A 115,343-nucleotide genomic window follows, 5' to 3' on the forward strand; every position below is an offset into this window, starting at 1 on the left:
CAGGCTTCAAATAAGAGAAACCCGTTACAGCAATGTGACGGGTTTTTTGCTGTCTGCAGGAAAGTAATCTCTAAAGCGAAGCGGCTCTTTGTGAACGGTGTTTTGGTTACTAATCAATGTAACGGATTTTTTGCTTTCTGGGGTTTAAAACACCAAACCTTCAACACTCAGATCGGACGAGCAAAGTGACACCTGACATCAAAAAACATCGATTATAATTATAGTGTTCTTATTTTAAGAGCCGGATTACCTGCAACAAGAGTATCCGCCTCTACATTTTTAGTTACGACAGATCCTGCACCAACAACAGCATTATCGCCAATGGTAACACCAGCTAATACAATAACTCCCGCGCCAATCCACACGTTATTGCCAATAGTAATCGGTGCTGCAAAGTTCTCTTTATTGAGCCGCTCTGTGGGGTTAACCGCATGAGATACTGCCAAAAGTTGAACGTTTGGGCCGATTAAACAATCGTCGCCAATGCTTATAGCTCCTTCATTTATTGGCGCATCCAACACAGTGCAGTTAATGTTTATAAAAGTACGATCACCTATATGCATTTGCGAGCCATAGTCACAATGAAAGCCCGCTTCAATAATTACTCCATCACCACAGTGTGAGCATAATTCTTTTATTCGCTTTAAATTACCTTTACTGGGGCTTTTATTAAATAAGCGGCAAATTTCGTGCACAGCTTTACGCTGCGCTAGATTCTCTTTACTAATACTATTAAATGACTGCATATCAATTTTGTTTAACTTAAATAATGGTGTCTAGCTTAACCTACTTTAAGCATGATGATAATTTGAATAAAACTGTGCTTTTTTTACGCATCCACTTGCCATTTATTATGTTTCGTTTAAAATCCACTAACTTTCGAAACGAAACTTAATTGTAATCACTTATGACCAAACGAAACACTCAGCAACGCCGCCATCTGATCCTCACTCAAGTTAATGAATTAGGTGAAGTGGCTGTCGATATTTTAGCTGAACAGTTTCAAACATCAGAAGTAACTATTCGAAAAGACTTAACCTCGCTTGAAAAAAGTGGCTTGTTGCTGCGCCGTTATGGTGGAGCTATTGCGCTACCAAAAGAGATAGTAAGCGATGAGATCGATTCTAAGCGCAAAGTAGCGATTGCTAAGGCAGCAGCGGCGCTTATAAAAGATCATAACCGCATTATTATTGACAGCGGCCGCACTACTGCAGCGATGATCCCTGAGTTGGCTACCAAGCAGGGGTTAGTTGTAATGACCAACGCGATTAAAGTGGCGAGCCGTTTACTATCACTTGAAAACGAGCCAACACTTTTAATGACCGGTGGTACATGGGATCCACATTCTGAGTCGTTTCAGGGGCAAGTTGCCGAAAACGTATTATGCTCTTATGACTTCGATCAATTATTTATTGGTGCTGACGGCATAGATGTAAAGCGCGGCACGACTACCTTTAATGAGTTAGTTGGTTTAAGCCAAGTAATGGCAAAAGCAGCCCGTGAAGTAATAGTAATGGTTGAATCAGATAAGATTGGCCGAAAAATACCAAATTTAGAATTACCGTGGAAAATAGTAACCACTTTAATAACCGATACTGGCTTAGCAGACGATAAACGCAGAGCGATAGAGGCGTGTGGTGTAAAACTAATTTGTGCAGAGATTATTGATTAGTAATTACAAAGCGAGTTACTAGAATTAAAAAATTAACGGAGACACTATGTGTGGAATAGTTGGGGCAGTTGCAGAACGTCCAGTAAACAAAATTTTAGTTGAAGGCCTTAAACGTCTTGAATACCGTGGTTACGACTCTGCCGGTGTAGCACTTTTAGAAGGCTCTACGCTAAATACTGTAAAAGCAGTCGGTAAAGTAGTTAACGTAGAAGCTGCACTTAAAAAAGCAGGCGTTAGCGGTCATACAGGTATTGCACACACACGTTGGGCAACACACGGTAGCGTTACAGAAGAAAACGCTCACCCGCACGTATCAAACAACCAGCTAGCACTTGTGCATAATGGTATTATTGAAAACCATGCAAGCCTACGCGCATCGCTTAAAGAAGAAGGCTACGAGTTCCTATCTGAAACCGATACCGAAGTAATGGTGCACTTAATTCATAAGCTTCGTAAGCAACACACTACGTTACTTGCATCTGTTCAAGCAGCGGTTAAGCAATTTGAAGGTGCGTTTGGTACCGTTGTATTTGATAAAGCAAACGACAACGAAATCATCGTAGCGCGCTCAGGTAGCCCACTGGTTATAGGTTTAGGCCTTGGCGAAAACTTTATTGCGTCTGATCAGTTAGCACTATTACCTGTTACTCGTAGCTTCATCTTTTTAGAAGAAGGCGACGTAGCGCGTATTACACGTGACACTGTTGAAATTTTTGATGAAAATGGCGACGCTGTAGAGCGCGAAGTTATTGAATCAAACATCACGCAAGATGCTTCAGGCAAAGGCGACTACCGCCACTACATGCTAAAAGAAATCTACGAGCAACCACTTGCGGTACGTAATACCCTTGAAGGGCGTTTAAACGACGACCGCGTAGCAATTGACGCCTTTGGCGACAGCGCTCAACAAATATTTAAAGACGTAAAACATGTGCAAATTATTGCCTGTGGTACATCATACCATTCAGGTATGGTTGCACGTTACTGGCTTGAGCAATTTGCAGGCGTTAGCTGTAATGTTGAGATTGCCTCTGAATTTAGATACCGCCAATCGTATGTACACGAAAGCAGCCTACTTGTGACTATTTCACAATCGGGTGAAACAGCCGATACGTTAGCTGCACTACGCTTAGCTAAAGAGCAGGGTTACATGGCATCAATGACCATTTGTAACGTACCGGGTTCATCGCTTGTTCGCGAATCAGACCTTGCCTTTATGACTAAAGCGGGCGCTGAAATTGGTGTAGCTTCTACTAAAGCATTTACCACACAGCTTGTTGGTTTGTTAATGCTTACTGCGTCTATAGCACAAGAAAAACAGCTCGATCAAAGTGCCATTGTAAATGCTATAAAAGTACTTCCTGCTAAGCTTGAAGAAACGTTACTGCTTGCGGATGGCATTGCAGACCTTGCAGAAGAGTTTGCCGACAAGCAACACTCACTGTTTTTAGGTCGTGGTTCACAGTACCCAATCGCAATGGAAGGCGCGCTTAAGCTTAAAGAGATTTCGTACATTCACGCAGAAGCCTACGCAGCGGGCGAGCTAAAACATGGGCCACTTGCACTTATTGATGCCGACATGCCAATTATTGTTGTAGCACCAAACAATGAGCTATTAGAAAAGCTTAAATCAAACGTAGAAGAAGTACGCGCACGTGGCGGCATTATTTACGTATTCGCAGATAAAGATTCACACTTTGAGTCAGACGACACAATGCGTGTAATCAACGTAAACCACACTGATGACATTATTGCGCCAATTGTTTACACATTGCCATTACAGTTACTGTCGTACTACGTAGCGGTAATTAAAGGTACTGACGTTGACCAGCCACGTAACTTAGCTAAATCGGTTACGGTTGAGTAAAATCAATAAGTTATTGTTTGTTAGTTAAAACTAAAAAGGCGCTCAATGCGCCTTTTTTTGTACCTCAAAGCCTGTTAGATTAAATAACACACTATTTTATAAAGGATTAGTAATGCGTTTATTAGCCGTTATTTGTTTTGTTAGCTTTTTTGCTTTTAGTTTACAAAATGCTTTTGCACAATCTGGCACTAAACAGCAAAGTGCAGATTACTCTCAGTTCACGCACTCTATTAAATCTGCTGTTTTAAACGAAGAACGTACCGTTGTAGTCCAGCTTCCAAAGAGTTATCAAGCTAATCCAAGCAAAGTTTATCCGGTCATTTATCGCTTAGATGGAGCGGGTAACATACCGCTTATAAGTACTGTGATGGAACGCTTGCAAAATGATAATCGTGCACCAGAGGTTATTATTGTCGCTATTGAAAACACCAATCGCTTAAGGGATTTATACCCCACAGTTAATAAAGAGCCACAAGGCCCGGTAGGTGAAGGTGGTGGTGCAGCAAAGTTTTTAACATTTATTGAGCAAGAACTTATGCCCTTAATTAATAAAAGTTATCGTACGCACAATTATAATGTGATTGCAGGGGCCTCTGCGGCAGGCGTGTTTGCACTTTATACAATGCAAGCTAACCCAGATCTTTTCCAAGCGCATATTGCCTATAGCCCAGCGGTTTGGTGGAACTATGGTGCATCGGTAAAAGCAACTAAGGCGTTTATTAATACATCAAAAGACCTAAATAACTATGTTTACATTAATATAGGCGAAGAAGCAGGCATAATGCGTGAGCGATACAATGAACTTCAGCAAGCTTTGCAATCTAATAGCTTGCCAAATTTACGCTTCTTTAGTGATGCGTTTGATGGTATCTCGCATAACCTGACTTCGGTTGCTGGTTCATTTAATGCCTATCACAACTTATTTTTGCCTAAACAAATGCCCATAAGTGCTTTAACTGACGATGTAACCTCTATTGATACTTATTATCAAAGCTTATCTCAACAATGGGGCGAGCAGATTGCGCCATCGGATCGCGCTGTTAGATCACTCGGTTATAACTTAACGGGCAGCAAGCAATTTACCGGTGCTATTGAAGTGTTTAAGTACAATATAAAAAACCACCCAAAGTCAGTCGATGCGTTTTCAGCCTTATCTTATGGCTATGAAATGCAAGGCGATACTCGCCAAGCGCTTGAACAGATGGAATTTGCTTTAACGATAGCAGACGACTCATATCCATATATACATTACTTAAAAGAAACAAAAGCTAGATTACAAACGCAGCTAAGTAAAACGCAATAATGTAAAAGGATAAAGCGCAGGGAGAGCCTGCGCTTACAGTTACCCTTACAACACGTAGCTGTTACCTATGCGAACATTTAAATCACTAATCCCTACTTAATAAGCGCTAAATACGCTAAAATTACAGGCTACATTTTTAGCAATGAGCCCGTAATATTCATGACCTCAGCAACAAGCCCTAGCACTTTTAACAAACTTGGCCTTATTCCAGAGCTACAAGCTCGTTTAACCGATTTGGAATATAGCCAACCTACGCCAATTCAAGCTAAGGCGATTCCAAGTGTACTGGCTGGTAGCGATTTAATTGCGGGTGCAAATACTGGCTCAGGTAAAACAGCAACGTTTGCTTTGCCTATGTTGCAAAAGTTATTTTTAGAGCAAGGCGCTAAAAAAACAGCGAGCAAAGGTAACTTTGTCACTGGGCTTATTTTGGTACCTACCCGTGAGCTGGCAGTGCAGGTGGCTGATAGCGTTAAATCGTATTCTGCTAACTTTAATGGCGCCATTAAAACGGTGGCGGTATTTGGTGGTGTATCGGTTAATACACAAATGCAGGCTCTACGTGGCGGCGCCGATATTATCGTGGCAACACCTGGCCGTTTACTCGATTTAATCTCAAGCAATGCGATTAAGCTCGATAAAGTAACGACCTTAGTGCTTGATGAAGCCGACCGCATGCTAAGCCTTGGCTTTACCGAAGAACTTGCTGAGTTATTAGCGTTAATGCCTGCTAAAAAACAAACCATGTTGTTTTCAGCAACCTTCCCAGAGCAAGTCACTCTATTAACGCAAGAGCTGTTAACTAACCCTGTTGAAATACAAGTTCAAAGCAAAGACGAAAGCACCTTAGTACAGCGCGTATTTACGGTTAATAAAGGCGAAAAAACTACGGTTTTAGCGCATTTAATTAAAGAGCACAAATGGCGCCAAGCGCTTATTTTTGTAAACGCTAAAAAAGACTGTGAGCACTTAGTGGGTAAGCTTGAAAAGCGTGGTATTAACGCACAAGTATTTCATGGTGATAAAGGCCAAAGTGAGCGTACTCGCGTAATAGAAAAATTTAAAGCTGGCGAAATCGAAGTACTTATAGCCACTGATATAGCAGCCCGTGGTTTAGATATTGCCAAACTGCCTGTTGTTATTAACTTTAACTTACCGCGTAGCCCCGCCGATTACATGCACCGTATTGGCCGAAGCGGCCGTGCCGGTGAAGTTGGCTTAGCGTTATCGTTAATTGATTATGAAGACTTTCATCACTTTAAAATAATCGAAAAGAAAAACAAACTTCGCTTAGAGCGTGAAGAAGTAACGGGTTTTGCAGTTAACCAAGCAAACCTTGATGCAGCTGATGCGCTTAAAAACGAAAAGCCAATGGCAAAGCCTGCAGGCACAGGTAAGAAAAAGAAGAAAAACAAAGTTAACCCAGAAGATGATGCATGGAGTGGTTGGCGAAACCGTTCTAAGTAAGGTTTTATAGTAATTGCTTATAATTATCAGCATATTATATTTTTAAAAAGGCGCATTTGCGTCTTTTTTATTGTCTTTAATTTCTTGCTTTAACTGTGTATTTAGGTTTTTATAGGTTGTAAGTCACATTAAGTAGAGGCTTTTTGGAAATATAAAAATGGCATATGGATCATGTTTGTTTGGTATAAAACCAATTATTACGTATTCATAGCAAATTAAAATATGCAGGGTATGTAATGGTAAAAACACAGAAAAATAAAGCTCCTAGTCATATAAGTAAACGGCGCAGAAATATTTCAATCCTACTATTGATAGGTGTTTGTTCGCTGCTAATTCGTGCACTAATGTCTTATAACTTTGACCGAACCGCTTTGCTCTATGTTGGCGTCCCTTTTTTTGTATCCGTTGCTTTACTATACATAGTTAAAAAACCTGAAAAACCAAGCTTAAATAGGTATTACGGACACTTAGTCTTGTGGTCGCTAATCGTTATGCTTGGCACGTCGGTTGTTTTGTTTGAAGGCTTTGTATGTGTGATCATGTTTATGCCAATTTACTTTGGCATATTATTTCTCATGTACTTATTTCAGCTTCTATCCTGCTATTTAAAGAGTAGAAACAAAGGGTCATATTACGCTCATATCTTACCTGTCGTTATTTTTTTAAGCGCATTTGAAGGTGTAGTGCCAAGTACTAGCTTTGAAAGAGAATATTCAATAACTAAAAATATAGTTATCAGCGCCACCCCAGAAGAAATAAAAAATAAGCTTATTGAGCCAATGCATTTAAATATAGAGCGTAATTGGCTGTTAAGTTTATTCCCTATGCCCAACAATATAGATGCAGGTACATTATCAGCAGGAGATGTACATAATATTGATTTTACTTATCATCGTTGGTTTGTAACAAATACCCACAAAGGGCATATGAAACTTGAGTTAACTCAAGTTGAAGATGACTATATTCGTACCACCTTTTTAGAAGATACAAGCTACATAAGTAATTATCTAAAGCTAAAAGGGACCGAAATCCGGTTTATAAAAGTAGATAATGAAAATACAAAAGTGATGCTGACTATTTATTATCATCGATTTTTAGACCCTGCTTGGTATTTTGGCCCAATACAAAAATATGCCATTGGACAAACAGCAGATATGCTCTTAAGTGAATTATTTATTCCTGAAACAACTTAGGGCTGCAATGTATATTAATGAAAGAGTTATAACTAGTGAGCAAAGTAATGCTAGCGTCGGGGATGTAGTTTTATCTCCAATAAAGGTGTTATGGGTTGGCGGTATGCTATTAACTGCCGTTTTAGGTGGGTGGTATACATTTTCATTCAGCGCGCTGCTGGTATTTATTGCAACGACAAGTATCATTTTGTGTTTGGGACACTCATTGGGTATGCATCGCAGGCTTATACATAAGAGTTATAAATGCCCGCTTTGGCTTGAATACTTTTTTGTACACTTAGGTGTCATTGTGGGTTTAGCTGGGCCAATTGGTATGATTAAAACCCATGATATGCGCGACTGGGCGCAGCGCCAACCAGAGTGTCATGATTACTTTGGCCATAAGCAACCTATGTGGAAAGACTTTTTTTGGCAACTCTTTTACGATATTAGATTAACTAATTCACCTACATTTAATATAGAAACTAAGGTAATAGAAAGTCGAGTGTATAGTTGGATGGATAAAACATGGATGTTACAACAGCTCCCTTTAGCGTTTTTACTATTGTTGTTAGGAGGTATATCTTGGGTTATTTGGGGTATATGCGTGAGAGTAAGCATCTCAATTATAGGCCATTGGCTGATAGGTTATTTGGCCCATAATATTGGTCAAAGGCATTGGCATGTAAACCAAGCGCATATTCAAGGTTATAATGTCCCTTTTGCTGCATTGCTAACAATGGGGGAAAGTTATCATAATAACCACCATGCATTTCCTGGTTCAGCTAATTTTGCATTAGAAAAAGGTCAATTAGATGTTGGTTGGCTAGTACTTAAAAAGCTAGAAAAGCTAGGTTTAGTTTGGGGCTTAATCCAACCCGAAAATCTCCCTGTGCGAAGCGAATTAAAAAGAATCGATTCCCAATATGAAAACTAATTCCTTTTTAAAGTTGTTATTATTACTTGGTGTATTAACTTGTTTTAAATTAAGTGCAAATACGCCTTACGAAATCCCTAGAAGTAGCGTTATTCAGCTAACAGAACCTTCTAGTAAGCGTGTTTACCCTGTTTTTATTCAGCTCCCAAAGTCATATAAAAATAAGCCAGATAAAATATACCCAGTTATTTATTTAACCGATGCGCCGTATACCTTCCCTATAGTGGCAGGGGCTACACGGTTTCCTATGAATAGCGGCAAAATGCAGCAAGCAATTATTGTCGCCATTGGTTATGAAAAAGGGTCTATTGGATCAGCTAGTCGAATAAGAGACTACACACCTACCTTTGCAAAGGATTGGAAAAAACAAACAGGTAATGCGCAAGGGCACATTAAGTTTATTAAAAACAACGTGTTCCCTTATATTGAGCAAAACTACCGAGCAAGTCACACACAAAAAACCTACATAGGTAACTCGCTAGGCGGCTTATTTGGTGCCACTGTTTTATTTACAGAACCCGATTTATTTAGCCATTATATTATTGGTAGCCCGTCTGTTTGGTTTGATAGCAACGCAATCTTAGCGCTTCAAGCAAATAAACCTAAAGTGCCTACAAAGGTTTATATATCGGTGGGAGCAAAGGAAATCCCAGCTTTTGGTGAAGGGCAAAATATGGTTGAGGGTACCAAGCTATTGGTACAAAAAATTAATGCACTTAACAGTGACAACATACAATTAAAAAGTGTTGTTATTGAAGGGGCGAGCCATGCAACCGCATTTCCTACTACTGCAATACAAGGGCTTGATTGGGTGTTGGGAATAACACCAATCGACTCAAATATTTAATCATTCTAGCGTGCTAAATAGAGCGCTAACAGCGTTATGAATTTCTCATGCAGAACAACTACATGTCGATATTTATGCCTTGTTATCACGCTATTTATCTGTCGCTATAAATGCCTAATAACTTAACACGATTGGTGCAGCCAATAAGTCCTAAAGGGCACTAAAAGCTTAAGCGCTTTCAAGTTCCTGTTTCCAGTTTACCAGCACTTCAATAAACTCTGGGCCTATACCACAGCAACCCCCAATAACAGTTGCACCCAGAGCGTGCCACTTTTTTGCAAAGCCTAGGTATTCTGAAGGTGAAATATCACGATACGCTTGCGAGCCTTGATTGGCTTGATAGTCATGGGGAATAGGCGTAAAGCCGTTTGCAAAGGCGCCCAAAGCCACGGTTTTATTAAGCTTCGATAATACCTTATTAGTATCTATTAAGGCTTGTTCTATTACTTCGGGGATCGAGCAATTAAATAAAATACCTGCAACATTGTGATCAAGCAGTTCAGTTACGGCGTCAGTTACCAATTCGCCTGAGCGCAGGATTGCTAGTTCACTAACTTCATCATTTAAGGTAATTGCGTAATAGCATGGTTTGTTTGAATTTTTAATTACGCTTGCCATTACTTGTGCTTCTTCAATGCTAGAAATAGTTTCGCCAATCCATAAATCTACATACTCGTTTTGTGCTTCATAAAGTGTATTTAAAATAGTAAAACCACGCTTACGTTCAAATAGCTCCGGGCGGTAAGAGCCAAATACCGGAGGAAGCGAACCTGCTACCAGTATATTTTTATTTGCACTTTGAGCCGCTTTTTTTGCAATGATTGCAGCTTGGTTAGCAAGCTCGGCACCCTGTGCATCATAAAGCGCTTCGCCTAAATGAAACGGTACACAGGCGTAACTATTTACAGTAATTACTTCAGCGCCAGCATCTATAAACCCAGAGTGTGCTTGAGTAACAAAGTGTGGCGCTTCTATAAGTGCCTGTGCACTCCAAAGAGGTTGCGTAAACGGAGCGCCAATGCGTTTAAGTTCGCGGCCCATGCCACCATCTAAAATAATTACTTTTTTCATAATAAGCTTCCACTGTTCTATACAATATGACGTCATTCAAGCATGTTTTGCTTAAAAATATAGTGAAACTTCATCAGGTTTAACATGAGAATAGCTCAATACTTTTTAATAGACACAAAAAAAGCGACTGCCTAAAGGAGTCGCTTACTTTTAAATAAGGATTAGCTTATTTGTAAAACGCTTCTACCTTGCCTTTTACTTTCATAAGCAATGGCTGACCGCGGCGATCTAACGCTTTAGGCGCTGCTACTTTAATCCAACCTTCGCTAATGCTGTATTCTTCAACGTCAAAACGTTCTTTGCCATTTAGAGTAATACCAATTTCATGTTCAAATACTTCTTCTACATAAAATTTGCTGCGTGGATTAATAGAAAGTTGATCTGGTAATTCAGGTTTGTTTGTATCAGTCATAATAGGGATCTGCATAGAATATATTGTGCGCTATTGTAGGCAATACAGGAGTTATGCTCAAGCAAGACTGAAATAAATGTTTGAAGGGGTTTTACTAATACTTATAAGAGGTAATTAAGGGGGTAATAAATGCGTTAAAAAACGCATTTATTTAAAACATGTTAAATGCTAACAATGTTTTCAGCTTGTGGGCCTTTTTGACCTTGAGTAACAGTAAACTGTACACGTTGGCCTTCAGCAAGGGTTTTAAAACCGTCGCCAGAGATTGCGCTAAAATGTGCAAACACATCAGGGCCAGACTCTTGCTCGATAAAACCAAAACCTTTTGCTTCGTTAAACCATTTTACTGAACCAGTAGTTGTAGTAGACATAATATGTATCCTAAAAAATTAATATAAGTGTGCCTGAAAAGAGGCGATTGAGCCGGAAAAAATAGTTAACTTGAGGATAACGCGCAGGATTATTACTAAAACAACGGGGTACTAACAAATAAAACAAAACTTCTTTCAAACTAGTATTCAAAATGGGTTATTGCTAACCCATTTAATTGTTTAGCAATTAGATGCTAACAATGTTCTCAGCCTGTGGGCCTTTTTGACCTTGAGTAACAGTAAACTGTACACGTTGGCCTTCAGCAAGGGTTTTAAAACCGTCGCCAGAGATTGCGCTAAAATGTGCAAACACATCAGGGCCAGACTCTTGCTCGATAAAACCAAAACCTTTTGCTTCATTAAAAAATTTAACTGTACCAGTTGTTGTATTAGACATAATAGATCCTAAAAATAAATAAAAGTGTGCCCTAAATAGGCAATTTAACAGGAAGAAAACGTGCATTTAACTGAGGATAACGCGAAGGATTATTACTAATATCAACGAGGTACTTACAAATAAACTGGGTTTTCATCAACCCGATGCCGAGCAGGATAACAGCATGTTTGATAATACACCAAGCTTTATTGTTATTTTATTTTTTAGCCTTAGAAAGAATTAAATTAAAAAGCCGTGTTTAACATGGTGTATATTGATCTTAAAATTTACGACTTAAACCCTTTTTATTCAGTTAGTTAAAGAATATAAAGCCCAGAATTAATAACGCTATCCACACAGTTTCAGCCACAATTAAAATAATGGGTTTTATGCCCACTTCGGTAAGCTTTCCCAAGTTAGTTTTCATGCCAATGGCGGCAATAGCTGTAATTAAAAAGAACTTTGACAGTTCATTAGCGCTTTCGAGTAATACGCTTGGCAGCGAAAAACAGCTGTTAATTACCATTAAAATAACAAAACCAATTAAAAAGCCAGGTACCTTAGGTAAGTCGCTTTTATTGCTTTGATTGGAGCGATTAATTATAACCATCATTATAAGTACAACAGGCAGTAACATAGCTACACGTACAAGTTTAGTGAGTGTGGCAATGTCGCCGGTTTCTGGCGATACAGAATAGCCCGCGCCCACAACTTGGGCTACATCATGTATGGTACCACCTAAAAATACCCCTGCGTTATGGGCATCAAATTCTAGGTAATTAACAATGATTGGATAGAGAATCATTGCAATGGTCGACATAGCTGTTACGCCAATAACAGTAAGTAACGTATCGCGCTCTTTGTGTTCGCTGTTGGGCATAATCGACGAAATAGCCAATGCTGCCGATGCACCGCAAATAGCCACAGACCCACCAGTTAAAGCTCCAAAGCGCTTTTGTAAGCCAAATACGCGCGCAAGTATTACCCCTAAAATAATGGTGGTGAATATAGCACCAGCAAGCATAAGTGCAGTTTGCCAGCCCAGTGTAATTAAGTCGCCTAAAGCAATACGTGTACCCAAAAGTACAATGCCGACTCGCAAAATAGTGGAGCCGGTAAAGTCGATCCCTTTTGCGCAAGGGCTGTCACTTTGATACAAAAACGATACCGCCATACCGAGCAATAAAGCAAATAACATAGCGGGTGCGCCGTAATGTTCACTTAAAAATAAGGCTGCAAGCCCAGTCATTGCTGCAATACTTGCACCTTGCCAAAGTGGCGATACATACGCTTTTAATGCATTACTTACTCGCCGCATTAGGCGTTAGCTGCGGTTAATGCAACAAGTACTTGGCGTTTTCGCTCACCAGTAAATGGACGACGCCCGTGCATAGCCATTTCGTTATCAACCAGTGCTACATCGCCATCTTGCCAGGCTAAATCAAAGGTAAACTCTTTTGAAAGCTCAACAATTTTATCAAGTCCCGCTTTAGGAATAGCACTGCCATCGCCAAAAGTAATGGCAACTGATGGGTTTTCTCGTACGCCCTTCCAACCCATGTAAGCGGCAATAAGCTGGTTGTAAAAAACTTGTACGCCGTTTTCAAGGGTAACTACCGCAGGTAAAACCGGGGTAATTGCTTTTAAAGAGCCATCGTCTAGCCACTCCCACTCATAACCTAGCTCGGTAAGTTTACTGTGCGCTTCTTCTTTATTTTGTACGCTGAGCGTGCTTTTCCAACTGCGGCCTTGGCCCGATGTTGCATCGTCGGCTGCAGGCATGTAAGTGGTGTACTTTAAGCCTTTTTGTTCAAAGTCATCGGCTAATTGACTATCAAATTGCTTTAAAGCGCTAAATAATTTATCTGAGCGGCAAAGCGGTGTTGCGCCGCCTTCCTCTGCTGCCGATTTACAAAAAAAGAATAATTTACTTGGCGAAATAGGCGTTTGAGCCATTTCGTGGTGTAAGTAAATTTCTACATCTTTTGGCGCTTCGTTAGCGGTAAATACACGCTCGGTAAAGTTAATACGTACCGCGTTAGATAGCGACTCTTGGTAAGTAAAGTTATCGTAATCAAACCCTGCTGAAAACGTATCAAAGGTTTCAGCGCTATTAATCGGAAAACCACGAAACAGTACAGCACCAGCGCTGCGCAGTTTGGTTTCTAGTTCGGGTTTATTTGCTCGAATGAAAGCCACCGCCTCTTCAACGGTGCTGGCGTTATTATTATTAACCACAATGCACGGAAAAACCGAGTCATCAAAGGTTAATTGAGTAGGCACTGCGGCGTAGTTAAGTTCGGTAGCTGTCATTGTATTTTCCTAATCGTAAATAGGGTGAAAACGGTTAAACGCTGCTTCACAAAAGTGACCAGGGTCGTTAAAGCGGCGGTTAATATTAAGTGCAGAAATATCGGCCATTTCTTGCTCATTGAGTTCAAAATCAAACAGCGATAGATTTTCTGTCATGCGTTCAAGTTTTGATGTTTTAGGGATGATGGCTGTTCCGCGTTGCACGCCCCAGCGCAGCACAACTTGTGCAGGTGTTTTACCATGGTTTTGCGCCGCAGCTTTCACTACGCTTTGCTCAAGCACAGACTCTGTTTGATCGGCCATTTCAAGCTCTAGGTACGAAAGCGCGCCCAGTGGAGAAAATGCAGTAACCGGAATGTCGTATTGTTTTGCCAACCTTATAAGGCGCTCTTGCGTTAAATAAGGGTGCGATTCAATTTGCAGCATAGCGGGTTTAACGGTGGCGTAGGTCATTAAATCGTGGAGTAATGCGCTTGAGTAATTACACACACCAATGCGTTTTGCTTTGTTGTTATGTACTTGCTCTTCCATTGCTTGCCACGTTAAATGTAGGGGTACTTTTGCCAACTCCATGTGTGGGTTTTGGGCATCTGGGTCTACAAACCACTCTGGCGGGTAGCGTGTCTCGATTGGTACAAAGGTTTGCGCAATCGGAAAGTGAATTAAGTATAGGTCGAGGTAGTCGAGCTTTAAATCGCTGAGTGTTTTATCAATCGCAAGCTCTACATGCTCGGGCGCATGAAAGGTATTCCAAAGTTTTGACGTTATCCATAGCTCTTCTCGGGTGCACAGGCCGTCGTTAATTGCTTGGGCTATGCCATCGCCAACCTGTTCTTCATTACCGTAGTCTGCGGCACAATCAAGATGGCGGTAACCCGCTTTAATGGCTTGATACACCGTTTGCGCGCAATCTTCTTGTGCTACTTTCCATAAACCGAACCCGACTGGCGGGATGTTATTTAATGAACTCATTGGGAATTCCTGTTAAAATTGCATAATGACTTTGGTCTTGTATAAGACATAAGTTATTATACGAATCTAACAGTGTCAACACTGCGCGCACCGCTAGGTGTTAAAACAGCGAATTAAAAAAGCTGCAGATAGCAAAAAGGCAGCGATTGCTGCCTTTAAAAATTTTTTATTTGTGAGTTGTTTTATATCTGTTAATCAAGCTCAATTTGGTAATGGTAATGATCGCTTCGGCACTTGCTTTGGCGGTATTCAATACGTTTACCTTCAATTGATTCGGTAATGCGTGACACTAATAACAGTGGATCGCCAGTTTTAATTGCGAGCATTTTTGCATCAGTTTCGTCGGCTAATACCGCTTTTATGCTGTCTTGGGTTTTGTGCACGGTTTGATTAAATTTGGTTTGGTAGTAGTGGTACAATGTATGCGGAATATCACTACTTTGATGTATATCAGGAAAGTAGCTTTGTGGAAGGTATATAGTTTCGCTCATACAAAATTCGTTATCAAGAATACGCCTACGCACAAGCTTAGTTACTTTATCTTTTTTATTAAGTTGTAAGGCATCGATAACATCGTGTGGTGCGGGGCATAGCTCAACCGATAACAGCTCTGCCTTGGGTAAGTCTGCACCTTTACCATCGGCCTGAAGCGGGAAAAACCTAAACAGTGCGTCTTGCGCGGTATGCTCAGATACAAACGTACCTACACCTTGTCGGCGAGTGACTATTTTATCGTCGGTTAGTAAGTTAAGGGCTTTACGAACAGTGCCTTGGCTTACATTAAATTCTTCAGCAAGGCGAAACTCGCTAGGTAATGCTTCGCCAGGTACCCAGCGTCTTTCAACAATGAGCTGTTTAATATAATCAGCCACTTGTAAGTAAAGTGGTTGAAAAGCCAAGCTTGGGCCACTTAATTTGTGATCAAACATAGAGTTACTCATTGTTATTTACCGTTAAATTCAATCCACCTGTAGTTATAACATAGGTGATACTTTTTGCGCATCTTTGCGTGTTATAAGTTAATTGTGAGCTATTGTATTACAGCTTGTTTTTACATTATGCCTAAAAACAAATCGTTACACTACAATAGCGCACGCCAAGGAAATTTAAAGTGTTCAGTATTTCATTCGAACTTATATTAGTTATGGCGCTTTGCTTAAGTGCAGCCACACTATTGCAAACACTCAGTGGGTTTGGTTTTGGGCTTTTAGTGGTAGCCAGTTTTACGCTATTAGATGTATTGCCATTAACGGCAACCACGTTTTTAGTAAGTTTGTTAGGGCTTGTTAACTCAACCACTGTGGTGGTTAAAAACCGCAATGCAGTAAAAATCCCCGAACTAAAACTCATGCTATATACGGGCATTCCGATAATGTTACTAGGGTTTGTTTTACTTGAATATATGTCGGCGCATTTAACTCAGTTTTTAAATTTTATATTGGGCATTAGCATTTTATTGTGCTGCGCTTTAATGCTAGTAAAACGAAAGCGAACCGACAGGCAAAGTCGTCCTCGCTCCTTTTTAATTGCAGGTGGGGTAAGTGGTTTACTGGGCGGGTTGTTTTCAACGTCGGGACCGCCGCTGGTGTTTCAGTGCTATAAACAAGCTTGGTCTATTGAAGCAATTCGTAGTACGTTACTTGCAGTGTTTACCATTGGTGGCATAGTGCGGGTGGGTATTGCTTTATTTGGCACCTTGCCTGATCTCGATATTATGTTTTTAATTGCGGCTGCAATTCCTTTAGTATTACTTGTGACTCATTTTTCAAGACGCTTAACCCCATACGTAGATGCAAAATGGATACGCATTATTGCCATCACGCTACTGGGTGTAAGTGGTGTATCGCTGGTGGTTACCTCGGCGCCTACCCTAGTTTAAAGTGAGTGGTGTTAATTAATTAAAGTTAAGTTTATTTACATTGACATAGGGATCACAATTATTTAACTTGTGTCTTATACAAGACTATAGTTGGTAAGGAACTCCCATGAATGCATTTGAATTACGTGAGCCAGACTGGAACGCAATAGAACCAGCGCGCTTAATTGCAGAGCCTAAATTGCAAGGCCATGTGCTAGTTTTACCGACTCAATTTGGTGAGGTCAGCGTTACCATAAGCGAGTTTGGTTTACGTTTAAATGCAGGCATAACGCAAGACCACGCGTTTAATATACTCAGCGCCACTCCTACTAATTTACCGTTATTACTTAATACATTGGGCCAAGGCTTTGCAGCCACAGCCGGTGAGTACCGTTTAGAATTTTACAGCGACCCATTTCATTTTAAGCTTTATAAAAACGACAAATTAGTACAGCAATCAGCAACCGATGGCCACTTTGTACGCCAGCATCGTTTACCGCCACTGGCTAAAACAGATCACGGCTGGATTTTAAGCCTAGAGCTTAATTACGACGAAGCCGTATATGGCCTTGGTGAAAAGTGGGGCAAGCTTGATAAACGCGGCCAACTTATTCGTTCATACAATCACGATGCACTGGGCGTAAATGCCGAAAAATCATATAAAAATACCCCATACGCTTGGAGCCCAGAGGGCTGGAACTTATTTGTACACACGCCAGCGCCCGTTACCCATGGCGTAGGTTACGCACTTTGGTCGCAACGTGCTTATGTGTGTTTAGTTGAAGACGACGCACTTGATGTATTTTTATACCAAGAGCAAACGCCTGCACAAAGTATTAATCGCTACTGCGAGCTAACTGGTTTTGCACCGGTACCACCGCAGTGGAGCTTTGGCGTTATTTTATCAAAAGCGTATTACAAAAATGCTGATGAGCTATTAAGTGTTGCCCGCGAAGTACGTGCTAAAAATATGCCGTGTGATGTAATTACCCTTGATGGCCGAGCATGGCAAGACACCGACACCCGCTTTGCTTTTGAATGGGACCCAACACGTTACGCCGACCCAAAACCTGTGCTTGATGAACTAAAAGCCATGGATTTTAAAATTTGTGTGTGGGAATACCCGATGATCTCGGTAAACAACCCATTATTTGCTAAAGCGGCCGAGAACGGCTGGCTAATAAAAGACAAACGCACAGGTAAAGCGTATCAATACGAGTGGGATTTAAGCCCCTTTGGCGAAGTACTAACGCCGTTACCAGAGTCGGGTATTTTAGATTTTACTCACCCCGATGCATACGAATACTGGCTCGAATCGCACAAGCCATTGTTTGAGCTTGGCGTTGATATGATAAAAGCAGACTTTGGCGAACAGCTAGAAGACGAAAACATGGTATCGCATAGTGGCGACAGCGGCATTAGACTGCATAATGTTTATAGCATGCTGTACAACCGCTGCGTTTATGAAGCTGCCGAAAAGTACTGTAAAACAGGCCCCTTTTTGTTTAGCCGCTCAGCGTGGACGGGTAGCCAACGTTACCCTGCTCAGTGGGGCGGCGATCCACAAGCCGATTGGCAAGGCTTAGCAGCAAGTATTCGCGGCAGCTTAGCGTGGGGCATGTCGGGCGGGCCATTTTTTGCAACCGATATTGGTGGTTTTTATAAAGATACGCGCGATGCAGAGCTTTATGTACGCTGGGCGCAAGCGTCGGTATTTAGTGCGCACATGCGTTTACATGGCATTGGCCCACGCGAACCGTGGTCTTACACCGAGCAAGCAAGTGACGCGGTATTTGCAGCGCTTAAATTGCGTTATCAGTTAATTCCATATTTACAAACATGTGCAGAGCAAGCGCAGCAAACAGGGCTGCCTATTCAGCGCGCTATGGCACTGGCATTTCCTGATGATGTATTAGCACATAGTTTTGATCAGCAATTTATGTGCGGCGAAAAACTCCTTGTTGTGCCATGCGTTGTACCAAACGGTAAAGTGAAGTTTTACTTACCGCAAGGGGAATGGTTGAGCTTTCCTGATAGGCAGGCATACCAAGGCGGAAAGTATTACGAAGACACGCTTGAGCTTACACAAATGGCCGTGTTCGTTCGTAAAGGCGATACGCTATTGCTAGGCCCAGATGTTCAACACACAGAGCAAGACATGAGCCAGTTAACTGCGTGGCCAAATTAAAAACTCGTTTTAAAACACACACAACACACATAATAATAAAGATATTAGCTTACTTTTTAACGAGTTAAGTAAGCTTAAAGGAACACAGTATGGAAGGTATGAACATTACCATGACACTGCTATCGTGCTTGGCGTTTATGGCGCTGGTGGGATATATCTCGTACCAAAAAACCAAAGGGGAAGTTAACACCCAAGACGGTTACTTTTTAGCGGGCCGTGGTTTAACAGGTACATTTATAGCAGGGTCGATGATCCTCACTAATTTATCGGCCGAGCAACTTATTGGCCTTAATGGCTCAGCGTATGGTTACAACCTTAGTTCAATGGCATGGGAAGTAACCGCAGGTATTTCTACCATTATTATGGCGCTGATCTTTTTACCGCGCTATTTAGCTGGGGCATTTTCTACCTTACCCGAGTTTTTACGAGATCGTTTTGACGATACCGTACGCCGCATGACCGTGATCTTATTCATGGTCGGATACTGCTTTATTACTATTCCTTCGGTTTTGTACTCAGGATCAATCGCCGTGCTTAGGCTATTTGATGTACCCGCCTTATTAGACATGAGTTATCAAGCAAGCCTTATTGTTACCATTATTATTGTCGGCTCCGTGGGCGCTATATACGCGGTATTCGGCGGTTTAAAGGCGGTTGCCGTATCCGATACTATTAACGGTGTTGGGTTACTTATTATTGGTATTTTAGTGCCAACGCTTGGGCTTATTGCGCTTGGCGATGGCAGCTTTGCTGATGGTTTAAGTACTTTAGTAAATACCGATACCGAAAAGCTTAATGCTATTGGTAGCGAGGATGATCCCGTGCCATTTGGCACTATTTTTACCGGTATGATCCTCGCTAATTTATTTTATTGGGGTACAAATCAGTACGTGATCCAGCGCACATTAGGTGCTAAAAACTTAGTTGAAGGGCAAAAAGGAGTGTTGTTTTCAGGGTACTTTAAAGTACTAGTCCCCTTTATGATGATGATCCCAGGGGTTATTGCGTACCATCTTTATAAGCACGAAAGCCTACAAACTATTGATTTAGCCTACCCACACTTAGTGAAAGATGTACTTCCTCAGTACTTATCAGGTTTCTTTTTAGCGGTGCTACTAGGTGCGGTATTTAGCTCGTTTAATTCATTACTAAATAGCGCCGCAACGCTGTTTTGTTTAGATGTTTATAAACCCATGAAAAAAGACAAAGTAAGCGACGAAAAGCTCATTAAAGTGGCCAAAATAACCAGTATTGTTATTGCTGTTTTGTCGTTTATAACCGCGCCATTACTCATGTTTGCACCCGAAGGCTTATGGCATATTATTCGTGTATTTACCGGTTTTTATAACATTCCGGTCATCACAATTGTGTTAGTGGGTTTATTTACTCGTAAAGTGCCTGCATTGGGCGCTAAAGTGGCGATTATTTTTCATGTTATTGCCTACACGCTACTTAAATTTGTGTGGGATGTTGATATTAACTTTATCCATATTTACGCCATTTTATTCTTTATTGAATTGGCAATAATGCTAGGAATTGGTTACTACAAGCCACTTGCAAAACCGTGGCAATTTACCCGCAAAGCCGAAGTAAACTTAAGCCCTTGGAAATACGCACTGCCGTGCGCCATTGTATTGGTTAGCTTAATAGTGAGCTTATATATTGTGTTTTCTCCTTTAGGCCTAGTTGGCGGTACCAGTGTTTATTTTGTGCCTAGCCTAATTACTGTTTGGACATTAGCTGCATTGTTTAGCTGGTGGAGCGTGCGTCGTTGGCATGTGCGATACGAAAACAGCCTCGCCCATATAGGTGTCACAAAGGCTGCATAAACACAGGTTATAACCACTATACGTGATTTTAAATCACATTTTATTCACATAATGTTTGCATTACGAAGTTTGATTGTTTAAATTTGTAGCTCTTATATAAGATATAAGAGCTGGTAAGGAAAATACTTAACACACACTGTCACCGTAATTTAGCAAACCACACAATTGCTAGCGCGGTACCACACAGCACACACGCACAATATGGAGAATGACATGAGAGCTAAAAAGTCTATCTTAAGCTTGGCTGTCTCGTTAGCAATGACAACTGGTTTAGCTGTTAGCGCGCAAGTTAATGCTGCGCAAGAACAAGTAAATCAAACGCAAGCGGAACAAGAACAGCAAAATAATAAAAACGATTCATTTGAAAAAATAGTGGTGACATCGCAAAAGCGCACGCAAAGCTTAAACGAAGTGCCGGTTGCCGTATCGGTGCTAAATAGCGATCAAATTAATTCAGCGTTTGCTAATAATATGGAAGGTTTGCAATCGCTTGTGCCGTCTGTGAGCTTTAGAAAAGGCACCACAACCCGTAACTCGGCGCTCACCGTGCGTGGTATTGGTACAATTTCATTTAGTATTGCTGCCGAGCCAAGTGTGGCAACGGTTGTTGATGGCGTAGTACTTGGTCGCTCTGGTCAAGCTTTTGCTGATTTATATGATGTAGACCGTATTGAAGTACTGCGCGGCCCACAAGGCACACTATTTGGAAAAAATGCCTCGGCTGGTGTGGTAAATATCACAACAAAAGATCCGTCTTACGACACTACTGGCAGTATAGAAACCTCGTTTTATCAAGACAACGAATACCGCTTTAAAGGCGTTGTAAGTGGCGGCCTAAGCGACGACTTAGCAGCAAGCTTAACCGTATTTAAAGGTAAGTTTGATGGTTACATAGATAACGTATATAACAACGAAAAAGTAAACGGCTACGATCGTGAAGGTGCGCGTGCTGTATTTAAATACGAACCAACCGACGACCTAAACGTTAAATTTATTGCAGAATACTACAACGCCGATGACGACTGTTGTGCCGATTTAGAAGCCCTACCAAGTGGCCGTAATCCTGATTCAAAAGCGGCGCCAAACAGTAACGGTATTGTTGATGGCGTTGCTGACATAGACCTAGATCAACGTAAAGTTGACCACGACTATGAGTCGCGCACAATAGATAAACACAGCGCGTTTTCAGTACAAGTTGATAAAACCATTGGCGACCACACGTATACATCAATTACTGCACAGCGCTCGTGGGATAACACCGAGTTTCGTGAAGGTGATTTTACCTCTATTGCCGGCGACAGCAATCAACCCGTATTTGGTGTGCCATTTCAGTTACATGATATTGGTGAGCAGCAATGGGATCAGTTTTCACAAGAGTTTCGTGTAACGTCTAACCTAAGTGGGCCATTTAACTACGTGGCTGGTTTATTTTACTGGAACATGGACTCACAACGTAACTTTACTCGCGATGCCAGTTGCCAAAATAACGCAGGCCAGTTAGATAGCGCCATGGCGTTTTACGCGCAAAATAACTTGTCGGGTGCAGAGCTAGACGCAGCGCTTGCCGACTTAGATGGCTACGCACAGGGCTTAGGCGTTAGCTGTAATGCGAACGACATTGTGTCGGCTACTGCATACATGAGTACAGAGTTTAATAACTGGGCAGCTTTTGCAGACGGTACTTATGAGTTATCTGACGATTTAACCATGCTATTTGGCCTGCGTTATACCGATGACGAAGTATCGTATACGCACCGCCGTGTCAGCAATGATGTATATGGCCGTCGTGGTGTAGGTGTACGCCCTGCAACGTTAAATACCGACGAGCAGGGTAAAGCTGAAGAAACTAACGTATCGGGTCGTTTAGGTATGCAATACGATTTAGGCGATGGCCAAATGGTATACGGTACTTACTCGCAAGGTTACAAAGGGCCTGGCTTTAATATTTACTACAACTTTAACCCTGACAACGACGGCCGTGAAATAGCGCCGGAAGAGTCTGACGCGTTTGAACTTGGCTATAAGTATGCAAGCAGCGACTTTGTGTTTAACTTTGCAGTATTTAAAACCGAAATTGAAGGCTTCCAAGCAAACAACTTTGATTGTTCAGACGGCACCTGTATTACTCGCTTAACAAACGCAGGCGACGTAAGCACACAAGGTGCAGAAGTTGACTTTATGTGGGCCGCAACCGATGCGCTTACGCTAACCGGTGGTATTGCTTATATTAAAGCCGAAATTGATGAATTTAATTGTCCGCCAGAAGTGGCCGCAGGCTCGTGTACTGACCGCTCAGGGCTAGATGTTCCATTTTCGCCAGACTTAAAGTACTCATTAAGCGCTGACTACTTTATTGAAACCGAACACGGCTTTAACGTGCACGTAAATGGCTCGTACATATACACTGACGAGCAATACTCTGACCTACCTAATAATGTAGGCGAGTTTAACCCAGCAGCCTTATTACCAGATTACGGTATTTTAAATGCAAGCGTAGGTTTATCGTTTAAAGACGATGCCTTTAGAGTATCGCTTATTGCTAAAAACCTAACAGACGAAAGCTATGCAACAACCTACAGTGGCGATAATTTCCGTTACCAAATACCGCGTGATGCAGAGCGCTACTTTGGGGTGTCGTTTAAGGCGCGTTTTTAATAGTTAAAAAATTTTCCCTTGTATAACAACAAGCGCAGCGTTAAACCGCTGCGCTTTTTTGTGTCTTATTTTTGTAAATCTTTGGTCACTTTTTCTTCATTAAAACGTCCTTTATTAGTCATATGTATTTTCTATAGTGCAGCGGTTACTTATTTGAGGTTTTAGCTTCAAGCAAAAATAACCACTACATAATGGGAATAATAAAGGATGAAAATTAAAAAAGTCGCTGCGGCGGTTGGGCTAACATTTATGTTAAGCGCTGCAAGTCATGCCAATGTATTACCACAAAGCCAAACAGACAATAACTGGTATACAAACGCACAAACTACGTTAGCTACTAAAAATACTCAGGCACAAAGTGCACAAGTTACAAAAGCAAAAAATGTAATTTTATTTGTGGGTGACGGCATGGGTATTTCTACCCTAACGGCAGCACGTATTTTAAAAGGCCAACGAGCAGGCAACCCAGGTGAAGAAGGTTATTTAAGCTTTGAAGAATTCCCGTATTCTGCGCAAGTTAAAACGTATAACGTAGATGCGCAAACGCCGGATTCTGCAGGCACAATGACCGCAATGATCTCAGGTGTTAAAACCGATGTAGGCGTAATTGGTGTAGACGAAGACATTGAGCGCGGTGTGTGTTCAACTGTATCGGGTAACGAGCTTTTAACCGCAACAGAACTAGCTGAAATTAAAGGCCTTGCAACAGGGGTTATTTCTACAGCGCGTATTACCCATGCAACGCCAGCGGCCACGTATGCTAAATCGGCAGACCGTAACTGGGAAGATATTTCAGATATGCCAGAAGGGTCAGAAGCCTGTGAAGATATTGCATCTCAACTGGTTAACTTTGAAAAAAACCTAGAAGCGCGCTTTTTAGGTACCGACGTAGACGGCCTTGATTTTGTAATGGGCGGCGGTCGTCGTCATTTTTTACCAAAAGATGCTGCGGCTAATTCAAGCGATGCAACAAGCGCCGTTGAAGGCGATCGTACCGATGAGCGTAACCTTGTCACTGAGTGGCAAACACAATATCCAAATGCAACGTACGTCATGGACCAAGCAGGGTTTGATGCGATTGCCGATGACGCTACGAAAGTATTTGGCTTATTTAACGAATCGCACATGCAATACGAAGCTGACCGTGCAAACGATGTAGCAGGCGAGCCTTCACTTACCGACATGACGACTAAAGCGATTGATGTACTGGGTAAAAACGAAAATGGCTTTTTCTTAACGGTTGAGTCGGGCCGAATTGACCACGCACATCATGCGGGTAACGCTTACAACGCACTTAACGACACCATTGAATTTGCCAATGCAGTGCAAGCGGCAATCGATAATACCAACCCAGAAGAAACCCTTATTTTAGTCACTGCCGATCACAGTCACGTATTTACTATTGCTGGTTACCCTAAGCGCGGTAACCCAATTTTAGGCCAAGTAGTGGCCGTAGGCCAAACAGCGCCAAGCCTTGCTGCCGATGACATGCCATACACTACAGTAGGGTATGCAAATGGTTTAGGTTTTAGAGACCTAGGTGATGAAACAAACGCTGATGCAGCGTACTTAAGCGGCCCAGTCGCTGGGCGTGTTGAGCTAAACGGCGTTGATACAACAACCCCTGGTTTTCACCAAGAAACAACCGTACCACTAGGCTCTGAAACGCATGCTGGTGAAGATATTTCATTGCATGCTAAAGGCCCTGGTGCACAACTTGCTCAAGGCGTTATTGAGCAAAACGTTGTATTTCATCTAATTAACCAAGCTCTTGAATTAACTCAGCAATAATGGCGGCGAACATGAAAAAATTAACAGTACTTTCTTTAGCAGTAATGGTCGCGCTAGCGGGTTGTTCAAGTGATGACGATAAAAGTGATAACAACATTATCGCAGTAGACAACGCCATAGCCGTGGGCTCAGCGCAATGTATTAATGGCGGTGTAGAAACCCAAGTAGGCGTAGATACAAACGAAAATGGTGTACTCGATAGCGGCGAAGTTAACTCATCTAACCTAGTGTGTAATGCGCCGGCAACGTCGCTAACTACTGAGCAATTAGCTAACCTTACAGGTAATGCCTGGTATAGCGACGCGCAAACAAAGTTATCAGCAACGCAGCAAGCTAATACCGAGGCGGTTACAGAGTCGGGCAAGGCGAAAAATGTTATTTTATTTGTTGGCGACGGTATGGGTATTTCTACCGTTACGGCTGCACGTATTTTAGCGGGCCAGCTTGAAGGCGGTATGGGTGAAGACTACCAACTTAGTTTTGAAACCATGCCTTACTCAGGCTTTGTTAAAACGTACAACGTAGATGCACAAACACCTGATTCAGCAGGCACAATGACGGCAATGGTGTCAGGTGTTAAAACTGATGTTGGCGTAATCGGTGTAGACGAAGACATTGAGCGCGGTGTTTGTTCAACCGTTGCAGGTAATGAGCTGGTCACCTCGCTTGAGCTTGCTGAAATAGCAGGTAAAGCAACAGGCCTTATTTCAACGGCACGTATTACTCACGCAACACCCGCGGCAACGTATGCGAAGTCGGCTGATCGTAACTGGGAAGATAACTCTGATATGCCAGCAGGTTCAGACGCATGTGAAGACATTGCATCGCAACTTGTTAACTTTGAAGCTAACCTAGAAGCACGCTTTGCAGGCATTGATGTAGATGGTATTGACGTAGTAATGGGTGGCGGTCGTCGTCACTTTTTACCAAAAGATGCCGCAGCTAATTCAAGCGATGCAATCAGCGCAGTTGAAGGGGATCGTACCGATGGCCGTAACTTAGTAACCGAGTGGCAAGCTACTTACCCTAATGGCAACTACGTAATGGACCAAACAGGGTTTGATGCAATTAGCGACGATGCTACAAAGGTGTTTGGTTTATTTAACGAATCTCACATGCAATACGAAGCTGACCGTGCAAACGATGTAGCGGGCGAGCCTTCGCTTTCACAAATGACCGAAAAAGCAATCAACGTGCTTAACAACAACGAAAACGGCTTTTTCTTATCGGTAGAGGCCGGGCGAATAGATCATGCACACCACGCAGGCAATGCATACAACGCGCTTAACGACACCATTGAATTTGCTAAAGCCGTTAAAGCCGCTATGGACAGCACTAACCCAGAAGAAACGCTGATTGTGGTGACTGCCGATCACAGCCATGTATTTACTATTGCAGGCTACCCAAAACGTGGTAACCCAATATTAGGTAAGGTGGTTGCAGTTGGCCAAACCGAGCCAAGCCTTGCAGCCGACGACATGCCATATACTACAGTAGGCTACACCAATGGTTTAGGCTACAGAGACTTAGGCGATGAAACCAATGCCGACGCTTCTTACTTAGCTGCACCGGTTACAGGGCGTGTTGATTTAACAAATGTTGATACAACCACACCGGGCTTTCACCAAGAGTCGTTAGTACCACTTAGTTCAGAAACCCACGCGGGTGAAGATGTAGGTGTTTACGCAATGGGCCCAGGTGCACATTTAGTAACAGGCACAAACGAGCAAAGCTTTTTATTCCATGTAATGGACTTTGCCGCAGACCTAGTTAAAACAGCCGATGAAACAGTGGCTCAGTAAATAGAGCCTATTAAAAGCCCGCATTATTTTGCGGGCTTTTTTATGTCATAAAAATGCCATTGTTAGTGGTTATGTTATGGCAATAACAGTGACGTTAAATATAGAGAGCACCATGAAAACAGCATTATCATTACTCGCAACCATGTTGGTTGCCACACTAACAAGCGCCAGCGCAGTTGCCACTCAGTGCAACCTAAATAGCCAGTATTTAAAAGCCGACTACACAATTACCAACACCCACAAAAATAAGCAAAGTAGTCAGGTACTTACACTTTGGCGTAATAACCAGCAAGTCGCACATCAAAGCGATGTTACTACTGAGCTGTGGCAACATTTAGCTAATAAACAAATTCGTCCAATACGTTATTTTAATGCCCAACAACGCGGTATTGAGTATCAGCCATCGGAAGTGCGCGGCGTACAAAATTGGAGTGCTAAAAATCAGCTGGTGGATAATCACTTAATTAAAAAAATGACCCTTACAAAAACGCAAGGCACAGGCTGTGATGAGGTAAAAAACTACACCTACCAAGAGGGTGAAAATACCTACACACTTGCTTTTTATAGCCAAACCCAGCTTGTTAAATCTTTTAGTGTAAATAACACAAAAAACCAAACAATCACGTTACTAAGCTTAAATAACGTAAGCTACAACAAGCAGCAAATTACTTCGCAATTTGCACAGTGGGACCGCTTTCAAACCACCGATTACGCCGACATTGGCGATAACGAAAACGACCCGTTTTTAGCAAAAATGATAAACCTAGGTTTTATAGAGCACGGTGCAACAGGGTTTTACAACCAGCAAGGTGAAGCGATTCAAGGCGGGCACCATCACTAGGGTTTAGCGTTTTTAAATGAAGTAGCTCATAGCTGAAAGAATGACAGTTATGAGCTACAAGTAATGCTGAAAGAGCTTCCCTAAATTCTTGCCACAGATATAACCTAATCAGATACCTTTTTTTCGTATTTTCAAAGTTAACATATCGCAGGAGGTTCTTTTTTGATAAAACATAAGTTACTTAAAATCGGTACGAGAGCAAGATTTAAAGCATCTTTATAGTAAAAAATAAAGCTAGAGACTCATTCATTAATTGAGTTAATGGTTTTTTGCTTCTATAAACGGACAATCATTCAGTATCCTGTCCGTGACTATATTTAGCCAAGCATCATAATGGAAACTAATCCAATATAAAGAGGCTAATTAGTAATGGAAAAGTTGATTATGAAACTATTAAGCGCAGTGAGAGTTGAGAATGTTTCAACAGTTACTGTTTGTATTTGTCTTGTTTTATTAGTATTTAAATTAGGGTGAAAAAATGGATATTGATGAGTTGACTGAGTTAGTTCAAGGGAAAGCTTTATTTGCAGGCGCTTATAAAAATACACTTAAAGATGTAGTGGAAGTGAGAGAAATTTTAAAAGCTTCTTATAAACATAATGAGTTTCCATACTATTCAGAGTTTGAACGTAGCTGGAATATGCTTAGGGAAAACTCATCACATAATGTAATTGAGCGTGAACAAGTAGAAAGCAATCCATTAAACAGCTTTTTATACCTTATAGAATCTGGGCTTTATCCACCCCCTGAGTTATTAATTGTTGTCGCGAGTTGTTTTAGAGCTCATATGATTAGCGGAGGGAAAACTGATCTATCTGAAGATTTCTTCGGAAAAGATAAGCCATTCGATCATTGTATAAACGTGTCTAAGATTACTAAGTATATGGATTTTGAATTAAAATGGGTTATTGATAAAAAGGAATCATTGCAGGCCGTTGCGGAACAATACTTACTAGAATGCTCAGAAAAAAATAATAACACATTCGGTGAAAATACTGATGTTGAAAGCTTCTTAAGGGGTTATCGTCGTTGGAAAAATGATTCAAAAAAACAAAAATATTATTAAAAATTATTTAGGGATTGAATGTTCTTCGCAGTGATAGCTGCAGGCTTAATAGAGCGTTTAGCAATCATATCCCCAGTTTATGTGCTGCCAGCTATTGCCAACAGCACAAATATAAAAGCCTTAACACTACTCCAAATGAGTATCATCAGGCTTTTTAGGCCTATCGGCGAGCTCTGTTAGGCCATCTTCGCAATCGCCGCTATCGCAGGTATTTAAATCATTTTGTGCTTGCCTGTCTTGTTGTAATACTTGCTTTAAATCTTCCATTCGTTGGCGCACGGCTACGCCATAGCTGGCATCGTCACCCCATAGTTCGGCAAGTTGTACAACCGCAGCGCGATCGTGCTCTCTAAACAGCTTACCGGCGCGCTCGGCATCTTGTTTGTTGTTTCCAAGTAGCTCGAGTGCTTCTACGGCTAAATTAATAGCTGAATCGACGGTTTCGCGGTTAAAGGCATCTACTTTTAAATTAAGTAATTTGTAAGCGTGGCGACGGTCTATTGCGCGGGCAACAATTTTTAATTGTGGGTAGTTTTTGTGGGCAAGCTCAATTATTTCAATGGTTTTGTCTGGGTCATCAATGGCAACAACCAGCATTTGTGCGGTATGAGCGCCTGCGGCTTCAAGGAGTTCTTGGCGGGCGGCGTCACCATAAAATACGGTATTACCAAAGCGGCGTAGTAATTCTATTTGGCTGGGGCTGTGATCGAGTACTGTTATTTCGTAGCCTTGGGCGTGTAATAAACGGCCCATAATTTGTCCAAACCGTCCGTAGCCCGCAATAATAACGTGTTTAGCTGTGCTAATTTGCTCTGGCTTGTCGAACTCTGGCGCACTGGTATGGCTGCGCTTTTCGAGTTGTTCGTACATCATTAACAACAGCGGCGCTACTAACATGGATACGGCGACGACCAGGGTTACTAAGCTTGTTTGTTCTGGTGTTAAGATAGCCAGTGTTGTGGTTACGCTTAATAATACAAAGGCAAATTCGCCGCCTTGTGCAAGGGCTAATGCAAATAGTAAGCGCTGTTTTTTACTGATGTTAAAGGTAATGGCAAGGGCATATAAAATACAGGCTTTTACCACAATAAGTAATGCAACAAGTGCGATAACAGTTGAAAACTCACTAGCCAATAACTCAAAGTTGATAGAAGCACCTACGGTTATAAAAAATAACCCTAGAAGTAGGCCTTTAAAGGGCTCTATATCGGCTTCGAGCTCGTGCCTAAATTCACTTTCGGCAAGGACTACCCCTGCTAAAAACGTTCCTAATGCTGGTGAAAGCCCAATACTTTGCATAACAAGAGCAATAGCCACCACTAAAAATAGCGCAAAAATAGTGAATATTTCACGCATGTGAGTTTTAGCTATGTATCTAAATAATGGGGCTGATACGTATTTACCACCGGCAATAATGGCTGCGATCACGCCTACCGATACAGCAACTTGTTGCCATACTGGCCAGTTGGCAATAATAGAATGGCTGATTTCTTTAGAGCTACTTGGTGGAGCAAAGGCAAGTAATGGCAGCAGTGCCAAAATAGGAATAATGGCTATGTCTTGAAATAATAGAACTGAGAATGCATTTTGGCCGGCTTCGCGCTTTAGCCAGCCTTTTTCTTCAAGGCTTTGCAGTACAATAGCGGTTGACGATAACGCGAGCATTAAACCAATAGCGAGTGCGGTTTGCCAAGGCATGGTAAAAAACCAAAAACAAAACGCAAAAATAACGGCGGCGGTTAGCACTACTTGCAGGCCACCGAGTCCTAAAATTGAGTGGCGAAGCTTCCATAAGCGGGAAGGTTGCAGTTCAAGGCCAACTAAAAATAGCATCATCACTACGCCAAATTCGGCGAAATGCATTACATCTGTTTGATCGCCCACTACCCCTAATGCATAGGGGCCAATGAGTATGCCGGCAATTAAGTAACCCAGTACCGAGCCAAGGCCCACTCGCTTGGCGATAGGAACCGCCACAATAGCCGCAGCTAAGTATATTAACGCTATTTCTAACACGTGCTTACCTTATTAACGTTGAGATAAATAGCATGGCTTAGGTGCGTATAAAATACAATGAGTTATGTGGATATATGCTGTTATTTGTTGTGTGCGTTTTAAAAACGCACACAACAAGGCTAAATATTACATATGTTTATAATAGCTGATCTTGGATCGTCAGACGCTGAATAAAAAATAGTAATAGGCCAATTATAAGTGTTCTCAACGTTGCTTTCGGTTACCGTCACCTCAAATTTAGCAGTTGCTGGTAGGTCTATAAGCAGTTCGCTATCTAGGTAGGTGCTTCCTGATTTTTGCAAAACGAGTGCCTGAGTTTGGTTAAATTGATATTCAAAACGTGCAGAGGCTAGCAGTGTTTCGGTCATGTTAAAGTTTACGTTAATGGTATCTGGCCCGGTAAACTCAGGACATACAAATACGGTAACCTCCACGCTTTGAAATACGGGTAAACTGTTTTGTTCTAAGTCTATCGTAAAGTTATTTTGGGTAATTGCGGGAGAGTTATAGATGGCATTAGCAAGGCGCGGATCGGTGCTAGCTATAGTAATGTTTTCACCTTCAGCTAAGTTAAGTGTTTCGTTAAACTGACCTGCGCTATTTGTGGTGTACGGCACATTGTTAATTGTGAGTTTGGCATTACTAATTGCGGTTCGTTGCACGTTGGTAATTTGCCCTTTTATGTTGCCCGTTATTTGCGATGAATCAGTCGCTGTAACTGTAAATTGAATGCTAGCTTGGTAGTTGTCGGCATCAGTCACCGTGAGCGTTAAGGTGTAGTTACCAGTTAGATCAGGTGTTAATTCGGTTATGTTTTGGTTGGTGCTACTTAAATTAGCAGATGAATCTGTTGGTGTAGACAGCTCCCATTCATAGCTAAGCGCGGTCCCCTCTGGGTCATAGCTTTGGCTTGCATCAAAGGTAACTGTACTACCAACGGTGCTATAACGGACTAGCTCACCGGTATACATAATAACGGGCTGGGCGTTTTGCGTAACATTAATAGTGAGTGTTTGCGTGTCTGAAAACTGCTCGCCATCATTGGTTTTAAGTGAAACAACAACTTGCCCTTCTGTCGGCGCACTAAGTGTGGGCGCTGAGCTACTTGTACTGCTTAATACAGCTTGATTTGACGACGAAACTATTTCCCAATGGTAACTTAAAACGGCGCCTTCAGGGTCGTAACTGGCTGAGGCATCTAAGATGGCTTGCTCGTCAACACTAATTGAAGGTTTGTAACTTACTAAGGTAACTGGTTTTTTATTATCCTTTGCATGTAGCACCGAGGTTGCTTGTGGTGAGCTGAGTTCACCGTCAGATACAATTAGGGTAACAACGTAATCGCCTTCAACATCAGCAGTAAGCGAAGGAGTAGCCGATGTATTTTGCTGTAATTGCGCAGTGCTGTTTTCAGGCTTTGCTTGCAGTTGCCAATTATAAGTTAGTGGATCGTTATCGGGGTCGCTACATTGTTGGCATTGCAAGGTAGTTAATGTATTTAAGGTTATGTCTGTTTGTTCTGTAAGAACAGCAATAGGCGCTTTGTTTTCGGTGGCAACGGTTAGGGTTACTTGTGCGGTATCACTTAGGTTACCTTCATCGGTTACGCTAAGGGAGATTATGTAATCACCTAACTCATTCGATGCAAAGCCTGCATTTTTGGCAATTGCATCAGATAAACTTGGATCGCTGTTCTCAGGCTTAGAGGTGATTGCCCATTGATAACTTAGCGTGTCGTTTGTATCCGGATCGGTACTTTGTTCACCATTTAGTGTTACGAGTTGGTTGGGTGAAAGTGTACTGTTTTGAACCGAAATCACGGCATTTGGCGCAGAATTTACAGTAAGCTGCTCACTTTTTATAAGTACGTTACTGTTGGCAGTATCGCCAACTGAGTTAGTAATAGTTAATTTAACGCTATACTCGCCTACTTTATCGGCAATAAATTGGCTGTTAACTCGGGTGCTGTTTTCAAGCTGTGTGGTGCTTGATGTCGGTTTGTTGGTAAATTGCCATTGGTAGCTATTAATTACCGCATTAGTAGCGGTACTTTGTGCTGCTGTTAATTTAACTATACCACCTTGTTTTACGGTTTGTGTGCTGCCTGCGTTTGCAATGAGCTGTGCGTTTGAGGTAACGGTAATTTGTTTGCTTACTACAGAGCTTGAAATTTTGCCGTCGCTTACAACAAGTTCTAACGTGTAGTCTTGCGCCTGCGATACCGAAAATTCAACAGTGCGTTGGTTGTTGGTATTAAGCGATATGTTTTGTTGATTATCTGTGCTACTGAGTTGCCACTGGTATGTGAGTGTATCGCCGTCAGGATCGCTACTATTTTCTGCACTAAAAATAATGGGTGTATTGATTTTATATTCTGATTGTTCAGTACTTATAACAGCCACAGGTTGCGCATTTGTGCTGACAGGAGGAGTGACTTGCTTTGTGTCAGAACCACCTGAACCACAAGCAGCCAATGTAAACAAAGTGGGTAATATAACTAAAAGTGTCCGTTTCATATTAATATCCTTATAAAGTTGATATTAATATGTACCCAAAATAGATATAAATCAAAAAATAAAAACAAACTTTTGTAGCTACTGTTAGGCGCTATGCAGTTATTTGGGTTTTAGTTGCTGATTTAGTTAAATAAACGCATTTACTATGAGTCAAAAAATTAATCAAAAATCCGCTTAAGTGACCGTATTACTGTTATGGTATCGTTTATATAACGGGCCGTATTTTTATTACAGGAATAACCTTTCTTTTATGATTTCGCTAAATAATGTGTTTTTTACACGCCAAGATGGTGGCACAAAACGACAAATAATTAATGATTTATCGTTAACTATTTTACCCGCTGCACACATTGCTTTGCTGGGTGATAGTGGCTCGGGCAAAACAACATTATTAAATTTATTAGCCGGTTTACTGTCTCCTGATGCAGGAACTATTACGGTTAATGAACAAAAAATTAGTGAATTGAGTGCCAGTGAGCTTGCGCTTTATAGGCGTAAAATAGGGATTATTTTTCAGCATTACCAATTACTCAGCCCGTTAAATGTAAAAGACAACATGTGCTTTCAAGCAAGGCTTACTGGGTTATCGCCGAGCGACGATGAAGTAAATACAATGGCTAAAAAGCTAGGCTTAGAAAATAAGCTAAAAGCGATGCCTGAACAGCTATCAGGTGGTGAGCAGCAACGAGTAGGAATAGGCCGTGCGCTATTAAATAAGCCCAAGCTACTATTGGCTGATGAACCGACCGGCAACCTTGATGCCGCTCGCTCACTCGATATCGTTACACTATTAAAAAGCTTGTGTGAAGAAGAGCAAATAATACTAATTATGGTCACTCATAGTCAGCAATTGGCTAATCAATTTACAACGCAACTATTTTTAAAAGATGGCCAAATTAATGGCTGAACTTAAACTTATTTTAATAACGTATATGCAGTTTTATCGCCGCCATGTAGGGCTGTTATTACTGTTTTTTATTGGTTTTAGTTTAGGTGCGGCATTACTGACTGCAATACAAGGTTTAAACCTAGAGGCCGGTAAGCGCTACCAACAAACCACAGCACTAATTGCAAACCCCGTGACGCATTTTATACGCCCTGTATTAGGTGAAAACAGGTTGCCCAACAGTATGTGGTCGCGCATTAGGGCCGCTGGTTTTACGCAGGTTCAACCCGTTTTAGAAGGTGTAATTGAAACCGATAAGCAGCAAAAGCTCGCACTGAGAGGTGTCAATTTATTGCAGTGGCTTACACAAAATACCGACAGCTCAGCATCAGCATCAACAGCAAACAATAGTTACTCCGGTTTTGAACAGCTACTAAATACTGTTTATATCGATCCTAAATTAATGCAGCGGCTAAATTTAAAAAACAGCCGTATTAATATAAAAATGGGCGATGCCACCCGCACTTTAACGGTAAGTGAACTGAAAGGTTTAGGCATGACCATGCTGGTGGACATTAGCCTTGCTGATAAATTACTGCGCGCAAATGGGATGATAAGTTACTTTGAAGTAAGTGGTTTAAATAGTAAACAAGCAGCTAAGTTAAACGCGTTGCTAGGCGAGCAAGCACGCCTTGAAGCTGCGCAAGAACAAGCTTTTGACGCGCTATCGGAGGCGTTTTTCTTTAATTTACAAGCGCTGGCATTGTTGGGTTATGTGGTAGGTGCGTTTTTAAGCTTTAACGCAATTAAGCTGGCATATAATGCGCGCGCTCACTTACAGCAGCAAATGTGGGTGTTGGGGTGTCAGCGGTCGGCGTTAATTAAGGCGCTGGCTATTGAATTAACGTTGCTTAGTTTTTTTGCGGCTGTGTTAGGTGCGATATTAGGCGCGGCACTAGCAAACGCCTTGGTCATGGATGTATCGGCCACTCTTCGAGGGCTTTACCAACTAGATAGAAGCTTTGTAGTAAACCTCGATAGCAGCATGGTTGCCAGTGGCTTTACACTTAATATTTTTGTTTTGTTAGGATTTTTAGCCAGCCAGTCGGCTCGATTAAGTACTGTTTTAGCGCGTATTAAGTGGCCAATGTTAATGCTCGCCATTGCAGCAACCAGTTATTTAGCGCTAACGGCAAATACCAAAATGGGCGCCTTGTTGCTGTGTGTTTGTGTGCTACTGCTCTTTTTTGTGGTTACGCCACCGATAGTTAAAGCTGTATTTAAGCTGCCATGGCCCACACAAAACCCGATTATTCAGTGGTTAAAAGCCGATAGCATAGTGCAATTACCTGCATTATTGAGCTCAGTACTCGCCATTTTAATGGCGATGGGTGCCGCTGTAGGCATGCAAATTATGGTTGGCAGTTTTAGCGACACCTTAGATACACACCTTGAAAAACGCCTAAGCGCCGATTTGTACGTAAGGCCCGATCAAAACATTCAAGCATTAGGAACCAAACTGACTGAGCTCCCAGAAGTTGAAAAGGTGGGCGTATATTGGTCAGCTAACAGTGAGCTTAAAACACCTAATTCCATGATTGCTGTTGATGTTATGGCATTTGGTGCAACGGCCAGTTACAACCAACATCTTACGTTGTTAAACAATAAAGCACCTACATCTACAGCATTTGAAAAAAACAAAAATGGAATTGTGGGTTGCTTAGTGAATGAACCCGCCTTGCTGCAGTACTCGCTTACAGTCGGTGACGTAATAACCCTAAGGCAGCATATTAATACACTAACGTGCCAAGTACGCGCTGCCTATTATGATTACGGCGAGCAAGGGTTAAATGTGGTAGTAACTACAACTGCGCTAGTAAATAGCAGCTTAAGTTACACCGAGTATGGTTTATCGCTATGGCTAAAGCCCAATAGCGACGTAGACGCCATAGCCGAATATATTCAAAAACAGCACCAATTAGATAGCCAACAAGTCATTGCCAATCAGCAGTTTAAGCGCTTTGCTAAGCAGTTATTTGGTAAAACTTTTTATGTTACTCAGGCGCTTAATATATTTATTATGCTGATTGCATTATTTGGTATGTGGGTGAGCTTTTTAACCCTGGGGCGGGGGCAATTGCAGCCTATGGCAGTATTACAAACGCTGGGTGTGACTCAACTGCAATTATTGGGTGCAAAAATATTGCAAGCCGCACTTATTATTTTAACCACCTTGTTATTGGCTATACCTTTGGGGCTTTGCCTTGGGTGGGTATTATTAACTTACGTAATGCCCATTGCCTTTGGTTGGACCATGGCCATGACCGTTAATTGGCTGCAATTAGGTGGTTTTACTGTGCTTATATTTATTTTAGCCTTATTTGTGAGTGCGTTACCGCTAATAAAATTAACGCGAAGCGCAGTTGCCGATAATGTCGCCAAGTTATAGGACTTACATGAATAGATTAAAAGCAGCCGTTATCTTTGTTTTTATTGGCACATTAAGCGCGTGCCAGCCAGAAGTAGAGCAAATAAGTAAAAATAAACCAATGCATAGCGGATTTGCACAGCAATTTGGTGAACCTGTAAATAAACACCAAGGGCTGAGCTTTCCAAGCGACCATGGGGCGCATCATCAGCAAGGTATTGAATGGTGGTACGTTACTGCTAATTTAGAGGCCGATAATGGCGACACCTTTGGTGTGCAATGGACTTTATTTAGGCTCTCTGTTGATGATAAAAACACTGCAACTGAAACGTCGCCATGGTGGAACGGGCAGCTGTATTTTGCTCACTTTGCAATACAATCAGATACCCAGCACCATGCGTTTGAAAAGTACGGTCGCTCGGGGCAAGTTAATATTACTGCGCAGCCATTTGAGGCTCGCTTAGATGATTGGCAGTTAGCAAGTAAAGAGGCAACATTTTTACCGCTTAACTTAAAGGCGCAGCAGGAAAATTACAGCGCTAATTTGGTGCTGGCTAATAGCCCACTTGTAAAACATGGCGAGCAAGGTTACAGCCAAAAAACGCATCAGGGGCATGCCTCTTATTATTACAGTTATCCGTTTTTACAAGCCAAAGGCAACATTACATTTGCGGGTGAAACGTATCAAGTAACCGGAGATGCTTGGTTAGACAGAGAGTGGTCTTCGGCGTTAATTGATCCGAGCCAAAATGGGTGGGACTGGTTTAGCATTCAGGCTGATGATAAAAAGCAGGGTGGCTTGATGGCATTTTGTATTCGTAATGGCCAACAAAGTTATGATTACTGCAGTGCATCACACATTACTTCCGATGGACAAGTACGCGCTATTGACAATAACGACGTGACCTTACAGGTATTAAAAACATCTGAGCTTACAACCCAAACGGCGCAAACAACGCCAAGTAATAAATCCTACCCTATTAAATGGCAGCTTAATGTTGAGGGGTTTGAGCCTATAACCATTGAAGCGCGTAACCCCGATTCACGTAATCAATTGAGTATTCCCTACTGGGAGGGGCGAATTAAAACCCAAGGTGGTTTTAAAGGTAAAGGTTATGCAGAGTTAGTTGGCTATTAGTGGGTTATAAAGTTTTTAAAAAGAAATGCACTTAAGCGCATGCTAAGTGCATTTTATTATTTAAAGCTGAGGTGATACACCTGATCTTATTGGTTGTATTTTACAGGGCCGTTCACATTATCAATGCTTACATCGCCAGAACCTGCTTCAGTAATAGTCAATGATTTTGCATGATTAACACGAATACTGCCCGAACCATCTTCAATGGTAACGTTTGCATCAACATGCTCAATGGTTAAGTCGCCTGAGTTATCTTCAACGTCTACAGCGCCATTAATATGTTGTATTGCTATGCTGCCCGAACCGTCTTCAACGGTTAATGTACCACGTACATTGCTTACACTCATATCGCCTGATCCATCATCAATATTTGCATTGCCATTCACGTTATTAATAGTAATGCTACCTGAGCCATCGTTAAGCTCTAGGTTGCCGGTAATGCTTTGAAGCGAAATATCACCCGAGCCATCGTCTATGTTTAAATTTTTAGCGCCATTGATTGATAAGCTGCCTGAGCCATCTTTTACATCAATATTATTTGTCATGGCGTTAATAGTTATATCGCCCGAGCCATCATCAATATCTAGCTTAAGGTTGTTAGGGACTGTGACCACTAAATTAATGCTTGGCGATTGACCGCTGTAAAAGCTAATTCCATTATTACTTGTATTTTGGGCAACAAGCTTTGCTTTAGTACCACTCTGATCGAGTGTGAGTTCGTATTCGTCGTCAATATCGGCTGTGTAAATAGTGGCGTCAACATTAATACTGGTTGCTGTTGATGAGCCCATTATTTTAAGTGAACCTGCGCCGCTTAATACGTCTAGGTATTCAAGGTTATTGCTAGGTAATGTAAGTTGTTGTGTTTGTTTTACCGATGCAACGCTTGGCGAAATATGAAACACGCAGCCACTTAATAATAAAATACCGCTAATTAGCGAAAGTGGTTTAGCAATGGTAGATACAGTTGATGAGCTCATGGTTAGTCCTTTTAATGTGACGTTATTTGTTAATATAACAAGACTAGAGCAATAATGGGGCCTAAATTTAAGTGTTTGTTTTATAATGAATTTGGTTTTTTGCTAAAAATTAAAAGACTAATTAGTGGTTAAAATTACTAACTATTAATAAAAAGGATGCATAGCGCATCCTTTTTGTTTTAACGACTGGTTTTAATTATACAAATTAAAAGCTATAAGTAATGTTACCGTATAAAAAGCGGCCATCTAAACTGTACGGTGTATAGGGTGTGTACGGGAATATTTGGCTAAAGGTAGAGTAACCAATGTTATCGACCGTAGCTTGCGGGTATTGGTCAAATAAGTTATTGGCACCCAGTGCAAATTTCCATTCGTCATTAGGACGATATGCCACTTCTAAATCGGTTATCCATTTGGCGTCTAGGTATTCATCTCGATCGCTTGTTGTGGAAATATCAGCAACTTCACCGTAACGTGTTGCACGTAACGTTGTTTGCCATTCGTTAAAGTTCCACACGGCCGACAGATTCAGTTTGTTGTCTGGTGTACCTTCTTCAAAACGACCTACTTCACGGCGTGCAAATACAACGTAGTCGTCACCTAAAGAGTTTAGTTGTTCAGGATTATCGTCAACGTGTGTCACTTCGGTGTCGTTAAAGTTAGCCGCTGCGTTTAAGCGCAAATCGCCAAAGTTATCTAACTGAAGTAGGTAAGTTGCAACAATGTCTACGCCTTGCGTGCGCGAGTCGATTGCGTTAGTAAAGTAGCGTACGCTTTCGGTATTTAACTCACCAGCATCCGCTAAAATTTGCTGTACTGCGGCACCGCTTAAGTTTTCCGAGAGTACAATACGGTCATCAATATCAATACGGTAGGCATCAACCGTTAAGCTAAAGTTACCTTGGGTGTAAACAAAGCCAGCAGTTAAGTTAACTGAGTCTTCAGCGTCTAACTGTTTTGCGCCAAGGGCTTGCGCTGCGGGTGCATCTGTTGGAAATAGACCTACTTCAAACGCTTGGTTGTTTTCAAGTACGGTTGAAATTTGGCGATACGAGCTTTGTGCAAGCGATGGTGCACGGAAACCTGTGCTAATTGCCCCACGTAGCGATAAGTTTTCGTTTACGCTGTAACGTGTTGCAAGTTTTGAGGTAAAGGTGTTGCCAAAGTCGCTGTAATCTTCGTAGCGGCTTGCTAAAACCATGTTCCAGTTGTCGGTTAGGTAAGTGTCAAACTCAACAAATAGTGCAACGTTATGGCGGCTTTCATCGGTTACGCTTTCTGGACCAAAACCCGAAAGTACCTGCGCGCCACCGGCAGCAATTGGGTTGCCATTGCTATCAAGTGCAGTAATGTAAGAGGCTTCTTCACCTTGTTCTATTTTATAGCTTTCGTGGCGGTATTCAGCACCTAGAGTAAAAAATACGTCGTCAGGTAATCCTAAATCAAGGGTTGTGCTGGCATCACCATTGACTATAAATTGGTCATAAACTAGTGCGCCGTTATCAAATTCGGTGGGGCTGGTGGCACCCAAAGACGTATTTAAGCTATTTACAACGCCCAATGCAAAGTCGTTGCGGCCATAGTTGGTACTTACATCCCATGTCCAGTCGCCTGTTTCACCTTCTAGACCTAGGGCAAATGAGTAGTCTTCAACATCGGTTTCAATTTGCGGTAAAAAGCCATCTGGGTAGAGTGCTAATACGTTACGGCTGTCTTGCGCACGGCGGTAAAAGCCACCTGAGTTACCTTCTCGTTTTGAGTAGCTACCAAATGAATACAGGTTAAGGCTGTTATCTAGCTCGTAACCCATATTGTAAAATAAAGCGTAATCTTCAAGGTCAGCTTTACCAAAACGATGGTTGTAACGGTCAATAGTAAATTCGCGCGGGTCTAGGCTGCCATCGTCAAGGCGGCTATATTGCTCGCGAGGATCAAAACCAGAGCGTTGTGTTGGGCTGTTATCGCGGTATTCAATCGATACGTTTACAAAGCCGCTGTCTGATAATGCAAATCCAGAGTTAGCGCTAATTGTGCGTGTGGCACCATCGCTAATTTCGCGGTCATCACCTAGGTTAAATGCAAGGTCGCCGTTTGCATCTGCATAGATGCTTTCTAAGTTCGGTGCGCCCGCCATTTGTGTGTCGTATTCACCATAGGTTACGCTTACACTGCCGCCTTCAGAGGCATCCTTTAAAACAATATTAATCACCCCAGCAATGGCATCAGAGCCGTATTGCGCTGCAGCGCCATCGCGAAGTACTTCTACGCGCTTAATGGCTGATGTAGGGATCATGTTTAAATCTACCGCAGTAGATCCTCTGCCTACAACACCCGCTAAGTTTAAAAGTGCGCCAGAGTGACGGCGTTTACCATTGATAAGTACTAAAGTGTGATCGGGCGCTAAGCCGCGCAGTACAGCAGGTTTTGCGTGGTCTGTTCCATCACCTAAAGTGGCACTTGGAAAGTTAAAGCTAGGCACTTGGTTGGCAAGAACTTGGCTAATCTCAAGTTGGCCTGTGCTTGCCATGTCGCTGCTAGTGATAATATCTACCGGCACTGAGCTTTCAGCAATGCTTCGCAAACTACGGCGAGTACCTGTTACTGAGATTACTTCGATATTCTCTTGTGCCTGAGTATCTTGCTCTGCTGCATTAGCTGTAACAAAAGAGCCGCCAAGTGCAGAGGTTACGGCCAGGCTAAGTGCTAATTTATTGGCTGATAAACGCTTAAAAGTCATTTATGTTCCTTAAGAACGTCGTTGTTTTGGTGAGTTTAAAAAAGGAGCGAATCATATAGAAGCGCTCAACTACGTGCAAAGATAAAAACCATCTATGTTATTCACGTTTTTAATAAGTAAGGCCACTGTTTACGTACGTTACAGACGATTAGATCGTTACTGTTGTAATCTTGTGGCGAATGGTTGCGAAATCAATAAAAAGTAAAAGAGAGATTGAAAAAAAGTGATAAGCATAAAAAAGCCAAGTTAAAAACTTGGCTTAGAAAATACGTTTAAATAAATGCCTAAAAAATTACTCAGGCGCAACTTCAAGTGTTGTAAATAATGCATAACGACCTGAGTCTACGCCTTCTTCATTTACATCAACTTCAGTGGCGGTTTCAATTAAATAGATACCCGGTGCGTTCCATGTTGTTGTAAAGAAGCCGTTTTTATCGGTGGTTACTTTTACTTCGCCACGTTCGTTACGGTAGCGAGTGTCGCCTCTTAAAATATTTACTTCGATACCTTCGCCTGCAGGCTTCCCGTCTAGTAGTAATTGAAAACGCGCTTGCTCGCCTACAAATAAATCGTTTGGATGGGTTGGGCCACTTAGTTCAAGGCCTAAACCTAATAATGCAGGCTTAGATGTACCGTTACGGCTTACAAACGTGTCTACCGTTGAAATCACTTTAGTGGTGCGTACACCTTGAGCGTTGCTAGGTAATTTAGCGTCTGTTTTTTTGCCAAATACACGTTTGCGTTTACCTTCTTCATCTTTATAAAAGGTCATGTACATTGGCTTTTGTGTCATTGCAATGTGGTAGGTGCCCTGTTCAGTTAAACTAACTGCGGCTGAGCTTTTGCGTTTTAAGTAATAAGCACGAATAGTGTCGCTAACCGGCTCGCCATTTGGCATAAGCGCCATGAGTAATGTGTCGTCCCATTGAGCGTCTTTCTCTTTTGGCTTAAAGGCTTTGTCGGGGGCAAACATTTCGTTAGAAATACTCGCATCAATCATTACATAATGCGCTTTATCGCCAGAAAGTGAGGTGTGTGATGGTAATAACCAACGGCCATGTGCGCTGGCTGATGTAGATACCAGCGCTGATAAGCTAAGTGCGCCAATTAATGCTGTTTTTAATAAATTAATTTTCATTTTTCTGTCCTTTAAATTCGAATTATAAATAGCTACTACTTAGCGTTTACGGTAACAAAACTGGTTGAAAACTCTTTTTTACCATCGATGGTAATTTTACCTGGCTTTGTTAAATCGAGTTCGAGGCGTTTGTAATCACGGCCTCCTTCTTCACGAACAACTTCAATATTTAAAAGGTATTTACCAGGTGCTACGGCGTTGCCGTCTAAATCTTTACCTTGCCAATCAATTGTATAAGTACCAGCGCGCTTAGTGGCGCCACTTATACCGTCAAAGTTAATATTGGTTTTACCTGCTTTACGCCACCATTGGCGTAAGTCTTTAAACCACTCGGCTTTTTGAACCCAAAGCGCAAGCGTTGTTACGTGTTTGCGCTCTGGTGTTTCTAGCCACACAGCAACGTACGGTCGATGATAAGGTTGTACATCAAGGTCGGGTAGGGTGAGTTCAATCTCTAGCTGTGGCGTTTGTGCCTGAACCGTTGTTTGAAATAGTGCGGCAACCATTAATAATGCTGCGCTAAATACAGTACTAACTTTTAACATTAAGACACTCCTTTAATTTGTGGTACCCAGCATAAATAAATAACCAATGGCGTTGCGATGCCTAAAACGGTTATCCATATACCTGCTAAGCGTTTTTTTCTGTTTTGAAACAAAATAATCATGCCGGTGATGGCAAAAATAATCATCAATACCGCTGAGATATCAATTACCCAGCTCCACACTTCACCGGTGTAGCGACCTTTATGTAAATCGCCAATAAGGCTTAAAAAGCCGCCTGTTTGGTAATCGAGGTTTAGCTCGCCAGTTGTAAAGTCAAGCTCAGCGTAAGCAAAACCGGCCGGAAGGGGATAGTCGAGCATGACAAGTGCGTCTTCTTTTTCCCATTCAATACTTTTTACCTTGGTGAGTGAGTATTGTGTAGCTAGATAAGCTTCTATTTCTGGGTAAAGCGAAGGCAGTGTATTTAGCTGTGCGTTGGCTTTAGTTACAAGCTCAGCTGGAATAGTTGCGGTGACTTGCCCGTTACTTTTATCGTTTTTAAGCCAGTCAACATGGTTAAGTACAATACCGCTAACGCAAAATAGAATGAGTAAAAAAAACAAAGCGGTAGAAATATAAATATGTAGGGCACGGCTTGTACTGTACAAAGCTCGCTTATTAATAAACGACATAAATAATTTAATGTAATAAAATTTATTACATGATAATGATTTGCATTACTTATTACAAATTTACTTACGTAACTTTACATTAATATTTTAAATAACCTGAATTCAGGCTAAATGTTAGTGCGTTTAAACGAGGTTTAGTGCTGAGGGGGTTGTGAGGGTCTTAAAATAAGGTAAATCATAACCGCAATTTCTATTGCTGCTACAAGGTATACAACCCAAATAGGTGCTGTTGAATTAAGTAAAAGTATAAAGCCAGTAAGCATACCAATAGCGGCAAAGTACTTAGCTTTGGTTGGTACCACTTTATGAGCTTGCCATTGCTGCAAGGTAACACCATAGCGAGGGTGATTAAGTAACCAATTTGCAAGTGCAGGTGATGAGCGAGTAAAACAAGTGAGCGCCAAAATAAAAAATATAGTCGTGGGCATGACTGGAAGCATAATGCCTACAATGCCTAGCGCCACTAAGGTTAAGCCTAGCATTTTTAACCCTATGTTTTTGTAACAGATAAGTGACGATTTTATATTCATTGACGACGCTATAGTGAGTGGCGACTAATTTAAAGTGTAGGCCAATTTTACATTTATTATAGAGCTAAAACGCTATTCCAATAAAAAAGGACATACCCAGTATGCCCTTTTTTGTAGACTAAACACTAGTTATTAAAAATAATAACCAATGTTTATATTAAAGCGTTTTTCTGTTTCGCTGCTGTCACCGGCAATAGATCCACCAACGAAAGGTTGGTTTTTTGCATGTACAAAATCAAAGTAGGTAAACAAGCCGCCAGCGGCTACAGAAACACCGGTCACGTTCATCCACGTATCTGCGCTGTTGTCAGATTTATCGTAGATAATCCCGTAATCGTTATAAAATTGTAGGCCTGTCACTGGGCCCCACTCGACTGGCATGCTGTAAGCGATGTTTGCATTGGTCATGGTTGCTTCTGCGGCAATACTGTCGTAAAACGAGTAAGCACCTACGGCCATACGATCAATATTATCTATGTCGTAGTTGTATTCACCATGTTGAAGCTGAAAGTTCCATGCATCAATATTGCTATTTAGGTGCATAGCCCATGCATAATAGTCGCCTGCGCGGTCATTACCGTCATGTAACCCGCCAGATAACGCAGAAAAACCTAACTCGGTTGTGCCGCCGTCATGTTCAAAATGGTAACCGTAACGGCCCGAAAACGTATTGTATTCGCCTATTTGGGTTGCAGGTTCTGCGTAAATGCCGTCTTCTGGGGCTCTTACGCCAACTACATCGTATGAATAGCGATCGCTGCGGTTGTCAACGTAGCCATCTACGCCACCAAGCTCATCGTTTTTGAAAAAGCCGAGATCTAATTGCCAGTTATCTGCAATTTTACGTTTAAACATGATGCCTAAATCGTGATCATCTTCTAAACCGATGTAATAGGTGGTGTTAAAAAACCAGTTGTGCGAATTATAAGGCCAGTTACCAAAGGGTACTTTGGTGATACCTGCTTGTACTTGCCAATCGTCTGCAAAATCGTACGCTGCATAAGCATATTTTACTGCGGTCATGTAATCAAAAAAGCGAATTTCTGCGTTAAGAATAACGTCGCCTACATCACCAGAAAAATTAAGTCTAAAAACGTCAAAATCGAAGTCGCCGCCGCGATCTTCGTTATCGTCATCATACGATGCATAACTAAAGTTAGTACGAATAGCACCGCCTACCTTTATGCCGCTGCTTTTTTCTTTCGGAGCTTCTGCCACCACAACGTTTTGGTCAGCTTTTTTCTCGATAAGTGCAACTTGCTCTTGGTGTTTTTCGTTAATTTTTTGCTGTTTAGATTTTTCTTCAACTAGTTTTTGTTCAAGCAGCTTCATTTGCTGCTGTAGTTGTTTTAATTGACTTTGAAGCGTGTCGATATCGGTGGCGTAAGAAGTACTCGAAACACTACCTAAAATAAATGCGAGCGATAATTTTGAGAGTTTGGTCATATTAGCTGCTTCTTTTCGTTTGGTTAAAAATAAAAACCCAAGATATTAATAACACCTTGGGTTAAGAGCTTAGTACAAAACCATTATATTTTTTATTGTTCGTTTTTTATTCTTTAGGCGCTTGTGTAAGTGCGCCCACTTCAAGTAAGGGAGATGCATCTAATTTATCTGCATCCATCATGGCTGCAATACGCTGCATAGATGAAAGTAATAAAGACTGCTCCCATTCAGCCAGACCAGAAAACTTTTCTATGAAGTGTTCTTGTAATGGTTGAGGGGCTTTAAGTAGTAATTCTTTCCCTTTTTCGGTGAGGTGTAAGCTCACTCGACGTTTATCCATTTGGCTTCGAACGCGTGTGACCAGATCTCTGCTTTCAATTCTGTCGAGAATATTAGTTACGGTCGCTGGGCTTAAATTTACATTTTGTGCAATGCGGCTAGCAGTGATGCCATCAGTTTGAGACACTTCGTGCATTATAAGCAGTTGTGGGCCAGTTAAGCCGGCTGTTTTATTAAGTTGCTTTGAGTGTAAATCAATCGCTCGGATCACTTTACGTAAAGATACCAATAACTCGTCATATTTTTGCATGTGTTTATCTCGTCGAAAAGCGATGCTTTGCCATAATCGCGAAATGTTACACATCAAATAAATTGAATTCAAATTAAAAATTTAATTTTTTACTGCTGTTACTCGTTTTTATTAATTAGAGTAGAAACTAATTTACCTTAAAGCAATACCCCTTTAATTAAGGGTTTTTAATAGGTGGGAGTGCTTAGTTAAGCATTTTAGCTACGTTTGCACTATTAAATACACGGCTCAAATTGCTTTTTTTACAATTCATTTTATGCGTTTAGTGTGTAATTAATTAAAGTGTAAATTAAGTAAGTGCATGATATACAACTATCAATATGCTCACAATGATTGTCTGAATAAGCAAAAACTTATTTGATTGGTTTATACTTTACGTTATATGTAAGAGTATTGAACGTTGTGATTATTAATATTAAAGGGAAAGGCATGAAATTATCGCCATCAGTGAGTATTGAACACACCGAAACCGGTCTTGAATTTATTAATATTGAAAGTGATTTGTGCAATGCAAAAATATTTTTGCAAGGTGGCCAAATTACGCAATTTACACCTAAGGGTAAGCAACCTCTTATTTGGGTGTCGGGTAATGAGACGTTCTCAGAAGGCATGAGTATTCGCGGTGGTATTCCTATTTGTTGGCCTTGGTTTGGGACACACGCTAACGCTGGTTGGCCCGCACATGGTTTTGCCCGAACCAGCTTGTGGCAAGCTGATGAGGTTAATGAAACTGAAGAATGTATTACGGTGAGTTTAAAGCTACCCATGAAGTTGGTGAACACTGAATATTGGCCGCATCAGTCGGCATTGAAGGTGGAATTTGTTTTAAATGATTCGCTTGAGGTGAGATTAACCACAACAAACTTAGGCAATACGGCATTTAGCTATACACAAGCATTGCATACATATTTTCCAACGTCAGATATTACTAATACACACGTTGACGGCTTGCAGAGCGCACAATATGTTGAATTTGCTAAAGGGCCTTTTACACAACAAGCGGTTGTTGGGTTTGAGCGTGAAACCGACATGGTTTACACCCAAGCTGCACCTATTCAATACATAAATACCCCCGAGGGCGTTATTAAAGTTGGGCGAGCAAACTCTAGTTCGTGTGTGCTTTGGAATCCGTGGATTGAAAAATCAAAGCGCTTGTCTAATTTTGCTGACGATGAATACAAAACCATGTTATGCCTAGAAGCCGCCAATGTATTAGATGATGCGGTTACCCTTGCACCACAGCAAAGCCATACGTTGGTAACATCTATAGAATGGGCATAATAAGATATGCCTAATTAGGCTTTGTGTACGAATAAAATAATAAAAACAGTATAGGAAATAGTGTGTTTAACAATCAGCAAATAACGGATTTACCACAGCATAAAAACATTGAATTTAAAGCGCTTGCCGATAAAGCGCTGCTGCATGCACAACTTAACTGGTTAGTGTTTTATATTCCCTTTAGCGCAATATTAGCCGCAATTTGTTACTTCAACGAGAATTTTGCGAATAACGCGCAAACGTATTTATTAATTGGTATGCCTATTTTAATACTCGCTTCTATGCTTTACAGCGTTGCGAGCATTAAATTGCAAGGTGTGGCTATGCGTCAGCACGACATTGCGTTTAAAAAAGGAATTATTTGGCAGCGGGTTACTATTTTACCGCTAGCGCGCGTGCAGCACATTGAAATACACCGCGGCCCTATCGAGCGAAAGCTGGGTTTAGCCAGTTTAAAATTGTATAGCGCCGGTGGTATGAGTGCCGATTTGCAGGTAAGCGGGCTTACACACACGGATTGTAAAAATATGCGCCAGTTTGTTCAAGATTACCGCCAAGAACAAACGTCTACTCAGGCTGTACCAGCCGATGAGTGATTTTACACCTCATACTACACAAACGGATGCTGGCCAGGCGCAATTGTGGCAAAAAGTATCGCCTTGGGCACTTGTGTATTTTGTTGTCCATTTTGGTGTGCGTTTTGTGCGCGACGGTATATTTAACCTATTACCGCTTGGTTTTGTATTTGTTACACAAGTAGAAAACAAACTCTTCTGGGGGCAAATTGCAGCAGCAGTAGCTGTAAGTGCTTTGCTTTTATACTCGGTTTTATATTACAGAAACTTTAGATTTTGTATTTCAAGCGATAACGAAATACTACTCAATAAAGGCGTTTTTAAAAAAGAACGTTTAACGCTTAAATTTGAGCGAGTACAAAATGTAAATATTGCTGAGCCTTTTTACTTTAAACCAGTAACGCTGGTTAATTGTATTTTTGATGCGGCAGGTAGCGCGGCTCAAGAAGCTGTATTGCCGGGCGTAACCCAAGGTTACGCAGAGCAAATGCGAAAGCAAATATTTGCTTACAAGGCCCAGCAGCAACTTGAGCCAGACAGTGAAGTAGAAACAGACGAGGCTACTGAGCAAAGTAGTTTGTTTATTTCAAACAAAGAAATAGCCAAGTTTGGTTTAATGTCAAACATGGCTATTTTAGCGCTAGCCGCCATTGCACCACTCATAAATGTGGTAGCCGATGTGCTTGAAAAGCAATTAATCACAAAAGTAGAAGGCTTTTACGAGCAAGAACTTGGCCTTGTAGCCAGTGCAGCGTTATTTGCTATATTCACAATGTTTGTACTTGTGGTACTTATTGCTGTTTTGCTTTCGGTGGGAATGTCGCTTATTCGGTTTTATAATTATCAGCTTTATTTTAAAGGTAAAAAGTTTAAACGCATTGCCGGTTTATTAGAGCGCCACCAGTTATCTATGAGCTTAGACAAAGTGCAGTCGATTGTCATTAAGCAAAATATTATTGCCCGGTTACTTAAGCGCTTTACCGTTGAATTTTTGCAAGCGAGTAGCGGTGGTGCAATGGCGGGTATGGCCGCTAAAAAAAATAAACAAACCTTAGTTTTACCTGTATTAAATAACGAGCAAGTAAACAGCGTATGCCAGTGGATTTACCCGTGGTTTAACAACAGCGCACTGGCATTTAAGCAGGCAGAGCGAGCACTTTGGTATAAAAACTTAGTCTTGTATGCATTGTTACCTAGCTTACTTGTGGCTGTTTTTTGTTATTTTAATGAGTTTAATTACCTTATCAGCGTGGGTGTGCTTGCTGTATTTGCAGGCTTGGTTACCTTGTCGTATCAACGTTATGGTTACTATTTACATGAAGATGATGGCCGATTTTACATGGTTGTACGTAAAGGCATGATTGGCGTACATTATCGCGTGTTTGAACTATATAAAGTACAAAGTGCTAGTAGCGAAAGTACCTATTTAATGCGGAGATCAGGATTGAAAAGCCTGTATATACAACTTGCTCATGGCTTTGCGTTTATGCCATACATAAAAGAGCAAGACGCTGATTTTGTGATTGATTTTACGCTTAAACAGGCTGAGTCAGACACTCGTAGTTGGATGTAATTTCTGCAAACAATAAAGTATGTGCGAAAACACATTTGCACATGCTTTATTACACTTTTTTACTGCAAACTCAGTGAGTTTAATAATACTCTAAGCATTATTGAAAATGCTACTTAAGGGATTATTGTGAAAAAGTCACTCATTGCCTCAGCTTTGTTGCTCGCTGCCCCCGCGTTCGCTGCGGATTGGCAAACCATTCATACCGAGCATTTTAATGTGCACTACAGCATTGAGCATATTGATTTTGCTAAATCGACCGCGGTTGAACTTGAAATTGTTCGCACGAAAGTGCTTGAACAACAAAATCGTGCACTCGATGAAATAGTCGATGTTGTCGTGTTTGACCCCTTAAATGCGGCGAACGGGTTTGCCTTGCCTACATCAAGCAACCCAGTAATGGCACTTTTTACTACCCCACCGCAGTCTGATACGGTGATTTCAAACAGTTCTGGTTGGCAGCAGTTACTGGTGTTGCACGAATACATTCATTTAGTGCATTTGGCCCAGCCTACACGCAACCACTGGCAGCAAAAAGTGCGCGGTTTGTGGGATATTTACGATTTAACCTACAGTGATACGCCGCGCTGGGTTGCTGAAGGGTATGCAACGTTAATTGAATCTAAAATGACCGGACGAGGGCGCTTATTTGATAATTACTCTGAGTCGATATTGCGTGAATTTGCTCAACAAGGTGCGCTACCAACCTATGGACAATTGAATAGTGATAATGGCTTTATGGGTGGCTCTATGGCCTATTTGATGGGCAGTCGGTTTTTATATTGGCTAGAGCAAACATTTTCGGAGCAAATACTAGATAGTGTATGGACCCGAATGCAGGCAGTTAAGTCGCGTGATTTTGATGAAGCATTTGAAGGTGTGTTTGGCCAAAGCGCGGCGAAGTTATATCGCCGTTTTATTGCTGAATATACGTATAAGGCCATGCAGCAAGAGCAAGGAGAGCAACCACTCAATAGTGAGCTATGGCTAGAGCTTGATTTATACGCAAGCAATCCAGCACTTTCACATGATGGCAGTAAGCTTGCAATAGTTGAGCGTGATGCCAAGCGTAATACTAAGCTCGTTATTTATAGCACCGAAGATAACACCAAAGCGATGGAGAGCTTTGAAAAGGCACAAAATGAGTTAATTAAGCAAGACCCACTCGATATACCAGATACGCCACCGAGCGTGTTTAAGCGTGAACAAAAACAAATACTTAATCAAATAAACCGGGCAGGTATAGCCAACCCTCAATGGGTAAATAGCACGACGCTGTATTTTAATGCTTATAGTACTGAAGAGTCGGGTATTTATAATCGGGTGTCTGATATATTTAGCTATAACATTGAAACCGGCAACGTAGAAAAGCTAACCGAGTTTGCAGGGCTAAGACGCTTTAATGCAACAAGCGACGGTAAAGCAGTGTATGCAGAGCAAATACGTGATGGTTATTCTGAATTAGTAAAAGTAGATATTAATACCGGTACCATAACGCCGTTGTTCAAAAAAAGCTTAAATACTGCATACGATTACCCCACGCTCAGCCCCGATAATAAAAAATTAGTTTATTTATCAGCTTCTTTAAACGAAAACTGGCAAATGTATATACAAGATGTTGATGGTGGTATTAGCCGGCCTGTACCTATGCCAAACGGGTATCAATATTTAACTCAACCTAGCTTTAGTGACAATGGCGAATCAATCTATTTTGTTGCGGGATTAAATAAAACGACTGATATTTATAATTATCATATAGCCAGTAATACCCTAAAGCGTTTAACACATGGGCAAGAAGCGGTTGCTCACCCCATTGAAATGCAAGATGAAACGCTGCTTTATTTATCGATTAATGCCGACGGCCCTGATGTAAAAAGCCTAGCGAATACCAGTATTAAAACGACGGTGACCGATTTAGCTGCTAATAGCAAAGCCCCGCTATTAATGGTTAATGAGCACACATTGCCAGAGGCTAAAGTATACGCGCAAGAGGCTGGCGAACAGCGCGATTATGCAATATTTGATCAGCATGCAACCTTTGCGTTGGGTTCTCAGTATTATTCTGCATCGACCAGCGTATTAAGTATGGGTATTAAAAGCAGTGATTTATTAAAGCAGCTAGACCTGCAAGCCGGTTATAGCATTGACTTAAACGATAATGCATTACATGGCGGGTTTGTAAACGCTAAATACAATGCGCTTGATGTTAAGTTTAAACTCGCTTTGTATGACTACAACTTAGATACCTTACGCCAATATCAAGCTTTAAGCCCAAGCAATTTAAATAACGAAATAGATGCTCTTGGTGGGTTTGTAGCAATGAGCTATCCACTTAAGTTTGGCCAATTAAGCTTAACCCCTGAGCTTGCTTATAACTATACTGATTACAAACAAAGCCATACTCGTTGGACGCGTGTCGGTTTTGCTCAAAGTTGGCAATATGACCGCCAAACGTTTGCTATAGGACAACGTGTTAATGCTCGTTGGTACGAAGGTAAAGGTGAAAACAATTGGCAAGGTTATGATCTCGATGCGAGCATATTTGGTAAGGTGTATAACGCTCCTTTGTACATCAACTTTACACAAAAGCAGCGAGACGATGCACGCCTTGCGCTAGGCGGGTTTAACTCCAATCTTATAAATCAACACTACAATAGTGAATTTGTGCTGGCTGCTGATCTGCCTTTTTATAGTGCAACTGCCGAGCGTTACCAAGGATATGGCGGCGGAGTTACTTATAAAGAAGGTATGCCATGGCTTTATTACACTCAGCATCAATTAGATGACAGCGTTTATGCACAAAGTTACGGTTTAAAATATCAAGGTGACTTTAGCTTTGGCATGGGGCCTGCGGGTGTTAACGATTTAACATTTAATGTGGGGGTGTCGCGTGTTGAGGGCAGCAGCTTTGATGATGAAATGCGTGCATGGCTGAGCTTTTATTATTCGCTTTAAATAAATTTAATGAGTCAATCTGAACTGTGGGTAGTAAATCGATTAACCACAGTTCAATTTAGCCTGCTATTTATATTGTAGCGACAACAATTTGGCTTGATATACGTCTAACTTTTTATCGTCTCGTTCGTATTCAATTGCTTTTTTGAGAAGTCGCTTTGAACGCTCAGTTTTACCTTGCTGGTAGCGAACTTTAGCAAGCTCAAGGTACAACTCAGAGATATAGGGGGCTTTAAATAAAGCGAGCTCTAAGTGGTCTTTTGCTCGATTAATATAACCGGTTTGTAATTCGTTTTTTGCTAGAGCAAGCAGTTCATAAGGATCTCTTTCTTTGTAATTTAATTGGCTGGTTAGTTGCTCTACAAGTACAGTTTTACCAAGTTGTTTAGCTAATAGTTGATAGTTATTAACTAAATTGACGCTCGATAAATTATTGTTTATTGCTGTTTCGTAAATTACTTCTGCGTTTTTTAAATCTCCCGCACGGCGATGTAACATACCCGCCATGTTAAAAAGCTCAGGATCATTCGGGGTAAATTTATTGGCTTGTAAAATAAAAGAATAAGCAGCGTTAAGATTTTCTTCAGCAAATGCTTTAGCTGCTAAGTTGCCATAAAATTTAGCCACTAAGTCGTTGTAGCTGGCGCTGCCAGAATAAAAACTACCGCGTGTAGGAAAATAATCAATAAGGGTACCTGGGCGAAAAACTTGAATAACGTTATCTTTTTTCTCAACTTTTGGTGCATATACCATGGTTCTAAAATGATTAGCTACATAGACCATTCCACTTTCTTTTGCGTATACAGGTTCACTAGTAACTTCTTGAAAGCTTGTTTCTAGCCCCAGCGCATTTGCATAACTTTGTGTAAGAACCGCTAAACTAATACAGTTGCCGTGTGCGCGAGTCAGAGTTTGCGAAGAAGTTAATGTGTCACCATGATAACTAAAATCGCTAAGTTGATTTTCTAAATAGTTGTAAATAATACGATCGGTTCTAACACCATTTAGTTGCTGCTGGTCGGCATAAGCTAAAAAGCGTTTTTTTTCGGCGTTTGGCAATTCAAAAATACTCAACTCGCTGGGAGTGTCTATTTGTTTAAAGCGGGTGTGATTAATAAGCGCAGTAAGCTGGGGTTGCTCAACTGTAGGCGTTGTTGGAGTGCTTTTACATGCACTTAAAAATACCAAAAATAATGTAACTAATACTATAGATTTCATAAGCCACCTCAATGTGATTTTTAACATTACATTGAGGTGACTTTTTAATCAAGAAGTTATTATACGTTGTTTATTATGACGATTTTTTTGCGATTGTTTTTTACGTTTGCGGCGTGTAAACCATAAGTAAAAGCCAGTAGCACTTAGCCATAGTGGGCTTAGCCCTATAACACTCCACAGTATTTTACTTATTAGGCCAGCAAAATAACCAAAATGAAGCTTACGAAAGCTGTCTAGCACTTTCCAGCCAAGACCTACTTGGCGTATATCCCAATTGGCAATATGCTCACCAGTGATTTTGTTATACGAAACGGTATTAGCGTATTCACTTGCCAGTGGGTTATTAGAATTTACTTCACCAAATACAGTAATGTTGTCATCAGGCTCTAATGGCATAACCAAGTAAGTGCTGTTGAACGTGGCTATTTGTCGCTTGCTGTCATCTAAAATATCTTGGAAGGAAACATTTTTGCTATACAGGTTTTTGGTTAGGGCATGATGTTCTTCTTCAGCGTGTTCAAGTACTTCGTGATACCAAACGGCACCATTAAAATATCCACCGGTTATAGCTAAAACAATTAAAATAGGTGAGCCAATAACACCAGTCATTTTATGAATATCACTTAATACGATTTGTAATGTTGCGCGCCAACGCACGGTAAATAGGCGTTGCCAAAACTTTCGGTAAATAATGAGGCCGGTTATTCCAAGCACCAATAAAAATAAAGCAAAAAAGAACCCCAAAACGGTGCCTGTTTGGCCTGGTAAGCTTTTTAAATCATTGAGTAAAAAGGTGTAATGGAGTTCTAAAAACCAATCTGTAAAATAATGGCTCGTTCCCACGGGAGTTGACAAAATATCACCAGTATATTGATTTAAATGAAATTTATACCAAACTTGCGACTCGCGCTCGATTAAGTAAACCCGATCAGCAGTATCGTCGTTAAAAATTTCCCAGCTACCAATGACATACTCAGGGTAAGCGTTCTGAGTGATGGAAATTAACTCATCCATATTCAAACGTTCAGGTTGAGTGCTAATCACAAAATGACTTTCGGGCATAAGTAAGCCATCTATCTCGCTTTTAAATACAAGCACACTGCCAGTAATACTTATTACAATTAATGGAATAATTGCAATGAGAGCAATCCAGCTATGAATTTTGAAAAGTGTTTTTCTCATGGGTTATCGTTATCTAATTCACCTATATACAAATGATATCAATTGTTATTTGTATTTAATAGTAATTGAGTAAGTATTCGGGAAATTAATAAACTGTGCACATTACATAACATATTTTGTAAATATAAGTTTCCAGTTCCTTGAAAGGGTTTTTGCTGTTTAGTTGAGTTAAATTAACTTCACTCTACAATGCCGCGCTCACAGTAAAAGCCTTTTAAAACATATGTTTAATAAATGTTTTTATTAAGTAATTAAAGTAACCGTTATGTAACAGCGAGGTTGTTTTGGCGCACTATTTGCCTATTTTGTCTTCATTTATTTTACTTTTTAGCTTTTTACCATTGCTAAATAAAATTAGAAAAAACAGAAGTGTTTCTGGTTTATCTTTGCTGATGATGACATTTGGAGTCGCACAGAGTCTCTATTTCATAACGTATAACATTTATTTTGAGCGATACTTTATTGCTTTACCTTTTTTTGTAACAGGCGTATTAAGCGGCTTGATCTTGTACTTTTTTGCCCGTTACAACGCCGCAAAGCAAGAACGGCTTCAGTTAGTGCTTATGCTTGGCTTTTCGCTTATGCCGTTTTCGCTGTTATTAAGTCCAAACTTTGATACCGCATGGGTGCTCAACGCACTTACCTATGTAGGATTGGTGATGAGCTCAGTGCGCGTAATGCCACAAACCTACAAAACGCTGCGCACAGGTGATGTAAGTAATTTAAGTGCTTGTTATTTTAGTTTGCAGTTCATAGCGGGCATTTGTGGCTTAGTTGTTGAGTTAACAAATACCACACCAAGTACTTCACACTTACTTATGTTTATCATGTTGTTGCTGACTAATGCCGTGCAGTTTGGTTGTATGCAATATTATAAAATGCGACCGATAATGGCTTAATGTTTTCATTTATATTTAGGTAAATATATGGCATGTTACTTTATCGTTATTCAAAGGATAGAGTATGAATTGGGAGCAATTTGGCTATTTGTGCCGAATAAATAGTTCAGCACAGTTAAACAAAAGCGATAAGCTAAGGTTAAGTGAAAAGGCGAGCCTAAGCATATATCAAGGCAATAACGACGATAGTGAACTTGCAAAAGCGCTAGTTGCAGGTGTTGTGTCGCAAGACCAAGCAGCCGCACAAAAAAGTGCAACTTATTACCAGTGCTTACCCAAATTAATCAACGATTTTAAATTTGAGCATAAAGGCTGGCTTGTTTATTTGACGTTTGTTTTTGCGTTTTTTTGTTTATCCTCTCTTCTTTACCAACTTTTTGTTGTCCCTGCATTTATAGACATGTACAGCATGGATCAACAACATGATCACAATATCTTTGATAGCTATTTTCGCTATTGGTATGTTCCGATCATATTATTATTTTTGCTGCTTAGCTTTATACTTAGCGTAATTTTAAAGCTCAAAAACGCCAGTATATTAAGTGAGTTAAAGCCGTTTTCAGGCTTGTTTAAAGTGTTTTTCCCACGAAAACTAGTCAAAAACTACGAAACACTAACTGCTATTTTATTCTTTCCATTAAGCTCAGTAAATTCAGGTGTTACAACCACAGAAACAAAGCATTTATATGAGTGTGAAGCACTGGGGTTAAATGCTCAAAATGAGTTTGAAGTACTGTTACAGCAGCAGTTAAAACAGTTTAATCAGCGCGCAAAATACTTTATTAATAAACTTATAATCGTTTATGGTGCAGTGATTGTTGTCTCTATTTATTTGTTCGTATCAGCGGCCTATAAACCACTATTTATGTTTGGAGAAGTATTATGAAAGCAAAAGGATTTACACTCATAGAGTTAATGGTGGTTGTATCAATTATTGGTATTTTGGCCGCTGTAGCATTGCCTCAATACAGTAAATACATGCAAAAGGCAGAGCTTGTTGATCCCCTTGCTATGGCTGCTGCAATAAGAGAAGACGTAACAGTGTATTACCTCGAGAATAAACGTTTTCCTAATAATAATGAAGAAGCGGGTGTGCCTGCTAGTCAATACTTAATAGGGAATAGAGTAACGGGAATTACTATTAAAAACGGTGCCATACATATTGCTTTAGGTAACAAAGCATCTCGGCCTTTACAAAATACCACATTAACGTTTAGACCAGCAGTTGTTGAGGGCAGCCCCTCTAGCCCAATTTCTTGGTTATGCGGCTTTGATCAGCCAGTCACAGGTATGAAAGCGATTGGTGAAAATAAAACCTCAGTGCCAAAAGATTTATTACCCTCGGCGTGTATTTAAAATACTAGGGAAGCTAATGCAATTAACTATTCACCAAATTGATGCGTTTACACACGCTTTATTTAAAGGCAATTATGCAGCTGTTATCCCACTTGAGTCGTGGTTGGATGATGACCTAATGCTAAACATAGGCGCTGAAAACAACGTATCTGAAACTGCGTTTACCTGTAGGCAAACCGATGGGCGTTTTGCTATTCGTTGGTTTTCACCTTTAATGGAAATAGACTTTTGTGGCCATGCCACTTTGGCTGCTGCGTATGTATTATGTGAAGAACATAATGTATCGCAAATTCGCTTTATCGCTGATGCAGTGGGTGAGCTTATTGTTATTAAAAACAATGATGGCAGCTTCGCCATGACATTCCCTAAACAAGCACCTGTAGAGGTTAAAAACCCGCCACAGGCACTGTTAAATGGGCTGTCTATACAACCTATTGAGGTACTTAAAAATCGTCAAGCTTACTTTGCTGTTTATGAATCGGCTAAGCAAGTAAAGAGCTTAAATACCGACTCGGCACTCTTAAAAACGCTAGCGCCACACGATGTAGTTGCCACTGCGCCTAGTGATGAATACGATTTTGTTTCTCGTTATTTTTGGCCTGCCAGCGGTGGCGATGAAGATTATGTCACGGGCTCTATTCATACAGGGCTTGCTCCATATTGGGCAAAACTGTTAGAGAAGACACAATTAACTGCCTATCAGGCATCTAGCCGAGGTGGTCATATACAGTGCGATGTTGGGGAGTCAACGGTAACTTTAACAGGCCATGCTGTTAGGTATTTAAAAGGCACAATTTACCTTTAATGGTGATAGGAATTAAGTTTATAAAAAAGGCCACAATCAATGTGGCCTTTTTTTGTTACAACTATTTACGCTTCTAGTGCTTTTGCAATTAAGCGATCAATATACTTTTTATGGGCTTTGGCTGCAGTATCTGCGCCCCATGACAGGCTTGTATCCGCTATTTCGGTTAACTGATAAAGCGCGGCTGTTTTAGCGAGGTTATCGAATTTGCTTGGTTTGCCTAAACCTGCAATTGCAATCAGTTGGTTTACATATTCAATTTGTAAATTGTGACTGATTGAGCTGGCCTCTGCGTCTTTAACAAAAATACTTGCGGTTAAATCCCCCATAAATTGATTTAAGCTATATTCGTTTCCGTATAAAGCGGTATCTGAAATACGCAGTAAAACGGCTGGGTGCAATAGTTGTGCAAGCACAGACTTTTGCATGCCCAAAATCATTTTGTGAGGTTTAGGGTCTTCATTTTTACCATAGTGATTAAACCCGCGGCGCTGTTGCTGCATGAAGTTATAAAGCGGTTGCATGCTTTGTAACACATCAGGTGCAAACACGTACTCGGCTAGAATTTCCATAGCTTGAGTTTGTTTTTCAATCGGCACCGGGGTGAAAGGTTTGTCGGCGTTTGCATCACCTACAACGGCACGCTCTACATAAACCCCACCAATTTGGCGAGATACAATACCTGCCTGCGATCTGTACTGACCAAATAAGCTATTAGCTGAGGTAACAAGTTGCTGGTAAGAGTCGCCTTCAACAGTGGCTTTATCTTTAAGCTCAGTAAACAGTTTATTAATAAGTGCCATGCGGTCTGCACCATACGCTGCTGGGTTTGATGATAAATCGCCAATCATTACGCGGGGATCGATATGACGGCCCGGCGCGCGCATATCGTCTGCATCGTTACCAAACGCTAAAGCATGCTCACTAGAACGCGCAAGAATTTTACTAAGGCGAGCTTGCTCGGCAGATGCATCAGCCAGCGCTACGCTGTATCCGTAGTTAATAGCCCAGTCGTCGTATGGGCCTGGTTTAGTTTGAAAAATATCCCCTTGCTGCATGCCAATTGGTGCAATATTGGCCGGTGCATAGTCCATTACTGAGCCTGTTACGATACCTTGGGTTTTACTCTTATCGTGCACTTCTTTCTCATTCCACAAAATAGATGATTTCATGTTGTGGTTAAGGCCCAATGTATGACCTACTTCATGCAGAATAAGCTGTGTTAATCCTTGGCGTATCATTTCGTTTTCTTCAATGCTATCGCCAGCAGCTAAGCCTTTTGCAAGCATAAGGTTTTGTTGAATTTCATGACCTAATGAGCAGTTTAATTCACCAGTATGTGTACTATTGCTGTGGCTCATAGCGCCTTGTGTATAAAGGGTGTCGTAAATCCAGCGATTTTTCATAAATACAAACTCAAGCATAATGTCTGAGCCCAGTATTTCGCCTGTTAGCGGGTTGGCAAGTGCAGGCCCGTAGCCACCAAATGGTGGTTTAGGCGATGAGGTCCAACGCAGTACATTGTAATTAATGTCGCCAGCATCCCAGTCGGCATCATCAGGTTGTATTTTTACTTCTAAAGCATTTTTAAAGCCTGCTTTTTCAAAAGAGCTGTTCCATGCAAGTACAGCGTCTTTAATTGTGTCACGCCACTCTATTGGCGTGGTGTTTTCTATCCACCATGTAATTGGTTTTACAGGCTCTGAAAGTGCAGCGCTTGGGTCTTTCTTTTGTAAATCCCAGCGCTTAATTACATCTTCGTAAGGCGTCCAATCAGTTGACGTCATTTGATCAAATTGGTTTGTGAAATAACCAATGCGCGCATCGTCTAAACGAGGCTGGTAGTTGTTTTGTGGGAGTGCTACAAATGAATGCTGAACCTTCACAGAAACACTACGCGGGTCACTTACTGCGCCAGAGCCACGAACGGTTGGACTTGCATTGGTAAATACGTAATCTACGACAACGTCTAAATTATTAGGGTAAGGACGCTGTTTAATAATGCGCGATTTTTTGCTGTCTAGCTTGCCTACTTTAAAACGTTTTTTCGCATTTTTATCTGCGGGATTTATAGTAGGAGATACTTTATGAAGTGCTTCACTTAAAAATAACTTATTGACGTTAAATGCAATTTTACCGTCTTCTTCTTTTTCTATTTTAATACTCGCAAGTACGGCTTCACTAATGTTTGCATTGCTGGCTTTTGAAATGGCACTGTTTTCGTCAAATTTATAACGAGGTGTTTTACTTATAATGTCGATACGGTCGAAGTACTTTCTAAACTCAATGAGTTTGGTTTCACGGTACGATCCACGAAAGTGACCTGCATCAGTGACCCCATCAACAGTATGAGCAAAATAAACGAAAGGAGTATCAAGCTGCGATTCGTTAATGACCATTAAGTGCTTACCCGTTTTTTCGTCCTGATAAAGGTTAAATATACCGGCAAATTCGGTTTGTCCTTTGATCATTTCACTTAATGTTTTTGGTTTTTTTTCGTCTTTTTTGTCATCGGCAAAAGCATGGCCGCTTAGGGCAATACTGAGCGCAAGAGTTAGGGTGGTTAATTTCATAATGTCATCTTTTCGTTTGTTAATTTATTTTTACTGTACGTAATTTCAATTTGTTTCGTACAACAAATCGATGAAATAATACCTTTTTTATTTAATGTATTGATTTTAAATAGTAAAAGTTTGTAACAAAATATAATTTTATGGCTATATAATCTAATTTATAATTAAACGAGTAATTGCGAGAAGTATAATTAATGCACATTTGTAACAGTTGCTTACAAATGTCACGTAATTGTTTAATTAAGCTCTGTTATTATGGCGTTAATAGATATTTGGGGTAATTAGGATATGCAAACAAATTCACTTAGATGGGTTTTTCCATTTGTTGCGCTTGCTATAGGAGTTGTTGGTTTTAAAGCAATAAACGCTCTTGCAAATGAACAAGAAAAAAAAGCGTTAGTTGATACGCGACCTACTGTTCAAGTTGAGCCGGTTTCGGCTAACGACCATCAGGTTGTAATTAACAGCTATGGCGAAGTAAAGCCGCTGGAAAATACACAACTGTCTGCACAGGTATCGGGAGAGGTACTGAGTTGGCATCCGAGCTTTGTTGCCGGTGGGGTTGTAGCACGTGGTGAAACCTTATTTTCGATTGAAAAAGATAACTACGAAGCTGCAGTGCTCGTGGCTGAAGCTGAACTTGCTCGTGCCCAAGCGGGTTTAATTGAAGAACAAGCGCAAGCAAAAGTAGCTGAAGACGAAGCAAAACGCTTTCCAAGTAAAGCGCGTACTGATTTATTTTTACGCAAGCCTCAAGTACTTAGTGCGCAAGCAAATGTTAAATCAGCGCAAGCAGCATTAAAACGTGCGCAGCGAGATTTAGAAAACTGTGATGTTAAAGCACCTTACGATGCACTTATTGTGAGCCGTAATGTAGGTGTGGGCCAATACGTGACAATGGGCTCGCAAGTCGCTGAGCTAAACAATATAGAAACTGCTGAAGTAATTATTCCTATTGCAGGCTTTGATAGTGTGTTTTTGCCTGAGCGTATTAAAGGGATTACCGCAACAGTTATTCAAAAAGGCCTTAATAGCTTTACTCGTGAAGGCGTTATTGACCGCGATTTAGGTATTGTAGATAACGCAACACGTATGAGCAGTTTAGTGGTGCGAATTGAAGACCCATATGGCCTTAAAAATAAGCAGCCAGCAATTAAATTTGGCAGTTACGTACAGGTTAATTTTGCTGGTACAACATTAAATAATATCTACCGTTTACCTCAAGCGCTTGTTAACAACCAAACCGTTTGGGTGGTAGGCGAAAACCAAACCCTTGAACCAAGAAAGGTAACGGTAATACGAGAAGAAGGCGAGTACTTCTATATTAGTAGTGGCCTAAAAGCTGACGATAAGCTGGTGGTTACGTTACCAGAATACCCTCAAAAGGGAATGGAAGTTAAAATAGCAGGTGCCCAACCGGCACCTGAAAGCTCTGATGTGAGCACCTCAAATACGCAACAGCTTTAAGGTGTAATAACAATGAGTGAATCAACACAAACAAAACAAACAGGGTTAATAGCTTATTTTGCTAATAACTCGGTTGCTGCAAACTTAATGATGTTGTTTATTATCGTAATGGGTTTTTTAAGCTACAAAACGATTCAGCGACAAATGTTTCCTAATATAGAAATTAACTATATTAACGTAAACGCTAATTACCCAGGCGCCTCTCCTCAGGAAATTGAAGAAAGTATTCTTATAAAAATTGAAGAATCACTTAAAGATATCACCGAAATAAAAAAAGGCGTGTATCGCGCATTTAGAAACGGCGGCTCTGCAAGGCTTGAAATTCATACAGACGCAGAACTCACCGATGTGCTTGATAAAGTAAAATTGCGTGTTGACGGTATTGCTACTTTTCCAGCTGGGATGGAACCGGTCACCATAAGTCAGATTGAATTTAGACAAGATGTAATAGGCATGACACTGGTTGCAGACTTGCCTTTATTTGAGCTTAAGCCGATAGCAAATAATATTGAAGATGAATTGCTGCAATTATCTAATGTATCGCTTGTGGTCAATGATGTACCGCTTGATGAAATAGCGATTGAAATCGACCCAGATACATTACGCCAGTACAACTTAACAATTTCAGATGTTATGAATGCCGTGCGTCGTTACTCAGCTAACTTTTCGGCAGGTCAGTTAAAAACTGATGCGGGCGTTATATCAGTTCGTGTTGAAAACCAATTTTATTCAGGCGAAGAATTTAGACAAATTCCGGTAAAAATTGGCGAGTATGGTGCCAAAGTTTTACTGCAAGATATTGCCACAATTAAAGATCAATTTACTGAAGGTGAACGTTATTTTAAGTTTAATGGTGAAAATGCCGTTTATTTATCAGTAAAAGCAACGCAATCACAAAATATTATTCCGGTAGCTGAATCGGTTAAAGCGTATATTGATAAAAAGAATAAAGAGCTCCCACCGGGTGTGCGTATAGAGCCTTTAATGGATATGACGTACTACCTAAATGCTCGCTTAGATATGATGAAATTAAACCTTCTTCAAGGTGCGATTTTAGTCGCAATTATGTTGTCGTTATTCTTACGCTTTAAGTTGGCATTGTGGGTAATGATAGGTTTACCAGTGTGCTTTTTAGGCGCGATGATGGTGATGCCACTATTTGGTATTAGCATAAATATCGTTTCGTTATTTGCGTTTATCATGGTGCTAGGGATTGTGGTGGATGACGCCATAGTTATAGGTGAAGCCGCATACAGTGAGGTTGAAAAAAGTGGCGGCGGTGTCGATAACGTTGTACGAGGTGCAAAGCGTGTAGCGACCCCAGCGACATTTGGTGTACTTACTACCATTGCTGTATTTGCGCCGTTTACGCTTTCGAGCGGCCCTGAAAGTGCCTTTTTTTACGGTATTGCTGTTGTTGTAATGCTATGTTTGGTATTTAGCTTAATTGAATCGAAGCTCATACTACCTGCGCATATTGCACATACACATTTTACTCCTATTAAAAAAGGTGGCTGGCGAGATAGATTTAATACCCGCTTTTTTGGTTTTGTAAACGGCCCATATAAACGTTTTGTTTCCAAGTGTGTTGAATGGCGTTGGACTGTTTTATTTAGTTTTATTGCTTTATTAGTCGTGACTTTTGCATTAATTGCTTCAAATCAGGTGCGCACTATTCCTTCACCTAAAGTACCGCATGATTTCCCACAAATTAATATTGAAATGAATGACAACGTATCCGACATTCAAACTATTAATGCTATTCGTGAAATAGAAGCGATGGTGCTTGAGGTAGATAAAGAAACAGAGCGTCAAACAGGTCAAAAAATTATCCGCGATTTACTCGTGTTTAACCAAGGCCGCACAGAGGCGCAATTATTAGCCCCATTAGTTGATGAAGACTTACGTCCTTACGATGCGTTTGAATTATCGCGCCGTTGGCGTGAAGCCATGCCTAATATTGCAGGTGTTAAATCGTTAACTATTCAAGACGACGTAGGCGGCGGTGGCGGCAACGGTGGTGGCGAGTTTGGTTACCTTCTATTTGGGTCTGATATCGATACATTAAACGAAGCTGGGCGTCGTTTTATTCAATTACTTCAGCAGCAAGAAGGCTTGTTTGATATAAGTTCAACCATAGATCCAGCAAGTAAAGAAGTGCAAATGAGTTTAAAACCCGTTGCCTTTGATTTGGGGTTAGACTTAGCCAGTATTGCTAATCAAGTAGGTGCCAGTTTTTATGGTGGCGAAGCACAACGCGTAATTAGAAATGGTGAAGAAGTCCGTGTAATGGTTCGTTACCCTAAACTTACACGCGAAGCATTTTCATCACTTAAACATACAGTGGTGACTACACCAACAGGGCGCGAAGTGTTATTGGGTGATGTGGTTGAGCTAACCGAAACTCCCGGTATTAGCTACATTCGCCGTGAAGGTGGCTATCGAACTGTTTATGTGTACGGCAGTATTGATGAAGAGCAAATTGAGCCGGGCGAAGTGGTTAAACAGGTAAAAGAAAACCTATTACCACAGCTTAAAGAAGAATACCCAAGCGTTAAATCAGAACTTGGTGGTGCTATTGAGGAGCAACAGGCGCAAGCCAATGAGCAAAAGTTGTTTTTTATTGGAGGCATGATACTAGTTTACATACTGCTTGCTGTACCACTAAAAAGCTATTCACAACCGCTTATTGTAATGTCGGTTATTCCGTTTAGCTTAACGGGGGCTATTTGGGGGCACTACTGGTTTGATTTGGATATGAGCTTAATGTCTGGCTTTGGTCTTATTGCTGCAGCGGGCGTTGTAATTAATGACTCCTTGGTTATGACCGACTATGTAAACCAGGTACGTAAGCAAGGCGTTAGCGTTAAAAATGCTGTAATTGAAGCCGGCTGTGCGCGTTTTAGAGCAATATTACTCACCTCAATCACTACGTTTGCTGGTGTGTTGCCTATTATGTTTGAAACCAGCCTACAGGCTAAGTTTGTAATACCTATGGCAGTTGCGCTGGGATTTGCAGTTATGTTTGCAACCTTAATTACGCTTATTCTTGTACCTTGTTTGTACATTATATTAGGTGATATTGGGGCATTATTTAAAAACACTTACCGACGTATTTTTAAACGAAGAAGTGTAGAAGTGTCTGTTGATAGCTAATTTTTGCTAAACAATAAAAAAGGACTGGGTGTTAACACTCAGTCCTTTTTTATTTTTATTATGTTTTTAATTAGTCTTTAAATTGCTTGTGGCAATCTTTACAACCTTTCGCCCAAGCACCAAAGGCTTTACCAATAACCGCTTTGTCGCCAGATTGGGCAGCTAGAGCAAGTTTGTCTGCGTTTGCGGCAAACGCATTGGCTTTTTCAACAAATACCGTATTTTCAGACCAAACAGCAGCTAGTGCCGATGTATCGCCTTTGTCTGTTCCTGCGTAAAACGCTTCCCAAGGCATTTTTGAAAGCGCTGCTGCGTTATTTGCACGCATTTTGAATTGTTCTGCATCAAATGGAACCTTGCCCTTAAGCATTGCGCCCATATCACCAATTTGAACTGATAGCATAGAAAAAGCACTTTGACGGTATTCAATCGCGTCGCTTGCCTCTTTAAACGCAGAGTTTGCAGATACACTTAGCGCGCATGTTGTTAGTAATGCACTCGCTAGAATCTTTTTAAGTTTCATATTATTGCCCCTGTTAACTATTTTTTGACTATTGCTTTGTATCTTAGCTATTGGTTTTATTCAAGCTAATACAGAAAAATTAACTAAAAGTTAATCGTTCATATCAATATCAGCAAATATCATCCCTCGTCGCATACTGCGAGTTGCTAAGAAAACCTCACCTAATAACGACATAAACGCACATATTAACAACGCCATAGCGGCCACAAAACAGCTGGCGATAGTAACGCCTAAGTTTATTGATTGAATGTGAGATAAAAATAATAGCATAACCACTGCGCATACAAGCAAAGCGCTCAAAACACTTAAACTAAATGCTATGTGTATACAACGGGAGCGTTTCAATAGAGCGCGAAGTTCTGTTGCGAGTGATTTATTAAAATCTTCATCGGTGCTTACTTTTAGTTTGCGCTCCAATTGCCTCGCACGGTCTGTAATACGAGCCAAGCGGTTTGATAAAACGCCAAGTGTAGCTGCAATACCGGTTATTAAAAACACTGGTGCAACAGCTGTTTGTATTACTTTAGCCATAGTTAAAATGTTGATCACATCATTATTCATAAAGTACCTAGTTATTATGCAGTTTTTGTTTACAAATATTCACAAAAGTGAAATGTGGTTTTATTTATTTATATCAGTTGCTTGGTGCTTGTTTGATTGTTTTTTTTATGTGCTTAATGCTTATTTGTAACCAAAGTGTTGCTTGGTGGGGGATGAACGTTTTATATTCGTCCATACATTGTAATTTGCTTTATTAATGTGACTACAATAATACATAAAATATCCTAGGGGAACTCATGAGTAACAATATAATAAAAAAGACAGCGATAGCGACGGCTGTTTCTAGCGCATTTGTGGCAACACTTGCAAGTGCCGCTGAATTACCAAAAGCAAATATTAACTACAAGCAAGTAGAACAAGTAGTTGAAGTTGCAGCAGACAAAAAAGAGCCTTCAGCTCATATGATCGTTCTTAAAGCAACAACATCTGTGGATGCAGTATCAGCTGGAACTTATCAGGCTTCAAGTAGCCGTGAAATAACAGCTCAGGTTGAGCAGCTTCAAGACATAATGACTGCAGAGTTGAGTAACTTAGATTTTGATGCAAAAGTAATTGGCAAAACAAAGATTCTTGCTCCAACGTTAATAGTTCAAGCAACACCTGAAGCTTTAAAGCAGATTGCAAAAGATGATCGCGTTGCAAAAGTATTACCAATGTTTGACCGTGAACTTCACGTTGCAGCAAGCTCTGATTATATTAACGCTAAACCATTAATTACTGATGGTATTGTAAGTGGTAAAGGTCAGCGCGTTGCAGTACTAGATACAGGTATTGATTATACTCACGTAGCATTTGGCGGTGCGGGTACTGTTGAAGCATACCTAGCGGCACAAGAAGACCCTACAACAGTTACATGGCCGCAAGGCATTGTACAAGGTGGCTATGACTTTATTCGTGATGATGCAGATCCAATTGAAAATGATGCTGCAAATTCACCGTCAACAGGTAATCCAACAAATCATGGTACATCATCTGCAAACTCTGTAAACGGTATTGCACCAGAGGTTGAGCTATATGCATATTCTGTATGTGGAGGTGGTTGTCCAAGTGCAGCACAAGCAGCTGCATTAGAGGCTGCAATGGATCCTAACGGTGATGGCGATATTTCAGATCGTGTTGACGTGATGAACATGTCTCTTGGTGGTGAATTTGGTGATACTTACACTGGTGGTGGTACACAATACCTAGTTCAACGTGCTGTTGAATTAGGGGTTAACATGGTAATTTCTGCCGGTAACGATGGTGATAACCCATTCCGTGTTGGTGGCCCAAGTACAACTCCTAATGCCTTATCTGTTGGTGCAATGACACATCCAACAACAGAAGTTGGTATTGCAAGTGGAACAGTTGCAGGCGTTGAAGGCGATATTCAAGCGTCAGGTTTTGGCCCACAAGATGGCTTTACCCTATCAGGTGCTGATATTGATTTAGTATACCCTACAGCAAATCAAAACGGCTGTGACGCTTTTGCAGACGATGTTGACTTTACAGGTAAAGCGGTACTAATAGATCGTGGTGCCTGTGCATTTACACAAAAAGTACTAAACGCACAAGCTAAAGGTGCAGAGTTTGTATTTATTGCAAATAACATTGACGATGGCACACCAGCCCCAATGGGTGGTTTTGATGCTGACGTAACTATTAAAAACGTCGGAATTAATTTTGCAGCGGGTGCTGCACTGAAAGCACAGCTAGAAGCTGGCGGCCCTGCAACATTTGATATTAGTGTTGAGATTAAAACGACTGCGGGTGCTGTGGCAACATTCTCTTCACGTGGCCCTTCTATGGATGGTTTACTTAAACCAGAAATTACAGCGCCAGGTACGAGCATTGTCGTAGCAGCAACAGGAACTCAAACAGGTACTAACCCTGTGTCAGGTACCTCGTTCTCAGGTCCAATTACAGCCGGTGCGGTTGCAATGATCCGTGAGGCTCACCCAAACCGTAATGCGTTTGAAATTAAAGCCACTATTATGAACGCGGCAAACCTTGAAGTTACTAACGAGCCATTGGCTATCAATCCTGATTCAGAGCTGGCACCTATTAGTATGATTGGTGCTGGTTTAGTTGATGTGACTAAAGCTGTGAACTTACCTGTTGCAGCATGGGTACATAATGCTGAGTTTGATACAAAACAAGCTGCCCTTTCTTATGGTTTAGTGAGCCTTGCAGAAGCCGGTTCTATCACTAAAACGGTCACTGTTAAAAACTTCTCTGCTGAAGCGAAAACATATAACCTTCGTACTGAAGCACGTTACGAAAGCGACGAAAAAACTGAAGCTGTTAGCTGGGATTTCCCAGAATCAGTAACAATTCCAGCTGGGCAAGCAGTAAACTTTGATATCACAATGATGGTTGACCCAAGTAAACTGCCTGCATGGGAATTAGAGAATCCATTTAGTGCTGATGATATTGCTGCTCGCAGTGCTGCACTAACATCGATTGAGTTTGATGGTGCGTTAGTATTTGATGATGCGTCAACAGATACAACTCACGATTTACACGTTGTGTATCATGCAATGCCGAAAGCAGCGACAGAGCTAAGTTATACTGCCGAGCTAATTGACAATAAAGTTGCACTAGTACTTGAAAATACGGGTCAGACTGAAATCACTCCTCAAGCCGAAAGCATCATTGCAGTAGGCACAGAGAAAACAATGGAAGAGGCTGAGTATAATATTCTGTCGAGCACATTCTCTGCATTTGGTGCAGACTTCTGTGATTCAGGTATTTACATCACTTCATCAATTCAATTACGTGACCCGCTAACGCACACTTTCCAGGCTGGTTACAGAGTTGAAATTGATACAGATAATGATGGTGTTGCTGATCAGTTCTTACAAAACTTAAATGACCGTGGCCGTACAACGGCTTCACCAGGCCGTAGCCGTACATTAATTGGTACTACTGACGGTGCTGGTAATGATGGTTGGGCATGGGGTACACCACTTCTTCATTCAGCAGGTGAGGATACAATCACATTTACTGGTTGTTCTGAGCTAATGAACATTGATGGGTCGTTACTTGGTCAGCCAATGAACTTTAGAGTATCTGTGGGCTACCCAAGCTACCAGTCAGGTGTTTTCTCTGAGACAGACAGTGTAACTGGCTCAGTGGTATTTGGTGTTCAGCCTGAAGTTCAAATGACTTCGCTTGAAACTGGCGAAGCTGTTGCATCACTTTTACCTGGCGAAAAAGCAATGGTATCTGCAAGTGGCCCATTTGTTTTATCTCAAGGTGCTGGCACTAACATTATTAAAGCAATGACAAGTGAAGAGCTTACATTACCAGCTATTGAGGCGCCTATCTTAGTGGGTGGTGAATTCTCAGTTTCTGAAGATGCGGCTGATGGTACAGTAGTTGGCGCGCTTACAATTGAAGAAGCCGAGTTTGATTTAGCGGTTTCTGAGTACTACGTTCAATCAAACACAAATATTGGGTTAGGTGTTGATGAGCAAGGTCAAATTGTTGTTGTTGATACTGCTATGTTAGCAGGTAATACAGTTGTTGAGATGGAAGTTGTTGCGATTGATATCCGCGGTAATGTATCAGAGCCTGCAATGATTTCTGTTACAGTTGATGAGTTTGTAGCGCCTGTTACAACCGTGACACCTGAAACAGTTAAGAAAAGCTCAGGCTCACTAGCTTGGTTAACACTTTTAGTTGCACCGTTCGCATTCATGCGTCGTCGTAAGCAAAAGTAAGCTTAAAACCATTTGAGTACTAAATAAAGGGAGCTTCGGCTCCCTTTTTACATAGCTTCACAAACTAAATCACAAAAGGTATTAATTTTAGGTATATTTAGGTAACAAAAATAATAAGGACTTTGCCTGATGACACGTACTCCCTTTGCACTTGCTGCACTCTCGCTTGCTATTTTAAGCGGGTGTAATAAAGCCCCCGAAGAAACTCAAAAAAATACGGTTCAAGTTGAGTCAGCTCAAGCTGTAACAGCGGTTGCACCAATTGCTAAAAAAGTACCCCATGAAATGACCATTCATGGCGATACACGTATCGATAATTACTACTGGCTCAGAGATGACGAGCGAAAAGCACCTGAGATCATTAACTACTTAGAAGCCGAAAATGCGTATTCTGACGCTATGCTTGCACATACTAAAAAATTGCAAAGTAGTTTATTTGAAGAGCTTAAAGGGCGAATCCAAAAAGATGATGACTCTGTTCCGGTAAAAGACGGCCAGTACTATTACTCGTCGCAAACTCGCGGCGATAATGAGTACACTACTTACTTGCGCAGTAGTGATTTTACAGGCACCGATCAGGAAGTTATTTTAGACGTAAATGAATTGGCTAAAGGTCATGACTATTTTGCGGTTAGTGGCCTAAATGTCAGCCCAAATGACAACTTAATGGCGTATGGTGAAGATACGGTAAGTCGCCGTGTTTACAACATAAAAATTAAGGATTTAAGCACTGGTAAATTATTAGACGACACGCTTGAAGGTACCAGTGGTTATGTTGTGTGGGCGAACGACAATAAAACAGTCTATTACATCAAAAAAGACGCGCAAACCTTACTCGGGTATCAGGTTTATCGTCATACGCTTGGTACACCACAAAGCGATGACGAGCTTGTTTACGAAGAAACAGACACAAGCTATTACACAGGTATGAGCAAGAGCAAAGACGGCTCAGAAATTTATATTTGGCATAGCAGTACTGATGCATCGGGTTTGTCAGTACTTAATGCAAATGATGTAAACGCTAAGCCTAAGCGCTTAATTGAACGTGAAGCCAACCTTGAATACAGCATTTCCAAATTAGGCAATACTTATTACATTGTTACTAATTCAAATGCCGTTAACTTTCAGCTTATGAAAGTAGATATTGATAAAGCCGGTGATAAAGCAAATTGGCAAAGCGTGATCCCTGCGCGCGAGGGTATTAAACTCGAAGGTGTTGAGTTGTTTGATGACTACTTAGTATACCAACAACGCGAAATGGGCCAATCAACACTGATTGCGCGTAATTTAACATCGGGCAAAGAGTTACCACTTAGCTTTAACGACAGTGCATATACAATTAATGCGTACGGTAATAATGAATTAGACAGCGATACGCTGCGTGTTTACTACACCAGTATGACGACGCCGGGTTCATCTTATGATGTTAATTTGGCCACTGGCGAAAAAACATTATTAAAACAACAAACAGTATTAGGTGACTTTAACGCAGACAACTATGCCTCAGAGCGTATTTTTGTAACAGCACGCGATGGCGTAGAAGTACCGGTGAGTTTGGTGTATCGAAAAGAGTTATTTAAAAAAGATGGCACTAACCCATTATTGCAATACGGCTATGGTTCGTATGGCGCAACAATGGATCCGAGCTTTTCTTCTGCACGATTAACGTTGCTTGACCGCGGTTTTGTATTTGCAATTGCCCATGTACGTGGTTCGCAAATGTTAGGTCGACCGTGGTACGAAGCAGGTAAGCTACTTACCAAAAAGAACACGTTTAACGACTTTGTAGATGTAACTAAGTCATTAGTTGAGCAAAAGTATGGTGCAAAAGACAGCATATTTGCACAAGGCGGCAGTGCGGGTGGACTATTAATGGGTGCAGTGGCAAACCAAGCCCCTGAGCTTTATAAAGGCATGGTTGCACAGGTTGCGTTTGTTGATGTGGTTACCACTATGCTGGATGAAACGATTCCGCTTACAACTAACGAGTATGGCGAGTGGGGTAACCCTAACGAGAAAGAATATTACGATTATATGTTGTCTTATTCACCGTACGATCAGGTCAGTAAGCAAGACTACCCTAATATGTTAGTTACTACAGGCTTACACGATTCACAAGTTCAATATTTTGAGCCAGCAAAATGGGTTGCTAAGCTGCGTGACTACAAAACAGATGATAATAAACTATTATTTAAAATAGATATGGAAGCCGGGCACGGCGGTGCTTCTGGGCGTTTTAAACGCTTAGAAGATGCCGCGTTAAATTATGCATTTATGCTTGATTTAGCGGGTATAAAAAAATAACAAACCCTAGGGGTTGTTGATTTAATTTGCAAAGGTCAGCGGTCCCACAATTCAACTAAGTAATGAGCTAAGGCGTAACGTTAAGTTACGCCTTTTTTTGTGGCAAATTAAAGCTAAACATAGTGCCTTTTCCTAGTTCACTTTGTACATTTATTTCACTGTCCATGAGTTTTAATAGCCCGCGGCAAATAGCAAGGCCCAAACCACCTTGTTGTCGGCCGGCTTTGTTAGAATTACTAGCTTGGTAATGAGGATCAAAAATGGCATTTAACTCTTCGTGTTTAATACCCACGCCGGTATCAGAAACCTGCACAAATAATTGATTGTTATCACCGCGTTTTACACGCACAGCAATACTGCCGTCACGCGGGGTATGCCTAATGGCGTTATCGATTAAGTTACTTAAAACACGCTCAAGTTTGGCTATGTCGGCAATGACAGGAAAGTCACAAATTTCTGGCTCAACCGATAAATTAATGCCTTTTTTCTCTACGGCCAAACTAAACTTAGCAATACAATCGTAAATAAGTTCACCTAGGTTAAATGTTTCTTTGTTAATACTTATTTCGCCATTTTCGAGGTGTGCGAGTTCAAAAATTTGCTCTATTAGTTGCTTAAGTTGACCACAGTTATTCAGTGATACTTGCAAGTACTCTTGCTGCTCTTGCGCACTTAGTTTGTCACCTGACTGATTTAACACCTCTAAAAAACCTTGTAACGAAGCCAGTGGCGTACGTAAGTCATGAGATAAGTGAGTAAGTAGCTCTTTGCGTTGTTTATCGCCTTGCTCTAGTGCTTTAAATTGCTCATTTATACGTGTGAGCATTGCTTGAATAGTTCGGCTTAAGCTATGGACTTCATTACTTTTTTGAGTTGAATAAATACTCAGTTTTGTGTCGTTTAGGCTGTAGTTTGCAGCCTCAATTTTGCTTACATCTTTTGCAAGGCGTTGAATAGGGTTTGTAAAAAATCGCAGTAAAATAAGCATCGCAATAAATAAAAAAACGAGTGCTGAGCCTAGCCATATGGCAGCCAATAATAACGAGTCGTTACTTTTTATATGATTAAGAGAGGTGTCGTATGCCTCACCACCAATAATCACATATAAATACCCTTGCAATGTGTTGTTATTAAAAACAGGCGCCACAGAAAATATTTTTTGTTGATCAGGGTTTCTTGGGTTGTCGCCATAAACCGGTGTAGCACTTGGGTTAGCTATAAGGTGCTTTAATGGCGTTAAATTAATATGTGTACGCTTCACTTTTCCGGGCTCTGCGGAGTAAGTTAATATTTTTCCGTTTTCGTCTACAAAGTAAAATTCAAAGGCGGGGCCGAGTAACATTAAGGTATGAAATAGGTTTTCAAGGGCTTCGTAATCGTATACGCCTTCTTTTATCAATGGGTTATCTTGTACTAAATGTTCAGCTAGCGCTAAATGTAAATTTTGTTCTCCATGGTGTTTAGAGTTGAGTTCTAGTTGTTTACTCCAGCTATAAACCAGCGCGCAAATAAAACAAAAAATTACGGCTAACGACACTGCTAATTTTTGGTACAAAGAAAGTCTCATAATAAAATCTTAATTAAGTTGGCTTGGATTGAGTTTGTATCCCACACCCCAAACGGTTTCTATAATAGGTGTCGATTGATGCAATTCAAGCTTTGCGCGCAACCGATTAATATGTGAATTAACAGTATGTTCGTAACCGCTATGTTGGTAGCCCCAGACTTTATCAAGTAGTTGTTGGCGACTAAATACATGGTTAGGGTGGCGTGCAAAATACACCAGCAAATCAAACTCGGTGGCAGTTAGGTTAATTGCCTGTTCGGCCAAGTACACTTGATGAGAGTCAAACTCAATGTTTAATGAGCCAACTTTAAGGGTTTGTTTAATTGCAACAGAGGGTTCATCGGTATTTTGGCTGGCGAGTAACTGTGCTCTGTGTCGAAGTTGGGTTTTTACTCTGGCCTGTAGTTCACGTGCAAAAAAGGGTTTACAAATATAGTCGTCTGCGCCCATTTCTAGGCCAATAACCCTATCCATGTCACTACTTAGTGCGGTGAGTAAAATAACGGAGGTAGTTGGATAGTGCTCTTTTATTTTACGACATAAACTTAATCCATCCATTTGCGGCAGGTTTATATCCAGTAAAATAAGCCCGTAGGGGTGCTTGGCAATTTTTTTTAGAGCCAGTTCAGCACTTATCACATGATCCACATGTAAATTTAGCGATGTAAGCTGTGTGGTAATTAATTTACCAATTTCTCTGTCGTCTTCAACTATGAGTAATTTTTCATGACGCATTGTTTATCCTCGTAAAAAAAAGGGGGCTTCCGTGCGCCCCTACTTCCCCATTACAAGCTGGTATATCAAGGTCAATACTGATAAACGAATTACTGAGTGCGGGTAATAACCACTTTTGCTAATGGATTATCAAACTTATGTTCAGGGCTAAGTACTGAACTAGATAAGCCATCTTCATTTGTAACTACACCTGGGTGTCTTGCTACAAAATTAACATCATCACGGGCTTCATTAAAACCTTCTCCGCCATCAGCAGGACCGGGTATCGTACCAGCTGCTTCTGTATTTGCTTCAGTACCTGCATCATAAGCAACAGTGGTGCGAATTAAAGAGTCACCCACGGCTAATGAAGATACGTCTAAAGCACTAAGACCGGTAAATCCATCATTTGTGTTCACCATCATAGTGGCAAGTGAAAGCTTGAGTGCTTCAAGTGAGTCTGTCGTTAGTGTAATCGTGGTATTTGCGCCAGGTCCAACAGGGCCTTCGCTTGATGCACTTGCAATGGCGTTTTCTAATGCAAGTAGTTGGCTGTTGTCGCCTCCTTCAGCCATTGTTTCTAATGCAACCGATGCAGGACTACCTATTTGCCAAAGTGTGCCTTCTGTATGTGCAATAATGGCAATAGGCGATAGTGGCTGCCCTGCAGTTAAATTACTGACGGTTACATCAAATGTATAGCTTACAGGCTCAGGAGTCGGTGGTGTGACAACTTGAACAGGATCGTTACTGTCGTTGTCGCCACAGGCTGCAAGTGAAGCTGCAAGTGCAACAACCACGATGCTTTTTTTAAAGTTATTTAAAGATACCATGATTACGCTCCTACTTAACCGTAACGGTTAGCTTAGCTACAGGGTTTAACCATCTGTGAACCGTGTTGCTTAAATCACTATTACCAGCGGTTAAGTCGTCGTCACCTAGTGTACCAGGGTGAATATGCACATTAATGTTGCTATCGGTGCTTGTTAAGCCTGCGCCACCTGTACCCGCATCACCACCTGGTGCTGCAGGAATACCTGGCGTACCAGGTGCTCCAGAACCTTCAACCACTAGCTCATTGTTTTGCTCAGTGCCCGCATCGTATGCATTTAAATAAACTGTGTAGGTACCTGCTTCGGTTGGTATTTTCCAGCTATCAAGGCCAACAAAGCCATCGTTTGTAGGTAGTAACATAGCGGTCACTGACAAGTAATCGTTACCGTCTGTCGTCATTAGTGTTGTCATGGTTGATGACGATGGCGCTAATAGACCTTCTGCTGGGTTTGCAGCCATATCGCTACCTGCTGCAGTGGCTTGTGCCATTAGCTCAGCAATGTTGCCACCTTCAGCCATTGTTTGTAATGCGGTAGAAGCTTCAGTTGCAACTTCAAAAAGCTTATCTTCACTGTTGTGTGCTGTGACTAGTAGCGGAGTGAAGTGAATGCCTTGGGTTAGGTTGGTTATTGTTAAGTCTAACTCTGCAGCCATGGTTGACTGGCTAGCTACCGCTAAAAGAGTTGCAAGTGTAAAAGTTGAAGCTTTCATTTTTTATTTCCTGTAAGTGATGATTCGAGATAAGTATTGAACAATCGTCTCCAGAAACTCTCACAAACTTATCACTTTTTTATCACAGGAATGTAGGTTGTGATTTTTGTAAATAAATACGCCAGAAAACTTATAGACCTGTGTATAATTAAACCGCATTATAAAAATTAAAGGATTGTGTTATGGAAGAAAATCAACAGGTTAAAGTAGTAAATAAAGATGAGCGCACATGGGCAATGTTGTGCCATTTAAGCGCGTTTGCTGGATTTATTGTGCCGTTTGGTTCAATCATAGGACCATTAATTATTTGGTTAATTAAAAAAGATGAAATGCAAATGGTCAATGAGCACGGTAAAAAAGCGCTTAATTTTCAGATAACGATGGCAATTGCCTATATTATTTGTTTTGCATTGATGTTTGTTGTGATCGGTGTAATTTTATTACCAATTGTGGCTATCTTTTCTTTTATTATGGTGGTTTTAGCGAGTATTAAAGCCAATGAAGGTAAAGAGTTTAATTATCCACTGAGTTTAAATTTGATAAAATAAGCGCTCAATTATTTATATAAACAGACCCTAGCCTAAGGCTGGGGTTTTACCTTTTCCCGCAAGGTTATTATGCTTTATCTAACGCTGTTTTTAAGCGCATTTATTTCAGCTACGCTATTGCCGAGTTCTTCAGAGGTGATCATGGTGGGAATGATCACACAAAGCCAAGTTAACCTTTGGCTTTTATGGTTGGTAGCAATACTAGGTAATGTATTGGGAAGCTGTGTTAACTACTGGTTAGGCACGCAAGTTTTACGTTTTAAACATAAAAAGTGGTTTCCGGTATCAGAACAAGGGCTTGAAAAGGCACAAAATCAGTTTAATAAATATGGCGTATACAGCCTATTGTTTGCATGGCTGCCTGTTGTTGGCGACCCATTAACAGTTATTGGCGGTATTTTTAAAGTGAGGTTTAGCGTGTTTTTACTTTTAGTAACACTTGGCAAAGGCGCACGCTATTTAGCGGTTATTGCCCTTGCCGTGGGAGTAGAAGCTCTTATTTAAGCTATAAGCACACTACTTTTTCCAATCAAGTGTTAACGATACAGAGTCAGCAAAGCGAAGCGCATGCGGTTTATCTACACGGGCTTTAGCATAATTTACACTCGGGTGTGAATGACAAACAGCAAGAATTTCAGCGACTAGCTTTTCTAGTAATAAAAAGTGTCCTTGCTCAACTAAACTAATCACCTCTTTGGTGATCACTTTATAGTTAAGTGCTTGGTCTACTTCATCGGTTTTACATGCGTTGTCGGCAGGGTAGTGAATCTCAAGGTTGATCACTACGTCTTGCTTTTTTTCACGTTCTTCAGGATTAAAACCAATAAATGTACGTAAGCGTAAGTTAGTAACATTAATAATTGCGTTGGCCATAGATTACCCTTTAATAAGCTGCAAAAATTCGTTGCGTGTTTTAGGGTCGCTTCTAAAGTTACCCAGCATTACCGATGTACGCATGCTTGAGTTTTGCTTTTCTACACCGCGCATCATCATGCACATGTGCTTAGCTTCAACAATAACGCCTACACCTTTTGCGCCAGTCACTTCTTCAACGGCTTTGGCAATTTGATGTGTTAACTGTTCTTGTATTTGAAAACGACGCGAAAACATATCAACAATACGCGCAAATTTAGATAACCCCAGCACCTTGCCGTTTGGAATATAAGCAATATGGCAGCGCCCAATAAATGGTAGCAAGTGGTGCTCACACATAGAGTAAAGTTCTATATTTTGCACAAGTACCATGTCATCTGCATCAGAGGTAAATACGGCATTATTAGTAATTTCATCAAGCGTTTGGCGATACCCTTGTGTCAGGTATTCCATTGCTTTTGCAGCACGTTTTGGTGTGTCTAATAAACCTTCGCGTTCAGCGTCTTCGCCTACGGCGGTTATAATTTTTTGGTAGCTGTCTTTTAATTCGTTATGCATAGGTGTCTCAGTGTTTTTTACTTTAAATGACGTCCGCCATCAACAGGGATAGAGCGCCCTGTTATGTACTGACTTTGTAATAGTAAATCAATGCTGTTTATAATTTCTTGGCACCCAGGTTCGATGCCCATCAATGATTTTTTGAGTGTTTTAGCGCGGTATTGTTCGTCGTCGTGCTCATTAAAAATAATAAGCGAAGGCGCAACCGCATTTACTTTTATATTTGGTGCGTATTTAGCACTAAACGATTTTGTTAGATTATCAAGTGCGCCCTTGCTTGCCGCATATGCCAAATGCTTAGGGCTTCCTGTTTCAACCACATAGTCAGTAAGGTGCACAATATCAGCCGCAGCACCGCTAACTTGCTGGTACGCTAAAAGTAAGTCAGCGCACTGCATATTAATTAAGTAGGGTGTTTTGGCATGAATGCGCATCATGTTATCAAAAAGCTTAGTGTGGTCTGGGTTATTTGCTTCACAGTCCCAGCTAGATGCATTGTGTATAACAGCCTTTAAGGATTGGGTATGGGCTTTCAATGTATGAATAAACTCATTAATTCCCGCATCAGTACTGAAATCGGCATGGATACAAGTCACTCCCTGCTGCGCTAGTTTTTCTACGGCATCATGGCGAGTACGATAAGTAATAATCACTTTTTGCCCTTGGGTTAAGTAATGCTGAGCAAGGGCTAGGCCGATTCGTTGGCCTGCACCAGTAATTAAAATAGGCGATGTCATATAATGCAGTGTTCTCTTTGGCAAGTTTTTAATAAATATTAGTACGTTAAGTGCAATGTGTACGTAATATTTGAATAGGGCGATCAAAAAAGCAATTAAACTAGATGCTGTTAATTGCTTTTTATATCACTTATATCAATCGTAAATTGTTGGTATTGGCTGGCGTTTATGTTGCGTGCGCAGATATATACCGATTAACTTTTGCTCCACCTCTTCAGAGACAGGTTTGCCCTCTAAAAAATCATCAATTTGGTTGTAACTTAAACCGAGCGCTTCTTCGTCGGTGAGGCCCGGTCGGTCGCTTTCTAAATCGGCTGTAGGGGCTTTTTCAACAAGCACTGCTGGCGCACCTAGGGCAGTCGCTAGTGCGCGAACTTGGCGCTTAGATAAACCAAAAAGAGGCGCTAAATCACAAGCACCATCGCCAAATTTAGTGTAAAAGCCTGTAATGTTTTCTGCGCTATGATCGGTACCTACAACTAAGCCTTGGCTAAAACCTGCAATTTCGTATTGAGAAACCATACGTTGGCGTGCTTTAACATTACCTTTAATAAAATCTATTTGAGCTTGCTCTGGTAATGCGTCACCGCTGCTAGTCATTGCGATTAAAACTTGCTCATGTAGCGCATCAGCAGCAGGCTGAATATTAACGGTCATACGCTTACTTGGCTGAATAAAATCAACCGCCATTTGTGCTTCGTCTTCATCAGCTTGTACACCGTAAGGTAGGCGCACAGCAATAAATTGATATTTGTTGGTGCTGTGTTCTTCATTTAATTCGTTAACAGCTAATTGGCATAAACGGCCGCAAGTTGAAGAATCAACCCCGCCACTAATACCAAGCACAAGCGAGCGTGAGTGGGCTGCAACTAAACGTGCTTTTATAAAGTTAACTCGACGAGAGATCTCAGCGTTTACATCAATGGTTGGCTGAACTTTCATTTCAGCCATTATTTCGGCGCGCATTGCCGGCTCCTTGTAAGATTTTAAATGTGATACGCAATAAACTTATTATGTGATTTAGTTTTACTTATTTAAAGCCCTAAATGTGCTTTTATCTGGTTAAGTTCTGCTTTTAACTCTTCTACTTCGCGTAATAAATCGTTTAGCTCTTTATCTTTAATGGCTTCGCTGGGTAAATTAATGGTATCGCTATCAGGCGTAATTGGTTGCTCACCAAATAAATGAATATATCGGCTTTCACGTTTACCTGCTTCGCGCGGTAACTTGGCAACTTGCTCATTTTTAATTAATTTATTTAGCGCATTTTCAACTTCATCTACATTATTAAAATCAGCGAGACGAGCGCTGCGTGTTCTTAATTCACCGGGTGTTTGGGCGCCGCGTAACAGCAATAGGCAAATAATGGCACGTTGTTGTGCTGAAAACTGTAAGCTACTAAATTCGGTATTACAAAAGCGGTGGTCGTATTTATTTACTCGCCCCGAAAGTGCTTCATCAACAGTAACTAGGCGCATGTCACTAAGTTCATCTAGCGCAACTTGCACATCACTTTCGGTTAAATTAAGAACAGGATCGCGATTCGATTTTTGATTACATGCATTGGTTAACCCATTCAGTGACAAAGGATAATGCTCTGGTGTAGTGCTTTGTTTTTCTAGGAGACAACCAATAACACGTTGTTGGTGTGGTGATAACTGCATAAGTACCCTTAAAAATATTAATTGTTAATGCTAATTAGTGGTAAGCCTTATTTAACTGCCAAGCCAGTGCTGCAACTTGGGCTTTAAGGCGGCCATATCAAGCGGCTTAGTTAAGTAATCGTCCATGCCCGCAGCAATACATTTTTCTCTATCGCCTTGCATGGCATTAGCCGTTAAAGCAATAATTGATACAGCATTATATTTTTCACCTGCTCCGCCTTGTCTGATTGCCTGCGTGGCTTGATAACCATCCATTATTGGCATTTGGCAATCCATTAAAATAAGTTTATACGGGTTATTTTGTTTGGCGTTTAGTTTGCTAATTGCTTGCTCACCATTTTCAGCAATATCAAAGATCACCCCGGCCTCTTTTAACAATGCAGAGGCCACAACTTGATTTATCTTATTGTCTTCTACTAACAATAAAACGGGCTCTGATGAATCTTTAATAGGTGCTTTTGTAAGTGTATTAGTGAGTTGCGCCTGATTTAATTGCTGCTCTAAAAACTTTTCATTAGTGAGTGAATCAAACAGATCTGATGGCGTAAGAGGTTTAAAAATCATGCAGTCGACATTCATTTTAAGCGTTGATTCTTTTTGTGAATAACTCATTGGCGCCATAATTACTGATTTACATTTAAACTTGTTAATAAAGTTTTGTAAGGCGGTTGTTTGCGTTTTTGCAGCAACAGAAAAAAAGTGATAATCAACTAAAATTGCATCGTATGAATGAGTCGTCTCTTCTAAATGTATCAGCACCTCATTATAGTCATTAATAAACTCCACATGGGCCCCCCAAATTGTCAGCTGTTTAGTGGCTATACTGGTATTTAAGTGGCACTCATCAATAAATAAAATACGTTTGTTGTTTATTAGATGGCTTGGTAAATCTTGTTCTTTACTTAATCTAGGCTGTATTTTTACACTAAATGAAAACGTACTGCCTTCGCCTTCAACACTGTTGACACTGACGCTTCCGCCCATTAATTCACATAGTTGTTTTACTATCGTTAGCCCAAGGCCTGTACCGCCAAATTGGCGCGTAGTTGAAGTGTCGGCCTGTGTAAATGAATTAAATAATGATGTTTGCTGGTTTTTATTAATACCAATACCAGTATCAATTACTGAGCACTCTAAAAAGGAGCCATCGGTAGAGTCGTCCACTCTGGCTATAATAATAACGTCACCGTTTTTAGTAAATTTAACAGCATTGCCAATCAGGTTATTAAGAATTTGCCTAAGCCTATTCGGATCACTAATTATTTCACTTACTGTAATTTGGGTTGCGTCTAAAATTAGTTTTGTATTGTTTTGCTCTACTTTTAGTGCAAACGATTCAACCACTTCACCTAATAATTTGGGGAGATTAAACTGAATACTATCAATATTAAGTTTACCCGCTTCCATTTTAGAGAAGTCTAATATGTCATTAATAATATTAAGCAATGATTCGGCAGATGATTGCGCAAGCTCTATATGATGTGCTTGTTGTTGATCTAACTTTGTTTGCTTAATTATATTTAGCATGCCTAGCACCCCATTCATAGGAGTGCGAATTTCGTGGCTCATAGTTGCTAAAAATTCACTTTTTGCTGCCACCGCTTGTTCGGCTAATTCCTTAGCTTCTACTAATTCTTGTTCTGCTTCTATGCGTTGCTGGCTTGAATGTAAACTGCCTATAAGCGTAGCCACTGTGATTAAAAAACTTTCTTCGTTTTTTGTCCACAAGCGTGTGGTTTTGCATTGCTCAGCACATATTATTCCTAATACTCCGTTGCCGGCAGGGATTGTTACGCACAGCATCGATTTTATTCCCAGTGGCAATAAGTAATATGGCGACAAAGGAGATAGCGCTGAATTATGAATAACGTCGGGAATATTAAATATAGCTTGGTGATCAAGCATATTAAAAAAGTCAGGAAGGTGTTTTCTAAGCCAAGTAAGTTCAACGCTCTCGGCCTGTGTTAATTCGCTATGAAGTGCAAACGGTATTAACTGTGTTTGGTCTTCGTTATAAAAACGAATACTAGCACGTTCAATTTTTAAAGCATGGCAAATAGCCTCAGTGAGTATGTCTTTTGATTGGCTAAGTTTACCGTTTAAAATGAGCTTATTAACCGTTAATGAGGCTAACGTTTCATTGTGCAGCGCTGTAAAGCTGTTTTCTAATTCAATTTTTTTACGGGTATCAATATTTTGTAGCGAACCAAAAATACGCACACATCGACCATTTTTATGTTCAGCTTCTGCGTTAACAAGTACCCATACCGCTTCCCCATCACCGTTTATTACCTCTAGTTCAACTTCATAACTATGGCCATATTTAATAGCACGTTCGAGTAGAGGTTTGATCGTTTCTCTGCTTTCGCCCTCTTTAAAATAGCTTAAATCTTCAGGCCATTGTGGCTGGGTATTGAGTGGGTATTTAAACAGTTTTTTAGTCATATCTGACCAATAAACTTGCTTAGTTTCTAAATTAAACGACCACGCACCTATTTGCGCCAAATCGCTCATGGTTTCTAGCATTCTTTCGTTTTTTTGCTGGCGGTCAAGCATTTTTAAAAAGAACAAAAATGCCCATGTAAGTAACGCACAAATGATAATTATTGCTAAACGTAATGGCCAAACTGCTGAGTTGGGTGGACTCCAGCCCTGCTTGGGTGCAACGTATAACTGCCAGCTTCCGCCTTGAAAGTTTAACGAAAATGCGAGGGGATCTTGATTTAATATTGCGGAGTCACCAAAAAAAAACTCGCCTTTATCGCCCAGCCCATTTCTGCCTTGGAGTGCAACGTTATATTTTTCTTTAAGATCTAAAATTCCGGCGTTTTTATAAATTTTATTAATATCTAGAACAACAGAAAGTAATCCCCAAAAATTTTTATCAGGCGGGGTATAGACTGGCACACGCGCTATGAGTGCCTCACCTCCTTGCACTAGCGTTAACGGACCAGCCATTATAATTGTGTTGGTGTCTCGCGCTTTAATAGCGTCAGCGCGTTGATTTTTATTCGCCAGCAAGTTGAGGCCCAGAGCCGCTTCATTTCCTTCAAGCGGGTAAGTCATTTTAATAATCATATTGGGTGCACCGCCAATATTTCTAAGCTCTTTTGAAGTATTAAAAAGGGGGGCTGCAATTTGTGCAAAGCGTTCTTGATTTAAGTTAGGCTCTGCAGAAACAGCCACGCCTAAGCCGCGTACTAACTGAATGTTAGAAATTAAAATGGCTTCTAGTTGTGCTCTATAGGTGCTTACATCGGAGAGGATTTGAAGGCGATGAGCGTCTTTCACGCGAGTGTAATTAATGCGCTCTAGTACAACACTAATAAGCAGTAGTAGTGTCATCGATAACCAAAAAGTTCGGTTATAGTTGTGCGCACTTGCTTTTTTATTGTTAGTTGGTGGCATTAGCTACTATTGGCTTGAATTTAGGCTATTCCACTATAGCTATTTATTGTACAAATTAAAATGACGCTTATGCATAAGCGCCATTTTATTTTTATAATTAACGATCTAAATATCAAGAATCGCTAACATCACGTGCCCAATGATTTTGCTTAGCTACATGTAACTTACGGTAGCCATCAAGTAGTGCTGCGTGTTTGTTAAAGCCTTCTAGCGATAAGCCTGGGAAGGTTAAACCATTAAATAATGTACGACCTTCAGCAATTTCAATTGCAAGCGTTACGTTGTCGCTACCAAACATTAAACCCAGTGCGTCTTGGTAGTCGGCGTATTCACGCTCGTCATCGTATTTAATTTCAAGAATGGCTTTTAAGCAGCGGAAGTGGCGCATTGCTTCTTCGTTTACTTGGCCTGTATGCAGTATCCAGTCAACCCAATCGATTGCTTCTTCGCTGCCTGCGGCTAAACATAAGTGCGCTTTAAGCTCACCAATACGTAGCGTATGCCAAGGTGTATCGGCATCGGTTGCAAGGCCAATAAACTCTGCTGCGCGAATAATATCGCTGTGGCCGGCTTCCTCTAAGCTATCGTAAATGTCCATCCATTGCTCAGCATCGTACTGATCAAGCGATAGGAATGCTTCACGGAATTTAGCGCCTTCGTTGTTGTTACGCCAAATCAGCTCATCTACTGGGTAAATGTCTGACATGCCCGGTACTAAAATTCGACATGCATACACGTTCAAGTGCGTGTAATCCATAATGTAAATGTCGTGGTTCATGCTATGAATTAAATCTGTACAGAAGTTATATTCTTGCTCTGTTGTGCCGCTAAAGTCCCAGTGTACAAAGTCAAAATCAGGCGTTGCACGGAAAAAGTCATGCGATATTAAACCGCTAGAATCAATAAAGTGCAGTTCGATGTTTTCAGGCGTTGCTACTTCGTCATTATCAAACGTGGCTGGTTGGAACACATCAAGCTGATCAAGGCGACGACCTTGTAAAAGTTCGGTAACGGTACGCTCAAGGGCTACTTCAAATGAAGGGTGAGCACCAAACGAGGCAAATACAGAGCCATCTGTAGGGTTAATCAGCGTTACGCTCATTACTGGGTATTTACCGCCTAGTGATGCATCGGCGATGCGTAAATGAAAACCATGGCTACGCAGTTCTTCACATGCTTCGTGAATTTGTGGGTACTGCTTAACAATCTCTTCAGGCACGATTGGTAAACAAATGCCTTCAGCAATAATACGGTTTTTAATAGCGCGTTCAAATACTTCAGACAAGCCCTGAACTCGCGCTTCAAACTTGGTGTTACCTGCGCTCATACCGTTAGATACAAAAATATTACCAATCACGTTTACTGGAATGTACACGTCTTGGTTATCGCGTTGGCGCGTGTATGGCAATGTGCAAATGCCGCGCTCGTTATTACCTGAGTTAAAATCAAAAAGGTGTGATGCGTTAAGTTCGCGCTCTGGATCAAAGTAATCCCACAGGCTTTCATCCATTATGCCCTCAGGCACTTCTTCACCTTCAACTTTAAACCATTTTTCGTTTGGGTAATGAGTAAACTCACCGTTGGCAAATTCTTCACCTAGGTAAAAGTCAGCAAAAAAGTAGTTACAGCTTAAACGCTCAAAATATTCACCAAGTGCAGAAGCAATAGATGCTTTATCAGTTGCACCTTTACCATTAGTAAACATAACACCGCAGTCGCTATCTTTTATATGAACCGAATAACAGTTAGCTACAGGGTTAAGCCAAAGCGCCTCTTCAACATTAATGTTTAGGGCTTTAAGCTTGTTTTGCATGGTAGAGATTGACGATTCTAAATCGCGGTCTTTACCTTTGATAAACGTTTTTTCAGTCATATTGATCTCAACTAGTTCTGCACGATGTGTGGAAGTGACATTATCGTGGATTTTGATGTTTATTTCATCCTTTGCGAGCAAGATCATGATTATTTAATAAATCTGTGGTTATTATATAAGCAACACAAAGGGTGGAAGGGCAACTCAATGTATAAACTAATCAAACGCTTGTTGTTATTAATTGTAATTTTAGGGCTGAGTGGCACCGCTGTTGTGTATGGGGTACTTAGCTTAAGTTTACCTGCACTTGATGGCAACGGGCGCAGTATGGCTGTGAATGACCCCGTTAAAATTTCCCGTGATACATTGGGCCAAGCTGTTATCAACGCTAAAAGCCGTAATGATGCCGCTTATGGCTTAGGGTATGCGCACGGACAGGACCGATTTTTTCAAATGGATCTACTTAGGCGTAATGCTGCAGGAGAGCTAAGTGAATTATTTGGTAAAGCCGCTGTTGAGCTTGATAAAAAAATGCGTTTTCATCAACTACGAAAACGTAGCCACGCTATTTTAAATACCTTACCAGAGCGCGATAAACAGCTGTTAAAAAGTTATGCTCAAGGCGTAAACGAAGGTTTAGCCCAAGTAGGGTATGCAAGCTTTGAATATATACTTACCGGCGCAACTCAAAAACCGTGGCAAAGCGAGGACAGCTTATTAGTGATTTTTAGCATGTACTTAGATTTACAAAGCATGACATTTAATCGCGATCAAACTTTGATTCAATTAGAGCAAATATACAGTAAAAATATGGTGGATTTTTTAACGCAACCTAGCCAATACCAAGCTGCGCTTGATGGTAGTAAATTAGCCCCATTTGCAGGTGAATTCCCCATTCTTGCATCGCAAACGACTCATGTTGCAAGCCACATTGAAGCCCCTCAAGAGCTTGGTAGTAATAATTGGGCCGTTACCGGAGAGCTTACAAAAACAGGTGCAGGTATGGTGTCTGACGATATGCACTTATCAATGGCGGTGCCGGTTATTTGGTACAGAGTGCAGCTTAATTACACACAAAATGGTAAACAATCTCAAATAACAGGCGTATCACTTCCTGGCACTCCTGCCATTGTAGTGGGAACCAATAATAAAATTGCATGGGGTTTCACTAACGGTTATTTAGATACTGCCGATTGGATTGCGCTAAATAGCGATAGCAAAACATGGCTTGTTGATGAGCCTATTTTATTACCTGAAGGAGGCGTTGAAACTTACTCGCTAATAATGAGCGAATACGGCCCAGTAAAATACATTAACGAAAAGCCTTATGCACTTAGTTGGGCAGCGCATCAACCTTATGCGGTTAACATGCAGCTATTAAAGCTTGAGCAAGCAGATACTGTGGACGATGCGCTCGCCCTTGCAAGTAATGTGGGTATACCTGTACAGAATTTAATGGTTGTTGATAGCCTAGGTAATGCGGCATGGAAAAATATAGGCGGTATTCCGGCGCGTACAAATGTCAGTGAGTTAAGTGTAAATGCACAGCACTACTCTGCACTTTTTGAGCAAAACGAAATTAATCGCCCATTTGTTAAAAACCCACCCAGCGGGCGATTATGGACAGGAAACTCTCGGGTTGTATCTGCCAGCGACAACGCACGTTTTGGTAATGGCGGCTACGCATTAGGCGCACGTTCAAGCCAAATTCGTGACCGTTTATTTGAAAAACAAACCTTTGCCGAGAGCGACTTTTACGCACTACAGCTTGATAACCAAGCCCGCTTTTTAATGCCATGGCATGAGTTGTTACTCAAGCAGTTAAAAACCAATGAGGTTAAAAATGCGAAGTACATCACAGAGCTTGAAAACTGGCAGCAATGCGCATGTGCTTCTTCGGTAGGCTATACCCTGGTTAAACGCTATAGAGACGAAGTTATTAACCTTGTGTTTAACCATATTGAAGTCACTCTTAATGAGCATGAGGGCACACTTAAGCCTATCAAGCGTGGGTTGGAGCCGGCGCTGTGGCAACTTATTAGTAATAGACCTGCATCTTGGATTAACCCTCAATTTAATAGTTGGGACGAACAATTAGCGGGTGCTTTTGATCACACTGTAAATAAATTGAGTGAGCAATTTGGCACAAATATAAAACAGTGGCAGTGGGGTAAAGTAAATGAGCTGGTAATCGAGCATCCTTTTGCAAAACAAATCCCTTTATTGGCAAAGTTACTTAATATGCCAACCGCTGCAGGATTTGGTGACTCCTATATGCCTGCGGTGCAGGGGCAGAGTTTTGGTGCATCACAACGTTTTATTGCTCAACCAGGGCATTTAGAACAGGCTATTTTAAGCGTGCCAGGTGGCCAATCAGGTCACCCGCTATCAGAGTTTTATAGAGCTGGTTTTAGCGACTATGTTGAAGGGAAGCAAACTGCGCTATTACCACAAACGCTAATGCATCAAATCGTTATCTCACCAAAGTAGTGTGAGCCAAAATGTAAGTAATCACGTTCTATATAACTCTAACAATGGAGAACTAAAATGAAAAAATTACTACCCGCGTTAATAACAGGTTTACTACTGAGCGCATCGGCTCATGCAGACGATAACCCCGTCACCGCAGAAAAACTAAGTGAAAGTGTCTATGTATTATTTGGGCAAGGTGGCAACATTGCTGCAAGTGTGGGTGATGACGGTATTTATATTATTGACGATCAGTTTGCTAAGCTCTCAGACGATATAAAAAAAACCATCAGCGACTTAAAGCCTGGTAGCGCCGAATTTGTAATTAATACCCATCACCATGGCGACCATACCGGCGGTAATGAAAATTTTGCAAAAGCAGGTGCACATGTCATTGCGCACGACAATGTTCATAAGCGTTTGAAAGAAAAGCATGGTGAGGGTTCTAAATTTTTACCTCGTATTAGTTTTGGTCACGATTTAAAACTTCATTTTAATAACGAACACGCACATGTTGTGCATTACAAACATGCCCATACCGATGGCGACTCAGTTATCTTTTTTAGTAACGACAACATAGTTCACATGGGTGATATTTACTTTAATTTTGGTAGCTTACCGTTTGTTGATGTAGATAGTGGCGGTAGTGTTGACGGAGTATTAGCTGCGGTTGACGATGTTATTAACCAAATCGACGATAATACACAAGTTATTCCGGGGCATGGTCCAGTAAGTGACCGTTCAGGGCTGATAACGTATCGTAAGCTGGTGCAAAAAGCCAAAGATGTTATGCTTAAGGCAATGCAAAACGATGCAAGTTTGCAGCAAGTACTTGACGCCGACCCATTATCAGAGCTGGGTCTTAAATATGCAAAATGGCTACCAAAAGAGCGAGTAACCACATTGTTTTATCGTAGCTTAAAGTAACTTGCAAAGTGAGTTAGCACGCATAATATAGTTTATTAAGCTGAGCATTTGTTCAGCTTTTTTGTTCCCATGCCCCAAGGAGTTGTGTATGTCGGCAGAAAAAACCCACCTAGAAATTTGTAACTTGACCAAAGAGCAGTACCCACAAATAAAAACGCTAATGGATCAAGCTTACCCAGACTTAGGTGGCGCATGGCCAAGCCATACCATTTTTAGATTAATCGATCAGTTTCCAGAAGGGCAAATAGGCATAGTAGATGACGGCGTGCTGGTGGGTTTAGCACTAAGTGTGCAAGTAGACTACGCCCGCTTTTCAAATCCGCATACCTACGAAGACATTGCTGACGGCCATGACCGTGTATTCAGCGATACCGATGGCGATGCGCTATACGGTTTGGATGTTGCCATTAGCGAAACTCACCGAGGTATGCGTTTAGGGCGTCGCCTTTATGATGCCCGTAAAGAATTGTGCCGCCAATATAACTTACGCGCTATTTTAGCGGGTGGCCGTATTCCGCGTTATTACAATCACAGCAGTGAAATGACGCCAATGGAATACATTGAAAAGGTTGACCAAAAAGAGCTTTATGACCCAATTTTAAGCTTTCAGCTTTCTAACGACTTTCAGGTAAAGCGATTACTAAAAAAGTACCTACCAGAGGATCAAGAGTCTGTAGGTTATGCCACCTTACTTGAGTGGAATAACATAATGTACGAGCCAACCGACACCGTACTCGAATCGACTAAATCAATAGTACGAGTAGGGGCCGTGCAATGGCAAATGCGTTGTGTTGAATCGGTTGAAGAAATGCTCAAGCAGGTAGAGTATTTTGTAGATACGGTATCTGACTACAAAAGTGACTTTATTTTATTCCCTGAATTTTTTAACGCGCCGCTGATGGGGTTAACTGAGCAAAGCAATCAAACTGAAGCAATCCGCTATTTAGCCGAATACACCGAAACGTTTAAAAACGCCATGTCGCGTATGGCAATAGAATATAACGCCAACATTATTACTGGTTCTATGCCACTTGCCGAAGACGACAAAATTTATAACGTAAGTTATTTATGCCACCGTAGCGGTAAAATAGACGAGCAGCGCAAAATACATATAACCCCGCATGAACAAAATGATTGGGTTATTCAAGGCGGCGACAAAATTGCCGTATTCGATACTGATGCTGGGCGCGTTGGTATTCAAATTTGTTACGATGTAGAGTTCCCAGAGCTTTCACGCATATTAGCTAAGCAAGGGCTTGATATACTGTTTGTGCCGTTTTGGACCGATACTAAAAATAGTTATTTACGGGTTCGCCATTGTGCACAAGCACGGGCAATCGAAAACGAATGTTATGTTGTTATTGCAGGTTCAGTGGGTAACTTACCGCAAGTAGAAAGCCTAGACGTACAGTACTCGCAATCGGCAGTACTGACGCCATCTGACTTTTCGTTCCCGCACGATGCAACACTTAACGAAGCAACACCTAATACCGAAATGTTATTATTTAGCGACCTTGATATGGATAAGTTAAAAATTCTTCATAGCGAGGGGACAGTGCGTAATTTAAAAGATCGCCGAGAAGATTTATACGACGTAATTTTGAAAAAGAGAGATGTTTAATGGCGTGGGTTTATTTAGTCATTGCCGGCTTGCTTGAAATAGGTTGGCCAATTGGTTTAAAAATTTCACAAAATCCCGACACACGCTGGCAGGGAATAGCAATGGCCATTGCATTTTTAACAGCCAGTGGTTTTATGTTGTGGCTTGCACAAAAGCAAATATCAATGGGGACTTCCTATGCGGTATGGACAGGTATAGGTGCTGCGGGTACGTTTTTAGTGGGTATATTACTTTACGGTGATGCAGCCACGTTTGGGCGTATTGCGGGTGTGTTAATGATTATTTGCGGTGTGATCACCCTAAAAATTAGCTCTTAATTAATATTTTATGGCGGCGCCTGATTTCACTAGCGCCGTTTTATTTAAATTAAAAATATTGAGTCGATTTATTCTCATATATCTCTTTTTTTATAATGTCTGCACATTTAATAGGGTTTGTCTGAGCAATAAAATGCCCACCGGATATTGTGATTACCTTTGTATTATTAAATACGCTTTTAACCTCATCAACAGCACGGTTATTAACTAATATGTCGTTTGTAGGCTTAATATACACCACAGGTGTAGCGTGTGGGTTTTGAGGTTTACGTAATCGAGATATGTTCTGTAATCTATTTTTTAGTTTAGCTTTATTTGCGAAGCTAATTGATTTAAATACATCTAGAATTTGACTGTCACTTCCCGCACCTGCAAATCCTATTTTATTTAATAACCACATATTTAATTCTGATGCCTGCAAAGCAAATGTAGGGATTAGATGGGCACACCGAGATAATGAACTAGGCGCCGAAATAAAGCTTGCCAGAAATACAATCTGCTTTACATTACTACCCAATATATTACATAGCTCATATGCTATTGGCCCAGAGTATGACTCCGCTACGATAAATAATTCAGTACTTTGCAAATGTTCAGCTAGGTATTGTGCTTTTTTAGCATAGCTATCGCCTTCGAGTTCATCTAAACAAAGCACTTGAATATTTAAAGCCTTAGGAAGTACTTCGAGTATTCCTTTAAAAAGCATTCCTGTTCCATCAAGCCCAGGTAGTAGTATTATTTTCAATTAAAACCCTTTTTTATTTATAGTGGTAACATCACCAAAATAGCGGCAACGGCTATAAGTATTAAGCCCGCGGTGTCTTGTTTTTTAAGTGGCTGTTTTAACCAAAGTACGGCAATTAACATGGTAAAAAATACTTCAACCTGCCCAAGCGTTTTAACATACGCCACATGCTGTAAACTCATTGCGCTAAACCAGCCAATAGAGCCTATACAGCTAAAAATACTAATTGCGGCAGTAGTGCCTTTATATTGCCAAAGTTTGCCAACTGTGTGTGGCTCTTTTAGTAATAAATAGCCAAGTAATATAAGCGTTTGTAGGCTTATTACAAACAGTAAAACCCATGCAGCCGAGTGCGGAAATAATAACCCTGAGTTTAAGCTCGCTTCACGTACCCACAGCGATGTAAGGGCAAAGCTGGTACCACAGGCAAGGCCCAGTAACGCTGTTTTAGCATCAAAGTGTTTTACGCTGGTTATACCGCTAAGTAAAAGCACCGCAATAGCGCCTAAAAATACACCCAGCCAACCAAGTAGGCTAAGCGCAGAGCCAAAAAACAATACCCCTAAAATAGCCGCTACTAAGGCTTCACTCTTGGCAAGGCCTGCACCTATGGCGTAATTATTCATTTTAAACAGTTTTACCATTAAGCCGGTGGCGAGTATTTGCATAATACTTGCGCCAATAACAAATCCCCAAAAGGCATTATTTAAGGTAGGCATGGCGGTATCTTGATATTGATACAAGCCGCACAAATACACGGCAGCAATGGGGCCGGCTAAAATAAAGCGCGAAAGCGTTACGCCAGCCACACTTGCATGTGAGCTTAAATTACTTTGCAGGGCATTTCGCCATGCTTGCATAAAAGCGGCTAAAAAAGTGAAAAAGATCCAGGTCATGGTATTCGTCGATAAAAAATAAGGTCTTTACGTTAGCAATCTTTGATTATTAAAGCGACGCATTAAAGGTGATAGTGAATATTCATCACCTGCGACATTATGCCGCACTGCTTTATGAGTAAACTTAGCTATAGTAAGTGTGATGTTATTGTTTAGCCGCCAGCGTTTGTCATAAAACGTATTGGCGGCTTTTTTTGTGCGTGTATGGTATATGTATTGCTCAAATTATCAGATTTTATAATAAGAGAATAAACTATGACGACATTAGTAGTATGCGCATTATTGGCTGTATTAATGCCTTACTTTGCAAAAGTGCCGGTTGCGATGGCAATGGCAAAATTAGGTCGATACGATAATAAACATCCTAGGGCGCAACAAGCAAAACTAACTGGCTTTGGTGCTCGGACGCTCGCTGCTCATCAAAATTGTTTTGAATCACTCGCTGTTTTTGCTGTTGCTATTGCAGTGGTATTTGGTACTAACTCGGTAAACGCAATAACCGAAACCTTGGCGGTTACTCATATAGTCTCACGCATTTTGTATTGTATTTTTTATTGGTTGAACTTAGATATTATACGTTCGCTTGTATGGTTTATTGGCTTAGGTACTACCATTGCCATGATTGTAGTGAGTATTTAATTTTATTGTTAAAACCACAAAGCAAGCAGCCTAAAAGGGTGCTTGCTTTATAGTCTTAAACACTTATTCCCATTAATGCGATATGTTAACTCGCTCTATTAAATCACTTTTTGTAACTGTACTGTTGAGTGCAAAATCAAGTTGTATTAATACGTTTTGTTGTCCCATTGATGAAGGTGTATATTGCCATTGCATCAGTGCTCTTTTTGCTTCTTTGTTAAAGACTGCTTCTGGTTCAGCTTTTACAACAGTAATGTTAGCTGTTTTGCCTGCTGGGGTTATGTCGTATTTTAATACCACTGAACCGCTAATGCCTTGTTCCGCCGCTTGTTTTGGGTAAAGCGGTTCGATTCGCATTACGGGAGCGATAGATGTTTCTTTTTTAGCTGATGCTTCAGGTTGCTTTGCTACTGCTAAGCCACTGAGCAAGCTTGCTGCTATAAGTAACGCGCTTCCTTTTGCTAGGCGCGAATGTGCGCCGTTATGTTTGATATTAGTAAGTCGTTGTAACATGGTTTTTTTATCTCCGTAGTGTGAATAAGCCATCAGACCCGCTGGCGCATTGGCAGCGCAGTTTACTAAGGCTTTGCTGTATAAAATTTGTTGCTGTGTGGTTTTATTACTTAGTACCCGTTCATCACAAGTTAGCTCCTGCAAACGTCTACAGCTTGCGTATGCCATCCAAGCTAAAGGGTTAAACCACATTAAAATTGTAGCCAGTAATAGCAGCGCATTTGTTAGGTTATCTTTGCGTTTTATATGCACATTTTCGTGCTCTAAAATAAGCGCCAATGTGGCTTTATCAAACAGAGTATTGTAGTTGTGTGGTAAAACTAGCTTGCTATTTAGTACCCCAATTACCATAGGTGTTGCCACTTGATGACTAGTAAAGGTTTTTACCCCTGAGCTTATTTCTGCTTGTAAATTTGTTACTTCACAAAGCTGTAGGTTGCTTACAAATCGGCGGTGAATAATCCAAGTGGCGAATAAAAGCAGTGCCGTAATAACTACATAAAATAGCGCCCAGTTAATACTAATAGTGCTTATTAATGGTTGATTTGGAGTAATGATATAATGACTAATTGGACTGTTTTGTAGTGGCCTAATTGCATTGGGTAAATTAGCGACAAGCAGCGAGGCTGGTATTAACCACACTAATTTATAAATAAGCTGCGAACCAATTGCTTTTAAGCCAAAGCGCTCAAGTAAAACAAATCCTGCAAACAACAGACTCAATAATAGTTGTTGCTCTATTAGCCAATTAAAGCTTGTTTGAATAACCATGAGAATCCCTTACTTTTGGTTTTTTTCCCAGTCATCTATGACTTTTTTAAGCTCGTTTATATCTTGTTGAGAGAGTTTTTCTGATTTTGCAAAACCACTTACCAACGGAGCTATGCGGCCACTAAAAAAACGCTCAATAAAGTTCTGGCTTTCTTTTTGGGTGTAATCAGCACGATTTATACAGGGGGTATAAATATATTGGCGGCCGTCTTTTTCAAAGGTCAGTGCGCCTTTTTTAACTAATCGACCCAGTAGGGTTTTAATGGTTTTTTCGTGCCATTGCTTATCATCGCTTAAGCGCTCAATAATTTGGCTCGCGGTGGCAGGGTAGTTAATCCAAAGCGCATCAAGCACGTCGAACTCTGCTTTTGATAACTCAATCATTTTATTGCCTACAAATGTAATCTTTAAGTTAAGACTACACCTGTAATCTATTTTTGCAAGGTTATTTTTTAACTTTTTGCGGTGTAATTAAGCGATTTGGTATTAGATTTTCGAAATATCAGTTTTATTAATTTGTATGGAGTGGTTTTCAGGTAGGTTTAGGTTTGAGAGGGCGAGTTCGCTAAATTGCACTCTAAATAAATCAATTACTTTAAAGCCGCAGTAATGCGCCATTTTACGTATTTGTCTGTTAAGCCCTTGTTTTAAAATAATACTAAATTGGTTGTCAGCTATTTTAGTTACTTCACACGGTAAGGTTATTTGTTTATTAATGGGGATACCTGCAGCCATTTTTTCACAAAACGCGTTATTAATCGGTTTATCTACCGTGACTAAATAACGTTTAGGCTGGTGGAAGTCAGGGTGAATAAGTTGATTACAAAAGTCACCGTCGTTGGTCAAAATAAGCAAGCCGCGAGAGTCTTTATCTAATCGGCCAATGGGGTAAACCCGGGTGAGAGTAGGTAAATGATGAATAAGGCTGGCGGGGTCATTTTCATTTAATTTGCAGTCAATACCTTCGGGCTTGTGGTACGCAAAATAAACTAAATCGGCTGCCCCTTTAACTACTTGGCCATTAACTATTATGTCGTCTTGCTCATCAACGTGATCAATATGATTAGCAGGGCGATTATTTACCGTTACTACCCCTTCATCTATTAAACGCGATGCCTGTTTACGCGAGCACACGCCTGCATGAGCAATGTATTTAGCAAGGCGAATTTTGGGGCTCATAAAGTGTTCTCGTTAGTTGGCAATAAAAAACTGATCGCGATTATAGCAAAGCTGCGTATCGATAAAGCTATATTTAATTAAGGTGAACAAAAATGGGTATGAAATTTTCTGAACTAAAAAATCATGAGCCGCTACAAAAAGTAGTTGTTCACTCACTTGAAATGGCGCTGTATCAGGTTTCTGTGATCATTAATAATGTTGAATATTATGTAACAGAGGAAGATGGCGAATTTGTAAGAGCTGTAAGCCCGCTGCATGTACAAAAGCGGTTTGAAAAAATAGCGTACGCACAAATGATGCTTCGCCACACAAGCGCTTACGACGAAATGTGCGGGCAGCCCGAAAAAACTTCTAGCAACTTACTTGAAGTGCCTTTTGGTAAAAATAATCTTTTTTAATTAAGTGTGTTTGCTAATATCGCTTTTTTAGGAGCGGTATATGTATCAATTAAAATCTGATAACAGTGATGCGTTAAACTCAACTTTACGTAATAAAATAGTTGATTTTAATGCCAAGCATTTTGATGCGCAAAGAGTGCCACTCGGCTATAAATTTGTTGATAATAATAACGAACTAATGGCTGGTATTAGTGGTTGCGTATTTGGCAATTGGCTAATTATAAATTGGCTTTGGTGCAGTGAAGTCGCTCGTAATGAAGGCCTTGCAGGGCAGTTGCTCACAGAGTTAGAGCAAGCTGCAATATTGCTTGGCGCTAAAAAAGCCCAGCTAGACACTCTCGACTTTCAAGCAAAACCTTTTTATGAAAAACGCGGATACAGCGTAAAGTATCAACTTGATAACTACCCACTTTGCGGCACCCGCTATTTTATGGAAAAACCACTTTAATTTATAGTATAACTCAATTTTTTAACGGGATATCAGTTACTTAGCAGTTAAAGGCTCGCCCTCAAACGTAACACCTAAAAATGGTGTCGTCTCTGGCGCTAACATAAACGTGCGAATGTTCATGTGGTCGTCGCCGTTAGGGTTTTGTAGCACCTCATCGCGGTAAAACTTACCAAAGCAATCAAGAGTGTTTTGCTTGCTAAGCCCATTGAGTTTTGCAAACGCAAAAATTTTACATGAACCGTTATTTTCACTCGCTGAACTCAGTAACCCATGGTTATTAAAGGCACAAGCAGTAAAATCGTAATTGGCTTCAATCACCGCCATTGTATCGGTAAATTGAATGTTTTTTGGGTTCTCAGCAAGTGATTTAAGGTATTCGTTTAAAGTCATAATTGTTCCCTAAATTTAATTTATAAGGCTAATTTACTCGTAGCAATTTATGAACGAATAAAATGCGTTAATGCGTGAATATTGGTGATTTCCACGTCGGCTAGGCCTTTGTAGTCATACTTAGCGTTTTGATCGTTTAACCACACTGATTGACAACCTGTGTTATTGGCGCCTTGTACGTCGGTATCTAGGCTATCACCAATATGAAGTATGTCGCTTTTGGTGACTTTTAAGTGCGCAGCTGCTTTGTCAAATAAGGTGCTATGAGGTTTAGCTTTACCGTGCATGCCCGCTTGTAGCACTAGCTCAAACTTATTGTGTAAATTAAAGCGTTCTATTTCAACATTGCCATTGGTTATGGCGATTAAGGTAAAATGTTGCGCTAAGTTATCAAGTAGCGCTAATACGTCGTCGCTGACTACAATGTCACTGCGTGCATCGGCAAATGCGTTATAGGCGTTACTGGCATGCAGTGCTACTTCTTGTTCAGTAAATCCTAACTTTGATAGTGCTAAACGCAATGTGTGCTTGCGCCACTGCGTTACATTGTCTTTTAGTTCTGGCTGTTGCAGAGCGGCAAGTTGCCGGCATTGTTGCCAGTATTGTGGGCCTTGTTCTTGGTAGCGTGGTAATGCATTTAAGTAATTTTGTTGGGCGCTAACGGCTGCTTTTATAATTGGGTGGTTGTTATATAGCGTGTCGTCTAAATCAAAGCTCATGATAGAAAAAGGGCGTATTGCACGATTAAATCGGATCATTATAATTTCCTAATCAGTTTGTTTTTTGGCGCGCGGATGGGTGTTGTCGTACACTTTGGCTAAATGCTGAAAATCTAAATGGGTATACACTTGTGTGGCCGACAAGCTACTGTGGCCAAGCAATTCTTGTACAGCACGTAAATCACCCGACGATTCTAAAATATGTGATGCAAATGAATGGCGTAATTTATGCGGATGCACCTGTGAGCTAATACCTTGCTTTATTCCCCACTCTTGCATACGCAAACGCACTTGGCGAATTGAAATACGATTTTTTTGGCTACTTAAAAATACACCTGGCTCGTCTGGCTTTGCAAACTGAGGGCGCACGGTTAACCATTTTTTTAATGCGTCTAATGCCTTTGTTCCCACGGGAATAAGGCGTTCTTTGTTACCTTTACCGCGAACTAATATTTCGCCACTTTTGGCATTAATATCTTGCATGTTAGCGCCAACTAACTCGCTAATACGTAAACCTGATGAATACATAAGTTCCATCATAGCTTTGTCTCTTATTGCTAAAGGGTCGTCGTCAGGAATTTCGAGCAAGCGAGCCATTTGATCAACGTCGAGGTTTTTAGGTAAAGGTTTGGCAAATTTGGGGCCTTTAATGCCGGTAGCAGGATTGTGATAATGCGATTGCTGCGCAATATTTTTAGCTTTTAAAAACTTATATAAACTTCTGATACAGCTCAATTTTAAGCTAATGGTTCGGCCACTTAGTTGTTTGGCGCGTAAAGCCATACTGTAACGGCGAATATGCTCTGCTTGTACGCCAAACCAGTCATCGCATAATTTATTAAAATAAAGGGCTGCAAAACCAAGTTGGCTAACATACTGATTTACAGTGTGCGCTGAATATTGTTTTTCAAATTTTAGGTAGTCGCTAAATAGCGTAATGGGTGTGCGCCAGTTGTCACTTAATTCGCTTATATTAGGCGCATCATCACTCATGCGAGTTTTTGTAACCTTAACTGCAGGGCACTAATAAAATCCAAAACGAACAGGTTGTCTTGTGCGGGTTCAAAATGGTTCACGTTGTTGCTGCCAAACGCGAGTATGGCAATAGGTTGCTTTTCATCACCGATTAAATATATAGCCGCAGATTGCGTGTCATCACTAAATAATAGAGCCCGTTCTTGTGCTGTAATACGGCCTAAGTAATGTCCAGAGTTTGTGAGGCGGTGTTCAATAAGCTCGTCGTAGTCAGGGCTGTATTTTATTAATTTAAAGTCACTTATGTCGTTATTTGAACACACAATGGCGTGTAAATTTTTAGCGATGGTATCAAAATCGTCATGGCTCCAAAGCTGGCGATGGCATTGGCTGAGGAGACGGTATACGAGCTCATTTTGAACTGCGTGCTGGCTCATTGTATCGATTTGATTTTTTAAGTGTGTATTGTGTTCACGCAATTGGCGCTGTTGAATATGAACTAATGACGTTGCCCCTTGCGCTTGCTGCTGAAGGTCTAGCTGAGCAAGCACGTTTGGGTGTTTAACTAAAAAGTCAGGATTTGCGAGTAAGTAGCTAATAATTTGCTCTTCATTTAGCTCGCTCATAACGCTACTTGTCCATCGAATACGTGTTCAGCAGGGCCTGTCATTCGTACTGGATGACCTTCTCCACTCCAACGTATTTGAAGTGTCCCACCAGGTAGGTCGACTTGTACCGCGCTTGAAAGCTTGCTTTGCATATGGCCAATGACCATCGCTGCACACGCGCCAGTGCCGCATGCGAGCGTTTCGTTTACGCCGCGCTCCCATACTCTTAGCTTTATATGCTCTTGCGATATAACTTGCATAAACCCAATGTTAGCGCGCTGTGGAAAGCGTTCGTGGTTTTCAAGCAGTGGACCCAATATATCAACCTGCGCTGTCGTAATATCGTCAACTTCAAGCACGCAGTGTGGATTCCCCATAGATACTGCGCCACTAAATACGGTGTGTTCTTCAGCCCTTATAATGTAGGTGAGTTCACGTTTGCTGGCTTTAAGCGGTATTTTGCTTGGCTCGAAATTAGGGTGCCCCATGTTAACCGTAACTTGGCCGTCTTTTTCTATGTAGAGTGTTAAGTTACCCGATTTGGTTGATACACTAATTTTATGTTTGTTAGTCAGGCCTTTCATACGCACAAAACGTGCAAAGCAACGTGCACCATTACCGCACTGTTCTACTTCGGTACCATCGGCATTAAAAATACGATAATGAAAATCAAGATCGGGAGAGTATGGTGCTTCAACCATGAGTAATTGGTCAAAGCCAATGCCAAAGTGGCGATCAGCCAGTTTTTTTATTTGATCTCGTGATAAAAATACATTTTGTGTAATGTTATCAATAACAACAAAGTCGTTGCCTAAGCCGTGCATTTTGGAAAAATTAACTAACATAGCGCTCTAATTCGTGTTTGCTCTGTGGTAATCATGCCACAGAGCAGCTAGTTGGCAAAAACGTTTATGGTAAAATTTTCTCACCTTGATAAAGACTCTCAATGGTTTCACGTTCGCGAATAAGATGGTGCTGTTCACCGTCTACCATTATTTCAGCTACGCGTGGGCGAGAGTTATAGTTTGAACTCATAGTAAAGCCATATGCCCCAGCACTTCGCTGCGCGAGTAAATCGCCTTGTTTCAGCGCCAGTTCTCGGTCTTTTCCTAAAAAGTCACCGGTTTCGCACACGGGGCCAACAATATCAAAGTTGTGAGTTGGCGTATCGTCATCACGAACCGACACAGGTATAATTTTTTGCCACGCTTGATAAAGAGAAGGGCGAAGCATATCGTTCATGCCAGCATCAACAATGGCAAAAAATTTACTTTGGTTTTGTTTAATAAACTCAACTTGCGTAATTAATACCCCTGCGTTTGCAGCAATGGCACGACCTGGTTCAAAAATAAGTTCTAAATGGCGGTAGTTTTCTAGGCGAGCCGTTACTTGCTCTGCGTATTCACTAGGATGAGGTGGTTGTTCGTTGTCGTAAGGAACACCTAACCCACCACCTATGTCTAAATGGCTTAATTCTATCCCGACATTTTTTAGTTCATCTATTAGCGCAAGGAGTTTGTCGAGCGCTTCTAAAAACGGCTTTACTTCGGTTAACTGCGAACCAATATGGCAATCTACGCCTATTATGTTTAAGCCAGGTAAAGCAGCGGCTTGTTGATAAACACTGACAGCGGTTTGAATATCAATGCCAAATTTGTTTTCTTTAAGGCCAGTAGAAATATAAGGGTGCGTTTTTGCATCTATATCGGGGTTAACGCGAATAGAAATTGGTGCTACTAAGTTAAGCTCACACGCAACCTCTGAAATACGCTCTAATTCAGAGGCCGACTCAACGTTAAAACATTTAATCCCTAACTTTAATGCATACGCTATTTCGTCAGCGGTTTTAGCAACGCCTGAAAATACTACTTTACCGGCGTCTCCTCCTGCTTTAATTACACGCGCCAGCTCACCTTTAGATACAATGTCAAAACCCGAACCAAGGCGGGCTAGAATATTTAATACAGCAATATTAGAGTTTGCTTTTACGGCATAACATACCAAGCTTTTATGGTTTTTAGTCGCATTGGCAAACGCAAGATAGTGGCGCTCAAACGTTGCACGAGAATACACATAGCAAGGCGTGCCATATTGCTGAGCAATAGCGGCAATACCCACATCTTCAGCAAACAATTGATTGTTTTTATAGTTAAAAAAATCCATTTATTGCTCCTGTTTTACTGGTGTTGTAGGTTGCTTGGCCTTTGCGGCAGGCACCATAGTGTTTTCTGGTTGGTTTTGCTCGGCCTGTTGTTCAGGCAAATATAATGGGCCGCTTTGTCCGCAGCCAGCTAATGCGCCAAATAGGGCCGTGCAAATTAATAGTTTTTTTAATTGTAAGGTATGTGTCGCTTTCATTAGATTAATATTGTTGCTGGCTTTATAATCGCAGAGTAACAGAATATCTAAAAAATGCAGCTATTCGCGGATGATTTTATTCCTGTTACACTAGCTGCATATTTTTAACGCAATTACGTACCCAATATTAGGCGGCCCGCCTGCAAAGGAATCAACAATGACTGAACACGAATATCACCAATTAGCCGAAGCTCTTATGTTCACAATTGAAGAGCAAATTGATGATTGTGAAGCCGATTTAGATTACGAATCAGCGCAAGGTATTTTAGAAATTATTTTTCCTGATAAGAGTAAAATTGTCATCAATAAGCAAGCGCCTCTTCATCAAGTGTGGGTAGCAACTAAATTCAATGGTCACCATTTTGAAATGCGTGACGGTCAATGGATTGATAACCGCTCTGGTGCAGAGTTTTGGGAATTCATTAACGAAGCGTCAACTCGCCAAGCTGGCCAAGAAATTAAGTGGCAATCATCATTATGAGTTTAGAGTTTGTTCAATACCCCGCGCAGAGCGCGCATAAAGCGACAGTTATTTGGTTACATGGCTTAGGTGATTCGGGTGATGGGTTTGCCCCTGTAGCGCCGCAATTAAATTTACCAGCCGAGCTGGGCGTGCGTTTTGTTTTCCCACATGCGCCTGTGCAACCGGTCACCATAAATGGTGGTATGGAAATGCGTTCTTGGTACGACATTAAGTCAATAGAGCTTGATAAACGTGCCGATGAAGAAGGGGTGAGGGAGTCTGCCGAAAAAGTAGAGGCGTTAATAAATACAGAAATAGCCAACGGAATACCTGCTAACAAAATTATTTTGGCTGGTTTTTCACAAGGTGGTGTTGTGTCGCTTCACTTAGCTCCGCGCTTTGAACAAAAGTTGGCGGGTGTTATGGCACTGTCTACTTATATGTGCGCGCCGCATAAATTTACAGATGAAGCAAAGCATACCGATTTAAATGTATTTATGGCACATGGTAGTCACGATAACGTGGTACCAATGAGTGCAGGTAAAAGTGCATTTGATGTATTAACAGCACATAACATGGATGTAAGCTGGCAAGAATACCCAATGGCACACCAAGTGTGTGCAGAAGAGTTACACGCTATTCGCCAATGGTTAATTGCCCGTTTAAGCTAATTTTGGAGCCGCTGAGGTCAATATGAGTCAAAAAATAGTTATTAAAGCAAATGTAAAACGCGAACCACAAAACAGCCTACCTACGGTAAGCTATGAATGGCATTGGCGTCGAATTGTGAGTTTGGCTATGTTGATAGTAATGACATCTGCGGCTGTGATATATGGTTTAACCAGCTCAGTAAATGCAGATCAGGGCGCACATCCCAATGAACAAACAGAGCTTTTAATCACTGATAGCATACAAGGTGATGAAGTAACTGAAAGCGAAACACATAATGCACCCAGCAACCAATCGCATATAGAGACTGAGCATGCTGAAACATTGCCTGCAGAGCAACTACCAACAACTCAAGAGGCGGACATTACCAATGCCTTACTTGAAAACGCTGAGTCAGTAACCGTTGCGCCAATCTCAGATGAGCCGACAATAACCCAATCAACAGTTGACTCAATAACTGAAAAAACGAATACAGTTGATAACAGTAAAAACGATGCGTTGGTCACTAATGCAATGAGCGCTGATACAACAAGTGAAACTGTATCTGTACCTGCGTCAGAGCAAACTTCTGAGCTTGGCGCAATCGCATTAGAGCCAGAGAGTAATATTGATGCACAACCTGTTACAGAGCAATTTGCTGATGATGCCCATATTGCTAGCGTAGCACTCGGTGCTCAGATTGATACCAGTAAAATAAGCCGCGCAGTGCTTACACGCAGTGTAGCAAAGCGCGAACCTACTAATGTGTTTGCAGCCGACGTGCGTTTAAGTCAGTTTGAAGGTTCGTTATCATTTTTTAGTGAGCTTAAAGGACTGCAAGGCCAGCGCGTAAAACATGTTTGGTCTTTTGAAAGTGAAACAATGGCCGAAATTTCACTTAATGTTACTTCGCCACGCTACAGAACTTATTCAACAAAAAATATTATGAACACGCAAACAGGCCATTGGCGTGTAGCTGTTGTTGATGAGCAAGGTAATTTAATAGCTCAAAAAGAATTTAGAGTGTTAGCTAACTAATGCTAACCGCAGTAATTAATTGGATACCCCTATGACAGAAAAAACAAAATTAGTACGTATAGCAACCCGTAAAAGCGCTCTGGCGCTATGGCAAGCCGAATTTGTAAAAGCGCAGCTAGAGCATTTTCATGATGACGTGCGTGTTGAGTTAGTCCCTATGTCGACCCAAGGGGATATTATTTTAGATACACCACTTGCTAAAATTGGTGGTAAAGGCTTATTTGTTAAAGAGCTTGAGCAAGCTATGCTAGATGGCCGAGCTGATATTGCCGTGCATTCAATGAAAGATGTGCCGGTGGAGTTTCCTGAAGGGTTAGCGCTTCATACTATTTGTGAGCGTGAAGATCCGCGCGATGCGTTTGTATCAAATCACTTTGCTAACTTGAATGAGTTACCAGAAGGAGCGGTAGTAGGTACATCAAGCTTGCGCCGCCAATGCCAAATTAGAGCACTGAGACCTGACTTAGAAATCCGTGATCTACGCGGAAACGTAAATACGCGTTTGGCTAAATTAGATGCTGGGCAATACGATGCGATTATTTTAGCAGCGGCAGGGCTTATTCGTTTAGAAATGGGCGAGCGTATTGCTGACTACATTGAACCAGAAGTATCGTTGCCTGCAAACGGCCAAGGTGCTGTAGGTATTGAGTGTCGGATTGAAGATGATGTGACAAAAGCGTTACTTGCACCGCTTGAGCACACACATACACGTATTCGTGTTAATGCAGAGCGTGCAATGAACCGCCGTTTAGAAGGTGGTTGTCAGGTGCCAATAGGTGCCTATGCGTTAGTTGATGGCGAACAGGTCCATTTACGAGGGCTTGTAGGCGCAGTCGATGGCAGCGAAATTTTACGTGACGAAGTTGCGGGTCATATTAACGAAGCCGAAAAACTCGGAATAGAGCTGGCTGAAAAATTACTTGCTCAAGGCGCAGATAAAATTTTAGCTGACGTATACAGAGACGCATAAATGACACATATTCTGATAACTCGGCCCGAAGGAAAAGGCGCAGCCCTTGCAGAGCAACTTGAGCAAGCGGGTTATCAGGCGTCATTGTTTCCTGTTTTAAATATTAACTATTTAACGCCCTCTAGTACTCAACTAAGCCCACTTATTAATGCAGATAAAATTATTTTTATCTCTCAGGACGCTGTTAAAGCACTGGCACAATTAAAGCCCGATATAAACATTAAAGCGCAGTTTTATGCTGTAGGGCAGCAAACTGCCGATACAATATATGAATTATTTGGTGTGCGTGCAGCCACGCCTAAGCAGTTCGATTCAGAAGGAGTATTGGCTCTTAAGTCGTTGGCTCAAGTTGATGGTAGCAATATTGTATTGGTTAAAGGGCACGGTGGTCGCCCAGACATCGCCAAGGAACTTAAAGAGCGTGGCGCGTTTTTAAATAATTGTGTTGTTTATGAACGTGAGCCAGTGCCCGATTTAACCAGTGACTGGACTGACCACTGGAAAAGCAGCAATGTACACGGTATAGTCATAACAAGTAATGCAGCAGTTGATGCCATGTTTACCCCCCTTGCTGCACAACAATTACAATGGTTACAACAGTGCCACTTTTATGTTGCCAGCGAGCGCATAGCCGCATATTTACAGCAACAACATGTTAGTTTGGCAAATATCCATATTGCAGCAGGGGCTAGCGATAACGCTATGTTTACCTGTATTAATCAGCAAGGTAGCAGCATGAGTGAACAACCTAAGTCAATAACAACAGAAAACACAACATCAACAGCTTCGAGTTCAACATCAGTTAAAAATGAGCCAGCAAGCGTAAAAAACAAACCCGCAAATGACAAACAAAAAGTAAGTAAAGTGGCTTCACTTGCATTGTTAATATCGTTGGTTGTGGCCTCTGGAGTTGGCTACGAGTTTTATCAAAAGCTAAATGCAGGTAAAGCGCAAAACACAATTGTTAACGAGCTTAGCGAGCAAAACAAGCTGCTCCAGCAAGAGCTTGCCGCACTTAAATCTTCTCAAATGAGCTTACAACAAGCGTTATTTAATAGCGAAGAAAAAGTATCTGAGGCATTAACGCAAAGCACCCTTGAAAATCAGCAAGCATTAAAAGCTGCGCTGCAAAAAGCGCAGCAGCAAGGTTCATCGTTAAACCCACAAGAGGTCACCAGCTTACAACGAATGGCTGAGTTTAAACTGTGGGCCGAAAAAGATTACCAAGGCGCAAGCGCTGTACTAAAGCGTTTAGACGGACTGTTAAGTGAGTACCCTGGCACAATTGAAGTTCGCCAAGCCATTATGCAAGACATACAAACGCTTGATAGTTTAAAACCGGTTGCTACCGAGGCCATTTATTTACAGCTAAATAGTGTTATTAACCGAATTGACGAATTGGTGTTTAATGCGGTCAATTTACCAGAGGAAACATTGGTAATTGATGAACATGCACTCAGCGAAGATATTAACGACTGGCAGCAAAATATCAGTAATAGTTGGAATAAAATTGTTGATAGCTTTATTACTATTAGGCGCCATGAAGGGATTGCTATTGAACCTTTACTAACCGACCAAGAGCGCAATTTAATTAATCAACGAATTAAATTAAATATAGCACAGGCGCAGGACGCATTATTAAGTAAGCAAGCGAGTATATACTTTAGTGCGTTAAGCGAAGCTAAGCGCTTAATTAGCGAGTACTTTAAGCAAGACGATGACGCCACAAAATCAGTACTAAATACGCTATCTAAATTAGAAAAAGAGCAGCTCAACTTTAGCCAAGAGGTCACTTTGCAAAGTACACAAACGGTTAAGGAGTGGGTGCAATGATAGGCCTAATAATCTTAATTGTAGCTATTGTTGTTGTACTTGCGGTTACCCCTTTTGTACTGGACGAAAAAGGCTACGTGCTTATCTCGTTTAATAACACAACAATTGAAGGCACCATTGTTTCGTTTTGTATTATGGCTGCAATGACTGCGGCAACTTTATACTTTACGTATAAACTAATACGCTATTTATTATCAATTTATAGAAATACCAAACATGGTTTTTTTGCCCGCAGTGAAGAGCGTAAATTTGCCGCAATTGAACAAGCCCTTTTCAGTGCTATAAACGACGATTACGAACAAGTAGAGCGCTCACTTTCTGGTAACAGTGTGCCAGATAAATTTGATGATATTCGTTTAGCACTATTGGCTAAAGCGGCACTTGCTAACAACGAGGCAGATAAAGCACTAGAACGATTATTTGAAATAAGCCCTGAGCAGCAATTGAAGGTAGCAAAACTATGGTTGGCAAGTGGCGATAGCAGTGCAATTGAATCGCAGTTGCGCGTTAATGCAGAAGCTAAAAAAGCCACTGCACTTGAGCTTAAACTGTACACTGAGGTATTGGTACAACAGCAGCACTTTAGCGTGCTAGAAGAGTTTTTACCCAAGCTACTGCGTAAAAAAGTGTTTTCTAGTGATCAGTGGACGCGTGTATTTACTGCCTATTTTTCGGCTCAATCAGCTGATGAACTAACAAATAAATACAAACAATTACCACGAAAACTTCAAACTTATGCGCATACTGCGTATTTAACTCAAATGGCTGCAACAGGTCAGCTTGCTGTTATTGAGGGCGATTTAGCTAAAATGGTTAAGCAAGCCAGCCAACATGATGAGCTTGCTGCTATTTTAAATAATGCAAACCATGGCGAAGCGCACAAATTACAAGCCAGTATTCAAGATCGCCTTAAAAAAGACGACACTAATACAGCACTGCTGTTGTCGCTTGCGTGCCTTGCTAATGCACAAAGTGATTATGATTTAGCGGCACGTGTGTTTGATAAAGCACTTAATGGTGATAATAAACACCAATTTGCAGACCAAGCAGCTTTGAGTTACAAAAACACGGCACAGGCTGAAAAGGCGCTCGTTTTATATAACAAATAAGTTTACTAGCTGATTAGTTATAAATTTTAGGCACAGGTTATAGGCGTTGTATAAATGCTTTACCTGTGCTTTTTTATAGGTATTTTTTAAATTTAGCGAAATAATAAAAAGTAAGGCGAGACTATTTTATACATATTATTGTTAAGTGCGTGAATATTTGCACAAAAAGCAGACATATGACCGCTTAATAATATTACAAAGCGTATAGACTTGAAAAATAACTCTATCTGCGTATTATGCGCAAAAATTTAATTAAACTGGGTGCTACTATGATCAATAGAAAACTACCTTTGCTAGATATTCACCGTCATTTAGATGGTAATGTTCGCGCGCAAACCATACTAGAACTTGGTCGTCAGTTTAATATTGATTTACCCGCAGATAACGTTGAACAATTAATCCCTCATGTTCAAGTGATAGATCCAGAGCCAAACCTTGTCGCTTTCTTACAAAAGCTAGACTGGGGTGTTACGGTACTTGGCGATTACGATGCATGCCGCCGTATAGCTATTGAAAATATTGAAGATGCACAAGCGCAAGGTCTTGATTACGTTGAGCTTCGTTTCAGTCCTTACTACATGGCTCAAAGCCAAGGCTTACATCCACAAGGTGTTGTCGAAGCTGTGGTTGATGGTATTAAATCAGCAACAAAGAATGCCAATATTAAAGCTAATTTAATTGGTATTTTGTCGCGTACTTATGGTGTTAAAACGTGCCAACATGAGCTTGATGCATTACTTGCGTTTAAAAATGACTTGGTGGCTGTTGATTTAGCGGGCGATGAAATTGGCTTTCCGGGAGAGTTATTTATTGAGCACTTTAAGCAAGTGCGTGATGCGTATTTAGCGTCAACAATTCATGCCGGTGAAGCACTTGGTGCACCCAGTATTTGGCAAGCGATTAACGAGCTAGGTGCAAGTAGAATTGGCCATGGTGTAAAAGCAATTGAAGACCCATCGTTAATGGATTACTTACGTGACAACCGTATTGGTATTGAGTCATGTTTAACCAGTAATATTCAAACTAGCACAGTCACCGACCTAGCTACGCACCCGCTTAAACAGTTTTTAGATCATGGCATTCTTGCTTGCCTTAATACAGATGATCCGGCTGTTGAAGGTATAGAAATAGAGCATGAATATACTATTGCAGCACCCAAGGCTGGTTTATCTCAGACTGATATAGAAAAAGCCCAAGCTAATGCGTTGGAAATTGCATTTTTAAGCGACGGCGATAAAAAAGCACTACTAGCACAAGTGAGTGCACGTTAAGCAATGCAAATAAATATACCGCTTTAAAGCCGCATATTTATAGACTTAACTTGAGCGCTAGTTAAGAGATTTACTGTCTAACGCTCAGGTTTAAATTAGTGCTCTTGACAGCTAAGGTAGTTATCGTAGAGCGCTTTGAGCACATCGGCACGATTTATCATTCCTACCACTTTTACGCCTTCTACCACAGGGTAGTTTTTTGGCTTACCTGGCTGCATTTGTTCAGCTAGTTCAATAATATTTAAATCGCTACTTACTGTGACTACATTGGTTTGCATAAGCTGCGACACTTTTACAACCCCTTCGCAAAAATAACTGCTCTGCATTAAAGGCTTTAATAACTCTTGCTCTGAAATAAATCCGACAAGGCACTTTTCGTTGTCGAATACAGGCGCACCAAGTAATTTAAATTTTTGTAACTCGGCTATGGCTGTCGTCATTTCGGTCTCTGGTGTTATGTTTGGCAACTTACGTTGCATAAAATCTTTTACTTTTGTATTTAGCATTTGGGTCTCTCCCGCTGATGTTCTGTACAAAGTATGGTTTATAGATTGGATTTTAGGAAATTGTTTATATTGATGAATGTGATAGGTTTAAACTATTAAAAATTTAAAGTCATAAAAAAAGCACCCGTAGGTGCTTATTATTAAACTATGTGATGAGTTTACTTAATAAATGCAAATGCATCGGCGTACATGTTTTCACGAATAGCGCCATGAGCTATAAAGTCGTCACGTACAATCCCTATCATGTCAAAACGACCCGCCATGTAAATGTCGTAAGGTTCAAGTGATACAATATCTTGCATTACTGCTTTGTGCACAAAACCAGTGTGACCTTGCCAATTAGCTGATGGGTTTTCGACAACAGGAATAAATTCAAAATGTTCATGGCTCTCTGCCCATAATTTCATTTCTTCATGTGCGTACAAAGCAGACTCTTCTTTAACACCCCAATAAAATAATACAGGGCGGTCACAGTTTATTTCAGCCAAGTGATCAGCCATTGATTTTACATACGAAAAGCCAGTGCCACCGGCAAGTAAAATAATAGGTCGATTACATTGTAATCGAAGTTGAGACACACCTAACCCGGCTTCTATATCAACCATTGTCTTGTTTGCATGTGCATTGCGTAAGTGTTCAAGCGATTGCATTGCGTATGAGTCTGCACCCGAAGCACCAATGTGTAGTTCTATTTCGTCACATTGAGATGGGCGGCTAGCAATAGAAAAAGCGCGTTTGTCTTTTTCACTTAACACAAGTTGCATGTATTGGCCCGCTTCAAAGGTCACAGGTTGTTGTGGCTTTAAAATTACTTTGTTAACAAATTCTGTAAGTGGGCTGATAGCTACAACTTCAGCTTTTAATGTTTGCATTTTTTACCTTTTAGCAGCGCTTTTGACAGCAGATACGCAATTGAATGAGTCGATTCTAGCATATCTACAGGGTTATTTTATAGCCTGTTTATAGCTTGTCCGAACGGTGGCAAATAAATTATTGGCCACCGCTTGGTTTGTTGAGTTGTTAGAGAATTTTAAGGCTATCCCAAATATCATCAACACGTTCTTTGGTGGCTTTGTCCATCACTATTGGTTCACCCCATTCGCGGTCGGTTTCGCCTGCCCATTTGTTGGTTGCGTCCATCCCCATTTTAGAACCAAGTCCCGATACCGGAGAAGCAAAATCTAGATAATCTATTGGGGTGTTTTCAATTAACGTAGTATCACGCGCTGGGTCCATACGAGTTGTTATGGCCCAAATAACATCTTCCCAGTCGCGTGCATTTATATCGTCGTCGCACACAATTACAAACTTGGTATACATAAATTGTCGTAAAAACGACCATACTCCCATCATTACGCGCTTGGCGTGACCAGGGTATTGTTTTTTCATTGTGACTACTGCCATGCGGTACGAACACCCTTCAGGCGGTAAATAAAAATCGACAATTTCGGGAAACTGTTTTTGTAATATTGGAACAAACACTTCGTTTAGTGCAACACCCAGAATAGCCGGCTCATCAGGCGGACGGCCAGTAAATGTGCTGTGATAAATAGGATCTTTACGGTGTGTAATATGAGTTACGGTCATAACAGGGAAGTCATCTACTTCGTTGTAGTAACCAGTGTGGTCGCCATAGGGGCCTTCAGGCGCCATTTCGCCTGGCATAATATGACCTTCTAGTACTATTTCGGCACTGGCAGGTACTTGCAAGTCATTTGAAATCGACTTTACTACTTCAGTTCGGCTTCCTCGTAATAACCCAGCAAATGCATATTCGCTAAGCGTATCTGGAACAGGAGTTACCGCACCTAAAATGGTCGCCGGATCGGCGCCTAACGCCACCGACACAGGATAAGGCTGGCCAGGGTTTTCTTTACACCACTCTTGAAAGTCGAGCGCGCCGCCACGATGCGACAACCAGCGCATAATTATTTTATTTTTACCTAATAGCTGTTGGCGATAAATACCCAGATTTTGACGTTTTTTGTATGGCCCTTTTGTTACGGTTAAACCCCACGTAATTAAAGGGGCTGCATCGCCCGGCCAGCAGTGTTGAATAGGTAGCTTTGTTAAATCAACGTCATCGCCTTCTAAAACTACTTGCTGGCAAGGTGCTTTTTTAACTTCTTTAGCTGGCATATTCAGCACTTTTTTAAACACAGGAATAGATCCAAGTGCCTCTTTAATACCTTTAGGAGGCTCAGGCTCTTTTAAAAACGCGAGTAACTTACCTACTTCACGCAGTTCGTTAACGTCTGTTTGACCCATCCCCATGGCAACCCGCTTTGGTGTTCCAAATAAATTGGTAAGCACCGGCATGCTGTGCCCTTTTGGGTTTTCGAATAATAAGGCAGGACCTTTTGCACGCAGTGTGCGGTCGGAAATTTCGGTCATTTCAAGATACGGGTCAATTTCTTGGGTGATGCGTTTAAGCTCACCTTTTTTTTCAAGTAAATTGATAAAATCGCGCAGATCTTTATATTTCATTATGGGCCGCTATTAAGCAAAAGAGTTGAACTATTATACCCATTTCATGCAAAGCAAGTCATTACACCTGCACTTAAAACTTAAAGCGCTCTACGGCACTTGTTAAAGAGTGTGCAAGTTGATTTACGTCTTCACTTTCGCTTGCTAGGGTGGTTGCGTTATTGGCATTTAAAGTGGCTTGTTCGGTCACCTTAGCCATTATTTTTTGAATATCATCACTGTTTGTTAACTGTTCATGAGAAGCCGTAGCAATTTGCTCACTCATGTGATTAATTGAAAGTAATGTTCCTTTTATACGCTCAACCGCTTTATTTAGTTCAGCACTGTTTTCAACACACTGTTTAGCTTGTTGTTGGCCATCGTTAATTTCTTTTTGCGTCGTTTTTGTGTGTTGTTGCAGCGTTTGAATCATAGTATGAATTTCACTTGTGGAGCTTTGTGTGCGTGCCGCTAATGAGCGAACCTCGTCAGCAACCACCGCGAAGCCTCGGCCATTTTCTCCGGCTCTTGCCGCTTCTATTGCTGCATTTAATGCAAGTAGATTAGTTTGCTCTGCAATGCTGCTAATAGTGTTTACAATTGCGCCTATTAAATCTGTAAACTCAGCCAGCTCTTCTGTGCTACTGACCGCTTTATCGAGTCGATTCAACAATGCTTCAATACTTAAACTGTTGTCGTTAGCTATTTGGTTGACGTCGTTTGCAAACTGAGAGGCGTTGGTGATCTCGTTAGATGCATTATCGGCCTGCTCATAAACCGCTTGCGAATTATTTAACATGCTATGTGCAAGGTCTGTGGCTTGTGCGCTTCGTTCTAATTGTTGCTGAGCAACAATGGTCATTTGTTGACCTTTTTCACTTGTTTGAATGGCCGATTTATCGAGCTCGTGGGCATCATTACTAATTGCTTTTATAAGGTGTGATAAATCGTCACTGAGCTTATTGATGTTGTTAAGTAAAGTGCCAAACTCATCTTTGCTGCGCGGTTGGCTGCGTTTAGAAAAATCACCCGAGGCAATACGTGCTAAATCGCTATTTACTTTTTTTAGCGGTTTTAGCATAGCATTGGTTGTAAATATTGAAATAACAATAAGTAATCCAATAAGTACAATCGCAATTATAACAACAGAGCTAGAGCCCATATTAATTGCCGACTTGGCACTGTTTTGTAGTGTTTGAAAACGCTCGTCAGCCAGCTTATTAAGCTGTAATAATTGGCTTTCTGTATCTATAAATTCTTGTTGAAAGCGCTCAAAACTTTGCTGTGCCATTTGGGTGTTTTTAAGCGCTTTATTTTGCTGAGCGTAAATACCGTCGGGTCCATTCAATCGTGATCTTAAGTTATTAAATTGCTCGGTGAATTGAGCCGCGTTTAAATTGTCACCAAAGGGAGTGGCTTGCTGTTCTAAATACACAAAGTTTGGCTGGATGTTATCAAGTAAAAATTGGGTATCTTGTTGATGGTCATTTAAGTCGTTAACACTGGTAGTTTGCGTAATACTTTTAATATTGTTGCTTAAATTAAATAGTAAGTCGTCTATGCGTGTTGCAGTACCAAATACAGAGCTGAGTAAAGATTGCTGCTTTGCACTGACCTCTATGAGTTCTATATCAAGTAAGCCATTACTGAGGTTACTTAGCTCAACACCAAACTCTGTAATTAATATAGCGGCTGCCGACTGCGCACTAAAACGCTGTTCTTTGGTATTAAACATGTTTGCGCTTGTTTTGCTTAGTTGCTCAAAGTTTTTTGAAGCGTCAACTAGCAAAGTTTGCATGTTTTGCTGACCCGTTAATTGCGGCTTAAGTGCATTGAGCATATTACTGAATTCTTGTTGCTCGCTAAGAGCTTCTTTTTTATTGGTCAGTAATAAATCAGGTTTTGTTTGGCTATAAGCTAGAGCATTGAATTTAGTAATAGAAAGAAGCGATAGCCTTAAGTCTTTACTTACTTGTTGGGCTGGTACGGCAAGGTTTTCTATACGTGAAGTTGTGGTGCTTATTTTATTTAAGGACCAGTAAAAAAATAAGCTACTAATAAGCATTAGTAAGCCAATGGCAGAAAAGGCTAAAATTATTTTATGTTTAATGGCAATAGAACGCATAACTTCATCAACAAAATTAAGACTTTTGTTAGTGTAGCAAGTTTTTTAATATGTTGTTAGTAGGTTGTTATTTTGTGCTGCATAGGTGTTTATTCCCTGAAATTATAAGCATAGCTTCAGTGCCTTTCCCCCAAAAAAGGACTTTGTTACTAATGTATTTATTACCAGAGGCGCTTTTTTCATGCGTAAGATGATAGATTTTATTTTTAAAAGTGAGTGCTGCTTTTTCGTTTGCTAAGACATTAAGCACGGCTTTATTGTCATTGCATACATAGTGTGTGGTTGTTGTTTTGTCATTGCACCCTATTAAACACAGTAAATAAACTACTAAAACGATTGTTGCTTTCATTTCCCCTACCTTTATTTTTCACCGGCTATTCTATTTCACAATAACAGAGCAAAATTAACCGTTGGTGAAAGACGTGCTTTACGTTATGTTAATTAAATTATTTATAAGATAGGGTCTGTTGATCTTTTCGGCTTGAAATTTGTTCACACTAGGGGTTATTTAATCGCGGCGCGAGGTTTGTAACCTAGTGGACTAAGTAAAAGCCGAGCAACAAAGAGTAAGTAGCCCCTAGGAAGAACCAAACAGGCTACTGCAAATTAACCTTGAAAGAACAACGGACCTTAGGAAGCACAATGGCTGGTACTAACCTTTTAACATTATTAGATGATATAACGGCTTTACTCGATGACATTGCAACCATGAGTAAAATTGCGACAAAAAAAACGGCGGGTGTTTTAGGAGACGACTTAGCACTCAATGCACAGCAAGTAACGGGTGTGTCAGCTGACAGAGAGCTACCTGTTGTATGGGCGGTAGCAAAAGGGTCATTTTTAAATAAAGCCATACTTGTCCCTGCAGCTTTAATGATCAGCGTTTGGCTGCCATGGCTAATTACACCACTTTTAATTTTAGGTGGTTTGTTTTTATGTTTTGAAGGGGCTGAAAAAGTATTTTCGCGATTTTTACCTCATCACGATGATA

The 115,343-nt window shown here is 40.9% G+C and carries 99 protein-coding genes (1 of these 99 running past the window's edge); 47 read left to right on the plus strand and 52 right to left on the minus strand.

The features are described 5' to 3' along the window. Positions 1 to 218 precede the first annotated feature (218 nt). A complete protein-coding gene (locus RF53_RS15030) occupies positions 219 to 746 on the minus strand; it encodes a sugar O-acetyltransferase (RefSeq protein ID WP_039038148.1) in 528 nt (175 codons plus the stop codon). A gap of 161 nt (positions 747 to 907) precedes the next feature. Here RF53_RS15030 and RF53_RS15035 point away from each other — a divergent pair, with 161 nt between their 5' ends. The 7 genes from RF53_RS15035 (at position 908) to RF53_RS15065 (ending at position 9,265) form a co-directional block, all read left to right on the plus strand. After that, on the plus strand, positions 908 to 1,672 hold the full coding sequence (locus tag RF53_RS15035; protein WP_039038149.1) for a DeoR/GlpR family DNA-binding transcription regulator: 765 nt from the start codon (positions 908 to 910) through the stop codon (positions 1,670 to 1,672). Between the two features lie 46 nt (positions 1,673 to 1,718). Then, positions 1,719 to 3,539: a glutamine--fructose-6-phosphate transaminase (isomerizing) gene (gene glmS, locus RF53_RS15040; RefSeq protein WP_039038150.1), complete on the plus strand. Its 1,821-nt coding sequence runs from the start codon at positions 1,719 to 1,721 to the stop codon at positions 3,537 to 3,539. A 112-nt stretch (positions 3,540 to 3,651) separates the two neighbouring features. Continuing rightward, positions 3,652 to 4,842 carry an alpha/beta hydrolase-fold protein gene (locus RF53_RS15045; RefSeq protein WP_039038151.1) on the plus strand — a complete coding sequence of 397 codons (1,191 nt, stop codon included), beginning with the start codon at positions 3,652 to 3,654 and terminating at the stop codon, positions 4,840 to 4,842. Between the two features lie 159 nt (positions 4,843 to 5,001). Next, positions 5,002 to 6,309: a DEAD/DEAH box helicase gene (locus RF53_RS15050; RefSeq protein ID WP_039038152.1), complete on the plus strand. Its 1,308-nt coding sequence runs from the start codon at positions 5,002 to 5,004 to the stop codon at positions 6,307 to 6,309. Between the two features lie 344 nt (positions 6,310 to 6,653). Beyond that, positions 6,654 to 7,502: a hypothetical protein gene (locus tag RF53_RS15055; protein ID WP_039038153.1), complete on the plus strand. Its 849-nt coding sequence runs from the start codon at positions 6,654 to 6,656 to the stop codon at positions 7,500 to 7,502. Between the two features lie 7 nt (positions 7,503 to 7,509). After that, positions 7,510 to 8,418, plus strand: coding sequence for an acyl-CoA desaturase (locus RF53_RS15060; RefSeq protein WP_039038154.1), 909 nt, complete (start codon positions 7,510 to 7,512; stop codon positions 8,416 to 8,418). Then, complete coding sequence (locus RF53_RS15065) at positions 8,408 to 9,265, plus strand: alpha/beta hydrolase (RefSeq protein ID WP_039038155.1); 858 nt, start codon at positions 8,408 to 8,410, stop codon at positions 9,263 to 9,265. The genes RF53_RS15060 and RF53_RS15065 overlap by 11 nt, the downstream gene beginning before the upstream one ends. Positions 9,266 to 9,433: 168 nt before the next feature. Here the strand turns inward: RF53_RS15065 and RF53_RS15070 are convergent, their stop codons facing one another. The 8 genes from RF53_RS15070 to RF53_RS15105 all read right to left on the minus strand — a co-directional run bounded on the left by RF53_RS15070 (position 9,434) and on the right by RF53_RS15105 (position 15,721). Next, positions 9,434 to 10,336: a homocysteine S-methyltransferase family protein gene (locus tag RF53_RS15070; protein WP_039038156.1), complete on the minus strand. Its 903-nt coding sequence runs from the start codon at positions 10,334 to 10,336 to the stop codon at positions 9,434 to 9,436. Positions 10,337 to 10,502: 166 nt separating this feature from the next. After that, positions 10,503 to 10,748, minus strand: a complete 246-nt coding sequence (locus tag RF53_RS15075; protein ID WP_006792550.1) for a DUF3297 family protein — start codon at positions 10,746 to 10,748, stop codon at positions 10,503 to 10,505. Positions 10,749 to 10,909: 161 nt separating this feature from the next. Further along, on the minus strand, positions 10,910 to 11,119 hold the full coding sequence (locus RF53_RS15080; RefSeq protein WP_006792549.1) for a cold-shock protein: 210 nt from the start codon (positions 11,117 to 11,119) through the stop codon (positions 10,910 to 10,912). 187 nt (positions 11,120 to 11,306) lie between these two features. Further along, positions 11,307 to 11,516 carry a cold-shock protein gene (locus RF53_RS15085; RefSeq protein WP_006792548.1) on the minus strand — a complete coding sequence of 70 codons (210 nt, stop codon included), beginning with the start codon at positions 11,514 to 11,516 and terminating at the stop codon, positions 11,307 to 11,309. Between the two features lie 292 nt (positions 11,517 to 11,808). Then, entirely contained in the window at positions 11,809 to 12,813 is a 1,005-nt protein-coding gene (locus tag RF53_RS15090) for a YeiH family protein (RefSeq protein WP_039038157.1), read from the minus strand. Beyond that, on the minus strand, positions 12,813 to 13,808 hold the full coding sequence (locus RF53_RS15095; RefSeq protein ID WP_039038158.1) for a TauD/TfdA family dioxygenase: 996 nt from the start codon (positions 13,806 to 13,808) through the stop codon (positions 12,813 to 12,815). Before RF53_RS15095 ends, RF53_RS15090 begins: the two co-directional genes overlap by 1 nt. Positions 13,809 to 13,817: 9 nt before the next feature. Further along, complete coding sequence (locus RF53_RS15100) at positions 13,818 to 14,780, minus strand: aldo/keto reductase (RefSeq protein WP_039038159.1); 963 nt, start codon at positions 14,778 to 14,780, stop codon at positions 13,818 to 13,820. 191 nt (positions 14,781 to 14,971) lie between these two features. Continuing rightward, a complete protein-coding gene (locus tag RF53_RS15105) occupies positions 14,972 to 15,721 on the minus strand; it encodes a GntR family transcriptional regulator (RefSeq protein ID WP_010557877.1) in 750 nt (249 codons plus the stop codon). A gap of 170 nt (positions 15,722 to 15,891) precedes the next feature. Here RF53_RS15105 and RF53_RS15110 point away from each other — a divergent pair, with 170 nt between their 5' ends. The 8 genes from RF53_RS15110 (at position 15,892) to RF53_RS15145 (ending at position 28,810) form a co-directional block, all read left to right on the plus strand. Then, the gene (locus tag RF53_RS15110) at positions 15,892 to 16,659 is read left to right on the plus strand and encodes a sulfite exporter TauE/SafE family protein (protein WP_235420635.1); all 768 of its coding nucleotides are present in this window, start codon (positions 15,892 to 15,894) and stop codon (positions 16,657 to 16,659) included. Between the two features lie 106 nt (positions 16,660 to 16,765). Then, positions 16,766 to 18,826, plus strand: coding sequence for a glycoside hydrolase family 31 protein (locus tag RF53_RS15115; protein ID WP_039038160.1), 2,061 nt, complete (start codon positions 16,766 to 16,768; stop codon positions 18,824 to 18,826). A gap of 89 nt (positions 18,827 to 18,915) precedes the next feature. Beyond that, positions 18,916 to 20,655: a solute:sodium symporter family transporter gene (locus RF53_RS15120; protein ID WP_039038161.1), complete on the plus strand. Its 1,740-nt coding sequence runs from the start codon at positions 18,916 to 18,918 to the stop codon at positions 20,653 to 20,655. Between the two features lie 213 nt (positions 20,656 to 20,868). Continuing rightward, entirely contained in the window at positions 20,869 to 23,310 is a 2,442-nt protein-coding gene (locus tag RF53_RS15125; protein WP_039038162.1) for a TonB-dependent receptor, read from the plus strand. Between the two features lie 207 nt (positions 23,311 to 23,517). Beyond that, positions 23,518 to 25,101, plus strand: a complete 1,584-nt coding sequence (locus tag RF53_RS15130; RefSeq protein WP_039038163.1) for an alkaline phosphatase — start codon at positions 23,518 to 23,520, stop codon at positions 25,099 to 25,101. Positions 25,102 to 25,112: 11 nt separating this feature from the next. Next, a complete protein-coding gene (locus tag RF53_RS15135; protein WP_039038164.1) occupies positions 25,113 to 26,903 on the plus strand; it encodes an alkaline phosphatase in 1,791 nt (596 codons plus the stop codon). 112 nt (positions 26,904 to 27,015) lie between these two features. Next, positions 27,016 to 27,744, plus strand: coding sequence for a hypothetical protein (locus tag RF53_RS15140; protein ID WP_039038165.1), 729 nt, complete (start codon positions 27,016 to 27,018; stop codon positions 27,742 to 27,744). Positions 27,745 to 28,222: 478 nt separating this feature from the next. Then, a complete protein-coding gene (locus RF53_RS15145; RefSeq protein WP_039038166.1) occupies positions 28,223 to 28,810 on the plus strand; it encodes a hypothetical protein in 588 nt (195 codons plus the stop codon). 126 nt (positions 28,811 to 28,936) lie between these two features. On the opposite strand, the gene RF53_RS15150 is transcribed toward RF53_RS15145, so the two are convergent. Together RF53_RS15150 and RF53_RS15155 are read right to left on the minus strand one after the other, a co-directional pair. Further along, positions 28,937 to 30,826 (minus strand): monovalent cation:proton antiporter-2 (CPA2) family protein, encoded by a 1,890-nt coding sequence (locus RF53_RS15150; protein ID WP_039038167.1) that lies wholly within the window; start codon positions 30,824 to 30,826, stop codon positions 28,937 to 28,939. A 119-nt stretch (positions 30,827 to 30,945) separates the two neighbouring features. Then, a complete protein-coding gene (locus RF53_RS15155) occupies positions 30,946 to 33,342 on the minus strand; it encodes a PKD domain-containing protein (protein WP_039038168.1) in 2,397 nt (798 codons plus the stop codon). Between the two features lie 250 nt (positions 33,343 to 33,592). Between RF53_RS15155 and RF53_RS15160 the strand changes: the two genes are divergently transcribed. From RF53_RS15160 to RF53_RS15170, 3 genes are read left to right on the plus strand one after another with little or no spacing between them, the layout of a single operon-like run. Further along, the gene (locus RF53_RS15160; protein WP_039038169.1) at positions 33,593 to 34,249 is read left to right on the plus strand and encodes an ABC transporter ATP-binding protein; all 657 of its coding nucleotides are present in this window, start codon (positions 33,593 to 33,595) and stop codon (positions 34,247 to 34,249) included. Then, positions 34,242 to 36,677 carry an FtsX-like permease family protein gene (locus RF53_RS15165; protein ID WP_052242908.1) on the plus strand — a complete coding sequence of 812 codons (2,436 nt, stop codon included), beginning with the start codon at positions 34,242 to 34,244 and terminating at the stop codon, positions 36,675 to 36,677. The genes RF53_RS15160 and RF53_RS15165 overlap by 8 nt, the downstream gene beginning before the upstream one ends. 7 nt (positions 36,678 to 36,684) lie before the next feature. Then, the gene (locus tag RF53_RS15170; RefSeq protein ID WP_039038171.1) at positions 36,685 to 37,794 is read left to right on the plus strand and encodes a lipocalin-like domain-containing protein; all 1,110 of its coding nucleotides are present in this window, start codon (positions 36,685 to 36,687) and stop codon (positions 37,792 to 37,794) included. Between the two features lie 86 nt (positions 37,795 to 37,880). Here RF53_RS15170 and RF53_RS15175 read toward each other — a convergent pair whose 3' ends face one another. The 8 genes from RF53_RS15175 to RF53_RS15210 all read right to left on the minus strand — a co-directional run bounded on the left by RF53_RS15175 (position 37,881) and on the right by RF53_RS15210 (position 46,391). After that, complete coding sequence (locus RF53_RS15175; protein ID WP_039038172.1) at positions 37,881 to 38,774, minus strand: DUF4097 family beta strand repeat protein; 894 nt, start codon at positions 38,772 to 38,774, stop codon at positions 37,881 to 37,883. Between the two features lie 205 nt (positions 38,775 to 38,979). Further along, positions 38,980 to 41,511: a TonB-dependent receptor plug domain-containing protein gene (locus tag RF53_RS15180; RefSeq protein WP_039038173.1), complete on the minus strand. Its 2,532-nt coding sequence runs from the start codon at positions 41,509 to 41,511 to the stop codon at positions 38,980 to 38,982. A 292-nt stretch (positions 41,512 to 41,803) separates the two neighbouring features. Continuing rightward, a complete protein-coding gene (locus tag RF53_RS15185; RefSeq protein ID WP_039038174.1) occupies positions 41,804 to 42,649 on the minus strand; it encodes a DUF4198 domain-containing protein in 846 nt (281 codons plus the stop codon). A 35-nt stretch (positions 42,650 to 42,684) separates the two neighbouring features. After that, on the minus strand, positions 42,685 to 43,194 hold the full coding sequence (locus RF53_RS15190; protein ID WP_006792520.1) for a DUF2271 domain-containing protein: 510 nt from the start codon (positions 43,192 to 43,194) through the stop codon (positions 42,685 to 42,687). Continuing rightward, a complete protein-coding gene (locus tag RF53_RS15195) occupies positions 43,194 to 43,826 on the minus strand; it encodes a PepSY-associated TM helix domain-containing protein (protein ID WP_039038175.1) in 633 nt (210 codons plus the stop codon). The genes RF53_RS15190 and RF53_RS15195 overlap by 1 nt, the downstream gene beginning before the upstream one ends. Positions 43,827 to 43,960: 134 nt before the next feature. Then, positions 43,961 to 44,356: a YbaN family protein gene (locus RF53_RS15200; RefSeq protein WP_006792518.1), complete on the minus strand. Its 396-nt coding sequence runs from the start codon at positions 44,354 to 44,356 to the stop codon at positions 43,961 to 43,963. A 132-nt stretch (positions 44,357 to 44,488) separates the two neighbouring features. Further along, positions 44,489 to 45,802, minus strand: a complete 1,314-nt coding sequence (locus tag RF53_RS15205; RefSeq protein WP_039038176.1) for a porin — start codon at positions 45,800 to 45,802, stop codon at positions 44,489 to 44,491. 106 nt (positions 45,803 to 45,908) lie between these two features. Then, positions 45,909 to 46,391, minus strand: coding sequence for a MarR family winged helix-turn-helix transcriptional regulator (locus RF53_RS15210; RefSeq protein WP_008131907.1), 483 nt, complete (start codon positions 46,389 to 46,391; stop codon positions 45,909 to 45,911). A gap of 429 nt (positions 46,392 to 46,820) precedes the next feature. Between RF53_RS15210 and RF53_RS15215 the strand changes: the two genes are divergently transcribed. The 4 genes from RF53_RS15215 to RF53_RS15230 all read left to right on the plus strand — a co-directional run bounded on the left by RF53_RS15215 (position 46,821) and on the right by RF53_RS15230 (position 52,772). Then, complete coding sequence (locus tag RF53_RS15215; protein WP_039038177.1) at positions 46,821 to 47,672, plus strand: D-hexose-6-phosphate mutarotase; 852 nt, start codon at positions 46,821 to 46,823, stop codon at positions 47,670 to 47,672. A 62-nt stretch (positions 47,673 to 47,734) separates the two neighbouring features. After that, on the plus strand, positions 47,735 to 48,268 hold the full coding sequence (locus RF53_RS15220) for a PH domain-containing protein (RefSeq protein WP_008131910.1): 534 nt from the start codon (positions 47,735 to 47,737) through the stop codon (positions 48,266 to 48,268). Then, positions 48,261 to 49,820, plus strand: a complete 1,560-nt coding sequence (locus RF53_RS15225) for a PH domain-containing protein (protein ID WP_039038178.1) — start codon at positions 48,261 to 48,263, stop codon at positions 49,818 to 49,820. The genes RF53_RS15220 and RF53_RS15225 overlap by 8 nt, the downstream gene beginning before the upstream one ends. Positions 49,821 to 49,946: 126 nt before the next feature. Continuing rightward, on the plus strand, positions 49,947 to 52,772 hold the full coding sequence (locus RF53_RS15230; RefSeq protein ID WP_039038179.1) for a TolB family protein: 2,826 nt from the start codon (positions 49,947 to 49,949) through the stop codon (positions 52,770 to 52,772). A gap of 66 nt (positions 52,773 to 52,838) precedes the next feature. Here the strand turns inward: RF53_RS15230 and RF53_RS15235 are convergent, their stop codons facing one another. After that, positions 52,839 to 53,990 (minus strand): tetratricopeptide repeat protein, encoded by a 1,152-nt coding sequence (locus RF53_RS15235; RefSeq protein ID WP_039038180.1) that lies wholly within the window; start codon positions 53,988 to 53,990, stop codon positions 52,839 to 52,841. A 48-nt stretch (positions 53,991 to 54,038) separates the two neighbouring features. Further along, on the minus strand, positions 54,039 to 55,172 hold the full coding sequence (locus RF53_RS15240) for a PepSY-associated TM helix domain-containing protein (RefSeq protein WP_039038181.1): 1,134 nt from the start codon (positions 55,170 to 55,172) through the stop codon (positions 54,039 to 54,041). A gap of 284 nt (positions 55,173 to 55,456) precedes the next feature. Here RF53_RS15240 and RF53_RS15245 point away from each other — a divergent pair, with 284 nt between their 5' ends. From RF53_RS15245 to RF53_RS15260, 4 genes are all read left to right on the plus strand, one after another. Then, the gene (locus tag RF53_RS15245; protein WP_039038182.1) at positions 55,457 to 56,071 is read left to right on the plus strand and encodes a SemiSWEET family transporter; all 615 of its coding nucleotides are present in this window, start codon (positions 55,457 to 55,459) and stop codon (positions 56,069 to 56,071) included. A 64-nt stretch (positions 56,072 to 56,135) separates the two neighbouring features. Beyond that, positions 56,136 to 56,957, plus strand: a complete 822-nt coding sequence (locus tag RF53_RS15250) for a hypothetical protein (protein ID WP_039038183.1) — start codon at positions 56,136 to 56,138, stop codon at positions 56,955 to 56,957. Beyond that, complete coding sequence (locus RF53_RS15255; RefSeq protein ID WP_039038184.1) at positions 56,954 to 57,427, plus strand: pilin; 474 nt, start codon at positions 56,954 to 56,956, stop codon at positions 57,425 to 57,427. Before RF53_RS15250 ends, RF53_RS15255 begins: the two co-directional genes overlap by 4 nt. 16 nt (positions 57,428 to 57,443) lie before the next feature. Continuing rightward, a complete protein-coding gene (locus RF53_RS15260; RefSeq protein WP_039038185.1) occupies positions 57,444 to 58,232 on the plus strand; it encodes a PhzF family phenazine biosynthesis protein in 789 nt (262 codons plus the stop codon). Positions 58,233 to 58,297: 65 nt separating this feature from the next. Here RF53_RS15260 and RF53_RS15265 read toward each other — a convergent pair whose 3' ends face one another. Then, positions 58,298 to 60,805: a zinc-dependent metalloprotease gene (locus RF53_RS15265; protein ID WP_039038186.1), complete on the minus strand. Its 2,508-nt coding sequence runs from the start codon at positions 60,803 to 60,805 to the stop codon at positions 58,298 to 58,300. A gap of 288 nt (positions 60,806 to 61,093) precedes the next feature. On the opposite strand from RF53_RS15265, the gene RF53_RS15270 reads away from it, so the two are divergent. Together RF53_RS15270 and RF53_RS15275 are read left to right on the plus strand one after the other, a co-directional pair. Beyond that, positions 61,094 to 62,272 carry an efflux RND transporter periplasmic adaptor subunit gene (locus RF53_RS15270; protein ID WP_006792503.1) on the plus strand — a complete coding sequence of 393 codons (1,179 nt, stop codon included), beginning with the start codon at positions 61,094 to 61,096 and terminating at the stop codon, positions 62,270 to 62,272. A gap of 12 nt (positions 62,273 to 62,284) precedes the next feature. Continuing rightward, positions 62,285 to 65,428 (plus strand): efflux RND transporter permease subunit, encoded by a 3,144-nt coding sequence (locus tag RF53_RS15275; RefSeq protein ID WP_006792502.1) that lies wholly within the window; start codon positions 62,285 to 62,287, stop codon positions 65,426 to 65,428. Positions 65,429 to 65,498: 70 nt separating this feature from the next. Here RF53_RS15275 and RF53_RS15280 read toward each other — a convergent pair whose 3' ends face one another. Continuing rightward, complete coding sequence (locus RF53_RS15280; protein ID WP_006792501.1) at positions 65,499 to 65,951, minus strand: c-type cytochrome; 453 nt, start codon at positions 65,949 to 65,951, stop codon at positions 65,499 to 65,501. A 90-nt stretch (positions 65,952 to 66,041) separates the two neighbouring features. Beyond that, positions 66,042 to 66,512: a DUF2721 domain-containing protein gene (locus RF53_RS15285; RefSeq protein WP_006792500.1), complete on the minus strand. Its 471-nt coding sequence runs from the start codon at positions 66,510 to 66,512 to the stop codon at positions 66,042 to 66,044. A 236-nt stretch (positions 66,513 to 66,748) separates the two neighbouring features. Here RF53_RS15285 and RF53_RS15290 point away from each other — a divergent pair, with 236 nt between their 5' ends. Both RF53_RS15290 and RF53_RS15295 read left to right on the plus strand, forming a co-directional pair. After that, the gene (locus RF53_RS15290) at positions 66,749 to 70,216 is read left to right on the plus strand and encodes a S8 family serine peptidase (RefSeq protein ID WP_039038187.1); all 3,468 of its coding nucleotides are present in this window, start codon (positions 66,749 to 66,751) and stop codon (positions 70,214 to 70,216) included. Between the two features lie 129 nt (positions 70,217 to 70,345). Further along, positions 70,346 to 72,520, plus strand: a complete 2,175-nt coding sequence (locus RF53_RS15295; RefSeq protein WP_039038188.1) for a S9 family peptidase — start codon at positions 70,346 to 70,348, stop codon at positions 72,518 to 72,520. A gap of 85 nt (positions 72,521 to 72,605) precedes the next feature. On the opposite strand, the gene RF53_RS15300 is transcribed toward RF53_RS15295, so the two are convergent. From RF53_RS15300 to RF53_RS15315, 4 genes are all read right to left on the minus strand, one after another. Then, positions 72,606 to 74,087, minus strand: a complete 1,482-nt coding sequence (locus RF53_RS15300; RefSeq protein ID WP_039038189.1) for a sensor histidine kinase — start codon at positions 74,085 to 74,087, stop codon at positions 72,606 to 72,608. A gap of 9 nt (positions 74,088 to 74,096) precedes the next feature. After that, on the minus strand, positions 74,097 to 74,822 hold the full coding sequence (locus tag RF53_RS15305; protein ID WP_039038190.1) for a response regulator transcription factor: 726 nt from the start codon (positions 74,820 to 74,822) through the stop codon (positions 74,097 to 74,099). An 89-nt stretch (positions 74,823 to 74,911) separates the two neighbouring features. Continuing rightward, entirely contained in the window at positions 74,912 to 75,634 is a 723-nt protein-coding gene (locus RF53_RS15310; RefSeq protein WP_039038191.1) for a spondin domain-containing protein, read from the minus strand. Between the two features lie 10 nt (positions 75,635 to 75,644). Then, positions 75,645 to 76,346 (minus strand): spondin domain-containing protein, encoded by a 702-nt coding sequence (locus tag RF53_RS15315; protein WP_006792493.1) that lies wholly within the window; start codon positions 76,344 to 76,346, stop codon positions 75,645 to 75,647. 182 nt (positions 76,347 to 76,528) lie between these two features. Here RF53_RS15315 and RF53_RS15320 point away from each other — a divergent pair, with 182 nt between their 5' ends. Both RF53_RS15320 and RF53_RS15325 read left to right on the plus strand, forming a co-directional pair. Then, a complete protein-coding gene (locus RF53_RS15320) occupies positions 76,529 to 76,894 on the plus strand; it encodes a DUF4870 domain-containing protein (RefSeq protein WP_039038192.1) in 366 nt (121 codons plus the stop codon). A gap of 69 nt (positions 76,895 to 76,963) precedes the next feature. Next, positions 76,964 to 77,398 (plus strand): YqaA family protein, encoded by a 435-nt coding sequence (locus RF53_RS15325; RefSeq protein ID WP_039038193.1) that lies wholly within the window; start codon positions 76,964 to 76,966, stop codon positions 77,396 to 77,398. A gap of 12 nt (positions 77,399 to 77,410) precedes the next feature. Here RF53_RS15325 and folX read toward each other — a convergent pair whose 3' ends face one another. The 7 genes from folX to ycaO all read right to left on the minus strand — a co-directional run bounded on the left by folX (position 77,411) and on the right by ycaO (position 86,007). Continuing rightward, on the minus strand, positions 77,411 to 77,767 hold the full coding sequence (gene folX, locus RF53_RS15330) for a dihydroneopterin triphosphate 2'-epimerase (RefSeq protein WP_006792490.1): 357 nt from the start codon (positions 77,765 to 77,767) through the stop codon (positions 77,411 to 77,413). A 3-nt stretch (positions 77,768 to 77,770) separates the two neighbouring features. After that, a complete protein-coding gene (gene folE, locus RF53_RS15335; protein ID WP_006792489.1) occupies positions 77,771 to 78,325 on the minus strand; it encodes a GTP cyclohydrolase I FolE in 555 nt (184 codons plus the stop codon). Between the two features lie 17 nt (positions 78,326 to 78,342). Continuing rightward, positions 78,343 to 79,062, minus strand: a complete 720-nt coding sequence (gene folM / locus RF53_RS15340) for a dihydromonapterin reductase (RefSeq protein ID WP_006792488.1) — start codon at positions 79,060 to 79,062, stop codon at positions 78,343 to 78,345. A 135-nt stretch (positions 79,063 to 79,197) separates the two neighbouring features. Beyond that, a complete protein-coding gene (gene nadE, locus RF53_RS15345) occupies positions 79,198 to 80,028 on the minus strand; it encodes an ammonia-dependent NAD(+) synthetase (RefSeq protein ID WP_006792487.1) in 831 nt (276 codons plus the stop codon). 68 nt (positions 80,029 to 80,096) lie between these two features. Then, on the minus strand, positions 80,097 to 80,726 hold the full coding sequence (locus tag RF53_RS15350; RefSeq protein ID WP_039038194.1) for a YceH family protein: 630 nt from the start codon (positions 80,724 to 80,726) through the stop codon (positions 80,097 to 80,099). 51 nt (positions 80,727 to 80,777) lie between these two features. After that, positions 80,778 to 84,134 carry an ATP-binding protein gene (locus RF53_RS15355; RefSeq protein WP_039038195.1) on the minus strand — a complete coding sequence of 1,119 codons (3,357 nt, stop codon included), beginning with the start codon at positions 84,132 to 84,134 and terminating at the stop codon, positions 80,778 to 80,780. Between the two features lie 112 nt (positions 84,135 to 84,246). Then, positions 84,247 to 86,007 carry a 30S ribosomal protein S12 methylthiotransferase accessory factor YcaO gene (ycaO, locus tag RF53_RS15360; protein WP_039038196.1) on the minus strand — a complete coding sequence of 587 codons (1,761 nt, stop codon included), beginning with the start codon at positions 86,005 to 86,007 and terminating at the stop codon, positions 84,247 to 84,249. 147 nt (positions 86,008 to 86,154) lie between these two features. Here ycaO and RF53_RS15365 point away from each other — a divergent pair, with 147 nt between their 5' ends. The 4 genes from RF53_RS15365 (at position 86,155) to RF53_RS15380 (ending at position 91,281) form a co-directional block, all read left to right on the plus strand. Then, the gene (locus RF53_RS15365; protein ID WP_039038197.1) at positions 86,155 to 88,437 is read left to right on the plus strand and encodes a penicillin acylase family protein; all 2,283 of its coding nucleotides are present in this window, start codon (positions 86,155 to 86,157) and stop codon (positions 88,435 to 88,437) included. 57 nt (positions 88,438 to 88,494) lie between these two features. Next, complete coding sequence (locus RF53_RS15370; protein ID WP_006792482.1) at positions 88,495 to 89,343, plus strand: MBL fold metallo-hydrolase; 849 nt, start codon at positions 88,495 to 88,497, stop codon at positions 89,341 to 89,343. Between the two features lie 88 nt (positions 89,344 to 89,431). Then, positions 89,432 to 90,964 carry a bifunctional GNAT family N-acetyltransferase/carbon-nitrogen hydrolase family protein gene (locus RF53_RS15375; RefSeq protein WP_008129436.1) on the plus strand — a complete coding sequence of 511 codons (1,533 nt, stop codon included), beginning with the start codon at positions 89,432 to 89,434 and terminating at the stop codon, positions 90,962 to 90,964. Continuing rightward, positions 90,964 to 91,281, plus strand: a complete 318-nt coding sequence (locus RF53_RS15380; RefSeq protein WP_006792480.1) for a DMT family transporter — start codon at positions 90,964 to 90,966, stop codon at positions 91,279 to 91,281. Before RF53_RS15375 ends, RF53_RS15380 begins: the two co-directional genes overlap by 1 nt. 49 nt (positions 91,282 to 91,330) lie before the next feature. Here RF53_RS15380 and RF53_RS15385 read toward each other — a convergent pair whose 3' ends face one another. Further along, complete coding sequence (locus RF53_RS15385) at positions 91,331 to 92,026, minus strand: hypothetical protein (RefSeq protein ID WP_039038198.1); 696 nt, start codon at positions 92,024 to 92,026, stop codon at positions 91,331 to 91,333. Between the two features lie 17 nt (positions 92,027 to 92,043). Further along, complete coding sequence (locus tag RF53_RS15390) at positions 92,044 to 92,922, minus strand: DMT family transporter (protein ID WP_200888055.1); 879 nt, start codon at positions 92,920 to 92,922, stop codon at positions 92,044 to 92,046. Between the two features lie 255 nt (positions 92,923 to 93,177). Between RF53_RS15390 and RF53_RS15395 the strand changes: the two genes are divergently transcribed. Beyond that, complete coding sequence (locus RF53_RS15395) at positions 93,178 to 93,561, plus strand: MAPEG family protein (RefSeq protein ID WP_006792477.1); 384 nt, start codon at positions 93,178 to 93,180, stop codon at positions 93,559 to 93,561. Positions 93,562 to 93,633: 72 nt separating this feature from the next. On the opposite strand, the gene RF53_RS15400 is transcribed toward RF53_RS15395, so the two are convergent. The 3 genes from RF53_RS15400 to RF53_RS15410 form a co-directional block, all read right to left on the minus strand. Further along, positions 93,634 to 94,845: a M56 family metallopeptidase gene (locus RF53_RS15400; protein WP_039038200.1), complete on the minus strand. Its 1,212-nt coding sequence runs from the start codon at positions 94,843 to 94,845 to the stop codon at positions 93,634 to 93,636. Positions 94,846 to 94,854: 9 nt separating this feature from the next. After that, a complete protein-coding gene (locus tag RF53_RS15405) occupies positions 94,855 to 95,229 on the minus strand; it encodes a BlaI/MecI/CopY family transcriptional regulator (RefSeq protein ID WP_006792475.1) in 375 nt (124 codons plus the stop codon). 102 nt (positions 95,230 to 95,331) lie between these two features. Then, a complete protein-coding gene (locus tag RF53_RS15410) occupies positions 95,332 to 96,024 on the minus strand; it encodes a pseudouridine synthase (RefSeq protein ID WP_039038201.1) in 693 nt (230 codons plus the stop codon). Positions 96,025 to 96,116: 92 nt separating this feature from the next. Here RF53_RS15410 and RF53_RS15415 point away from each other — a divergent pair, with 92 nt between their 5' ends. Further along, positions 96,117 to 96,422, plus strand: a complete 306-nt coding sequence (locus RF53_RS15415) for a DUF6482 family protein (protein WP_006792473.1) — start codon at positions 96,117 to 96,119, stop codon at positions 96,420 to 96,422. 40 nt (positions 96,423 to 96,462) lie between these two features. Further along, positions 96,463 to 96,870, plus strand: a complete 408-nt coding sequence (locus RF53_RS15420; RefSeq protein WP_039038202.1) for a GNAT family N-acetyltransferase — start codon at positions 96,463 to 96,465, stop codon at positions 96,868 to 96,870. 36 nt (positions 96,871 to 96,906) lie between these two features. Here RF53_RS15420 and RF53_RS15425 read toward each other — a convergent pair whose 3' ends face one another. The 7 genes from RF53_RS15425 to lptM form a co-directional block, all read right to left on the minus strand. Next, entirely contained in the window at positions 96,907 to 97,263 is a 357-nt protein-coding gene (locus RF53_RS15425; protein WP_039038203.1) for a HopJ type III effector protein, read from the minus strand. 47 nt (positions 97,264 to 97,310) lie between these two features. Beyond that, positions 97,311 to 98,021, minus strand: coding sequence for an HAD-IA family hydrolase (locus tag RF53_RS15430; RefSeq protein ID WP_039038204.1), 711 nt, complete (start codon positions 98,019 to 98,021; stop codon positions 97,311 to 97,313). A gap of 9 nt (positions 98,022 to 98,030) precedes the next feature. Next, entirely contained in the window at positions 98,031 to 98,975 is a 945-nt protein-coding gene (locus RF53_RS15435) for a tyrosine recombinase XerC (RefSeq protein ID WP_008129459.1), read from the minus strand. Beyond that, on the minus strand, positions 98,972 to 99,583 hold the full coding sequence (locus RF53_RS15440) for a DUF484 family protein (RefSeq protein ID WP_039038205.1): 612 nt from the start codon (positions 99,581 to 99,583) through the stop codon (positions 98,972 to 98,974). The genes RF53_RS15435 and RF53_RS15440 overlap by 4 nt, the downstream gene beginning before the upstream one ends. After that, positions 99,580 to 100,410, minus strand: coding sequence for a diaminopimelate epimerase (dapF, locus tag RF53_RS15445; protein WP_039038206.1), 831 nt, complete (start codon positions 100,408 to 100,410; stop codon positions 99,580 to 99,582). Before dapF ends, RF53_RS15440 begins: the two co-directional genes overlap by 4 nt. Before the next feature lie 64 nt (positions 100,411 to 100,474). Then, a complete protein-coding gene (lysA, locus tag RF53_RS15450; protein ID WP_039038207.1) occupies positions 100,475 to 101,728 on the minus strand; it encodes a diaminopimelate decarboxylase in 1,254 nt (417 codons plus the stop codon). Beyond that, a complete protein-coding gene (gene lptM, locus RF53_RS15455) occupies positions 101,729 to 101,923 on the minus strand; it encodes an LPS translocon maturation chaperone LptM (RefSeq protein WP_039038208.1) in 195 nt (64 codons plus the stop codon). 157 nt (positions 101,924 to 102,080) lie between these two features. Between lptM and cyaY the strand changes: the two genes are divergently transcribed. The 7 genes from cyaY to add all read left to right on the plus strand — a co-directional run bounded on the left by cyaY (position 102,081) and on the right by add (position 109,255). Next, positions 102,081 to 102,404: an iron donor protein CyaY gene (cyaY, locus tag RF53_RS15460; protein ID WP_006792464.1), complete on the plus strand. Its 324-nt coding sequence runs from the start codon at positions 102,081 to 102,083 to the stop codon at positions 102,402 to 102,404. Beyond that, positions 102,401 to 103,057, plus strand: coding sequence for an alpha/beta hydrolase (locus RF53_RS15465; protein WP_006792463.1), 657 nt, complete (start codon positions 102,401 to 102,403; stop codon positions 103,055 to 103,057). Before cyaY ends, RF53_RS15465 begins: the two co-directional genes overlap by 4 nt. Before the next feature lie 22 nt (positions 103,058 to 103,079). Then, a complete protein-coding gene (locus RF53_RS15470; protein ID WP_039038209.1) occupies positions 103,080 to 104,072 on the plus strand; it encodes a DUF2914 domain-containing protein in 993 nt (330 codons plus the stop codon). A gap of 31 nt (positions 104,073 to 104,103) precedes the next feature. Next, positions 104,104 to 105,042: a hydroxymethylbilane synthase gene (gene hemC / locus RF53_RS15475; protein ID WP_039038210.1), complete on the plus strand. Its 939-nt coding sequence runs from the start codon at positions 104,104 to 104,106 to the stop codon at positions 105,040 to 105,042. Beyond that, on the plus strand, positions 105,043 to 106,875 hold the full coding sequence (locus RF53_RS15480) for a uroporphyrinogen-III synthase (RefSeq protein ID WP_039038211.1): 1,833 nt from the start codon (positions 105,043 to 105,045) through the stop codon (positions 106,873 to 106,875). Further along, positions 106,872 to 107,984, plus strand: coding sequence for a heme biosynthesis HemY N-terminal domain-containing protein (locus tag RF53_RS15485; RefSeq protein WP_008129473.1), 1,113 nt, complete (start codon positions 106,872 to 106,874; stop codon positions 107,982 to 107,984). The genes RF53_RS15480 and RF53_RS15485 overlap by 4 nt, the downstream gene beginning before the upstream one ends. A 269-nt stretch (positions 107,985 to 108,253) precedes the next feature. Next, positions 108,254 to 109,255, plus strand: a complete 1,002-nt coding sequence (gene add / locus RF53_RS15490; RefSeq protein WP_039038224.1) for an adenosine deaminase — start codon at positions 108,254 to 108,256, stop codon at positions 109,253 to 109,255. A gap of 95 nt (positions 109,256 to 109,350) precedes the next feature. Here the strand turns inward: add and RF53_RS15495 are convergent, their stop codons facing one another. The 5 genes from RF53_RS15495 to RF53_RS15515 form a co-directional block, all read right to left on the minus strand. Continuing rightward, positions 109,351 to 109,761, minus strand: a complete 411-nt coding sequence (locus RF53_RS15495; RefSeq protein WP_039038212.1) for a CBS domain-containing protein — start codon at positions 109,759 to 109,761, stop codon at positions 109,351 to 109,353. Between the two features lie 158 nt (positions 109,762 to 109,919). Next, positions 109,920 to 110,633 (minus strand): NAD(P)H-flavin reductase, encoded by a 714-nt coding sequence (gene fre, locus RF53_RS15500; protein ID WP_006792456.1) that lies wholly within the window; start codon positions 110,631 to 110,633, stop codon positions 109,920 to 109,922. A 148-nt stretch (positions 110,634 to 110,781) separates the two neighbouring features. Continuing rightward, entirely contained in the window at positions 110,782 to 112,248 is a 1,467-nt protein-coding gene (ubiD, locus tag RF53_RS15505) for a 4-hydroxy-3-polyprenylbenzoate decarboxylase (RefSeq protein ID WP_006792455.1), read from the minus strand. Between the two features lie 73 nt (positions 112,249 to 112,321). Next, complete coding sequence (locus RF53_RS15510) at positions 112,322 to 114,352, minus strand: methyl-accepting chemotaxis protein (RefSeq protein ID WP_039038213.1); 2,031 nt, start codon at positions 114,350 to 114,352, stop codon at positions 112,322 to 112,324. Between the two features lie 67 nt (positions 114,353 to 114,419). Next, positions 114,420 to 114,701, minus strand: coding sequence for an MliC family protein (locus RF53_RS15515; protein WP_039038214.1), 282 nt, complete (start codon positions 114,699 to 114,701; stop codon positions 114,420 to 114,422). 293 nt (positions 114,702 to 114,994) lie between these two features. Between RF53_RS15515 and RF53_RS15520 the strand changes: the two genes are divergently transcribed. Next, positions 114,995 to 115,343: the start of a DUF808 domain-containing protein gene (locus tag RF53_RS15520; protein ID WP_039038215.1), read on the plus strand. 563 nt of this gene lie beyond the right edge of the window; 349 of the gene's 912 nt are visible here — the first part of the coding sequence; its start codon is at positions 114,995 to 114,997; the stop codon falls past the right edge of the window.

It is taken from the genome of Pseudoalteromonas sp. ECSMB14103 (assembly GCF_000813065.1).
Taxonomy (GTDB): Bacteria; Pseudomonadota; Gammaproteobacteria; order Enterobacterales; family Alteromonadaceae; genus Pseudoalteromonas; species Pseudoalteromonas marina.

What these genes read in the sequence shown, in the direction of transcription:
- RF53_RS15055 (WP_039038153.1), top strand. Translation starts at nt 6,654, where the DNA reads ATGTCTTATAACTTTGACCGAACCGCTTTGCTCTATGTTGGCGTCCCT.
- RF53_RS15170 (WP_039038171.1), top strand. Translation starts at nt 36,685, where the DNA reads ATGAATAGATTAAAAGCAGCCGTTATCTTTGTTTTTATTGGCACATTA.
- RF53_RS15085 (WP_006792548.1), bottom strand. Translation starts at nt 11,516, where the DNA reads ATGTCTAATACAACAACTGGTACAGTTAAATTTTTTAATGAAGCAAAA.
- RF53_RS15470 (WP_039038209.1), top strand. Translation starts at nt 103,080, where the DNA reads ATGAGTCAAAAAATAGTTATTAAAGCAAATGTAAAACGCGAACCACAA.
- RF53_RS15180 (WP_039038173.1), bottom strand. Translation starts at nt 41,511, where the DNA reads ATGACTTTTAAGCGTTTATCAGCCAATAAATTAGCACTTAGCCTGGCC.
- RF53_RS15420 (WP_039038202.1), top strand. Translation starts at nt 96,463, where the DNA reads ATGTATCAATTAAAATCTGATAACAGTGATGCGTTAAACTCAACTTTA.
- RF53_RS15310 (WP_039038191.1), bottom strand. Translation starts at nt 75,634, where the DNA reads ATGGTATCTTTAAATAACTTTAAAAAAAGCATCGTGGTTGTTGCACTT.
- folE (WP_006792489.1), bottom strand. Translation starts at nt 78,325, where the DNA reads ATGCATAACGAATTAAAAGACAGCTACCAAAAAATTATAACCGCCGTA.
- RF53_RS15035 (WP_039038149.1), top strand. Translation starts at nt 908, where the DNA reads ATGACCAAACGAAACACTCAGCAACGCCGCCATCTGATCCTCACTCAA.
- RF53_RS15070 (WP_039038156.1), bottom strand. Translation starts at nt 10,336, where the DNA reads ATGAAAAAAGTAATTATTTTAGATGGTGGCATGGGCCGCGAACTTAAA.
- RF53_RS15210 (WP_008131907.1), bottom strand. Translation starts at nt 46,391, where the DNA reads ATGCAAAAATATGACGAGTTATTGGTATCTTTACGTAAAGTGATCCGA.
- fre (WP_006792456.1), bottom strand. Translation starts at nt 110,633, where the DNA reads ATGCAAACATTAAAAGCTGAAGTTGTAGCTATCAGCCCACTTACAGAA.
- RF53_RS15435 (WP_008129459.1), bottom strand. Translation starts at nt 98,975, where the DNA reads ATGAGTGATGATGCGCCTAATATAAGCGAATTAAGTGACAACTGGCGC.
- RF53_RS15350 (WP_039038194.1), bottom strand. Translation starts at nt 80,726, where the DNA reads ATGCAGTTATCACCACACCAACAACGTGTTATTGGTTGTCTCCTAGAA.
- RF53_RS15465 (WP_006792463.1), top strand. Translation starts at nt 102,401, where the DNA reads ATGAGTTTAGAGTTTGTTCAATACCCCGCGCAGAGCGCGCATAAAGCG.
- RF53_RS15515 (WP_039038214.1), bottom strand. Translation starts at nt 114,701, where the DNA reads ATGAAAGCAACAATCGTTTTAGTAGTTTATTTACTGTGTTTAATAGGG.
- RF53_RS15165 (WP_052242908.1), top strand. Translation starts at nt 34,242, where the DNA reads ATGGCTGAACTTAAACTTATTTTAATAACGTATATGCAGTTTTATCGC.
- RF53_RS15080 (WP_006792549.1), bottom strand. Translation starts at nt 11,119, where the DNA reads ATGTCTACTACAACTACTGGTTCAGTAAAATGGTTTAACGAAGCAAAA.
- RF53_RS15485 (WP_008129473.1), top strand. Translation starts at nt 106,872, where the DNA reads ATGATAGGCCTAATAATCTTAATTGTAGCTATTGTTGTTGTACTTGCG.
- RF53_RS15175 (WP_039038172.1), bottom strand. Translation starts at nt 38,774, where the DNA reads ATGAGCTCATCAACTGTATCTACCATTGCTAAACCACTTTCGCTAATT.
- RF53_RS15375 (WP_008129436.1), top strand. Translation starts at nt 89,432, where the DNA reads ATGTCGGCAGAAAAAACCCACCTAGAAATTTGTAACTTGACCAAAGAG.
- RF53_RS15275 (WP_006792502.1), top strand. Translation starts at nt 62,285, where the DNA reads ATGAGTGAATCAACACAAACAAAACAAACAGGGTTAATAGCTTATTTT.
- RF53_RS15155 (WP_039038168.1), bottom strand. Translation starts at nt 33,342, where the DNA reads ATGAAACGGACACTTTTAGTTATATTACCCACTTTGTTTACATTGGCT.
- RF53_RS15285 (WP_006792500.1), bottom strand. Translation starts at nt 66,512, where the DNA reads ATGAATAATGATGTGATCAACATTTTAACTATGGCTAAAGTAATACAA.
- RF53_RS15290 (WP_039038187.1), top strand. Translation starts at nt 66,749, where the DNA reads ATGAGTAACAATATAATAAAAAAGACAGCGATAGCGACGGCTGTTTCT.
- RF53_RS15030 (WP_039038148.1), bottom strand. Translation starts at nt 746, where the DNA reads ATGCAGTCATTTAATAGTATTAGTAAAGAGAATCTAGCGCAGCGTAAA.
- RF53_RS15390 (WP_200888055.1), bottom strand. Translation starts at nt 92,922, where the DNA reads ATGACCTGGATCTTTTTCACTTTTTTAGCCGCTTTTATGCAAGCATGG.
- RF53_RS15280 (WP_006792501.1), bottom strand. Translation starts at nt 65,951, where the DNA reads ATGAAACTTAAAAAGATTCTAGCGAGTGCATTACTAACAACATGCGCG.
- RF53_RS15100 (WP_039038159.1), bottom strand. Translation starts at nt 14,780, where the DNA reads ATGAGTTCATTAAATAACATCCCGCCAGTCGGGTTCGGTTTATGGAAA.
- RF53_RS15215 (WP_039038177.1), top strand. Translation starts at nt 46,821, where the DNA reads ATGAAATTATCGCCATCAGTGAGTATTGAACACACCGAAACCGGTCTT.
- RF53_RS15160 (WP_039038169.1), top strand. Translation starts at nt 33,593, where the DNA reads ATGATTTCGCTAAATAATGTGTTTTTTACACGCCAAGATGGTGGCACA.
- RF53_RS15200 (WP_006792518.1), bottom strand. Translation starts at nt 44,356, where the DNA reads ATGAATATAAAATCGTCACTTATCTGTTACAAAAACATAGGGTTAAAA.
- RF53_RS15400 (WP_039038200.1), bottom strand. Translation starts at nt 94,845, where the DNA reads ATGGTTATTCAAACAAGCTTTAATTGGCTAATAGAGCAACAACTATTA.
- RF53_RS15260 (WP_039038185.1), top strand. Translation starts at nt 57,444, where the DNA reads ATGCAATTAACTATTCACCAAATTGATGCGTTTACACACGCTTTATTT.
- RF53_RS15300 (WP_039038189.1), bottom strand. Translation starts at nt 74,087, where the DNA reads ATGAGACTTTCTTTGTACCAAAAATTAGCAGTGTCGTTAGCCGTAATT.
- RF53_RS15495 (WP_039038212.1), bottom strand. Translation starts at nt 109,761, where the DNA reads ATGCTAAATACAAAAGTAAAAGATTTTATGCAACGTAAGTTGCCAAAC.
- RF53_RS15395 (WP_006792477.1), top strand. Translation starts at nt 93,178, where the DNA reads ATGACGACATTAGTAGTATGCGCATTATTGGCTGTATTAATGCCTTAC.
- RF53_RS15050 (WP_039038152.1), top strand. Translation starts at nt 5,002, where the DNA reads ATGACCTCAGCAACAAGCCCTAGCACTTTTAACAAACTTGGCCTTATT.
- RF53_RS15045 (WP_039038151.1), top strand. Translation starts at nt 3,652, where the DNA reads ATGCGTTTATTAGCCGTTATTTGTTTTGTTAGCTTTTTTGCTTTTAGT.
- ycaO (WP_039038196.1), bottom strand. Translation starts at nt 86,007, where the DNA reads ATGACTGAAAAAACGTTTATCAAAGGTAAAGACCGCGATTTAGAATCG.
- RF53_RS15380 (WP_006792480.1), top strand. Translation starts at nt 90,964, where the DNA reads ATGGCGTGGGTTTATTTAGTCATTGCCGGCTTGCTTGAAATAGGTTGG.
- RF53_RS15115 (WP_039038160.1), top strand. Translation starts at nt 16,766, where the DNA reads ATGAATGCATTTGAATTACGTGAGCCAGACTGGAACGCAATAGAACCA.
- hemC (WP_039038210.1), top strand. Translation starts at nt 104,104, where the DNA reads ATGACAGAAAAAACAAAATTAGTACGTATAGCAACCCGTAAAAGCGCT.
- folM (WP_006792488.1), bottom strand. Translation starts at nt 79,062, where the DNA reads ATGACATCGCCTATTTTAATTACTGGTGCAGGCCAACGAATCGGCCTA.
- RF53_RS15430 (WP_039038204.1), bottom strand. Translation starts at nt 98,021, where the DNA reads ATGATCCGATTTAATCGTGCAATACGCCCTTTTTCTATCATGAGCTTT.
- RF53_RS15235 (WP_039038180.1), bottom strand. Translation starts at nt 53,990, where the DNA reads ATGAAATCTATAGTATTAGTTACATTATTTTTGGTATTTTTAAGTGCA.
- RF53_RS15225 (WP_039038178.1), top strand. Translation starts at nt 48,261, where the DNA reads ATGAGTGATTTTACACCTCATACTACACAAACGGATGCTGGCCAGGCG.
- RF53_RS15090 (WP_039038157.1), bottom strand. Translation starts at nt 12,813, where the DNA reads ATGCGGCGAGTAAGTAATGCATTAAAAGCGTATGTATCGCCACTTTGG.
- RF53_RS15120 (WP_039038161.1), top strand. Translation starts at nt 18,916, where the DNA reads ATGGAAGGTATGAACATTACCATGACACTGCTATCGTGCTTGGCGTTT.
- RF53_RS15095 (WP_039038158.1), bottom strand. Translation starts at nt 13,808, where the DNA reads ATGACAGCTACCGAACTTAACTACGCCGCAGTGCCTACTCAATTAACC.
- RF53_RS15355 (WP_039038195.1), bottom strand. Translation starts at nt 84,134, where the DNA reads ATGCCACCAACTAACAATAAAAAAGCAAGTGCGCACAACTATAACCGA.
- RF53_RS15295 (WP_039038188.1), top strand. Translation starts at nt 70,346, where the DNA reads ATGACACGTACTCCCTTTGCACTTGCTGCACTCTCGCTTGCTATTTTA.
- RF53_RS15255 (WP_039038184.1), top strand. Translation starts at nt 56,954, where the DNA reads ATGAAAGCAAAAGGATTTACACTCATAGAGTTAATGGTGGTTGTATCA.
- RF53_RS15325 (WP_039038193.1), top strand. Translation starts at nt 76,964, where the DNA reads ATGCTTTATCTAACGCTGTTTTTAAGCGCATTTATTTCAGCTACGCTA.
- dapF (WP_039038206.1), bottom strand. Translation starts at nt 100,410, where the DNA reads ATGTTAGTTAATTTTTCCAAAATGCACGGCTTAGGCAACGACTTTGTT.
- RF53_RS15410 (WP_039038201.1), bottom strand. Translation starts at nt 96,024, where the DNA reads ATGAGCCCCAAAATTCGCCTTGCTAAATACATTGCTCATGCAGGCGTG.
- add (WP_039038224.1), top strand. Translation starts at nt 108,254, where the DNA reads ATGATCAATAGAAAACTACCTTTGCTAGATATTCACCGTCATTTAGAT.
- RF53_RS15145 (WP_039038166.1), top strand. Translation starts at nt 28,223, where the DNA reads ATGGATATTGATGAGTTGACTGAGTTAGTTCAAGGGAAAGCTTTATTT.
- RF53_RS15440 (WP_039038205.1), bottom strand. Translation starts at nt 99,583, where the DNA reads ATGAGCGAGCTAAATGAAGAGCAAATTATTAGCTACTTACTCGCAAAT.
- RF53_RS15205 (WP_039038176.1), bottom strand. Translation starts at nt 45,802, where the DNA reads ATGACCAAACTCTCAAAATTATCGCTCGCATTTATTTTAGGTAGTGTT.
- RF53_RS15320 (WP_039038192.1), top strand. Translation starts at nt 76,529, where the DNA reads ATGGAAGAAAATCAACAGGTTAAAGTAGTAAATAAAGATGAGCGCACA.
- RF53_RS15270 (WP_006792503.1), top strand. Translation starts at nt 61,094, where the DNA reads ATGCAAACAAATTCACTTAGATGGGTTTTTCCATTTGTTGCGCTTGCT.
- RF53_RS15365 (WP_039038197.1), top strand. Translation starts at nt 86,155, where the DNA reads ATGTATAAACTAATCAAACGCTTGTTGTTATTAATTGTAATTTTAGGG.
- folX (WP_006792490.1), bottom strand. Translation starts at nt 77,767, where the DNA reads ATGGCCAACGCAATTATTAATGTTACTAACTTACGCTTACGTACATTT.
- RF53_RS15305 (WP_039038190.1), bottom strand. Translation starts at nt 74,822, where the DNA reads ATGCGTCATGAAAAATTACTCATAGTTGAAGACGACAGAGAAATTGGT.
- RF53_RS15075 (WP_006792550.1), bottom strand. Translation starts at nt 10,748, where the DNA reads ATGACTGATACAAACAAACCTGAATTACCAGATCAACTTTCTATTAAT.
- RF53_RS15140 (WP_039038165.1), top strand. Translation starts at nt 27,016, where the DNA reads ATGAAAACAGCATTATCATTACTCGCAACCATGTTGGTTGCCACACTA.
- RF53_RS15405 (WP_006792475.1), bottom strand. Translation starts at nt 95,229, where the DNA reads ATGATTGAGTTATCAAAAGCAGAGTTCGACGTGCTTGATGCGCTTTGG.
- RF53_RS15315 (WP_006792493.1), bottom strand. Translation starts at nt 76,346, where the DNA reads ATGAAAGCTTCAACTTTTACACTTGCAACTCTTTTAGCGGTAGCTAGC.
- RF53_RS15065 (WP_039038155.1), top strand. Translation starts at nt 8,408, where the DNA reads ATGAAAACTAATTCCTTTTTAAAGTTGTTATTATTACTTGGTGTATTA.
- RF53_RS15425 (WP_039038203.1), bottom strand. Translation starts at nt 97,263, where the DNA reads ATGACTTTAAACGAATACCTTAAATCACTTGCTGAGAACCCAAAAAAC.
- RF53_RS15195 (WP_039038175.1), bottom strand. Translation starts at nt 43,826, where the DNA reads ATGTCGTTTATTAATAAGCGAGCTTTGTACAGTACAAGCCGTGCCCTA.
- RF53_RS15250 (WP_039038183.1), top strand. Translation starts at nt 56,136, where the DNA reads ATGAATTGGGAGCAATTTGGCTATTTGTGCCGAATAAATAGTTCAGCA.
- RF53_RS15510 (WP_039038213.1), bottom strand. Translation starts at nt 114,352, where the DNA reads ATGCGTTCTATTGCCATTAAACATAAAATAATTTTAGCCTTTTCTGCC.
- ubiD (WP_006792455.1), bottom strand. Translation starts at nt 112,248, where the DNA reads ATGAAATATAAAGATCTGCGCGATTTTATCAATTTACTTGAAAAAAAA.
- glmS (WP_039038150.1), top strand. Translation starts at nt 1,719, where the DNA reads ATGTGTGGAATAGTTGGGGCAGTTGCAGAACGTCCAGTAAACAAAATT.
- RF53_RS15190 (WP_006792520.1), bottom strand. Translation starts at nt 43,194, where the DNA reads ATGTTAAAAGTTAGTACTGTATTTAGCGCAGCATTATTAATGGTTGCC.
- RF53_RS15370 (WP_006792482.1), top strand. Translation starts at nt 88,495, where the DNA reads ATGAAAAAATTACTACCCGCGTTAATAACAGGTTTACTACTGAGCGCA.
- RF53_RS15125 (WP_039038162.1), top strand. Translation starts at nt 20,869, where the DNA reads ATGAGAGCTAAAAAGTCTATCTTAAGCTTGGCTGTCTCGTTAGCAATG.
- lysA (WP_039038207.1), bottom strand. Translation starts at nt 101,728, where the DNA reads ATGGATTTTTTTAACTATAAAAACAATCAATTGTTTGCTGAAGATGTG.
- RF53_RS15415 (WP_006792473.1), top strand. Translation starts at nt 96,117, where the DNA reads ATGGGTATGAAATTTTCTGAACTAAAAAATCATGAGCCGCTACAAAAA.
- RF53_RS15105 (WP_010557877.1), bottom strand. Translation starts at nt 15,721, where the DNA reads ATGAGTAACTCTATGTTTGATCACAAATTAAGTGGCCCAAGCTTGGCT.
- cyaY (WP_006792464.1), top strand. Translation starts at nt 102,081, where the DNA reads ATGACTGAACACGAATATCACCAATTAGCCGAAGCTCTTATGTTCACA.
- RF53_RS15130 (WP_039038163.1), top strand. Translation starts at nt 23,518, where the DNA reads ATGAAAATTAAAAAAGTCGCTGCGGCGGTTGGGCTAACATTTATGTTA.
- RF53_RS15060 (WP_039038154.1), top strand. Translation starts at nt 7,510, where the DNA reads ATGTATATTAATGAAAGAGTTATAACTAGTGAGCAAAGTAATGCTAGC.
- nadE (WP_006792487.1), bottom strand. Translation starts at nt 80,028, where the DNA reads ATGCGCGCCGAAATAATGGCTGAAATGAAAGTTCAGCCAACCATTGAT.
- RF53_RS15240 (WP_039038181.1), bottom strand. Translation starts at nt 55,172, where the DNA reads ATGAGAAAAACACTTTTCAAAATTCATAGCTGGATTGCTCTCATTGCA.
- lptM (WP_039038208.1), bottom strand. Translation starts at nt 101,923, where the DNA reads ATGAAAGCGACACATACCTTACAATTAAAAAAACTATTAATTTGCACG.
- RF53_RS15185 (WP_039038174.1), bottom strand. Translation starts at nt 42,649, where the DNA reads ATGAAAATTAATTTATTAAAAACAGCATTAATTGGCGCACTTAGCTTA.
- RF53_RS15265 (WP_039038186.1), bottom strand. Translation starts at nt 60,805, where the DNA reads ATGAAATTAACCACCCTAACTCTTGCGCTCAGTATTGCCCTAAGCGGC.
- RF53_RS15480 (WP_039038211.1), top strand. Translation starts at nt 105,043, where the DNA reads ATGACACATATTCTGATAACTCGGCCCGAAGGAAAAGGCGCAGCCCTT.
- RF53_RS15135 (WP_039038164.1), top strand. Translation starts at nt 25,113, where the DNA reads ATGAAAAAATTAACAGTACTTTCTTTAGCAGTAATGGTCGCGCTAGCG.